A 115,343-nucleotide genomic window follows, 5' to 3' on the forward strand; every position below is an offset into this window, starting at 1 on the left:
AAATGTAAAGCACTCATAAAGGATGTTCCTTTGCAAAATCACTCATGAATTGAATCAATGCATCAACCCCCGCCATGGGCATGGAATTATACATACTGGCGCGTAATCCTCCGACAAAGCGATGGCCTTTTAAGGCCAGAAGGCCACGTGTTTTTGCCTGAGTCAGAAACAGTTCCTCCAGCGCACTGTGAGCTAACGAAAAGCAGACGTTGACAATGGATCGGTAGGGAGGATCAATTTTGCACTGATAAAAGTCAGACGAATCAATGTAGCTGTAGAGTCGCTTTGCTTTTTCCAAATTACGCTGATATAACACCTCAACCCCGCCCTCATCCAGTATCCACTGGAACATTTTGTCTGCCATGTAACAGTTAAATGTCGGCGGTGTGGCATAGAGTGAATGGCTCTCGGAATAGGTACGGTAATCAAGCATCGTGGGCAATGCGGGGTCTTTAATCGATTCCAGCAGCCGATCGCTCACGATTACCAGCGTCAAGCCCGAATTGGCAATGTTTTTTTGAGCACCGGCGAAGATCAAATCATAATCGGCCACCTGAACGGGCTCGCTGAGAAGGCAGGAAGTCATGTCTGCGATCAACGGAATACCATGGGTTTTTGGAGGCTCTGGCAATCGGATGCCGTTGACGGTTTCGTTGGGCGTATAGTAAATGTAGGTGCTGTCTTTTTTAATTTCCCACTGATCAGCTGACGGAATAGTGGTAAAGCCCTCTGATTTACCCGAGGTCACACAGTAAGCGGCTTTGAGTTTTTTTGCTTCGTCAAATGCAAATTCTGACCAGATACCGGTCACCAGGTACCCGCCGAACTGTTTTTTACCTAAAAAATTCATGGGAATGACTGAAAATTGCGTGCGGGCGGCGCCTCCCATAAAAAGCACATGGTAATTATCAGGAATGCCAATCAGTTGACGCAAATTACTTTCAGCACGTTTCATCAGGGTATCAAACTCCTGCGTGCGGTGACCGGCTTCCATGACGGACATCCCTGTACCTTGCCAATCCAGGAATTCGTTTTGCGCCTCAATCAATAAGGATTCTGGCAACATCGCAGGCCCGGCGCCAAAATTATAACCTCTAGTCATTGCTGTCTTCTTCTACCTCATTACCCTGCTCTGAACCCTCTTCATCCTGTTCGCCGTCCTCACTGATTTCTTCGATGCGCTGCATGCCCACAACATGCTCACCCGAACTGACATTAATCAGGCGAACGCCCTGGGTGTTACGACCTATAATCGATAATTCCTTGACGCGGAAGCGAACCAGGGTTCCCTGATCCGTAATCAGCATGACTTCATCGCCCTCATCCACCTGCAGGGCGCGCACCACTTTGCCATTGCGCTCGTTGACCTGAATGGAAATAACACCCTGGCCGCCGCGACCTGAAATGCGGTATTCCCCAACATCCGTCCGTTTACCATATCCTTTTTCTGTTGCTGTAAGAATTGTGCCCTCGGGCTTGGCCACCACTAAGGAAATGACAGATTGGTCCTGTGCGAGGCGAATGCCGCGGACCCCTCTGGCAGTCCGCCCCATGGGTCTTACCAGTTTTTCATCAAAGCGAATGACTTTACCGGCATCGGTGAACAACATAATGTCTTTACTGCCATCGGTAATGTCAACACCGACCAGACGATCATCGTTGTCCAGATCGACGGCAATAATTCCCGTAGAGCGCGGTCGGCTGAAGGCTTCAAGCGGTACTTTTTTGACCGTACCGTGACGGGTAGCCATAAACACAAAATACCCTTCCTGGTACTCTCGCACCGGCAACATGGCATTGATGGCTTCATCTTCAGCCAAAGGCAAAATATTAACGATGGGTTTGCCTCGAGAAATACGGCTTGCAAGAGGTAGTTGATAGGCTTTCAACCAGTACAGTTTGCCATGGTTGGAAAAACACAGCAGGGTATCATGGGTACTGGCAATAATTAAACGTTCAATGAAATCCTCGTCCTTGACATTCGTCGCGGATTTACCCTTGCCGCCACGTCGCTGCGCCTGATAGGCGGAGATGGGTTGGTATTTGACATAACCCTGGTGCGATAACGTCACTACCACGTCTTCTTCTGTAATTAAGTCCTCTAGCGTAATGTCTTCCTGAGAGGCAGTAATTTCGGTACGCCGCTCATCGCCGAACTGGCTTCTTATTTCGACAAATTCGTCACGAATTACTTCCATTAAACGCTCGGGCGAAGCAAGGATGTTAAGCAATGCTTTGATTTCCCCAAGCAATTGCTTGAATTCATCAATGATTTTATCCTGCTCAAGCGCGGTCAAACGATGCAGGCGCAGCTCAAGGATAGCCTGGGCCTGATTGGCAGAAAGGCGGTAACCGTCGGGCATGAGACCAAATTCAGGCGCCAGATCATCCGGTCGACAGGCGTCGCTGCCGGCGCTGTCAAGCATGGCTTTCACCAGACCGGGACTCCAGGTTCTTTCCATCAGCCGCTCTTTGGCATCCTGTGGTGTAGGTGATTTTTTGATCAGATCGATCATTTCGTCAATGTTGGCCAACGCAATACCGAGTCCTTCGAGGATGTGGGCACGGTTGCGGGCTTTCTTTAATTCAAAAATCGTGCGACGGGTTACTACTTCGCGGCGATGCTTGATAAAATAGTCGAGCACCTGTTTAAGATTAAGGGTTCTGGGCTGGCCATCCACCAGAGCCACCATGTTAATACCAAACACATTCTGCATTTGCGTATGAGCATACAGGTTATTGAGAATGACTTCAGGAACTTCACCACGCTTAAGCTCGATGACCACGCGCATCCCGGATTTATCGGACTCGTCCCTAAGGCCTGAGATGCCTTCCAGTTTCTTTTCACGCACCAGATCGGCTATTTTTTCAACAAGCCGCGCTTTATTTACCTGATACGGCAGCTCATTAATAATAATAGCCTGGCGTCCGGACTGGGATTCGGTTTCGATTTCGGTACGGGCGCGAATCAGGATTCGTCCACGGCCAGTACGGTAGGCCTGAACAATCCCTGCCTTGCCATTAATGATGGCGGCCGTGGGGAAATCAGGCCCTGGAATATGATTCATCAGATCATCAACACTTAATTCCGGATCTTCAATCAGCGCAATGCAGGCATTGATGACCTCTGTGAGATTATGGGGCGGAATATTGGTAGCCATCCCCACAGCAATCCCTGAGGAACCATTGACTAAAAGATTAGGCACGCGGGAGGGTAAAACCACGGGCGCAAACTCGGATTCGTCGTAGTTAGGACTGAAATCCACGGTTTCTTTATCGAGATCTGCCAGCAGCGCATGGGCTACCTTGGACATCCTGACTTCGGTGTATCGCATGGCGGCCGCGGAATCACCGTCAACGGAGCCGAAGTTACCCTGCCCATCAATGAGCAGGTAACGCATGGAAAACGGCTGTGCCATACGGACGATGGTGTCATACACCGCGGTATCGCCGTGAGGATGGTATTTACCGATAACGTCCCCGACCACACGGGCGGATTTTTTATAAGGTTTGTTCCAATCGTTGCCCAGTTCGCTCATGGCGTACAATACGCGGCGGTGAACCGGTTTCAACCCGTCACGAACATCAGGCAGCGCTCGCCCGACAATAACGCTCATGGCGTAATCCAGGTAGGATTGTTTCAGTTCATCTTCAATATTGACTGGTATGACTTCTTTGGCTAAATAAACCATGGCTTGGAGGCGTCCTTATGCAATCATCGAATAAATGACCATAGGAAGTAAATTTTCCTTCTGGCCGCTCTACTGCGACACTCAATTTAACGTGTAAGAATACCACAAGCCAGACTTTATTTGAATCCAGCCGGCGAACAGGACAGTGATTAAGGACGGGCTTTTTACTATTTTTATTCGCAAACAGGCAAAAATGGCCTGTGATGATATGATTAAAAGAGGGTGACTTGTCAAAAAGGTCCTGGCGACCTCATACTCCACTCTTGCTGTAAAGATTTAATGCAATGATAAATTGACTGTGAAGGTGCGTTTTAATATAGTTTCGCAACTGATGTAAGCGTGAGGCTTAAGAAGCCAAGCACCAAGGAGACATAATGACAACAAAAACCGCACAACTGATTCTTGACGGACATGCTCCCGTTGAGTTACCGGTCTACACACCAACTCTGGGGAAGGATGTAATCGATATTCAGAAATTGGGATCAGTGGGAGCGTTTACCTATGACCCTGGCTTTGTTTCTACAGCATCCTGCGAGTCAAAAATTACTTACATTGACGGCGACGAAGGTGTCTTGCTGTACCGCGGCTATCCCATTGAACAACTGGCTGAGAAAAAAGACTTCCTGGATGTCAGCTATTTGTTGATGAACGGTGAATTGCCTACAGCAGACGAAAAAAAGAGCTTTGTCAGCCTCATTAATAATCACACCATGGTTCATCAGCAGATGTACCGGTTCTTAGACGGGTTCCGCCGTGATGCCCATCCCATGGCGATCATGGTCGGCATCGTCGGTGCCTTGTCCGCTTTTTACCATGAATCCATGGATTTAACCAATCAGCATGACCGTTACATTTCAGCCATTCGTCTGATTGCCAAGATGCCTACCCTTGCAGCGATGAGTTACAAGTATTCCGTGGGACAACCCTACATGTACCCGCAAAACAAAATGTCGTATGCTGAAAACTTCCTGCACATGATGTTTGGCGTGCCATCCGAGGAGTATGTGCCGGATCCCACGATCGTGGATGCCATGGACAAAATTTTTATCCTGCATGCCGATCATGAGCAAAATGCCTCCACGTCCACCGTCCGCCTGGCCGGTTCAACCGGAGCCAACCCCTTTGCCTGCATTTCCGCCGGTATCGGCGCGCTGTGGGGTCCTGCGCATGGTGGCGCCAATGAAGCGTGCCTCAACATGCTCAAAGAAATCGGTGATATTAAAAACATCAACCATTACATTAAACGCGCCAAAGACAAAGACGATCCTTTCCGTCTTATGGGATTTGGTCATCGTGTTTACCGAAGCTACGATCCACGTGCCAAAGTCATGCGGGAAACCTGCCATAAGGTCCTTGAAGCCGTTGGCGCCCATGATGCACCCATCTTCAAACTGGCTATGGAACTTGAGCGCATTGCCCTGGAAGACGACTACTTTGTCGAAAAGAAACTCTACCCGAACGTGGATTTCTATTCCGGCATCACGTTAAGCGCCATTGGCATTCCAACCAACATGTACACGGTAATCTTCGCCCTGGCAAGAACCGTCGGCTGGATGTCGCATTGGATGGAAATGGTTGCCAGCAAATCAAAAATTGGCCGACCCCGCCAGCTTTACACCGGCGAAAAGCTACGGCAAGTCCCCTAAGGGTCAGCCCTTTAATCTAAAGACATTCCGCATCCGATGGTCAGAGCCTGGTTCCCCCGCCAGCGCGGGGGATAGCAGTCAGGCGGCGCTTGCGGGTGTCTATACAGTTAAATCTCTTTTCACACGGTCCTTATCATCCGCATGGCATGCAGCCACCCCTGAAAATCACGCTCGACTGTCTCACGTTCACTGCCAGGTGAAAATTCAAGCTCAGCATGCCAATTGGTCTCAAGCATGGACAGCGATCCAATCTGACCAACCCCTAAGGCGGCCAGCAATGCCGCACCTTGGGCTGTGGTTTCGATATCATGGGGACGTTGCACCGTCGTCTGGCATTGTGAAGCTAAAAATTGTAGAAACCATTGATTGACTGTCATGCCCCCATCCACTCGTAAAGGCGAAATATTGAGGCCACTGTCTTCTTCCATGCAGGTCAGCACTTCCCGGGTCTGATAGCACACCCCTTCAAGCGCGGCTCGGGCAAAATGGGCTCGCGTGGTGTTTCGGGACAAGCCAAAAATGGCAGCACCAGGCGTCGAGAGCCAATAAGGAGCACCCATGCCGTTAAACGCAGAGACTAAATAAACACCCTCATTACCGGGCAGGCTTTTTGCCAACTCTTCAGTTTCAGCCGCATTGATCAGCAGTTTCATCTCATCACGTAACCATTTGACCGTGGTACCTGCCTGATAAATGCTGCCTTCGAGTCCGTACATGGTCTGACCCTGGATTGTATAGGCAATGGTCGTCAGCAGATGATGATGAGACAGGACGGCCTGTTCGCCTGTGTTCATTAATAAAAAGCCCCCTGTGCCGAACGTGGCCTTGGTCATGCCTTCAGTGAAACAGCGTTGACCAATCAATGCGGCCTGTTGATCACCAGCTACACCATGAATCGGGACCGAAAAACCCAGGTAGGACGTATCGATGTCCCCGTAATAGGCATCGCAGGCCTTCACCTCCGGCAGCAACGCATCGGGAATGGCAAACAGTTTAAGCAGCGCCGCATCCCATTGTTTGTCATGAATATTAAAAAGCATGGTGCGAGAAGCATTGGTGATGTCGGTGACATGCGATTTGCCTTTGGTCAGCCGCCAGATTAAAAAGGAATCAATGGTGCCAAAGGCCAAACGCTCCTCTGCCAGCAGAGTGTCCACGTCGTTCGTGTGCTGCAGCAGCCAATGTAACTTGGTTGCAGAAAAATACGCATCCACCAACAAACCGGTTTTTTCGCGAATCATCCCCTGGTACTCGGACAAGGATTCACAGAAAGCCTGGGTTCTTCTGTCCTGCCAAACGATGGCGCGAGACAGGCATTTTCCGGTTTCTTTATCCCAAAGCAACGTGGTTTCGCGCTGGTTGGTGATGCCGCAGGCAATAATTCTTCCGCCCTCGGCCTGCCCTGCCACATCACGAAGGGCAGTTAACGTTTTTTGCCAGATTTCTTCTGGATCGTGTTCAACCCATCCCGGCTCTGGATAGTACTGGGTAATGGTGTATTGGCTGGTTGCAACCAGTTCCAGTCGATCATTATAAAGCATGGCACGTGTACTGCTCGTTCCTTGATCAATGGCCAGAATATAATTCATTGCTTTCTGCTTCCCTATCGTGATAATTAGAAAGAGATTTTATACGCTTTTTGCGGAGACCTGAACATGGATGAGTTTTTTGATGTGGCCATTATTGGCGGCGGCATTAACGGCTGCGGCATTGCAGCCGATGCCGCTCTGCGGGGTCTGTCGGTGCTTTTGATTGAAAAGGATGATTTAGCTTCCAAAACGTCTTCGAGCAGCAGCAAATTGATTCACGGCGGACTGCGTTACCTTGAGCAGTATGATTTTTCGCTTGTCAAAAAAGCCCTTGATGAACGACAAACCCTGCTTAAAATCGCACCCCATCTGGTTTTCCCACTGCCCTTTGTCTTACCCTATGAACAAAGCATGCGCCCAACCTGGCTATTGCGTACCGGGTTGTTTCTCTATGATCACTTAAGCCGAAAAAACCGGCTGCCGCGAAGCCGTTTAATCCGTCGTTCCCAAGCCATCAATGCGCCTTATTTTTCACCCTTGACCATGGAATACCACAAAGGCTTTGTTTTCTACGACTGTGCCACGGATGATGCGCGTCTAACCATCAGCAATGCCTTACTGGCCCGCGAACATGGCGCCATGGTGCTGCCCCGCACTGAATTGATTAAGGCCGCGGTTGAAAACGAGTCATGGCGCCTTCATGTAAAACTGCAAAGCCACCGCGAGGTGGTTTTTAAAGCCCGGGCGGTCATCAATGCCACGGGCCCCTGGGTTGAACAGGTCAATCAACGTTTAAACATCCCCAACCAGTATAAAATGTCGCTGGTTAAAGGGAGTCATTTGGTCGTGCACAAGCTTTATGAAGGCAATCACGCTTACCTTTTGCAAAACAAGGACAAACGCATCGTGTTTGTTATCCCCTATCACGGCAATACCATGATTGGCACGACAGACATTGTCTTTAAAAATAATCTGGACCATTTCAGCATTTCACCCGAAGAAATCAATTACCTGCTTGACCTGACTCGATTGTACTTCCGGCCGTCGGTTAAAAAAGAAGACATTATAACGACCTGGAGCGGTGTTCGACCCTTGTTGTCATCGGACGAAGAAAAACCTCAGTCGTTGAGTCGTGATTATGCCTATCATTATTCCACCCATCCCGCGCCTGCGGTGGCTATTTATGGTGGCAAAATAACCACTTATCGACAACTGGCCAGCGAAACCGTGGATAAATTAAGAGCCATTTTCCCATCCCTTCCCCCCACTCTGTCGAATAAAACCGTCCTGCCGGGAGGCCAAAGCGGCGATTGGGACTATAAAACGTACGTGGCCCATGCCAGAGAAAAATACCACTGGCTTGAAGAAAGCCTTCGTGAGCGACTTTTAAGCACCTATGGCACGCGTACCGAATTGATTCTTGGAACGTTAAACAAAACCGCCGATTTAGGCGACCATTTTGGCCATGGACTTTATCAGGCGGAAGTAGACTATCTGGTTGACAAGGAATGGGCGGAGACCTGCGATGACATTTTATGGCGGCGCAGCAAGCTGGGCTTGCAATTTTCGGCCCGGGAAAGGGAGGCGTTGCGGCAATACCTGCAAGAAAAGGTCATTCACGCCGAATCTTGATTTTCTTCAGTACGCCGGATTACGGCTTGCTGAAACCGTAATCCGCAGGTGCTTATTGATTAAACGTTTTTTTAAGCCAGGCTTTTGCTTCGTGACTCAAGCCCTGCTCCTGCAATGCTAATGCAGGGATGTCGGCCTTTCGTTTCTCCTCATTACCATACATTTCCTCCATTAATTCATTCCAGAGCCGCAACACCTGGGATGAAGGCGCCTGGCCTGCCTGGGATAAAACCTGATGAAGGCGCTGACGCCAGTAGGCATCCACTGCTTTCTCCATCCAGGCAATGAGCTCAGGGGTTAAACCATGCTCTAAAAGCCCCTTGCCTTCGCCAAACCCTTTTTCAAATTTTTTGGTGCGCAGATGAGCATATTGCTTACCGTAGAGGTTATTCACCCAATCCATCCACTTCTTGCCAAGTGCAATGCCAACCGCTGAATCAGGGCTGTGATGAAGGTAGCTTTTCACTTCGTCAACCAGATTAAACCAACCTTGCTCAAATGCAGCGCGTTGCTCCGGCGTCGACCCTGCTTTCATTTTTGCTTCAAATTCAGCGTATTGCCGTAACTCCTCCGCCGTGAAAATGTCATTAACCCAGGCGTCTTCGAGTTGTTGTGTCATATGAAATACCTCAATAAGTTCTATTATTTGTTGCCATGGAATGGATTCCTTATCGCTGCAACTCGAAGTAATGCGCGTTATAATCGCCTTGGCTTCCAGCAGGGCCTGTGCTTTTTTTTGTAAAAGCTCTGCCTGCATGCTCAGGCTTTCAAAAACAGTGCCCTCTCTGGTCAGTAGCGGCTTGATTTGGGCCAGTTCAAAACCAAAAAATTTAAGCGCAATAATCTGCTGCAGCGTGAGTAAATCCTTCTCGGAGTACACACGATAATTATTACTCTGCCGTAAACTGGGTTTTAACAGTCCTAGCCTGTCATAGTGGTGCAGTGTACGCACCGAGACGTTCGCCAGTTTACTGAATGCTTTGGCATGCCAATGTTTCATCGTTTGTCCTCCTTGCGACCAAGGTTGGGGTATGACGCAACGTCAGAGTCAAGCTTTTTCTGACGATTATTGTCTTACTCCTCTCGCCAGGCTTAAGAAATATGTCTATATATAATAATGATAGGGTTTGATAATGCGAAACAACGCGTCCTGTAATGAGGATTCCTGCATCCGAGAAGACCTATGATAAATCCCGTTGAACTGGAAGAGGAACGGCTTGCTGCCTTATATGAATTACAGATTCTGGATACGCCGCCAGAAGAACGGTTCGATCGCATTGTCAATCTGGCCGTAGGATTTTTGGGAGTGCCTATTGGCTATATCGCCTTAATTGATGCTCATCGCCAATGGTTTAAAGCGCGCTGCGGCATTTTCATTAATCAGTCCGCACGCAATGAATCCATTTGCCATTATACCATCCAGCAAAATGAACCGCTGGTTATTCCTGATATCCTGATGGATTCCCGCTTTGCCGATAAATACGCGGTGTTTGGCGAGGACAACCCCATTCGTTTTTATGCCGGTGTGCCCTTAAGCAATGCGGCAGGATTGAAGGTTGGTTCGCTGTGCGTTGCTGACAAGTTGCCTCGACAATTGAAAGAGGGCGAATTGAAGCTGCTTTGTGAATTAGCACGGCAGGCAGAAGATGAGTTGGCCCTGCTAACGGTCACTCGATTAAGAAAATCATTGCGTGAAACCAATGCAGCTTTAAACGAGGCTAAAAATAAGCTTGAACTGCGCAATGAGCTGCTGTTGAAAATGTTCAACTCCTACATGTCTGATGAAGTGGTTAAACAATTGCTGGCTTCACCCAGGCCACTGCAACTGGGGGGTGAAAAGCGGCAACTCAGTGTTCTTTTCAGTGATTTGCGGGATTTTACCTCGATCTCACGAACGTTACCGCCTGAAACGCTGGTGGATTTGCTCAATCATTATTTCTGCCGCATGGCCTCCGTCATTGAAAAATACCAAGGGACCATCAATGCCTTTATCGGTGATGCCATCATGGTGATTTTTGGTGCGCCGCAGGCCATGGAAAACCATGCCTTGTCTGCCGCAGCCTGTGCCATTGAAATGCAGGAGGCACTGAAAGACGTTAACGAATACACCCGCAAGAATCATTTGCCTGAACTGGCGATGGGAATCGGTATCAATACCGGGATAGCAGTTATCGGTAACATTGGTTCAGACAAGCGGCAGCAATACACCGCCATTGGTTGTGCCGTCAATTTATCATCCCGCATCCAGTCGCTGACCTTGGGCGGTCAAATCCTGATTTCCGAACACACGCTTCAGGCTGCTGGAAATGACCTGATCATTAAAAATCACTCCAGTGTCCAGGTAAAAGGTTTTGACGATCCCGTCAAAATTTATGAAGTGGAAGGCATTGATGCCGCGACCCTTTCTCGGCTCAAGCAGAAATAACCTACTTTGACTGCCGTTCTTCGTCCATTTTTGCACGAATTTCGGTCATATCGACCGTTAATGCCTGTTCAGCCAATTCTCTTAAAGCGGATTCAGGCATGTTTCCTGACTCTGAATAAATGATAATGCCCTGCTTAAAAACAATCAGATGAGGAATGGAACGAATCTGAAATGCTTCCGCCAGCGCTGGAGCGGATTCTACATTGATCTGGGTGAATTGAATGGCCGGGTACTGTTCAGCGACCCGGGCATAGACTTTGCCAAATTCTTTACAGGGGACACACCACTCGGCCCAAAAATCAATGAAGACGATGTCGTCAGAAGTCACCAAAGTTTCCAGTTGTTCGCCACTGACGATGTCTTTCAGCATGACAGTACCTTGGCATTGATGGCAGAAAGAATGTTGCTAAAAATAGTATCAACACTTCCAAGCCCGCTAACCCGATGGAATCGTGGTGCCAGGGGATCCTGTGTATTGGCCCAACTCTGGTAATAGTCAATCAGGGGTTCGGTCTGCTGGTGGTATACATCGAGACGCTTTTGAATCGTGGTTTCGGAATCATCCGCACGCTGGATTAATGGTTCACCGGTTGCATCATCGAGCCCTTCTTTAACAGGGGGATTGAAGGTCACATGATAAACCCGGCCTGAGGCCACATGAACCCGCCTGCCACTGATTCGATTAATGATTTCGCTATCGGGCACCGCGATTTCAATGACGTGATCCAGTTTGACACCGGCCGTTTTCAACGCATCAGCCTGAGGGATAGTACGGGGAAACCCGTCAAACAGAAATCCTTTACGGCAATCACTTTGTTGTAAGCGCTCCTTCACAAGCGCAATGATGATCTCATCTGAAACCAGCTTGCCAGCGTCCATGATTGCTTTGGCATTTTTACCCAGTTCAGTCCCTGCCGCAATAGCAGAACGCAACATGTCCCCGGTCGATATTTGAGGGATGTCGAAGTAATTGATTAATTTAAGGGCCTGTGTGCCTTTCCCAGCACCCGGACCGCCCAGCAGCATTAAACGCATTCATTAACTCCTAATCGAATTAACCTTCTATCCTACCCTGAGATGGCAACAAAGTCATTAGTTCTGGTCATTATTTAGACCAAAAGTGCGACGCAGGAACCGAACAACGACTCAATTGCGCCTGATAAATCTGGGCTCGGGTTTTCACCTTTCGAGCCACCTGAATCAACCAGGGCTTTTTAAGGTAGGTTTTACGCTGGTATCCGCCTACCCCTTCATGGTAAGCCAGGTACAGATTGTAAGCATCATAACGCGGAATATGGGCGCGGCGATTGGCCTGATTCGCATACCATCCAATGAAATCCACCCCATCGGTGAAACTGTCTCTGGATGCCCAGAAATTACCGCCGTCCTGTGACTTTTTGTACAAAGCCCAGGTTGAACGCAGAGCCTGGGTGTAGCCATAAGCGCTGGAGGGACGCTTCCATGGAATTACCCATAACAATTTACGGCGGGGCGGCGTGGCTTTGGCATCGAATTTGGACTCCTGATGAATAATGGCCATTTGCACCGGCACCGGAACCCGCCAGCGCCGCTCAACGTCTTTGCTTGCACGATACCAACCGGGGTATTGTTTAAAAATATTGCAAACGTTATTCACATCCGAAGGCTGACGGGTTGCGCATCCGGCTAAAACCAACACCAAAGAGAGGGTAAACAGCTTTAATTTCATTGTTCTGGCTATTGAGGTCAATTAAACGGCTATTAGTAACAAAAAGACAGAACAATTTAAATATTTATCGTTAAATTTCCTTTTTCGAATGGTTGCCATTCAGGCGTCAATTCACTGACTGAACCAGTTGCAATTTCCTGCTTGTTCAAGAATACTAGCATGGCAACCCCTCAACATTTCCCATTATTTCGTTAATTACCGTAGGTTAGCGCATGAGTATTCTGGTGTTTGATATTGAAACCATTCCCGATCTTGAAGCCGGCCGCAAACTGTACGATTTGCAGGGTCTTTCGGACGAAGACACTGCAAAAGCCATGTTTGCTTTACGGCGTGCCAAGGTGGGGCATGATTTTTTACCCCATTATCTGCAAAAAATCATTGCCATTTCCTTAGTCATCAGTCAGGGAAATCAAATCAAAACCTGGTCTTTAGGTGATGAACACTCGGATGAAAAAGAACTCATCTCCCGTTTTTTTTCAGGCGTTGATAAATACTCCCCTACCCTGGTCAGCTGGAATGGCTGTGGCTTTGACTTGCCGGTGCTTCATTACCGCGCCCTGCTGCATGGCGTCAGTGCCCCAACCTATTGGGAAACGGGTGATAATCAGCAGCAGTTTCGCTGGAATAATTATCTAAACCGCTTTCATTATCGACACATTGATTTAATGGATATTCTGGCAGCCTATCAGAACAAAGCCTTTGCGCCATTGGATGAGATAGCTTCCCTGTTGAATTTCCCAGGGAAAATGGGTATGAGCGGAGCACGGGTTTTTGACGAGTATTTAGCCGGCAATTTAAAAGCCATACGTGACTACTGTGAAACCGATGTCCTTAATACTTATTGTGTTTTTCTTCGTTTTGAGCTCCTGCGCGGTGTTTTAAGTCAACAGGATTACGATCAGGCCTTGTTGAAATTAAAAGATTATTTGATCAATGAAACCAGCAGGCCGCATCTGCAGGAATTTTTGACCCGTATGGCCTAGCGGGGACTGCTTCGTATCTTTTGCTGCCCAGGTCTATAGTTATAACAAAGACCCCTAGACGGAATAGACATGATTAATTATCTGAAAAAAGGCTGGAATGGCCAGTTAACGTTTGGGCAAATTTTCTTAAGGCAAGGAGGGGATTACCTCCTGGAAAGTGGTCTGGCCTATATTGTCTTTTATGTTCTTATACTCACAGCCCTGTTCACAGGCGGATTAACACTCGAAAACCTCTCGCTGTTGCCTTTAATGGTGTATGCTGTGGGATTTTACATCTGGTTATTAAAAGCATTCTGGGGTTCAGCCAATCAAAGCAGCAATGCCTTCACCGCGACAATGATTCGCGTTTTTACGCTATTACTGCCTCTTGTCTCTATCACCTTGTTTGTTTTTATTTTACTCTATTATTTTATCACCGCCCTGTTGGAACTATTGAATTAATCGTTATGTTGAAGTTTATCATTACCCCTATTGAGGACGAATACATTGACAGTTACTGGTCTGCTCTCGATAGCGTGGCGCGCGAGCAGCACTACCTGGCTTTTCTTAAAGGCCCACCCCGTGAAATGACCCGCGATTTTGTCAAACAAAACAAGGAGGGTAACTGGCCGCACCTGATTGCTGTGCATGAAAATGAAGTCATCGGCTGGTGTGACATTTCAGCACTTGATCGCCCTGTCTTTGCTCATAGTGGGTCTCTGGGCATTGGGGTTCGAAAAGGGTATCGTGGCATGGGGGTGGGTAAGGCTCTGCTGACCGAAGCCCTGAGACGAGCACGTGAAAAAGGATTAACACGCATTGAGCTCACCGTGCGGGAACACAACAAAGCCGCCATCGCCCTTTATCAGCACGTTGGTTTTGTCATCGAAGGTATTCATAAAAACGCCGTTCGCATTGATGGGCGGTATGAAAACCACCTCTCTATGGCGTTGCTTTTTGAGTAAACTCTGTCCTCCCCGCCATGTAACGGCGGCCCCAGTCCTGTAAAGCAAGCAATAGAGGCTCCAATTGGGCTCCGTATTTCGTTAGCGAATATTCAACTTTGGGTGGGACTTGAGCATAAACTTCGCGATGAATCACGTCGTCTTTTTCCAGTTCTCGCAATTGCAGGGTTAGCATGCGTTGCGTAATGCTGGTATCAAACGCCTGAGCTCATTAAATCGTTTAGTGCCCGAAAGCAGATGAAAGAGAATTACCCCTTTCCATTTATTGCCAATGACATCAAGTGCTGCCTCCACAGCACAACCATAATGGCAATTGTTTTGTCGTCGACTGGGTTTCATTAGCAAGTATCGGTATATTTTCTGTAACTATATTACAAAAATGTGCATTCTTGCGCAAACTGCAGGCATGGTTACACTGCTGCAAGCTTAACAACGAGTACTATCATGACTAAATCAATGCGTTTTTTCCTCGGATTTTCTTTCCTTTGCAAAGTGATTTCAGCAGCTGCGTGGTCATCCGTTTCATTTTTTGCTTCTAATAACACGGGCATAATCCAACCGGAGCAAGCCTATCAACGGTTACTGAGCGAAGCGCAGAGCCAATTGAAAAACACCATCATCGACATCATGCAAGCCCATCACCTGGAACAGAGCCAATGCGAGGACGGCATCGGCATGTATCAAATGGCAGGCGACGGGCATCTAACCGCCGACAATGGTAAAATTTTTACAACATCGCCTTATCAAGCGCTGACCGATGAGGCGGTGCTTTCCCTGTCACAACAAATGGCAATGGCCTTGCAGCAGGAAAGTGTGGCCGTTTTTATTCCCAATGAAGAGGCTGAAACTGCCGATACCGTTGTCCATCTTAATTCCCGTGATTATCCTCTGGCGCAAACCATCCAACGGATTAATGAACGCTTACCAGCCGATTATACCCGGGCATTTACCCTGCATTTTGGCAGTAAATACGGCGATTTTGAGCAGGCCACCATCAGCAGCATTGAATGGTTGGGCCGCAACATTGATCCTGCTGTCATTCAGGCCGCTTTTCCTGACGAGCAAATAACCACCAAGCATGGCAAGGCTTTTCTGGTATTTAAAGACGGGGAAGTGATGGCATTGTAAATTGTCGATTGCACAGTAGAAGTAAGCCCGAGCCGCAGGCTTACTTCGATAGCCTGATTAACATTTAAGCCAAGCTGTTAAGCAACGCCGCCAGACGACAACCGGCAAGGGCAATACGCTGTTCAGCCGTTTCTCTAACCAGTTGCTGGTATTCATTGCCAGGCTTGTCGCCGCTTTTGATTTGATAGGCTTTGGTAATCGCCAATTGATACGACTCCTGACTCCAGGCTTTGGCGTCAAGGGTCATTTCATTGACATGACATGGCCAACGTTGTTCAATTTTCCACGCCTTGGCATTAAGCTGTTTACTGTTTAATTTGGCTGTTTTAAGAAAGCCACCGCCGTTATCCCAATACGAATGCAGGTTAGGACCCACGGAATTTTCACCCAGAATCACCAGATTGCCTCCCATATCCCCCTGCGGGTGCTGAACGCTGAATTGGCTGATGGCGTGCAAGGGTTGATGAATGTCACCCACCACATGCAAAAGAATCCTTAAACTAAAGCCTTTGTTAAAAAAGCTGGCTTTGGGATCTTTAAGTACCCTTTTCGCCTTTTCAATGGCGTAAACTGCATTAATCTCATCGGGTTGAATCAGTTCAGTGCCATCGACTGAATAAGGAATATCAATGTAATGCATGGGTTGCAGCCACAGATCATTCATGTAACGCAGCCCATCCATCCAGGGTGCAGCATTCACCAGCGATTGCGATTTAAACACGCTGTCCAGTCCATGATTGTAACGGACATACTGGGAACGGGCTTCCTTTTTCAGGTGATGGTAAGCAATTTGAGCGACCAGACGGTGTCCGGTCGCATTCCAACTGTAAACTGTGCCGGCGGCCATCAATGCAGCCATGGCAACGAAACGAACAACTCCTTTTTTCACTGCAACTCCCTTCTGATGGTTTTGATTAACCTAAAAACGGTGACCAGGCTGGCTCCTGCACATCGCCTTCACGTGCTGGTAAGCGCATGTGAATCCGGCCATCGAGAGAAACGATACCTAATACCCCCTTGTCATTGTGGCGCGTGGCGTAGAGAATCAGCCGTCCATTGGGAGAAATGGAGGGGGATTCATCCAGGGTGGCGAAAGTCACCTGCGTGACACGGCCGTTTTCGTCCTGAACGCCGATATTAAAACGGCTGTCCTGTTCTTTATGCAGCATGACAATGTGCCGTTGATCGGGAGTGTAGGAAGCACGCGCATTGTAGCTGCCGTCATACGTGACGCGCGACACACTGCCGTCGGCAAGTGACAGGCGATAAACCTGAGGCGAGCCGCCGCGTCCCGAAGTAAACAGCAGGCTGCGTCCATCCGGAGCAAAACGCGGTTCGGTATCAATGGCATCGCCAAAGGTCAGCTGTTTTAAACGGCCTGAGGACAAGTCGACCGTGTAAATTTTAGCGCTGCCGCTTTTTGAAAGCACAACCGCCAACTGATTGCCGTCAGGGGACCAGGCAGGCGCCCCGTTAATACCGGTGAAATCAGTCACCAGACGCCGCTTACCCGTTTCAACAGAAACAATGAAGATCTGCGCCTTTTTCTTTTCAAACGACACATAGGCAATTTGCCGTCCATCCGGCGACCAGGAGGGCGACATAATGGGCTCAGGGGAAACCAGCAGGCTCTGGGGATTAAATCCATCGGCATCCGCCACCTCCAGAGAATAACGGGGACGCCCACTGTTGCGTTGCACTAGCACATAAGCAATGCGGGTAGAGAACACACCGCGCTCACCGGTCAATTTTTCATAGACCAAATCGCTGATATGGTGTGCCAAAGCCCGGATGTCGTTGCTGCCTACCTGAAAACTTTTGGTTAACAGACGCCCATTGGCTACCGCGTCAATCAAATCAAAACTGACATCATAGCGGTTAAAACCCAGTTTGCTGACACGTCCGGTCAATACGCTGTCAGCACCGGCGCCGCGAAGAATGCTCACCCCTTGTGCACCGTCAGGCAAACCCGGCGGTGTTGGAATGATTTTAAACTGGCCGGACAACTGCAAATCATGGTTAATGATCGTGGTCAATTCAGAGCCGGCACTGTCATAGCCAAAGGAATTAATAGCAATAGGTAAGGCCGAGTTAATCCCCTGGGTTAACTCAAGATCGAGTGCGAAGACACCACTCGAACAGGCAGTAAAAAATAGTATTAACAATCGTTTTAACACGGTTATCCCCTCACGTTTTCTGGTCGTACGGTTAAACTGATATCGCGAAATATATCAAACGTTGCCGGATCAGTCGGTACCGGCAGCGGCGATGCTTTATAAATCGCGGTTTGTGCAGAGCGATCGAGAATTGGATCGCCGCTACTGCGGATTAAACTCACTTCAAGGACCGCGCCATCGGGCGCTAAGCGAATTCGGAATTGACTGGACAATCCGCGATCGACATTATCGGGCAGAATCCATTGACGGCCGATAGCATTGATAATCAGCGCCTTGTATTTATCCACTTCCCCGGCAAGGCGTGCGCGATTGGCCGCGGCCTGAGCGGCGTCTGCGGCCGCTTTCTCAGCCGCTGCCTTTTCGGCAGCAGCCTTCTCTGCGGCGGCTTTCTGCGCCGCCAGTTTCATGGCTTCTTCCTTTTTGCGAGCCTCAGCTGCCGCCTGATCAGCCTTTAATTTGTCGGCTTTCGCTTTTTCCTCATCCTTCTTCTTTTGCAACTGGGCCAGTTTGGCGGCCTCTTCCTGTTGCTTTTTCTGAAGTTCATTCTGTTTCTTTTTAAGCTCTTCCAGACGTTTGGCTTCCTGCTCCTTTTGCAAAGCCAATTGTTTCAAGCGCTTTTGTTCTTCTTCTATTTGCTTCTTTCTTGCAATGGCGAGCTTGTCCGCCTCTTCCTTTAATTTGGCCAGACGCTGCTGTTCTTGTAGACGTGCGCGCTTTGCCTGCTCGGCCTGTTGCGCTAACGCCTTCTGGCGGGCCTGCTCGGCTCTGACTTGCTGAGCCCGCTGTTGTTTTAAACGATTCACCGTCTCCATGACTTCCTGGTTGTTCACACTGACCGCTTTAACAATTTCCTTCTGCGGGGCATTGGCTTCTATCGGAGTCATCTCACCAGGGGTATTTTTTGCCTCATTCACCAGCACGGGGCGTTTACTGGACGATTCTGTCAACAATAACAGGGCTAAAAACAGATGCAGCGTCAGAGCCGCATAAAACGCTTTGCGGTAACTCTGTTCAATCCTCATGCTTGGTTCTCCGAAATAGCCTCAGACGAATCAGTCAATAAACCCACCTGTTCAGCCCCTGCCTGCTTCAGCAAGGCCATGGCACCCACGACTTTACCATAAGGCACACCCTGATCGCCTTTCACCAGAACATTAACAGGCTGGTTATTCTGTTTAGCCAATTCAAGCTCGGCAGCCACCCTGACCATCAGCGCTTTGGGCTCCATGGGTAAATCCGGTGCTGTATTGATGTTTAAAAAATAATCGCCGCGCAAATTCACCGACACGATGATGGGTTCACGCTCCGTGGGTTTCAGTGACTGACTTGCAGCCTTTGGCAAATCCACTGTGACCCCCTGGGTGAGCATGGGGGCTGTAATCATGAAAATAACCAGCAAAACCAGCATGACGTCAATGTAAGGCACCACGTTGATTTCCGCGATCGGTTGAGACGATTTGGTTTTTTTTCTTAACATCGTTTATCCTCTCACGGGCACAGCGCTTTGTTGTTCAATCAATGACACCAGTTCATCCTGAAACAGTTCATATTGTTCAAGCAGATTGCCGGCACGAGTACTGTAGCGGTTATAGGCAATAACCGCAGGAATCGCAGTAAACAGTCCCAACGCCGTAGCCACCAGCGCTTCTGAAATACCGGGTGCGACCATGGCAATGGTTGCCTGCTGCGCCTGGCCTAAAGCCTGGAAAGATGTCATGATTCCCCATACTGTTCCAAACAGGCCGATGTAGGGAGAAATGGACCCGACAGAGGCAAAAAACGGCAGGTGTTTTTCAAGCCGCATCGCTTCCTTGGCATGGCTGATTTGCATGACCCTCTGAATGGGTTCAAGCACAACAGCACCCTGCTTTCTGGCACGCACGTATTCTTTAAATCCCGCATGGAAAATAGCGGCTATCCCCTGTTTGTCATCGGCATGGCTATCGATATCAGCATACAATTTGCTCAAATCGCCGCTATCCCAGAAACGGCGGGTGAACTGATCGCACTGCTGCTTTTTGCGATTAAAAAACCATGCTCTCTGGATAATTAATGTCCAGGAGACGATGGAGGCAGAAAGTAAAATCAGCATCACGGTTTTAACCACCAAACCGGCTTGTAAAAAATAACCTAAGACACTGGCATGGCTACCCACGTTGATTCCTCCTACTTGTCTACTTCTTCTTCATTGTAAAGGGGCGGTATACGCTGTATTTTCATTGCACTGTCGACACAGACAATCTTGACCTGCGCCTCGCAAAGCAGAGTATTATGCTGATTTCGCAGGCTTTGTTCAAATAAAATACTGCACGAACTTCGTTTAACAATGTCACTGCTAATAAAAAGCAAATCATCAAGCATTGCCGGATGCAGAAACTGCATACTGACATCGCTGATGACAAAATGCCGGTCATGCTCTGCGGCCATGCGGGTTAACGACCAATTTTTTTCACGCAACATTTCAGTTCGCGCCCGTTCAAAAAAACACAGGAAATTGGCATGATAAACAATGCCCATCATGTCCGTGTCTTCAGCATAAACACGAAAGCTGCTTTGATAACTCATTTTATAACTCATGCTCAACCGGTTGCAGGCCAAAATGGTGATAGGCCAGATTGGTCGCTATTCTACCGCGAGGTGTTCGCATGAGATAGCCTTGCTGTATAAGAAAAGGCTCAAGAACATCTTCAATTGTCCCTTTTTCTTCGCCAATGGCTGCGGCAATGCTGTCTAAACCCACAGGTCCTCCGCCAAAACGCTCGATGACCGTCAGCAGCAATTTTCTATCCATTAAGTCAAAACCGAGTTTATCCACGTCGAGCATTTGCAAAGCCTGATGCGCCACGTCGCGGTTAATCCTGCCATTGCCTTTGACTTCGGCATAATCCCGGACTCGACGCAACAGCCGGTTGGCAATTCGCGGGGTGCCCCGTGAGCGCATGGCAATTTCACGCGCGCCCTCGTCATCGGTTTGAACCTTGAGCAAACGCGCGGAACGGGAAACAATGTGAGTTAGGGCATCGACATGATAAAACTCCAGGCGTTGCACAATACCGAATCGATCACGCAGCGGTGAAGTTAACAGGCCGGCGCGGGTCGTTGCCCCGACTAACGTAAATGGCGGCAATTCCAGTTTAATGGAGCGCGCGGCCGGTCCCTCGCCGATCATAATATCCAGCTTGTAATCTTCCATGGCAGGGTAAAGGATTTCCTCAATCAGAGGGCTTAAGCGATGAATCTCATCAATAAACAGCACATCATTTTCTTCAAGGTTGGTGAGAATAGCAGCCAAATCGCCTGCTTTATCCAGTACGGGACCTGAGGTCTGGCGCAGACTCACCCCCAATTCATGGGAAATAATATTGGCCAGTGTGGTTTTACCAAGCCCTGGAGGCCCAAAAATCAGCACATGATCCAGAGCATCGCGGCGGTTTTTTGCGGCGTCAATAAAAATTTGCATCTGCGAGCGTACGACGTCCTGGCCAATGTATTCCTTAAGGCTTAAAGGGCGGATGGCGCGATCAATCGCTTCTTCGGAATCAGCGGGCGTGGCGCTGATGAGTCGATCACTTTCGAGCATGTGGGATGTATGGATTAATCATGGATGCAGCCATTCTAACACAGCTTTTTAATGCTTTCTCTTGTCATTTGGTTTATTAATACCTGTCCAAAGCATCTCGCGGGTGCGACAAATGCGCGAGCGAACAGTACCCAGCGGACAATTGAGGTAGGCGGCTACTTCATCATAACTTAAACCGCCAAACACGTGCAGGAGAAAGCACTGCTGCATGCCCAAAGGCAACTGGCTAAACAGGGCATCCAGACGCTTCCCCAATTGAAACTCAATTAACAAGGCCTCAGGGTTGGTCACTGCATCAGACGGCAGGTAATCAGTGGCCGCCTCACGCTCAGCCATTAATTGGCGGCTTCGGTAATAGTTTTTAACGGTGTTTTGAATGATGCGATAAAGCCAGGTGGTGAAATTTGAACGGCAGTCAAATTGCCGGATATGGCGAAATAATTTGATGCAGACATCCTGGACCAGATCATTAACTGCTGCCGCATCGTGTACCTGCACCCGGATCTGCAGGGTAATTTTTTGGTAATAGCGGGATATCAGTTGATTAATGGCCTTTTCGTTGCCATTAAGTGCACTATGAATTAATTGATAATCCGTTTCCCCTGACGATAGGCCCATGATATCAATATCCAACCATATTGGATAATATATCGACAAAATTGACGCTTTCTTTAATGCTATTTCACTTTTTCAATGATTTTCAAATGCCTGCAATCGTCTGGACGAAGCTGATCAACAAAAATGACCAGTACCTTTTGGCTGTCCTCAGAAAAAAATTTAACCAGCATGAACAAGCCTGCATGCAACAGCAGGCGATGCCGGGTAAATGTTTCCCTGGTATGAGGACCGGGCAAGTGCCAGATGCCACCCTGATGAATGAATTCCCGGTAAGGGCCGACTGGATAAGGCGCCCTGATCCCCAGGACGAACACGATGAGAAGCATGATTATCAATGACAAGCACACGCCCCATGGCAATCCTGAATCCATCAGCAACCGTGCGGCGGCTGTATTAAGCAACGCCAGCAAATAAAGATAATGCGTGGATTTATTTAAGGTAATCCTGTAATTGAATTCGTCTGACAATGTCTTCCACGTCCCTGTTGGCTGGCACACTACCCATTAACCAGCTGTACAGGACTGGGTCGGGTTGCTGCAGCAAGATTTCAAATTGTGCAATTTGTTCCTCATTCAGCTGGTCCAGCTGGCGGTTAAGAAATTGGTTCAAGAGGAGATCCAGCTCCAACATCCCGCGCCGGCATTGCCATGTCAGTTTTGCTTTTCTGGCTGCATCCATCATGGTTATTCAGAGTTGTAAAAGCGGTGAATGTTACACTAAACTTGCAAACTATCGCAATCATAAGGTAATTTCAGGTTATTCTATGAATCATGGCTCTTACACCGTCGCAAACCGTATTTACGAAACCCGGCATCCTCTTGAAGAGGAAGTTCGTTTTGATGCCGCTGAAAATTATGTTCTTCATCTGTCCAATTTGGCAGTCCTTGCCGTGGAAGGCGCCAAAGCGGCTGATTTTCTACAGGGCCAGCTGACCTGCGATGTGCGCCTAGTCACTCCTTCCACCATACAGCGGGGTGCCTTATGCAACCTGAAAGGACGCATCATGGCCTTGCTTGACGTGATTGATTGGCAGGGTTATCACCTCGTATTGCAAAAGGATTTGATTGATGAGACAAAAAGCAGCCTGGCCAAAGCGGCAATGCTGTCGCGCTTAAGCCTGCAAGTCAAGACTGATTGGCATGCATTTGGTTTTTTAATCAACAACAGCAGCCAGACGCTGCCCCGGCTTACCTTGCCTGACGAATCAGGTCATGCCGCCACCACTGATGATTACTGTTGCTATTCGCTCGGCAATAATCTGTTTTTAGCGCTTATCCGTCAGCAGAGAATAAGCCATTACCTTGAGGGCTTCTCCACCTCACAGCAGCGCGGTCCACTCGGCTGGCATTACTTGCAGCTTTTAAACCGTCATGTGACCATCTATCCTGAAACTCGAGGTCTGTTTCTCGCTCACCGTATTGATTTGCACAAACAAGGCTACATCAGTTTTGACAAGGGCTGCTACAAAGGACAGGAAATCATTGCCCGCACACACTATAAAGCCAAATTGAAGCATGAGCTTAAGGTGTTCACCGTCTTCAGCAACAAGCCTCCGGTGCCTGGCAGCCGTCTTTTTAATGAGGGAACCCAGCAGGAAATAGGCGAGCTGGTCGACTGTTGTCCCAAAAGCAGCGATTGCTATTTAATCGCGGTCAGCATCCAGTTTGAGCATGCTCAAGTGGTGTCACTCGAAAACCAGAGTGAAACGCTGACCTTGCTTGATGCCCTGGAAAGCCCAAAGAAGCCGTAACCCGGGCTCCGCCTTTGAAGGTTGAAACCCGGCTTATGCCTTTCGATTACAGGTGGGGCGTCTCATTGCGACGCCCAGGCAACATGCGTTGCACGACGCCATCTTTGTCAACAAAGTAATGTTTCAATGCACCGGCCACGTGCAGGACCAGCAACGCGATAATAATCCAGGCAATAACCTCATGCACTTCGGCCAGAAAATGAGCCAGCGATTCATCGTTAGGAATACCGGGCAACGTTAACGTAACCAAGCCAAACAAACGCGGCGGTCTACCGGCGGCCACTGACATCACCCAGCCCACAATGGGCATGAGAATGACAAACACATACAGGGCATATTGCACAAAGCGGGCCGCAAAGACCTGCCAGGCCGGCACGGTCGGGGGCAAAGCCGGTTTGCCGGTGCGAATGATCCAGATAATTCGTAAAATCATCAAGGCCAGAATAGTAATGCCCAATGACTTGTGCATCATGTAGGCCATGCCTTGCCATTGCTTAGGCACATCATCGAGAAAAAAACTTCCCGCCAGCATGAGAATTAAAATCAATGCCACAGTCCAGTGAAAGAATTTGGAACCGGACGAATAGGCCATTACGGATTTGCCATTATTCAATTTTCAACTCCTTGTCATCATTAACGGCTACCGAAGTAGCCGTTTCTTTAGGCTGTGACTTCCTTCTCGGACATCTGCAAGGTCGTCTGGGTTAGATCAAGCAATTCCCTGATGGCTACAAAAAACATGGTGTAGTTCAGAGACTGGCTTGAACGCAAATCAGCCAGAATATGCCGCCAGCGTTCAATCAGGGTAGTATGGTTTTCAGCCCAATGAGCGAAAGATTTCATTGAATCTTTTTTCTTCTCATCCAGGCTGATAATACCCACTGTCAATTGCCGCTGCTGCCAATCCAAATCATCCCGCAAGGCTTCACGCGATAACGATTCCCAGTTATTTTCAGTGGGATGAACAATGACCTGGGAACGGATCCAGCCTAAATCAAGGAATTCGCCGATAGCAAAGTAAGCCTGCGCCACCTGTGTGACGCTCAACTCCATCTTCTGCGCCACTTCGATGATGTCCATGGCGGAGAATAAGGCGCGAGTGATGGTCAGCTCATGAGCAAACTCCTCATCAATACCCAAATCAATGTAATGCTGATATTGCTCCTTGTATTGGGCAAGGTTTCCTTCACTGTAAATTGTCGGGATGGACTTTTTCAACTCCTCCACTCCCGGGCCGTAGAGTTTCACGGCTTTACCAATGTTCAAGCGCATACGCTGACTGCGTAAGAACCAACGGGTTACCCGACGCATTAACCGTACATACAGCATGACAATGTCAATCTGTCTGGACGCATTGACAAACGATTCCAGAGCGCTGATTTTTTTCAACACGCCATCAATGTTAAGCACCGTTCTCGCAATCATGTAGGCACGAACAATCGCTGAAACGGGCGCGCCGGTTTCATCCTGCATGCGGTAAATGAACGTAAAGCCCATCTCATTGACGATGATGTTACTTAAGCGGGTCGCGATAATTTCGCGGCGCAGAGGATGCTCCTGCATCTGGGTGCTGAAGCGCTCCTGAAGCGGTTTTGGAAAGTAGCTGACTAAAAATGTTTTCAAATAAGCGTCTTCAGGGACATTGGTCGCCAGTATCTGTTCTTTAAGAATGGTTTTACTGTAACACAATAAAACAGCGATGGATGGCGGCACAAGTCCTTTACCAAGCAGTTTACGTTCGGCAAACATCTTGTCGTCCGGCAAGAATTCGAGGGATCGGTCTATTTTTCCAGTGCGCTCCAATTCATTGATGTAGCGCATGTGCAATTCAACCGATTTTAACGCCTGAGCCGCGGTATAGCTGATGGCCCGTGGTTGGGCAAAATTGTCCCTCAATACCAGCGCGGCGACTTCATCCGTCATTTCAGCCAGCAGTTCATTGCGTTGTTTGGGAGTTAAATCGCCGGCAGCGACAATGCTGTTTAACAGAATTTTGATGTTAACTTCTTTGTCAGAACAGTTTACACCGCCTGAATTATCAATGAAGTCGGTGTAAATTAATCCCCCTTCCATGGCGTATTCCACACGAGCCAGTTGGGTTAATCCGAGGTTGCCGCCCTCGCCCACCAGCTTGCATCGCAACTGCTTGGCATTGATGCGGGTCGCGTCATTGGTGCGATCGCCAACGTCTGCGTGGGTTTCGCTTTGCGCTTTGACGAAGGTTCCAATCCCGGCACTCCACAACAAATCCACCTTGGCACGAAGGATAATGCGAATCAGTTCATTGGGTTCAATCTGAGCCTGCTTGATGCCGAAAACTTGCTTCATCTCCTTGCTGACAGGAATGGATTTTGCGCTGCGGTTAAACACACCGCCGCCTTTGGAAATTAATTTCTTGTCGTAATCGCTCCAGTTTGAACGGGGCAGATTAAACAGGCGCTCACGTTCTTTGAAACTGAGTTCAGGATCGGGATCCGGATCAATAAAAATATGAAGGTGATTAAATGCACCCAGCAATTTGATATGCCGAGACAGCAACATGCCGTTACCGAACACATCGCCGGCCATGTCGCCAATACCCACCACGGTAAAGTCATTATTGATGTCCATGCCGGACTCGTAGAAATGACGCTTGACTGATTCCCACGCACCGCGGGCCGTAATACCCATTTTTTTATGGTCATAGCCCACCGAACCGCCCGATGCAAAGGCGTCTCCGAGCCAAAAGCCATACTCTAAAGAAATGGCATTGGCAATATCAGAGAACGACGCGGTTCCCTTATCGGCAGCCACCACGAGGTAAGGATCGTCTTCGTCATAACACAGGACATTGGCAGGTTTTTCAACCACCGAACCCCTGTAGTTATCGGTGATATCGAGCAGACCGCGGATAAATTCCTGATAACAGGCAATGCCTTCCGCCTGAATGTCTTCACGGCTACCGTTTAAGGGCAGGTGTTTGGGCACGAAGCCACCTTTCGCACCGCTTGGGACGATGACCGCGTTCTTAACCTGCTGGGCTTTCATAAGGCCCAGGATTTCTGTTCTGAAATCTTCTTTTCGGTCAGACCAGCGCAGGCCCCCGCGGGCCACTTTACCGCCACGCAAATGCACACCTTCAAAGCGCGGCGAGTAAATGAAAATTTCAAACATGGGATAGGGTTTGGGTACACCCGGTATCGCCTTGCTGTTGAGTTTGATGGAAATGTTTTTCTTGGGATTCCCTTTCGCATCCACCTGATAATAATTAGTCCTCAACGTGGCAGAAATCGCATGCACGTACTGACGGATAATTTTATCTTCATCCAGGTTGCTGACATTATCCAAGGCGGTAAAAATCTGATCGATCTGACTGGTAACCTGATCTTCACGATGGTTGTTGGGCTCGGGATTAAAGCGGGTTTCAAACAACTCAACCAGTTTTTTAGCAATTGTCGCATTATTATGCAGAGCCAATTCAATGTATTCCTGACTGAACGTCAAGCCGATTTGCTTGAAGTACTTTGCGTAAGTGCGCAACACTGCCACTTGACGCCAATTGAGGCCGGCAGCCAGTACCAGCTGGTTAAAGCCATCGTTCTCGGCATGACCAAACCAGACGCTGGCAAAGGCATTCTGGAACAAGTCTTTGATGCCATCGATATCAAAACAGGCGCCGCGGGTATATTGCAGGGCAAAATCATTAATCCAGGTGATGCTGCCGTCTTCAAATTTCAACACATACGGCCGTTCACTGATAGCCCGCATGCCGAGCCGTTCAACAATGGGCAGGACATCCGACAGTGGAATGGTGGTGCTGTGCTGATAAATCTTAAGGCGGAAACTGTCGGCCACTTCATCCATGGGACGATAAAAATTCATCACCAGCGGGTTTTCTTCCGACAAGGCTTCCACATGCTTGATGTCATAGACTGCTGTACGCGGCGAAAAAGTGTCGCAATAAGAAATCGGGAATGCACCGCGGTATCGGGCAAACAGATGATTGGCCTGCTCTTCGCCGAAGGTTTCCACCAGGAAATGCTGCAATTCGTCATTCCATGAGCGCCCAACCTCAATCAGTTTCTGCTCAATTTCCTTGAAATCCCATTGCGTTTCATCCTGAGGATTGGTACGGATGATGAAATGAATGCGCGCAAGCACCGATTCTGAGAACCAGGTGGAAAAGGTGATTTCTTCCGCATTAAAGCTTTTCTCAAGGATATGCTGCATGGCCTGCCGCAATTCCGTATTGAAACGCTCCTTGGGAACATAAACCAGACAGGAAATAAAGCGTCGATACACATCCACCCGCGCAAACATACGAATACGACGGCGCTCCTGCATATAATAGATGCCCATGGCAATTTCCAGCAACTCGTCTTCGGACGCCTGAATTAAATCGTCGCGGGGCAGGGTTTCAAGAATATTCAACAATACCTTACCGGCATGGCTTCGCGGCACCAGTGTGGAATTGTTCATTACTTTAGCCACTTTATGGCGCAGGAAGGGAATGTGCTTGGGATTGGTGTTGTAAGCGGCCGACGTGTACAGGCCGATGATTCGCATCTCCCCTACGACCTGGCCTTTTTTATTAAAGCGTTTAACACCGATATAGTCCGTGTAGGCCTGGCGATGAACCGTGGCTTCGGTATTGGTTTTGAACATAACCAGGGCTCGGGATGACAGGGTGAGTTCACGTGCTTCAGGAGTCATGGCCGAAATGCTTCGGGCGGTGGATTTGCTAAGGCTTGGCCGCAACACCCCAAGTCCGGTTTCTGGCAGAGGCTGCAGAATTGTTTCATGCCCTTTTTCTATCAGCTCGTAATCGCGAATGCCGAGGAAGGTGAAATGATGGTCCTCAATCCATTGCAGGAAAGCCTTGGTTTCTTCGGCTTCCGCCGGATCAAGGACTTCCGGGGCCTCGTCGAGTTCAGTAATAGCTCGGCGTACCCGTTCACGCATCGCCGGCCAATCTTCAACCACGGCACGATTGTCTTCAAGAACGCGGTCAAAATTACGGTGCAATTCCTCAAGTATCGCGGGATCCGTTTGCCGGTCAATTTCCATGAAAATGGGTGCTTCGACAAAAATACCTTTCTTTTTATCCATTGCAGGATTGGTACTGCGCGGCAATACCTGCACCACCTGATTCTTGTCGTTGCGTTTCACGGTAAGGCCGCCCATGTGGATGACCAGATGCGCTTCAAAGCCCATGCGGTTAACGACCATTCGTAAGGAATCAACCAGGAAAGGCATGTCGGTGGTGAGCACTTCGACCACCGTGTGGGTTGTTTGCCAGCCGTGTCTTTCAAAATCGGGGTTATAGATACGTATTTTAGTCTCATTGGGTGCGCGGGTCTGGATGAGAGACCAGAAATTAATCGCTGCCCCATAAAGATCTTCAATATCCCATTCGCACAGGTCCTCCATGGCAACTGTGCTGTAAAACTGCCGCACGAACTCGGAGCACAATTGGGCTTGCTCAGGTTCCATTTTACGTTTCAGTTTATCAACAATGGCATAAATGATTAAATCTTTACCTTCTTCGAATTTGTAAGACATTCAATCACCTCAATTAGGCACAAAAAATTAGCTGCCGCGCATTATATACTGGTGTTTCGCAACTTACACGGCAATAGTGCAAATTTATTAAACTATTATTCAATAAAGACCCGGGTACCTATGGCAACCCAATCCGCTACTTCGATCATATCCTTATTGCGCATGCGAATACATCCCCGTGAGCCGGGCATACCCAGCGGCGTTGAATCGGGTGTGCCGTGGATATAAATGTAGCGTTTCAGGCTGTCAACGTCACCGCCCTGATTACGTCCCGGCTCCAAACCATCCAGCTGCAGAATCCGGGTTAAAATCCAGTCTCGCCCCGGGTAGCGCGCAGCGAGCGAGGCATCGTAAATTTCACCCGTCCATTCACGCCCGACAAACACACTGTTTTCGACAGCATCCAATCCAATGCGGGAATGAATACGATGCCATCCACGGGGCGTGCACTCACTGCCCATGCCCTCACCCAGGCCATTTTTTGCGGTGGACACCGGGTAGGTTTTCCAAAGCGCATCCTGTTCATAACACGCCATGATTTGCCTCGCGGCCGAAATGTAAATGTATTGCTTCATCAGAACATCACTTGATTGCTACGGTTTTAATATTAACAAATTCCAAAATACCTTCACGTGAAAGCTCCCGCCCATAGCCGGAGTGCTTGATTCCGCCAAACGGTAATCTCGGATCAGAGGCAACCAGGGCATTGACAAAGCAACTGCCGGCCTCAATGAGGTTTTTGGCAATGTCTTCACCGCGCACAATGTCACGGGTAAACACAGCGCCTGCCAATCCATACGGGCTTTGGTTCGCCAAACGAATGCCTTCTGCTTCATTGTTCACCTGAATGACTGCGATAACTGGACCAAATAACTCCTCCTCAAAGGCCGTCATGCCAGGTTTGACATTCACAAGCAAGGTGGGTGGATAATAAAATCCGGGGCCTGCAGGCAATACGCCGCCCTCCACCAGACGCGCGCCCTGCTTCACACTCTCAAGAACCTGTTGATGCAGCGTAGCACGCAAATCTTCACGCGCCATCGGACCCAGCGTTGTTTCAGGGTTGGCAGGCTCGCCCATGGCATAGTGCTGCAGGCGTTGCTGAATCTTGGCCACCAGGTCGTCATAAACGCAAGCCACGGCGATGATGCGTTTGGCTGCAATGCAAACCTGACCACAATTATTCAGACGGGACTTAATGATGCAATCCGCCGCCAAATCGAGGTCGGCATCATCAAGCACAAGGTAGGGATCGCTTCCGCCCAATTCGAGTACGGATTTTTTTAAATGCGACGCCGCATTGGCCGCGACTACACGGCCTGCTTTCTCACTGCCGGTAAAACTTAAGGAGGCTATTTTATCATGGGCAATGAGTGCAGCAGCGCCTTCATTATCCACAACCGCCTGTTGAAACAGATGGGGAGAGAAACCCGCCTCAATGAACAATTTTTCAATCGCAAAACCGCACCCCGTGGTCACCGGCGCATGTTTTAAAATCACGGCATTTCCTGCCATGATAGCCGGTATCGCGCAACGATAAACCTGCCAGAAAGGGAAATTCCAGGGCATGATTGCAAAGACAATGCCAAGCGGCTGGTAATACACCGTGGATTTCTGCAATTCAGTCTGTATGGTTTGCGGCTTTAAATACTCCTCTGCCTTTTCGGCATAATGCTCAGCAAGCCAGGCGCATTTTTCTATTTCCGCCTCACCCTGAGTAATGGGTTTACCCATCTCACGGGCGATTAACAGCGCGAGTTCCTTTTTTTTACGGCGAAGTAAATCGCTTAAGGCAAGCATGTGCTGGCGTCTGAATTCGAAAGAAGTTTTGCGCCAGTCAAGAAAGGCGTTATCGGCCCTGTCAATGAGGTGATTCACGTCTTTGCCTGAAAGCAGAGGGTATTTAGCGAGTTTTTCTTCGGTAGCCGGATTGATGGTCTGAATGCTCATGGCGGTGTGGGATTCTTATTAATTTAAAAGAGTTTAGACTATCTCTGCGCGAGTGCAACAGTTTAAAGCGGCGCCACCGCAGGTTGATCCCCGTAATGGATAATATTTAATTCAGTTTTTATAGTTTTATTCATAATGTGTCCATTCTAGCCAAATAATCAATTCCTGTATGACGTTCGGTGGTTGCCTAGAGGATTTGATTGTTGTTACTATTTTCAGAACGACAGGCGGATACGTACACTGCGCGTCTGCATGAATGAATTTTACTCCACATTGGGATAATTTTAATGACAAATAGAACTCTAGGCTACCACCCCGCTCATTACCTGGTTGCCTGGGCCGTCCATGCGTTTACTGCCAGCGCAGCCTGCTTTGGACTTTTAACGCTGGCCAAAATTTACCAGCATGACTATGTACAGGCTCTGTGGTTCATGGCTATAACGGTTGTTATTGACGCCCTTGATGGCACCCTGGCACGGCTGGTCAGAGTAAAAACCGTATTGCCGAATATAGATGGGGCTTTGCTGGACAATATTGTTGATTACCTCAATTACGTCATCACCCCCTGCTTTTTCCTGTTCGTTAAACCGGATATGCTGTCTGCGGATGTCAAATTGCTTATTATTGTGGCCATTACAATCGCCTCATCCTATCAATTTTGTCAATCGGATGCGAAAACACCGGATCATTTCTTCAAAGGATTTCCCTGTTATTGGAACATTGCGGTATTTTATATGTTCATTTTTAACACATCCATGTTCACCAATGCCCTGATCCTCACCCTTCTGTGCATCCTGGTTTTCGTTCCGATTAAATACGTTTACCCCTCACGGCTTGATTACCTCACTGAATCCAGAACCCTTAAAATCATGATGCACAGTTTTTCATTGATTTATGGCATCAGTTCGGCCCTGATCTTATGGAATTATCCTCAGATTAATCCCGTCTATCTGGCTGTTTCACTGGGTTATGTCATCATGTACCTGTCTTTAAGCGTGTACAGGACTTACTCCCCAATGATCATTTCCCGCATGTCTGCACATAAAGAATCATAGAATCATTCACATTTGCCTAAAGACTGATTAATATAATGCGTTTTCAATGTGAGGATTGAGGTGAGTATGTCTGTTTACCGTTGTACGTTTACTGTATTGGCAACCTGTTTATTAATGAACACTGTGTCACATGCCGAAGCATTTCCCCATGGTTGCGAAGTCAGCGGCTTTGGTTACAGTAATTACCACCTGATTGTGAATGAAACCGGCGATCAAGCCTTTTACCTCATCCAGAATCGCAGCGACAGAACCATCGAACTCCAGCGCATCGAAACACGTGAAGTGTTTATGAGCCCGCCTCTGACCGCCAAGCTTGAACCAGCCAATTGGGCTGCCTTTGCCTCCGACATTCGCGAAATGCATTTCCAATGCTTCTACACCGAAAATGAAAACACAGCCAAAGTGAATTGTCGCGATGTACTGGATGTTTGCCAATATCCCCGAGTTAAATTTGCTTTGAGTAATATGGGAAATTACTGGGTATCTACTAATAAATCACAACGACAGGTCATTAATGATGCCGCCGCAAAAGGAATTTACTTACGATGGTAAGGTACCTCTCAGTACCCACAACACATTATTCGCGCTGCTTGGGGTTCTAGGCAGCATTGTTTCGCTTCTTGGATTGATTAAAATGCCGGCGCAATTGTATTTTGTCGCTGGTTCAACGCTTTTGTTATTCACCGCTCTGCATTTCAAACTGGTTTATTTTATCGCCCTGGAATTAATATTAATTGCCGGACATGGCGCTGTCCTTCTAGGCATTGGACCTGCTCTGCAATTAGCCATTCCCATCCTGCTTTGTGTGCAATTATTGTTTTTTTACTATTTAAGTGGCCAGTTAACCAATGCATTTATTCTCATCGGAATAACCGGCATCGCGCTGTTGTCAATAGGGCTTGCTTATGAAAATCAATGGGTTTTTTTCAGCGGCGGTAGTGCAGTGGCCTGTTATGCGTTCTACAATGCATCCAGTAAAAAAGCGGCGTTAATCTGGGCGATACTGAATTCATTGTTTGCTCTGATTGCAATCCTGAAAATACTTGTTTTTTAATTCTGGAGATTTTATGGCTAAAACACCTTCTACCATGTCCCCACTGGGAACCCAGGCCCCTGTTTTTTCTTTGACTGACGTGGTAACCGGTAAAACGATTAATCTCACACAGGACAACAAGGCCAAAGCCACGGTGATTATGTTTATCTGCAATCATTGCCCTTATGTGAAACACATCAACCGGGAATTAACACGCCTGGCCAATGATTACCTGCCTAAAGACATACGATTTTATGCCATCAATTCCAATGATGTTGTCAATTATCCTGATGATTCACCCGACAACATGAAGCGCACAGCAATAACAGAACAATACCCCTTCCCTTATCTTTTTGATGAAACCCAGGAGGTTGCCAGAGCCTATCAAGCGGCCTGCACGCCCGATTTTTTTGTCTATGATAATCAGTTGTCGCTGATTTATCGTGGCCAGTTTGATGACTCCAGGCCAGGAAATACCATCCCGGTCACAGGGGATTCTATTCGTGTAGCCCTGGATTGCGTGCTGGCGAATCAACAAGTCAATGAAACACAAAAACCAAGCCTTGGGTGTAATATTAAATGGAAAGCGTAATGCCCGAATTCAAATTGTCGTTTTATGTCCCGGAAAGTCATTTGCAGGCGGTCAAGCAGGCTTTGTTTGACGCGGGGGCAGGCAAACTCGGAAATTATGATCAGACTTGTTGGCAAACCTTAGGCCAGGGTCAATTTCGACCGCTACAAGGCGCAAACCCTGCGCTGGGTGAACCATTGGAACTGAACTATGTTACCGAAGTCAAAGTGGAAATGCTGTGTGAGGAGCGTCGTTTGCGTGACGCGATTACGGCATTAAAACAAGCGCATCCCTACGAAGAACCGGCCTATGATATTGTCAGGCTTGAGCAATTGAAATAAAAAAGCCTGCTGAAGCAGGCTCTTTTACGGGAAGCATTCCTTATTTGGAAGCAACCACCTGAATTTGAAGCGTCGCAATCACATCGCTGTGAACATGAACTTCAACAGTGAAATCACCCACAGAATGGATAGGACCTTCTGGCATGACAATTTCGCGTCGGCTGACTTCAATGGAACGCGCCACCAGGGCATCCCGGATTTCATTCACACCAACAGAACCGTACAGCTTGCCTTCGTCACTGGCCATGGCAGAGATAACCAGCGTGATGTCGTTCAGCTTGGCTGCACGTTGTTCGGCAACAGCCTGAGCCTGTTGTGCTTTTTTCTCAAGTTCGGCACGACGTTGTTCAAACAATTTAACATTTTCTGCAGTAGCAAATACAGCCTTGCTTTGTGGGATCAGAAAATTTCTGCCAAAACCATTTGCAACATTCACTTTGTCGCCAAGTTTGCCTAAATTTCTAACGTTTTCTAATAAAATAACTTGCATCTCTTACCCCTTGTTCTGATTTTCGCCCGCTAAAAACAAGCGGCGCGCTCTCAAATTAAATAAACTATCGATTGATCCAAACAACACATACACCGGCAGCATAATGTACGGCACCACAACGATGGGCATCAGTAATAGCACCCAGAATGCGAGACGACGTTTTTGAGCCAGTAAACTGAGACTTAAACTAATCCCAGCCGCCATCAGATAGACAAAAAATAACGGTAAACAACTTAATAACACGGGGTTATGCTGATAGACCCCATAAAGGCATACCAATAGCAAAACGACCGCTGCACTGTTGGCACGAAACGCCATGACTTCCCTTTTGAAACCGCCAGGATAAAAGAGCATGGACTGGACGGCGCGTGCCACTAACAGCGAAAAAACCGCTGATAACAAGACACTGATGGCCTTAATGCCTAACAGATAATTTGCGAGACTGACCTGGTTTTCAGGTGGTTGATGTTCAAGCAGGCTGGCAATGACATTTCCCTGATCAAGGGCCCTGAGCATTTCCTGAACCATTTTATACTGGGCAAGAATAAACTCGGAAGCCAGGCTATGAACCAGAAGGATAACCACTGTCGCCAGACTGATGATAAAAACAGCCACTTTCTGCCAACTGGCGGTAGCACGCAGCAAGCAGGCTCCCATGTAGCAAGTCAGGTAGGTGAGGGCAATGGTCGACAGCAGATAAGGGCTTGAAGTGGTCATCTCTGCCATGCAGAGGGACACCGTCAGCCCGATAATCAAGCATTGGCAACCAGAAGCCCAGCCCTTACGCAGGGTGACCAGGGCCATGACAGACAAGGACACCCAGGCGGTAAACGGTATTACCGCCAATACGGCCGTCAAAAACCAGGCATATTTCTCATTTTGCAATAAGAAATGGCCCTGCTTTTGTAAAAGTCTGCCCGTGTGTTTCATTTTTACCGATGGCTATCGCAATATGGCAGTAATCCCAGAAAACGAGCGCGTTTAATGGCAATGGCCAATTGACGCTGAAAACGGGTTTGAGTGCCAGTTATACGGCTTGGAACAATTTTACCGGTTTCGGTAATGTAGTTCTTTAACATGTTCAGATCTTTGTAGTCGATTTCAAACGAATCTTCACCGCTGAAACGACACATTTTTTTGCGACGTGAATAAGCTGTCATAAATAAATCCCCTTAAGCTGCTCGGTTGTCTTTTTCTTTTTTCATTAACATGGATTCCGTAGTAATCGCATGTTTCTGACTGATAATTAATTCACGCAAAATCGCATCGTTGAATTTGAATGCGTTTTTTAATTCATCAAGGGCAGTTTGATTACACTCGATGTTCATCAGAATGTAATGGGCTTTATGAACGTCTTTGATGGGGTAAGCCAGCTGTCTGCGGCCCCAGTCTTCTTTGCGATGAATAGCCCCGCCCTGCTTGGTAATAATACCTTCATAGCGCTCGACCATCGCAGGAACCTGTTCACTTTGATCGGGGTGAACAAGGAATACAATTTCATAATGTCTCATGAATTTTCCTTATGGATAAAAGCCTTCTTTAATTTGAGATAAAGTAAGGCAAGGTTAAAAAAACGGTCGATTGTAACTGATTTGGAACCTTATAGCAATCGAAGGTGTGGTAACCGATCAAGCCTTGTTTGCTCATGCAGTTTAAAAATAATCTATGGACGTTAGGCCTAACCCTCTATCTCTCCTGTTCAGAGGGCATACAATCAGGCTAGCCTCCCTCTAAACGGAATTTACTTAAGGCTTAGTTAATATTCAAATGGTAGATTCTGGCCTTTAAATAAACAATTGAACTTAATTATGCCAACTCCATCGTCTCAATTAGAACAGCTTCGTCAGCAAATTTATGCACGACATGACTACCTTCGCAATCATTTTTTTTATCTTAAGGACATTGAAAATAATAAAGTTAGTGAAGAGGACGTTAAGTCCTACCTGGAAGAAATCTTTGAAATCCCGGTCGATAAAGAGATCAAACACACGATTAACCAATTAATGCTTGTTGTTAACGAAAGGCTGGCTTTTTACCATAGACTATGGGAAGCCTCGGCAAATGATAACGAAGATCAGGCCTTTTCTTTAGTCAATCTTTTAATTGAGCAGAATTTACCGTATTGCGCCCAGTTCAAAGCGATTCTTACATCAAAAAAAATTCCTACTCGCGACAAAGTCCAGGCTGCGTTTAATGACCATGATCTTCTCAAAGAATTTCAAGGCCTCATTAAACCGCATCTTCCATCCTCTTATGCCACACTGCAGCGTCTCATCAAAGTATCCACAAGGCAAAACACCTACTCCATGCAAAAATGGGAGCGCAGAGAATTTAAAAGCGTTGTGACAATAAACTGGGAACCCGCCATTAAAAGTTTAAAGGCATTTATCCAGCGCGTAAGCGGCGACTTAATGCCTGGTAAAGCGAAAGGCACGCTGCCATCAAAACAGAAACTGGACTCCATGATTGACGAACAAGTGTCTGAGATGAACGGAATTGACGGATTAGACGACACGACGAAGGTGGAATTGCCAAAAGCGTTGCGCGATTTATCAAGCATCGTCGAGCGTGTAAAAGAAAACGCCAGGCCCAATCAGGATCCGTGCACCGTCATCGAAGAGAACGTTAAATTATTCTTCGCTGTTCAACCCTCGCTTAATTTTTTACAACAGTTAATTGATTCATGGGAAAGCTCGGAAAAAGCGGCTTTGAAATCAAAAGCGGAGGTCGATGCTAGAAAGAAGGCGGAAGTTTATTATCCTAAAATCTGGATTCAGATTACTTCATCACTCACTCAACTGAACAAGCAGACCGAAGCGTTAGTTTCTCAAATCGACAAAATTGATTTTGAGATGACCACTGAAGAACACCACCTGTTGCATGAACTCACCTATGAATTAGAAACCATTCAAAGCCAGATTGACTCACTAAAGACAGAATGGCCTGAAGCGTGTCCGCAGAAAATCAGGAAGATTGATGACATCGATGAACTCGAATCAGACTCCTATCGCAAGCAAAAAACAATGGAGAAGCAATTAATCGCGCTTAAACAAAGGATCGCTGAAACCGAAAAACAGATATGGACAAATTATAATCAACGATTAGAGTCGATGATTAAGAAGAACAAAGAAGAATCTGAAGAAGTCGATAAAAAATCCCAGGCTTATTTACAGGAAAAATCTGAACGTAACAAGCAGCGACGAGCTGAGATTGAACGCAAACGGGAGGAAAAGCCACCAAGGAAGACAGTAAACCACAAAGAAAACCTGTCATTTTTTAGCCCGGAATTTCAAGTGGATTCCCACATGGAGCAGCGATTAAAAAAATTAAACCCCAAGCGCTTAGCGTTATTAGAGCGTATTCTAAACAGAGAATCACCGATTAAAGCAAAAAAGGTATATAAATTAATTGAACATTTAGATGGTGAAATAGAAGAAATTGGTAACGGCAGCTCACATAAACGAATTCGCCTCGGGAAATATTATTTTGAATTAATTAAACACGATGACGGCACACAAACGCCCTCCGCAACGATTGCCACAGGTGGATTTTTCAAACAACATGGCAAGCAGCATACTTCCAGTAATTTATGCCCGTTTAATGTGAAACTTATCGCGGAAACATTCGAGCGTGCCAATATCACCCTGGAGTCCCTCCAAAAACTTAAAAACGCAGCACCAGTCATCGAAATCTGTACATCGGTGACCTTGTAATAAGCAGTCAGGATCCAGGCCGCTCAATGAGTTGCCTGGCATCCATTGAACATTAAAATAAAATGACTTAAAACGATTGTTCATGCAAAATTCATTAACTCTCTGCATTTAAAATTTACTTGCATTCGTCAAGTGATACGGCTATGTTATCGCTGTCAACGATCTTGATTTAACAGCGTTTTTAGAATTAAATAATGAAGAACCAAGGAATAGGCATGAGTAAAAACATTGCAATAGAGCTCGCGAAAAACATTTCAACGGGTTGTGTAAAAGCGGCCATTGATTCTAAATCAATGGAACAAACGTTCTTGAAGATGCTGGATCGTGTGGAATCAGCAATCTTAATTAAAATTGCGCATCATTTCACCAAAACCGATCAGTTAACAATTGCAATCGATCCCACAAGTGATACCGTTGAACGCTTAAGCCTTGGAACGAGCAAGGACATGACGCTTTATCAAAAGGGCACTTTGTATATTGCAGGAAACCACAGTGACGATATAGAAAAAAACCGAGTTATTACGCAAGGCTTTTTCCTCCATGGCATTGTCCTGTTCATTGCTGATGTTGTATTTGATAATGATTTTTCTTCGCTAAAAGGCCTTGAGGAATGTCAATCAGAGGGCGTTGATGAGCCTGCCCAATTTCTTTCTAATGCAGTGCAACTCCTTTGGACAGGGAACGGTGATCATTGCAATCCTAAAATAATTGCATTTTATCAAAATCAATTTATACCCGCCTGTGAAGCGCGTTTGAAGCAATTGCAACACCAAAGCGCTCTCAATAAGCCCGTGTCAACCTCCGTTACCCAATTTTCTATTTTTGATTCAGAAGCAAGCAAGAAAGAGCCTGATTCCCTTAATCCTAAATCAGAGATCACCCCTTAAGCTTGACCCAAACATCCTGGCATGCCATTTAAGAGGCATGCTCTTTGTTTGATTGGTCATAGAATCTTGAAGAGCCAAATTGCATTTAGCCCATTCATAGGATATAACAACAAAAAAAGCAAAAAATTACCTATGGAAATTATTAACGTCTCGTTTGAAAAACCCTTTACCGTCATAGTCAAGGGCGAAGCGATTGAAGTGGTTGTCTTTAAAACACTCGAAGATGGCAATATTAAATTTGGCATCAAGGCACCACGCTCCGTGAACGTGCATCGTGAAGAAATTTATCAGGCCATTAAACAAAAAGAGCAATTGCTTGAAAGCGAATAGCCCCCTGACTGATGATGAGAGTTGCCTTTTCCCCTTGCTTGCACTCGCATTGTTCCTGTCATTTTCATCACTGTTGGTGAATCATTTTTTTCTCCATTTTCATGGTAACAATTATTTCCCCAATGGCAGTTTTGGCATGGGGGTAACCTTGTTATTGATGATGCTGGGTTGTCGCTTATTGTTTTCCAATGAACACGTCAGTTACCTCATCGCCCGCAAAACGGTGTTATTTTTTATTGTCATGGCGACATTGGCAACAATGACCAATGCGGCCCAATACACACCCTTTCCTCCCATCGATCATTACCTGATTGCCTTTGAAGCCCTGTTTAACATCGATATGGCTGGCATTGTCGCGTGGACAGCCCAATACCCATCCTTTAAACAACTGCTGGTCTACGCTTATGCCAGCATTGATTACCAATTGAGCTGCCTGCCGCTGATTATTATTTTTTTCCGTCAGTTTGATGTGGTTAATGAGCATTTTTTTCTGCTGCTATGCAGTTTTATTTTAGGATTCAGCGTTTATTATTTTTTTCCTACTGTGGCGCCGGCAAGCATGGTGTCAAGCCCTTATTTTTTTTCAGAGCAGCATGCCACCGGCATTAAATTCATGGAAATTCAAAACCACCGAATCCCGTCCACCCTGTATGGCGGAATGGTTGCGTTTCCATCGTTTCATGCCGTGTGGGCCTGGTTCAGTGTCTACCTGTGCCGGCGTCTGCGAGTGCTATGCCTTCTGCTCCTGCCGCTCAATCTACTGCTTATTGCATCCTGTGTGCTGCTGGGCTGGCACTACCCCGTTGACATTTTAGGCAGCGTCATTTTAGCGGGGCTTTGCCACATCGCTTACTATTTTTGCCAACGCCACCTGCTTAAGCGGTAATTTTAACGGGGACGCCGCTAGGCGAGCGCAGTTCGGTACCGACAACCTGCTGGTTCAGTGATTTTTTAAGTGCATAGCCGCTCAATTTATCCTGTAAGTAGGCATGAAGATTGACTTTTTTTTCGTCCGTTAAGGCAGGATGCACCTGCAAATACAATTGCCCATTCATTAAACCCAGCTTTAACGGTTCATTCATCACTGTGACCGGTGTGCCCACAGCAACCATGTCGAATAATTGTTCTATGTCTTCCGGCATCATGCGAATGCATCCTGCGCTGACACGAGAGCCGACGCCGTCGCGGCGATTGGTTCCGTGAATCAGGTAAGTAGCCCAGCCCAATCTTAATACATGGCGCCCCAGCGGGTTGCCATCGCCGCCAGGGAATTCATTCGGAATGGGAGTGCCATTTTTTGCTGCCTCTGCCCTGACGTTGGCTGTTGGATGCCACACGGGATCGCGCTCCTTGACAGTGACCCTGGTTTTTCCCACTGGCGTATGCCAACCCTCGCGTCCGATACCCACCGGCATGGTGACAACCACATTGTCTCCGGGCGGATAATAGTACAAGCGGTATTCCGCCAGGTTAATCACAATGCCTTCGCGGGGTCCTGGCGGCAGCAAATACTGCGAAGGAATGACCAGACGGGTGCGCAAAGGCAAGGGCCTAAGCGGATCAACCTGAGGATTGGCTCTAACCATTTCGAAATAACCAACATCATACCGAATGCCGACATCGCTTAAAGTTTCACCGGGCTCCGGGGAGTCGTATTGAATTTCACCCACCAGGTCGCCTGAGGCGGGAATCACAAAGGTCGTTGAAAAAGCAGGACTTAGGAATAATAAAAAACCAATATTAAGGAATAATCGCACCATGGTATAACCCCAATAAAGAATAATGGCAGATACTCTCTGCCATTATTAAACACATGACGCAAATGAATTACAAATCGCTGTTCGCCTTGAAACGCGAACCGTATTTGGACTCAAGTTTGGCAAACAATTCATTGAGTTTGTCATGACCAAATTGTTTCGCGTAATTCATGGGACCACCACGGAAAGGCGCAAAGCCGGTGGCAAAAATCATTCCGCCATCCAGCAGGTCGCTGTCGGCCACTACCCCCTCCCGCAGACAGGATGCGGATTCGTTGACCATGCGCAGAATCAGACGATTCGCAATGTCTTTGCCCGACTTGTCGGACTTCACCTTGGGCTTAATCGGCTTACCGTTTTTGTAGCGGTAGAAACCTTCACCGGTCTTACGCCCGAGTTTGCCCTCTTTTACCATGTCACGAAGGCGTTGCGGTACCGTCCCACCAAAATGGCCAGTCAGGTTTTCAGCCACGGCGAGACACACGTCCATTCCTACGGTGTCTGCCAATTCAACCGGTCCCATAAACATGCCAAACTCTTCGGCCGCATTATCAATCACCGCGCCGCTGTACCCTTCTTCAATCAATTGCACACATTCCATAAGATAGGGCATTAATACGCGGTTAATCAGGAAACCGGGGCTGGATTTGACCGGTAAAGGCAGGCGACCAATTTGCCCCACAAAGGCACAGGCGTCCTGCACCACTGTTTTGGAGCTTTTGGTACTGCTGACCACTTCCACCAGCTCCATTTTAGCCACGGGATTGAAGAAGTGAATGCCAATCAAACGCTCGGGGTGCTTCATCACCTGGCTGATTTCATCGAGAGGAATACTGGAAGTATTGGTCGCAATGATGGCCGTCTTCTTTGCCTGTACTTCCACCCGTTTGAAAATGGACTGCTTCACCTCCAGGTTCTCAAACACCGCTTCAATAATCACATCAGCCCCGGCAATGCCATGGCCATCCGGATCAGGAATCAAACGATCCAGAGCCGCCTGAATCAGGCGTGGTTGCTTGAGTTTTTTCTTATACAGGGTGTGCGCCCGACCAATGGCAGGAGCAATCTGTTGATAGGATTTATCCTGCAATGTCACTTTTAAACCACGCAGGGCACACCACGCAGCAATGTCGCCGCCCATAACGCCCGCGCCAATGACATGGACTTGCTGGGCTTTAAAATCGGAATCTTTGGCAAACGACTTCATGCGCTCGCGTAATGAAAACACACGGATAAGGTTTTTTGCCGTGTCACTTTTGCTTACCAGTTGTTCTACTGAATCCACTTCTTTTAAGTAAGCGCGCTCACCGTGACCGCCCTCTTTTTCCCATAAATCAATGATCGCATAGGGTGCGGGGTAATGCTGCTTTTTTACTTTTTTGGCTAATTGATAACGCATTAAAGGAGACAACAGCATGCGCACCCATGCCCAATTGGACAAGGTCTGGAAAAATCGAGGCTTGTGTTTGGCTGGTTTGTTTTTAATGTAGTAAATTGCGGCACGCTTTAATTGCCGCACTGGAACCACTTCATCCACCATGCCCAGTTTTTTTGCCTTCTGTGCCGCCAGCGGCGCACCGGTCAAAATTACTTTGGAAATGGCATCAAAACCTCCGATGAGGCGTGGCAACCGCACAGTCCCCCCCCAACCGGGATGGATACCCAACATCACTTCCGGCAACCCCAGGCGTGTGTCCTTGTCATCCGTCACAATACGGTAATCACAGGCCAAGGCCAGTTCCATGCCGCCACCCATGCAGAAGCCATCAATCATGGCCACAGTAGGAATCGCCAAGGCTTCAAGACGGGCAAAAACAGATTGCCCTTTTCTTAAAAAGTCCACGGCTTCTTCAGCGGTATTGAATTTGGAAAACGCATTGACATCGGCGCCCGCAATAAATCCTTTGGGTTTGCTGGAATAAATCACGACACCCGCCGCATTGCTGTCTTTGGCAATTTCCTGCAGCAAGCTGTTTAATTCATTTAATACTTCATCGTTTATGGTATTAGCCGAGGTATCGCTGCGGTTGATAGCCAGCCAGATAATGTTGTCGGCATCTTTCGCCATGTCCCAATGTTTGTAGTTATTCATTATTCGCTCACCTCAGTCACACGTTCGAGATACATTGCCCCACCCTGGCCGCCGCCGATACAAATTGCTGCCATACCGCGGGTTCCTTTTGTCTGTTCAAGAGACTTTAAAACATGCAATACAATACGAGCCCCGCTCGCACCGATAGGATGCCCGGCCGCAATAGCACCGCCATCTTTATTTAATTGATCCAGCGAAGGAGCGCCCAAGGCATGCTGCAGGCCGAGTTGGGTTTTGCAATAGTCATCATCATTCCAGGCAGCGAGACAGCCCAGAACCTGCGCAGCAAAGGCTTCGTTAATTTCCCAGCAATCAAGCTCCGCCGGTTTGAGTTTTTGCCGTTGCAGAATCGGTGTCGCGGCATGGACAGGCCCTAACCCCATTTGCGAGGGATCGAGAGCCGCCCATTGAGAATCGACAATGCGCCCCATCACGGGCAGTTTGTATTTTTTCACAGCATCCGCGCTGGCCAGTAACAATAAACAAGCCCCATCCGTAATCTGGGAACTGTTACCGGCGGTGACCATGCCGAATTTTTTGTCAAAAAAAGGTTTGAGTTTAGCCAGCTTTTCAACGGTTGAATCCGTACGCATGCCATCATCCTGAGGGTACACTTTGCCTTTTTTATCAATGATGGGCATGACTTCAGTCATTCGGCCGTCTTCATAGGCCTTAGCCAGCCGCAAATGACTGTGTACAGCAAACTCATCCATTTGTTCACGGGTGATACCAAAACGGTAAGCCACTTTTTCCGCGGTCTGTCCCATATTCAAACCCACGATGGGGTCGGTAAGGCCCCTGAGCAGGGCAATAACAGGAGCCAGAAAAGACGGGCGAAACTGCGTCATCAGACCAAGACGTTGCCCTGTGCTTTTTGCAGAAAACCAGCGGCCTAACCAGGACGCCATTTTCTCATTAAATAATAACGGTGCATGACTCATGGCATCGGTACCACCGGCCAGAACCAGTTCACTGCGGCCGGAAGCAATTTGCATGGCGGCATTGTCCAATGCCTGCATACCGGATGCACAATTACGCATGACGGTAAACGCAGGAACTTTATCGCCACAGCCTAAACGCAAGGCCACAACGCGGGCAATATTGGCTTCATCAGGGCCAGGCATGGCCGAACCGATAATAACCTCATCCAGTTCAGTCGGGGAGAATGGCTGGCGATTCAGCAAGGGAATCCCCGCCGCTACCGCTAAATCCGAACCGGTAAAAGGCCCAACATCCTTTGCTTTTAAGAAAGGAGTTCGATTGCCATCAACAACATAGACCGCCCTGCCCTGCAAATTTGATCGTTGCTCCATCACGCCTCCTGATACATGTCATGCTGATTTAGTCAGCCATTTTTTTAATTGTAAAAGATAGCAGTAATCCTAACCATTTGGAAATTTTGTGAAAAATTATTTTTATTTAAAATCAGTGTTGACGATAAGCAAATACCTGCTATACTGCCGCTTCATTGGACGGAGAGATGGCCGAGTGGTCGAAGGCGCTCCCCTGCTAAGGGAGTATGGGAGAAATCCCATCGAGGGTTCGAATCCCTCTCTCTCCGCCAGACAGAACGACGCGCCCGTAGCTCAGTTGGATAGAGTATCTGGCTACGAACCAGGGGGTCGGAGGTTCGAATCCTTCCGGGCGCGCCAATTCTCGCTGTAAAATCAATAAGTTACAAATATCTTGGGAAGGTGAAAAAATCGAGTGTAGGGAATTTGTCACGTAAATTCTCCTAACCTTCCTAAGTTATGCCCTCATCAATCCAATTGAATTAATCCTGCTCGCTGCATTCTTTAAATGATCACTTGAAAGATGCGCATAACGTAACACCATCTCAAAACTGGACCATCCACCTAACAACTGAAGCTCTTGCAGGCTTGTTCCATTTTGAACATGCCAACTCGCCCATGTATGCCTTAAATCATGCCAACGAAAGTTTCAATGCCGGCTCGTTTAAGAGCATTTCGCCATGCTTTAGTATTGCATTGTTGAATAGGTTGACCATTATAGGTAAAGACATATTTTGGATGACTCCCTATTCTACTCTCCAATACAGCAATTGCATTATCATTCAAAGGAACAGAAATCGCTTTTTTAGTTTTTGCCTCATCTGGATGTACCCAAGCATGTCGTTTGTGCAAATCCACATCCAGCCATTGCAATCCGGTGACATTAGCTGCTCTTAATCCAGTCGCCAAGCTAAATGCAGCCATATCACGTAAATGCGGAGGTAACTCGTTTAACAAGCGTGATGCTTGTGGAACAGTTATCGCTTGAAATATTTAAGTAACGACTAATTAAGACGCAATTATCCAACTTTTTTGACAAAGGTTTAATCACACAGTCACCTTATCAATTTCGTGCAACCCCTTTTGCCCATTCTTGGATGTGACGGTGTTACCATTTTTTCATAGCCGTCTTAAAAAGATGGGTTTTTGGGACGATATTTTTTTATTACTCAACCCTATCATTTGAATGCGGCGGTGTGGAGATTACAAGAAACTTGATAGCAGTACTTCCTCGATTTTCAATTTTATGCTCATTCATTGGTTTTACTGTGATATTCTCTCCTTGTCTTAAAACGACTATCTGTCCATCTACTTGTAAATGCACAATAGATAAAACAGCTGAGTAGACGTTGTATCCATATGAAGCTGCTCTTTAGTATTCTGACCCATTCTTTCTCTTAAACAGATGCAACAGGATAGACTGAAAATGCAGGAAGAAGTAGTCGCCTGCACGTCTAAAATTGCCTTATTTCGTTTTATTTTCGAAGAAAAAAGCCCTACCTTAACCGCGATCTAAAATCATTTAATGGATTCATTCAGCTGATGCAGGAGCTTGGCTCTCGTTGTTTCACAAGGGTTAAGCGCCTACTCCTATTCCCAAAGGAATATCAATCAACTTGGCTGTTCCTGTCAATGGTGTTTATGGATTGACGGTGGTTATCTTGATTCCCCTGAGTCATGCAAGGGTGCAAAACAGCGCCTGAGTGACGGTTATCGGGTTTTGTTCGCTTTTTCAATGTAGCCAGCCCCAGATACTGCAGAGTCAGAATATAAAACCATCCGAGATCCCATTCATTTGATTTGACGGAAAATTTGCAGCTGGAAGAGTCTCCATGGTGGTTATTGTGCAACTCTTCACCCACTATGAACAGACCAAAGCGGGTCAGGTTATGGGAATTATCCTGGGTGTCAAAATTACGGTAACCGTAATAATGACCAAGGCCGTTAATCACACTGGCTTGCAGGATAATTTGCAGAATCATTTGCAGAAACCACAACGGAATTCCCCAGATGCCTATGAAGACGATATAGAGCAACAGCAACAATAAGGGACCTGCCATGGAAAATTTTCCATAGAGGTGTTTTTCCAAAAAGTCATCATTCCGGATAACACCCAACTGTTTGACAATGTCCTGATTCTTGGCGCTATTATAAATTTCAATTCCAGATGTAAACAATACTTTAATGCTGATGTTGACTGGGCTGTGAGGATCCTTTTTGCCATCCGGATCCTGATGATGCAAGCGATGGATGGCTACCCATTCCTTGCGATTGGTTCCTGTTGCCAACCACAGCCAAAATCGAAAAAAATGGGTGATTACAGGATGAAATTTCAAGGCCCGATGGGTTTCTGCGCGATGCAGGTAAATGGAAATCGTAAGCAAGGATAAGTGCACGGTAAAAAATAGAAAAATAAAGAAGGCCCAGATATTAAAACCAATTAGTCCTTGAGATAATGGCGGTAAAATCAAACAAAGCAACCAATAGAAAAATACAAAAAGCAGAACACCAAGAACGAAGGGGAAATAGCTGGAATAATGGCTCTTCAACCAATTGACCAGGTCGTTAATCAACATAAGATTTTTAAATTTTTCGAAATCTATTTCAGTGTCGATACCAATATTAAGTTGATGCCTGTCAATGTCACCCAGAAGGGGCGGAACCTGTTTACCGCCCAGTTTATCCCAAACCGTTAAAACGGTGGCGAAATTCTTATTACAATGCTCTTTTGTGTGATGTTGCAGATGGTACCTGGGTGTAACGATGAATTTACATAAAATTCTTTCAAATTGATCATTAATTTTAATATTGCTGTGGGAAAAGAAAGCAATTATCGTATGAGAAAATTAATGATCGCAAAAGCGAGAAGGCAAGGGCCAAAAATAATCACACAAATCGAGCGGGTAATTAGGAGGCTTAAAAAATCAAGCGGATGCAAACGAAATGTAGTTGTGATATTGGGTGATTTGTCACTGTGATGGATCTGGTGAAAATACCAGAATAAATTAACTGAATGGCCCAGACGATGATGAGTATAGTAAATGAGATCCGATATGATAAACCAGACGATAAATACCAGCCAGAATGGGGCACCGTAATAGTTAAGTAGTCCTATGTTATTGATTTCACAATAATAAGCAAGAAAATAATTGCTTATGGGGTAAGCAGAAAAAATATTAATCAATCCGATAGACCAATTTAGAAGCCGCCGACGTCGAAAGCCGGCTTTGCCCAGCTGGTGTAATGGTAGTGTTCAAATAACTGTGTCATCTCTAAAAAATTGATATAATTTGTACAATTTTGTAGAGGTGACAATGAATAAGAATAAAAAAATAGATTTAGCGAATTTTGATTTCAATGATTTCAAAGCAGATGCGATATCTCAATTAAAATCAGGTCAATCCTTGACGGGTAAAGACGGGATATTAACGCCGTTAATCAAAGAACTATTAGAAGCTGCTTTGGAAGGTGAAATGGACACGCATATGGAAGCGTGCCATGAAACCGGACTTACGAATCGACGCAATGGCAAAACGACCAAGACCATACAATCCACTTCCGGTGTTTTTGATTTAGAGACACCAAGAGATAGAGACGGTAGTTTTGAGCCAGAAATTGTCAAGAAGCGTCAAACTGTATTGAATGAATCCCTAGATAACAAAGTTTTAGCCTTATATGCCCTGGGTATGAGCTACGAAGCCATAAGTGAACACCTAGCCGAGATGTATGGTTTAGAAGTATCGTCAGCTAAAATCAGCCTTATCACAGATAAATTACTTCCTATGATTACCGAATGGCGCAATCGGTCTTTGGAGTCTGTATATCCTATTGCTTTTTTAGATGCCATGCATTTTAAAGTACGTGTCGAGGGGAAAGTGACTAGCAAAGCGTTTTATACAGTTCTTGCAGTAACACCGGAGGGGCGGAAGGATATTTTAGGTCTTTATTTATCTGAAAATGAGGGGGCTCGCTTCTGGCTTGGTGTTCTAAATGACCTCAAAGCCCGTGGCGTAGAGGATATCCTCATTGCAAGCATTGATGGGCTTAAAGGGTTTCCTGAGGCGATTGCTGAGGTGTTTCCTAAAACCGAAGTGCAGCTTTGTGTGGTTCATCAAATTCGCAACTCCCTAAAGTATGTAGTCAGTAAAGACCAGAAAGCGTTCATGGCCGATTTAAAGCTTGTGTACAGAGCAACCAGCAAAGAGCTAGCCGAGCATCACTTAATAGAGTTAGAGATAAAATGGGGCAAAAAATACCCCGCTGTATTGAAGTCATGGAATAATAACTGGGAGGCTCTATCCCAATATTTTAAATACCCAGAAGAACTCAGGCGCATTATTTATACTACTAACATTGTGGAAGGCTTTCATCGACAAATCCGCAAATACACTAAAAATAAAGCCGCTTTCACCAGTGAAAACGCCCTTATTAAGCTCATTTATTGTGCTTGCCAAAAAGTGCTGGAAAAATGGAATCAGCCCATGCACAATTGGGCGCTTATCATTTCCCAGTTACACATCTATTTTGAAGATAGATTAAATATAGGGCTTAGATAACTAGCGAGGTGACACAGTTAGATGAACACTCTCCGGTTAACCCGGCAATCACTCCCGATGGGGATATATTGCCCCTTTCTTATTGGTGGAAAATTGAATTTAATAATAATGACTATCTATGTATTAACACCCCTCTATCTCCCTCTGGCCACGGGCTAATGTAATGTAGCATTACATTGTTGAAAATGTATCTAATGCGGCAACACCCATAATCTATTTCTACTTCTTTGCTAAATAGGTTATGCCAATCACTACAACGAATTGAACTGGAAAACGCATACAGCCCATTGAGTGATCTTGGGCTGTTTTAATTCTAAAGAATAGGGCTATTTATGACTCTCTATAAAATTCAGTGCCGCATCCGCTAAAAAAGATGAGCGATTTTTTATTGCATGACTTTTCGTATACAAATCAATCAAATTTAAAACCCGTTCAGGCATAGTAATATTAATACGTTTTGCCTTACCAGATATTTGACTTAAATCCACATCAACAAATGCCCAAACTCCGTCGGAAAACTCTTCTTCATTTATCCAGCTATCTAAAGAGGAGCCAACAGGGATGGATTCATTATCAAACAAGAGGCCTTCAAGATGACACTCAATGGCTTCGATAACATTATTCAGTGCTTCATCATACGTACTACCGGCAGAATAACATCCTGGAATATCAGGGACCATCACGCCAAAATCACTGTTTTCATCTTTATGAATAACAACCGGATATCTCATTTTATATCCTCCTTATCAATACCAGCCTGTTTAAAAATGCTGGCTACTGTTTTAATAGGTAAATCTTTTTTAGGATGGGGTATCGTTACCCTACCCTTTTTGGTTGGATGTTTAAATTGACAGTGACTGCCTTTTTGATGACATTTTACCCAACCATCACGCTCGATTATTTTTATTATTTCTGCGCTTTTCATAATAAATTATACACACCATACACACCAATTCAAGAAATCGGCAACGATATAATTAAATCGATACCTAAACCCGTGTAGTGAATTTGTCACAAACTCACTTAAATACACACCTATTTACGCCGTTTTAGGCAGGAATTTTTAAAACCGTTACATCGCAAGGCATTGATTTTAAATGAATTTAATAGTGATCCATACAGCTACGAACCAGGGGGTCGGAGGTTCGAATCCTTCCGGGCGGGCCAATTCTCGCTGTAAAATCAATAAGTTACAAATATCTTGGGAAGGTGAAAAAATCGAGTGTAGGGAATTTGGGGTCTTTCCCAATTACGGGGGCACTCAATCATCAGCATAGTACTCTAACCCTTGTTCTATAATTTTCAAAGTTTTTAAAACCATAAGCACGACGTTGAATCAGTTTCATCTTCCGATGAAAGCCTTCAGTGATACCATTTGATTTACTAAATCGCCACATACAAACAACTTCTTCTTTCCAGTTATCGAGCGTTTTACCTAGAGCTGCTAGAGGTTTAAAGGGGCTTTGCTTCAGTTCGTCGAGCATTTCCAAAAAGCGAGGGATTAACTGACGTGCTCGGTTCTTGGTAAGCATTTTTTTCATGAGTATATTGTGTAACTGTTGTTGGAATTGATAGACGGCTTCAATAGCTGGATTGTCTGCCAGGAAAGCATCGCGCTTGGCTTTTTTTAAGGGTGTTAATCGTTCAGGCTTGGTTCTTAAGAGCGCCATGATGCCGCGATTGCTTTTGACGTTGCTTGCAAGTTCCCTATAAGTCATCATGCATTGGTGTTGCATTAAGCGAATGACATGGAATCGGTCAGCGACTATTTTGGCGTTGGGGAAATGCTTTTTAACGATGGAACGATAGGTAGTGCTTAAATCGATGCAGACGACTCTAACCCGCTCTTTACCCGGTAAAGCAGCGAGGTAAGCGGCCAGGTCGGTTTCACTTCGCCCTTTGACGATATCAAATACTTTATTCTTTCTTAAGTTACAGAGTGTTGTAACGAATCCTTGTTTTCGGTTAAAGAAATGTTCATCAATTCCTAAAACGGATGGGCAGTATGCATTGGTCCGCTCCTTATCTTGTTCTTTATAGTGGCGTTGATACCATCGTTCAATGGTTGCCTTACCCTTCTTAAATAGACTGGCTAACTCGCTTTGAGAAATCCCCGAGGTATGTTTATGAAAAACAGCGGCTTGTAGACGCCAAGTGGAACGTTGATACTTATTAATACCAGGAAATTGCTGGTTGCCATAACGATGACAACGATTGCAATAAAGCTTATAGGCTTTGAATTGTAAGAGACTGCGTCTGTGACCTACTAGTTCGTGATGAACAGTACGAATGTAGGAATCTTTCTTGCGCACTTCTTTACTTTGACAATGGCCACATCTTGGTAATCGGTTGTAAGAAAGTTCCAATATCAAAGGTTGATAACCCCGTACTTTTTTTATGGAAAAGCCAGGTAAATTTAAGATAAGATCATGTTTCGGCACTTTAATCTCCATTTCGATCGCTAAATCAATGGGTTAGTTTAAACTAACTTGATTAAAGTGCCCCCTTAAATGAGAAAGAGCCGGAATTTGTCACGTAAATTCTCCTAACCTTCCTAAGTTATGCCCTCATCAATCCAATTGAATTAATCCTGCTCGCTGCATTCTTTAAATGATCACTTGAAAGATGCGCATAACGTAACACCATCTCAAAACTGGACCATCCACCTAACAACTGAAGCTCTTGCAGGCTTGTTCCATTTTGAACATGCCAACTCGCCCATGTATGCCTTAAATCATGCCAACGAAAGTTTCAATGCCGGCTCGTTTAAGAGCATTTCGCCATGCTTTAGTATTGCATTGTTGAATAGGTTGACCATTATAGGTAAATACATATTTATGATGCTGTCCAACCCTACTCTCCAATACAGCCCAGCAGTTCTTTCTGGCCTTCAAGGTTAACACCAAGCGCAAGATAAATAGCTTCCAGAGGACGATATTACCACTCAATAACACGCTCTGTGACAGCATCCGTTACTTTCGATATCAAGGTCAGAGAGACATCAGCATCGTACATTTCTTTGAAGGTCGCAACAATTTCCTGGGTTGTCATGCCCTTGGCATAAAGACTAAGAATTTTATTATCCATGGAGGTTAAACGAGTTTGGTGCTTCTTTACCAATTGCGGCTCAAAGCTGCCCTCCCTGTCTCTTGGAGTATTTAACTCAAATTGACCGTCCTCAGTTCTTAATATTTTCTTGCTATAGCCGTTGCGGGTTATTTGAGGTGCCTGATTTTTCATGCTTTTCATAACCTAGATGGTCATCAAGTTCAGCTTTAAGCGCCGCCTCAACTTTAATCTTGGTCAGCATTTGACTGAAATCATTCAGATCTTGTTCAGTCTTTAATGTCTTTGCCGCTTCCCGGGTAAAAACTTCTAATTCTTCTCTATTCATTACTATATATCCTTAACCTCAAAGGCTGTATGATAGACAGTTAGACTATTTATCTACAGTCTCAAATGCTCACCAAGATTACATAATCCAAAAGAAAGACGATACCTCGGAATTAATCTCTGACTCCCTACGTTTGTGTTAGTGGAGTCAATTGGATAATGAGAATTTAAATATTTTAACCCCGTTTTAATTAAAAGTGCCTGTCAAGGGCCCAGGCATTCCATAATGGGGAAATAACTCTACCGTTTGTTTAAGCTTTTGAGCTCATCAGCTAACCCATCTGGCGTAATTCCCCATGGTTTTGCTGTAGAGGTTTTAAACTGAAGTCCACCAGTTTTTAACATGTCCAACACTAAAGTGGAGCAATTATAGGTTTCAGTAGACTTTGTCTGAGCACTGGTTGAGCTAGTGTACTGTTGGATATCGATTGGATCTTGTGCTACGAAATGTGCTGCATCCTTAAGAAAGTCAGTCGTATTCACGTTTGGTAAGAGTTGATAGCCTACCTTGTCATCACTATCGTTTTTCTTTAAATCATGAAGCTTCCCTCGCATTGCTTCTGTATTTAAATTCTCGATTTTAAAAATCATATCAGGAGCCTTGGGCTTTATGGTCTTGGTGGTTGGCCATGGAGTTGGAACTGATGAAATATCAGTATTGTCGATTTTTATCTTAGAGTCCTCAAATCCTAAGGTCTCCTCATCCTCTGATAGATTATTTGCAAAATAGGGCTTGACAGGGAAGATGGCCGTAATGCCAGTCGATGGTATTGTTTTGGGATGAATACTGACATACTCTCCGTCCTCACCATCAGCTTTTTTAAAAGCATCTCCACCAATCTGAATGGCGGCATGACCAGGACTATCTTTTGTCATATTCCAAATGGCCACATAGGTATTTTCGGAGGCAGATGGGGTATTTTTAGGGGCGTTAGAAAGAGTGTGGGCTCCTTCGTCATGTTCAGAGGCAGGGCCTTTTGCGTTAAATTTTCGCATAATTTTTTCTAGCATAACACTCCTTTTAAACTGATTGATAAATATTTATTCATATTTGGGACTCTTATTGTATCCAGATGAAGTCATTAAAACCACCCCAAGTTGCAGGTAACTGCTTATTTTTCTAAAAATCTGAAAGCTATATCTCATATCGAGGCTCTATTTTGTATGGAAGCGGGCAATTAAATATCACCCGCCTCAACAATTACTTCGTGAATCTTGTCGTACTATCGCATATGGTGGAACTTATACTGTCTGATGCTGCCTCCTCGAAACCTGCATCCCTTAACTTGTCTGTAAAGAGTGTCGGTATCACCGGGTTGTCAATCTTAGTCCCTGATGCGTTGACAACTTTCGTCACCACGGAAGCACAATTGTGAACTTCTTTAGGGGAGGTGATTACAGTATCCTCATGATGTATGCCAAAGTGATCTTCTGCAGGAGTCTTTACGCCGACGAAAAGGTTTGCAAAGGGGTTGAGTCGACCAAAAACGCTATAAGCTACTTTACCACTCTCAATCTCTTTATTGATCACGCTCTTTTCATTCTTCACAGCTCTGTACTCATCCTTAGAGAGCGGTTTGGTTAGAACGACGTTACTTTCTTTAAGATCGGCCATGAACGCCTCTTTGGTGTGTCCATTTTCTCCGAGCACAGGAACTGTTCCGAGAGTAGCACCGTTGACAAGACTTCCCAATCCTCCAGGGAAGAAACTTGTATGGTTCAATTGTACAGTTTTGCCGCCCTCATCTTTTTTGATAAATACTGACGCATGCCCAGGACCATTTTCTTGACCACTGTTTTTTACAATAACACCCATCGTGTATTTTTTTTCTGTTGCGCTTTTCTCTTTTTTCATAATCGCAGACCCCTATTTAACAGAAGTAATAAAAGCCTCCATTCAAACCAATTTAGATTCATTCTGATTTATGACGATACAAGCGCAAGATTAAGAAATTATTAGTCACAACGTAAATAAAGAGTAAATGAGTGTATTGCCGAGCAGATTTCTTGTTAAACCATGTTTGATGTGAGCAGAAAATGAAAGGTAGTGCTATAAAGAACCTCGGGTTGGCAAAATTCTAATCTTTTTTTTGTAAAGACTTGCTGATGCCATGTTCAGTTTTTTCCCATACACTGGGTGTAAATAGGATTTGATAAAGTGAGCGATAAAAACGGGCTGGTCATTTTGATGGATGTAGCTAAAGTGGCGATTGTAAGAAAGATTTACATACCGCTCTGTGAGAAGCTAAGGGGAAATATCCTCTGACGTACTCGATCACTTAATACTAAGCGATGTTCTTGACTGATCAACCGTCAGAAAGTTAGTAGCTTTATTACCTAAAGACTGTTTAGGAATGGATTTAACGGATGTTGTAAAATACGGGGTCTTAAATTAGTCATATTGATTTATTTTATATCGCCCTGTTCGCCATGATATGAACATGATTCAAGGCTTACATGCTCGGCGTAAACTCACAGTATGAGTATTCACTACATAATCAACCAGCTCCCGCCTCACAGATGGCTTCACAGCTTTTTTTCGACAATATCCTTCAGAATTTTGTGATCAAGACTTAGTTCAGCATACATCTGCTTTAGACGACGGTTCTCTTCTTCAAGATCTTTTAGACGTTTTATATCGGATGCCTCCATACCACCATATTTTGCTTTCCAGTTGTAATAGGTTGCGTCTGAAATCCCCTATTCACGACAAATTTCTTTAACCAGCCGACCCGCTTCCACTTCTTTTAGAATTTTTACAATTTGTGTTTCTGTATACCGCGATTTTTTCATTTTTGTTCTCCTCAAACATAGTTTAATTGATCTCCTCCCTGAAAATAGATCCACCCTAAACTGGAGAAATCTGGCAAAATATCAACAAGCAAAAAAGGTATAAGCCATCATGAAAAGAAGCAAATTTACAGAAGAACAAATTCTGTTTGGGTTGAAGCAGGCGGAACTGGGAACGAGTGTTTCAGAGGTATGCCGAAAGCTGGGAATAAGCGAGGCGACATTTTACATATGGAAGAAAAAATATGGTGGGCTTGGTGCATCGGAACTCAGGAAACTTCGTCAGCTGGAAGATGAAAACAAGCGTCTTAAGCAGTTGGTTGCTGACCTAAGTCTTGATAAGCAGATGTTGCAGGATGTTCTGTCAAAAAAGCTTTAAAGCCACGGAAAAAGCGAGCGTTGGCATTAGCCCTTCAGGACAGTTACCGGATAAGCATCCGCAGAAGTTGTGACGTTCTAATGTTAAGCCGTAGTGTATATCAGTACCGTTCATGTCGTGGCGAAGATACAGCAGTAAGACACCGTATACGTGAGATAGCCCACACACGGGTACGTTATGGTTATCAACGCATTCATGTTTTATTAAGGCGGGAAGGATGGGTTATTAATCACAAAAAAGTTCACCGCATTTATTGTGAGGAAGGTCTTAATCTTCGCAGAAAGCGTCCGCGCCGTCATGTTGCTGGTGCGCACAGAGAAGAACGATTAATGGCGTCCACTTTAAACGAATGCTGGAGCATGGACTTTGTTTCTGACAATCTGTTTAATGGGAGGAGAATACGGGCTTTAACTATAGTCGATAATTTTAGTCGGGAATGCATGGCTATTCATGTAGGGCCGACTATTCGGGGTGAGGAAGTTGTGAATGTTCTTGAGGAGCTCAGAGTCCTTGATAACAGGCTACCAAAAAGCATCCGGATTGATAATGGCCCTGAGTTTATTTCAAAGATATTAGACAAATGGGCTTATCAGAATAATGTAACTTTGGATTTCTCAAGGCCCGGAAAACCAACAGATAACGCGTTTATTGAGTCATTTAATGGCAGTTTTAGGGATGAATGCCTGAACAGCCACTGGTTTCTTTCTCTGGAAGATGCTAAAAGAAAAATTGAGGAATGGCGTCAAGATTACAACGATTTTCGGCCCCATTCCTCCCTGAACAATTTGACCCCAAATCAGTTTAGGCAGAAAATCTCGGATGTCAATTTTTTCTAGTTTTTGACGGCTCTGTTTTTGGGAGAGGATCAGGATGTCAATTTTTTCTAGTTTTTGACGGCTCTGTTTTTGGGAGAGGATCATAGTGACTCCGGTGCTCTCTTTAACGCATTTGCAATGAGGATCAACTCTACGCCACCTCTCAGACCAAGGCGGTTTGTCACAAATTCTATAAAAATTTCATTGGCATCAGAAAATTAGACACCCTGATTCAGTCAAGCAGACCTGGCCCTTTGGTATGCCAATCACGACAATGAATTGCACGGGTTACCTCCCACATTACTCAAGTTTATTCTTAATTCGCATACCATTACTGATTAAATTTCCAGGATAAAGAACAACTTTTTCTCCTTCTTTAAGTCCAGTAGTCACAATTGCATTATCAGCGTTGTGGCGTTTAATTTCGATGATACGTTTAATGGCTTTTCCATCGTCATCAACATACACTGCCCAATGCTCGGAATCTCTAAATAATGCGCCCATTGGAATAAGTAATTCTTTTTTTGACTCATAAATTAAAATGAATACCTCCACTCGAAACTCGTCTCCAAGATTTTTCCATAGCTTATAAGGAGAATTAATGTCAATAATGACATTCACCCTTTGCTCTTCGACACCCAAGGCTGAAATTTTAGTGTATCCACTTGGCTCAACGGTGCGAACGGTACCCTTTAAATCGCTAGTTCCGCCCCATCGCCTAATAATAACCTTAGCTTTGTCTGGAATTTGGACCGCCTCAGTACTTAAGACATCAGCAACCACCTCCAGTTTAGATACATCAGCAAGCGACATGATATCGGCACCTACATCAAGAGTGGTTTCACTTTTTTGGTTAATACGCAATATCTTCCCAGAAATCGGGGCAACAATATTAATGTGGTCTTGAGCGTCATTTTGATTCGACGAGGCAGCAACTAAAGAGGCTTTAATTTTTTCAATATCGTGTTGCGCGCTATGCACCTTACGTTCGGCAGCATGAACCATTTTTTGCTTCAGCTTGTACTCCAACTCGGTATGTTCTATTTCACTCGGACTAACATACCCTTTGGCGAGCAGACCTTTTTTTCTATTAAAATCTGAAAGGGCTGTATCTAATGCTGATTTCGCTTGCTCCAGTATTGCTTTGGTTTCTTCATACCTGGCTTCTGCTGCACCCAATTCTTGTTCCAGTTTCTCTTTGGTGCGAATATCCAGCAGTGATGGCGAGGCAGGCAAAAAGGTTGCCAGTATATCATTCCGGGATACACTATCCCCTTCAGAATAATTAATCCTGAGTAATTTTCCCATTACTGGTGCGGTTATAGTGTATATTTTAATTGCCCGTGTTTTTGCATCCTCCTCGATGTATTCTGAATAAGTTCCATATCTAGCCTCAGCCAATTGCACCCTAATGGGTTTCGGTACCATTAACCAAAGAAGGATACTGAAAAACAATGCTAAAAAAATAAAAAGCCCGATGTATTTTTTTATATTTTGATAAATAATTGACACCTAGTCACCCACTTTTAATACCGTAGTTAAATTGAGTTGTTGTATTCTTTTTTTAATAATAAATAAACTCACCACACTTGAAAGCGCTACGACAATGATTGCTATTGCATAGGTTTTGGGTTCAATTATAAATGGAATTTTAAACCAATCTGTCTGCATCAACTCCAATAGAGACCATGAAATCCAATGCCCAAGGAAAATACCCATCGGTATCGCTAATAGTACCTCAAAAATAACAGTATAAAAAAGGATATTGGCCACTTCTCGCTCAGTGAATCCCAATACCCTTAACGTGGATAATTCCCATGAGCGTTCCGCAAGAATAATGATGGCATTGTTATACACCACCGCAATGGCGATAACGATTGCGAACCCAGACAATATTGAAGTAAAAACGAGTACATGCTTCGCAAATGTCTCTTTAAATGTTTGAATAATTGACGTATTAAACGTTATCGAACTGACGCCAGGTCTTTTTTTGAGCTCCCTGTAGAGCTGATTACTGTACAGGGAATCAATGGAAATGCCTGCAAGATTGATAAGATGGTCTTCATGAAGTATGCGATTAATTAAAAAAATATTGGTATACGCAAACATACCGACATAATCATTAACTATCCCTTGAACTCTAAGCTTGATGGTTGCTCTATTAGCCTCCAATACATTAACCTGAACCCAATCCCCTGGGGTTACATGCAACCGATCGGCTAAGCCTTTGCTTAAAACAAGTCCATAATCAGGTATGGGCATGGGATTCTCATCTTGATCCAAAATGACCTTTAATTTTGCATCGGATGGAATACCAAATAATGCCGTTTGCTCAGAGAAATGTTGATTAGTTAGTAAAGCTGGCACGATACGATAGCCTTCAGCATTGATGATTCCCTTGATCCCCTTGAGTTCAGTAAGGACCTTATCCTGTAATTGCCGGGTGAACGACACGATCGCATCTTGCTTTTGCGACATTAAAAATTGTGTTTTTATTAAATAGTGAACCGCATCCTGCCAAAAGAGACCCAAGATAATCATCGCTATGGCTAAAGCAATCCCGATTGAAGTAATTACGGTACGAAATAAATGCCTAAAGGTATGGCGATAAAACATTTTAGCGCTTGACGAAAGACGGGTAATTAAAGCAAACCGCTCAAGACGGTGTATTCGATAGATAGGTGGAGCTGGTGGACGCATTGCTACGGCCGGGGCTAAAGCAACGACTTGATGGATTGATTTCAAGGCACCAGACCCAGCCGCGAAAAAACTCACTAAAGCACCCATCAGGGCCGCCTCAATTGAAAATGAATAATTGAAAACAGGAAACCTGAAATAGTCAGCATAAAGCTCGGTCATTAACATACCAAACCAGGCCCCAAGCCCTATTCCCATGACAGCACCCAACAGAACAATCACCAGCACAAATTTTGCATAAAATAAAACAATTGATGAATTGGTATAACCTAGCGCTTTGAATAAGGCGATTTGTTCCCTTTGATTTTGGACCAGTCGTCCAGTGACTAAATTTAATAAAAAAGACGCCACAATTAGAAAAATAGGCGGAATAAAAGTGGCAATGATTTTTTGCTGATTTATTTCATTCGTCACAAATCTATCTGAAATTTGTTCACTTCGGGAGTAAGTAATAGACAGGCCGTAATTTAAAAATAATCGTTCCAACGCTTTACGAACTGCTTTTTCCGAAGCATTGGGCGCCAAGGTTAGACTGATATCATTAAACCCTTCTTGCATCCCAAAAGCTGCACTCAGCGCTTTATGATTGATCCAGAAGACACCAAAATGCCTGTTATCCGGAAGAAGATCTTCGCCCCGAATGGCATAGACATATTCCGGAGATAAAACAACCCCAACGATATTAAGAAGCTGCCGATGGCCATTTAACAATGCATAAAGCTCATCACCTGGTTTGATGGAATTGGCTTCAGCGAATCCTTCATTAACGACTATTTCATCGGTCTTGCCAGGCTCAGGAAAACGTCCTTTACGTAAAAACAATCGATTTAAATTGGATGGGCTTGAATCAGGTATGGATATAAATCGTCCGATGGCAGGTTCCTGTAACCAGGGTAAATCCAGAGTAACATCTTCAACAAGGCGTGTTTCAACTTGAGAGACGCCGGGTATTTCTGCAATCCTTTTCTGCATATAAATGGGAGCTCGCCTTAAGCTTGCAAACACATCTGCGAAACGATAATCAGAGTAAAATTGATGTTGGGCCCTAGACAATGATTGATAGGTGCTAATTGATGAAACCAGAACACTGATACCACTGCAGACAACTAAAGCAATAGTGACTACTTGCCCTTTAAGTTTGAACAAATCTCGTAATAATTTCCTGTTTAAGATCATTACCATGATAAATCAGTGGCTTTGTGTTTATTTTTATTTTCAATAATCTGGGCGATTCGCCCATCTGCGATATGTATTATCCGATCAGCCATCTGACCGATGACCAGATTATGGGTAATGATCACTACCGTTGTATTTAATTTTTTATTAGCCAGAGCAAGCGTTTCCAGTACAAGTTTCCCCGTTTCACAATCAAGAGCTCCCGTGGGTTCATCGCACAAAAGTACATCAGGTTGCTTGGCTATGGCACGAGCAATGGCAACGCGTTGTTGCTCACCTCCTGACAGTTGAGAAGGGAAATGTGACATTCGATTTTCCAGTCCCAATAATTTGATTGCTTCAGCAGGTTCCATGGGGTTTTCCGCAATTTCGGTAACGATTGCGATATTTTCCAAGGCAGTCAAATTGGATATTAAATTATAGAATTGGAAAACAAAGCCAATGTGCTCGCGCCTGTAGCGAGTAAGCTCATGTTCACTTGAAGAGGTAATAATATGATCTTTATAAATTACCTCGCCCGATGTAGGCACATCCAAACCACCGATAATATTGAGCAGGGTAGATTTGCCGCTTCCTGAGGGACCCAATAACACGACCAATTCACCTTGATATAAATCCAGATTAATCTGCTGCAACGCATGGATTTGCACCTCACCCATTTGGTATGTTTTAGATAGATTGCGTATTTTGAAAGCAGATTCTCGTCTCATCAAAAATCCATTTTGCCTGTTGATTACACTGGTGAGCCACTCAGTTTAACAACAAAAGACTGATAGGGTAAGCGCTTGACAATGCTTAAGTTAACCGAGTAGACAGGAATAGCCCTCCTATTCTCTTCACCCATCTTTGTGAGTTTTTCTGTCAATGGTTGTTATGGACTCCCGCCGGTAACTCTGAGGTTTATCCCCAGTCCATTGGCTCATAAAGGGATTAAAAATGGAGAGCGAGGGATCATGATCTGGCTGTTTCTGCTTTTTCAATGTCGCCAGTCCCAGATACTCCAGAATTAAAATATAAAACCAGCCGAGGTCCCATTCGTTTGATTGATAAGAAAATTTGCAGCTGGAAGGGTTACCATGGTGATTATTGTGCAACTCTTCACCCATGATGAACAACCCGAAACGCGTCAGATTATGAGAATTATCCTGGGTGTCAAAATTGCGGTAGCCGTAATAATGACCAAGCCCATTAATCACGCTCGCTTGCAGGATAATTTGCAAAATCATTTGCAGGAACCACAACGGAACCCCCCAGATGCCAAAAAAGGCGATATAGATTAGCATTAACACCAAGGGGCCTGCCATGGAAAATTTTCCATAGAGATGTCTTTCTAAAAAATCATCATTGCGAATAACACCCAATTGTTTGACGTTCTCCTCTGTCTTGGCGCTATTATAAATTTCTATCCCGGATAAAAACAACGTTTTAATGCCCAGGTTAACAGGGCTGTGTGGATCGTTTTTGCCATCGGGATCCTGATGATGCAAACGATGGATTGCTACCCATTCCCGGCGATTGGTTCCTGTCGCCAACCACAGCCAAAAGCGAAACAAGTGTGTGATCACAGGATGGAATTTCAAGGCACGATGCGTCTCGGAGCGATGCAGGTAAATGGAAATCGTTAGTAATGACAGGTGCACAGTAAAAAATAGAATAATCAAGAATGCCCAAACGTTGATGCCGATAAATCCTTGGGATAAAGGCGGAAAAACCATACAAACAAGCCAATAGATAAATACAAAAAGCAGAATACCAAGAACGAAAGGGAAATAGCTGGAATAATGGTTTTTAAACCAATGGACCACGTCGTTAATCAACAGCAGGTTTTTAAATTTTTCGAAATCGATTTCGGTGTCGATACCAATCGCAAGCTGATGCCGGTCAATGTCACCCAGAAGCGGTGGGACCTGTCTGTCTCCTATTTTATCCCAAACCGTTAAAACAGTGGCAAAATTCTTATTACAATGCGCTTTGGTATGATGTTGCAGATGATATCGGGGGGTAACGATAAATTGACATAAAATTCTTTCAAATTTGTCGTTAATTCTCACATTACTGTGGGAAAAGAAAGAAATGATCGTATGAGAAAAATTGATGATCGCAAACGCAAGAAGGCAAGGGCCAAAAATAATCACACACAGAGAGCGAGTTATCAGAAGGCTTAAAAAATCAAGCGGATGCAGGCGAAATGTGGTTGTAATATTGGGGGATTTATCACTGTGATGGATCTGGTGAAAATACCAGAATATATTAACCGAATGGCCGAGGCGATGATGAGTATAATAAATGAGATCCGATATTATAAACCAGACAATAAATACCAGCCAAAATGGAGCACCATAAGAATTAAGTAATCCTATGTTATTGATTTCACAGTAATAAGCAAGAAAGTAATTGCTAATCGGGTAAGCAGAAAAGATATTAATCAACCCAATAGACCAGTTTAGCAGACGGCGACGTCGAAACCCGGCTTTGCCGAGGTGATGTAATCTGGCAACATACTCCAACGCGATGAGAGAGGAAATAATCAGGAAAAATGCCAACGTTAACAGCAAATTATAAAAATCTAAATCAGCAATGTCATACTCTGTCATGATTCGGCCTGATAATACTGCCGTATCCCTGGCAAATTCACACCCAAGGTATTCATTTTTGAGCACACCGTCTAATTATAGAATAAATTTTTATGATTTGGCCGGATTTTGAACGATTACCGAAAACGTCTTCAAATAGGTTCCCTGCCAGTTAACCCGATGGTCCAAAGCAGCCCTGCTTTATCAATTTGCAGTAGAAATACCCCCTGCTTTTCAGAGCGAGCAGGAGAACCCGGGATACGGGCTGGTTGCTTGCTTTGCATCATCCCAATTTACTGTGCTTGCCAATCGCATTCTCAATGCCTGGTTTTTTGTTTGCTATAATTTTAAAAAAATCATGCCGAAATTTTTATGGATGAAAATAAATATGATTTTCGTATCATCGTCATTGACGATAACACTGAGATTCACAAGGACTTTATCAAAGTTTTAACTAAAACAGCCCAAAATGAGCTAGAAGATTTAGCGCAACAACTCTTTGATACGGCGAATGTCAATTCAGATAACCTGGTTTTACCCCACTTTAAAATAGACACCGCGACGCAAGGACAGGAAGGTGCCGCACTGATTGAAAAAGCAACCAGGGAGCAAGAGCCCTATGCACTTGCTTTTGTCGATGTTCGTATGCCGCCAGGCTGGGATGGAATCGAAACAATTAAGCACATATGGGCCATTGACCCAGACATTCATGTCGTGATTTGCACAGCCTATTCCGATTACAGTTGGGAAGAAACCATTCAAGAACTCGGTCACAGTGATAATTTTCTTATTTTAAAAAAGCCCTTCGACCATATTGCTGTCCGCCAATTAGCCTATGCGTTAACCAGGAAATGGAAATTATTGCGTGAGTCCCGTGTCTATACCAAATCGTTGGAACAGGAAGTGGAAAAACGCACCGAGGAATTACGGTATCAAGCGACCCATGATGCGCTTACCGGCCTGGCAAATCGGGCGCTGTTGCATGATAGGATGCAACAGGCAATTGCTGCCTATAAGCGTTACCAAACCAGCTTTGCCGTTGCATTTTTCGATTTGGATCGATTTAAACTGATTAATGACAGTTTAGGTCATCCCGCGGGCGATGAGTTGCTCGTGACAGTCGCCCAGCGTTTATTATCCGCAGTCCGCTCTTTCGATACCCTGTCTCGATTAGGCGGCGATGAATTTGTAATGATCATTACAGAGCTGAAGAGAATTGAGGATATATCAAAAATTGTTACCAAGCTATTACGCGTTATTAAAGAACCTGTGCAAGTGGCGGATCATGTTTTTAACATCACGAGCAGCATGGGTGTCGCTATCTACCCTTATGATGGCCAGGAAGCCGATGAATTGTTACGTAATGCCGATGCTGCAATGTATCATGCGAAGAAATTAGGCGGGGATAAGTTCCAGCTTTATTCTGCGAACATGAATGAAAAAGTATTAGAACAGCTGGAGCTTGAATCACAGTTGAATCAAGCAATGGATAAAAAGGAAATGATACTTTGGTATCAGCCGCAATTCCATATTCATACTAATAAACTGCAGGCGGTCGAAGCCTTAATTCGCTGGAATCATCCCACTCGCGGTGTACTGTTACCTATCGATTTTGTCCCTATAGCAGAACGGACAGGCTTAATCATCCCATTGGGTGATTGGGTAATAAAAGAAGCCTGCCTACAAAATAGACGGTGGCAAGAACGCGGGCTGCCGCCTATACGCGTGGCGGTCAATGTTACTGTTCAGCAATTAAATCAAAGCGATTTTGTCCAAAAAATTAAAACCATTTTGACGGAAACCAACCTGGAGCCTAAATATTTTGAGATTGAACTCAGTGAAAGCTCGATAATGGATGACTCCATTATCGACAAAATTAATGAATTAAAAGAATTCGGGATTGAAATTGCGTTGGATGATTTTGGCACCGGCTATTCCAATTTGTATCATTTACGGCATTTGGCCTTGAATCGTTTAAAGATTGATCGCTCATTTATTCATAATATTACTCGTAACGACGAAATAATCATTCAAGCAGTAATAGCCATGGCCAGAAGTTTGAACCTGGAAGTTCTTGCGGAAGGGGTTGAGACACAAAAACAGCTTGATTTCTTAAAGGGTAACGAATACAGCCAGATTCAAGGGTTTTATTTTAGCAAGCCATTCCCTGCTTCGGAACTAACAAGGTTATTAGAAGACCCCGATTCCATTAATGACATGTTAAGGAAAGCCAGGAAGGAATAATGATGACAAATAACAGGGCATTATTTATCGTATCGGTGGTTTGTCTTGGTCTCATGGTGAGTTATTTTTTTTGGGGAACTAAAACACATCACCGGTTACCCACTTATTTTACCTACACCAACGAAGAGCAAGCCTCTTTGTCTGGATTAGAGACGAAACAATCAATAACAGAAAACTCATTAAAGAAATGGGATAGCCTCATGTTTGAATTGATTAAATCAAATAAATTAGGCGATGCCCCAGCGTCTCGAATCTATGCTTATGTTTACACAGCACAGCGCGATGCCGCTTTTTTATCTTATAATGTAAAACAGCAATTTGCAGGTAATCTCGATGTTATTTCGAGCGACGTGCTCTGTTTGTTTTTTCCTAATGATTGCTCCAAAATTAAATTCCAAGTTAAAAGCGACGGCTACTCAAGTCAATTATCAAAACTTGTTTTAAGTAAAATCAACGCTCGTATCGCTCAAGATACCTCAGGAGAAAGGCTATTCACGCAACCGTCAGGTAAAGGGCATTGGCACGGAACAAAACCCTATTTTGGGCAGGAAGTGGGTTCCTGGAAACCCTGGGTTATTACTTCTGTAGAGCCCTTCCTACCCATAAAGCCGCCACCCGTGGGTGCGCAGGCCTGGCAAGCGCAACTTAAAGAAACAGAAACGGCGCTAAACGCCATTACCCCAGAACAAACAAAGGCTGTTGTGTTTTGGGCTGGGAACCCATCGACCATCACACCACCAGGAATTTGGTTAAAATTTGCCAATGATTACATGGAAAAAGAACAGCTGCCTTTGCCCAGGATGGTATTCGTGCGTTCGGTATTAGCCATGGGCATTGCCGATTCAGTAATAGCAATTTTTGCAGCCAAATACACCTATTGGATAAAAAGGCCATTCATGTTGAATCCAGGTTTACATACAGTCATGCCCACACCAAATCACCCGAGTTATCCAGCTGGTCACTCAGGCATTTCGGCCACCGCCGCAACCATTTTAACTTATTATTTCCCACAAAATAAATCAGACTGGTGGGAAAAAGCCCGGGAGGCAAGCTCAAGCCGTATATGGGGCGGGATACATTTTCCAATGGATGCTGAGGGGGGATTACTATTAGGTGAGAAGGTCGCGAATGCCGTCATCAACTCGCAGCCTCAGATCATGGATGCAAAATGAGCATTCGATATAAAATTTTGCTAAGTATGTTAATGGTTGCATTACTTTTCATTCCATTAAATGTTTACTTATTAAAACGTTTTGTTGATGTTAAACAAAATTTTTTAACCATTGTTGATAAAACAGTTCCTCGATTAGAGGCCCTGCTAACCATGCAAAATTTAACAACACGCATCGACTTGTTCATTAAAAATTTTAGAATCAAATTCAATCAGGCAACAATGAATGGTAATGCACCAAAAAAAATAGACTCTGTAAAAGATGAGTTTTTAGCCCTGTTGGAAGAGCTGGGAGAACAGCAGAACATATACAAAAAATATCAGATACAAACGACCAAAAAAAACGTGAAGAGGCTGAATGAGTTGCGGGACGATGTTATTTTGGCGGCTTTAGACGTATTCTCTGTCAAAGAGCAGAATAAATCCCCGAAACAATTAGAGCTAAAAGCAAAACACCTCGCCGACAAGGAATATGAGCTGAATGAATTTATAAAAATTTTGCTTTTTCAGGAATCTACTTTTTTGGAAGAGGAGCGAGAAGGAATAAATACCGCATCCCATGAGTTACGAAATCTAATTATTCTTTTAAATACCGTCATCATTTTAATCATCATTTTCTTAAGCCTTTTCCTAACGAAAGTGATATCAAAACCCATTATTCACCTTAGTCAGTTTGCCAATAACATCGATTATGACAATTTAAAGCCTCTTTTGCCTATTCTTAGCAATGATGAGATCGGTGATTTGCAGAATCATTTAAATAAAATGCTACAAAAATTAAATAAAGCCAAGGCGACTTTAATTGAAACGTCTCGCTCTGCCGGGGTGGCTGAAATTGCCACCAGCATTCTACATAACGTAGGCAATGTATTAAACAGCATCAATACATCGGTCGCTTTATTATCAGAACATATTAAACTGTCTTACGTATCGCAATTGCCCAAGTTGCTTGACGTTATCGAGGATAATAAAAACAATCTGGATCACTACATTAACCACGATGAACGAGGTAAATTGGTTATACCTTATTTTAAAAAATTGATAGGACAATTAACAGATGAAAAAATCAAAAATGAGGAAGAACTAGAAACGCTGAATAGAAATCTAACTCATGTTAACCAAATTATTGCGATGCAACAAAGCGCCAGCCGTCCTGGCTCACAGATTCTTGAACCCATTAATATTGATGATTTAATTGAAGAAATATTACTTTTATATGCTAGTCGTCTCAGAAAAGCAATGATTAATGTAGAACGCCAATTTCATCAAACACCTCCCTTGGTATCCGTTAAAAATAAAATTCAACAGATCCTTATTAATCTGGTAAAAAATGCGGTTGACTCCCTGACAATAAGCAACCAGACGCTAAAACGATTAATTATAAAAGTTGAACTGATGGAAGATAAAAGGCGGCTCCTCATTCGTGTTAGCGATAATGGGTCCGGGATTTCTAAAGAGCATTTATCAAAAATTTTCTCTTTCGGTTTTACAACAAAGCAGGAAGGCCATGGCTATGGTTTGCACAATTGTGCATTATTAGCCAATGAATTAGGCGGTCAGCTTCAAGTTGATTCTGCTGGTCCTGGTCAGGGCGCCACATTCACACTCATTATCCCATTCGAAGTCGAAAAATCCTCCTGATTAGCGCTTGCCCAATCCATAACCATTGATCTTTCATTATTTAGAAATAGTTATCTCGATCGCATCATCAACGAATTTTTTGATTAATCCTGATAAAAAAAAGGTATTATGCGGGCAGTCATTTTTGAATATAAATTACTGAGTTAAATTATGCCTCAACCCTTTATTATTTATAAATCCCTGCATTCCGGGAATTCAAGAAAAATTACCGTTATCCAGGGACAACCTTATTATCAATCAACAGGGGTAAACTCGGGGAATAAAGATCTTTGGTACCCTTTTATTATGATAAGAGGAACCAGAGAGGTCAATATTGATGAATTGCCGCCGGATTATAGCCGGGTTACATTCAGTGCCGCTATGCATCTATTAGAGGCTAATGTTCTTGTGAAATATGAAGCCTGCTATTTAATTCAAGAGAGAAAAAAAAGCGATCTCTTACCCAACGAACTCCATCAGGGTCGGCTCCCTACAAAATCCACACTCATCATGAGTTCTCGCCTGAGTGGGGGTCATGTTTTTGAATCCGCAGAATTAAAAGCCTACGGATTAACCGAAAGCGAAATTACAAGAGCCCACACTCCAATTGACTTTGACAGTCAAGCACTTGCCACCCTGACCCAGGTTGATGAAGTCAATGATTGGCTGATAACCCAAGGGGCCGTGGTTTTAAAAAAAATAGCCTGTCCCAAGCCAAATCATTTTGGTCCAGACAACGATTTTGATATCTCTGAAGAAAGCCATCAAAAAATAATTTCTACAATTAATGCCTATATCAATTCACGAGGCACCATGGAAGATGGCCAGGCCGTATTGAATTTAAGAAGCAGGTGGTTTCGTAATAACCAATTAACCAACAATAAAATGGATGAAGCGTCTTGCCTCCTCAAGCGGGTAAACTCGACAAGAAATGCAGAATTATTAATAAAAATCGTTTCAGACATGATGGAGATCGATTGTGACTTGGAAAACGCGAATAAGATAACCCATCTATTGACGACGAGTCGATTCAAAGCATGTTTGCAAACTATCCATGCGGTTTTAACCAACGAGAGTATCAGCTACAATCAAAATAAAAATCAATCCGAGTCTTGCCATGATAAAGAGGAGTTTGACTTTCCAACCGGGGCCTCATACCCCGGTAAAGTGAGCTAATTACTAACCACGCTCACTCATGCCCTGAGCTATTTCGATAACCATAACTCAGGGATGTGATTAAATACATTTAATCGTGCTTCTGCAATCTCTGGAGGAAGTTCTTTGCTTGACCAGGGTAATATACAGTACTTCATGCTTATTAATAAAACTGACTCGGAATGTAACACCCAAATCTTAAAGATTTATTAAGCAAACTGACTTGTTGTTTATCATCCTATCGCCTCCACTGGAATAATTGGAAGCAAACAGGCTTAATAAAATCCTAAGCATTCTTTGATAATATGCGCAACCATCGAAACAGGCTAAAAAAGACCACTATGACCTTTGAAGAAAATTTAAAGTTAGCAACGACGGTATTAGATGAAATTAAAAAAACCGTAACCACCTCCAATGACATTATTCCCGCGGTTGACCTCCCCGTCATGGATACCCAACTCCTCCCGGAATACATAAACCGATTTGGTATTGATCGGGTACAGGAGATGTTAAGTTATACGGACTATGCTGCACAATTAAGAGGCGACTTCAAGGATAGCACCCTAAAAAAACTGAAGCAGGACAAGCAAATTTCACCTCAAACAACCACTTACGTTGCGATAACCATGATGGGGGTTGGCGAATGTGCTGACACGAGTAATCTTGCCGTGGTGCTGCTTGCTAAAATGGGCTGTCAAGCGCCTATTCATGCCCTGGTCCTTAATGGCAAGAAGCCAACAGGCGAAGATTTTCTGCACATGATGGTGGTGATAGGAAACGGCCACATCAATCCCTCTGAACTTATACCGACGTTTAAAAAACTCAGTGACGATTGCGTTTTTATCGATCCGTTACTTGGTGTTGTTGGTCAAGCCAATAAAATCGATACCATCAAAGAGCAAATGGCTTATCTCACTGTTTTTTCACTTAAAAACATCGGTCAGATCTTTACGACAAAAAATTTTAAAGAGCAGGCTGAGCAAATCTACAATACTGCAAAAGCAGTGAGCGGGGAATGGCAAAAAACAATCCCCTCCTATCCAAAACCGGTTAAAAAACCAGCGGCATCAGAAGCCTTAAAAACAAAAAACCAGTTGACAGAATCCAAGGCCAGCAGCGCTGCAGGAACCGAATTAGGTCTGTTTAAATCAGATCCCCATGCCAGCTTATTAAAAGAATTAGCGTCATTTGAATCAGACCCTACGACAAAAGCCGCTTTCGATTCCATAAACAACAAAAATTATGCTCAGGCCATTCGTCGTATTTGTACTGTCAACAATGAAAAGAGCCATGGCATGTTGAACATTATTTTGAAATTCAGGGAAAGACTATCCATTATTATCGACGAGCAGGCTGGCGACAAAAAGCAAAACGCTTTGCACATTGCCGCCTCGCGCAATAATCACGTTGCCTATGATTTGCTAATTGCTTCCGGTGCAAAGCAGGACATTAAAGACAGTGAGAGAAAAACAGCAAGTGATTATTACCTGCCCAGACTCGCCTCATTAACTATCTAGAGAATGGGATGGTAAACGGGTTAAATGACAGGCATTTGATCATTACTGACGTTTAATTGCCTTGGTTGCTATCATTGTTTTCATAAATTTTTCGATTAAAAACCGTGGGGATGGATGCTCATCCTCATAGAAATGGTCTAATAAAAATCCCGCATTGAGTTGACTGTTGTCGTTTTAAAATTGGGCATTTTTGTCCTTCTTCTGGTCGCTGCCATGGGGCTCCTGTTTAATTGTCTCATGGACACTTCCATGGTCTAACAACCAATTAAAGGTCTATTTTAAGGGGTGACTCTCCAATCGCCCTCCTGTCCCCCATCCGCGGCGAATGCTAAAATAAAGAGAGCCCCCTTTCTACTTGAGCTTATCATGGACGCTAAACCCAATCACACCGTGCTTCGCATTGCCCTGGTTATTATTGGATTAATCTTTCTCTTTGGGGTGTACCCATTAACGATAGTATGGCCATCGGGATGGGCATGGCATCCGGTTGGGCAGAACGTCTATTTACAGATGATAGTAGGCGTTTATGCCACATTGGGTGTTTTTTTACTATTGGCCGCGAGAAATCCCATTCAGCATTTAAGTTTAATCTGGTTTACTGTTTGGTCCAGTGTTGTGCATGGTGGAATTATGGCCATCCAGGCATGGTATTACCCTCACCATGTTGCCCATTTGTATGGCGATGTTCCTGCGTTGTTCATGGTCGCGATTATACTCGGGGTTTTAACACCTCGCCAACGCCAAAGCACTTAAAGCATTCTTACGCCCTGCGAAAGCTGATACACCGGCAACTCGGCAGAGTTTATCCCTTTGTTATTAAAATACCTGCACAGACTGCTAATATATAGATGGAGAATTCCCGCAGCGAAAGTGATGCGCTATAAGCCCGGGATGCCGATTGAGATAATGAATAGGGTTGCCAATGAAAACGACAGACGTTGCATTAACCTATGAAGAGCTGACCAAATTCCTGGAGTACCTGTTTGCCGGGAGTACCCTGGCCGATCAAATGGCTGACTTTGGTCACTGTAATGGATTCTCCTGCTTATTCATGAATGCCATGCGCCAGGGCAAGCCAGGCAGAACCGATTTTTTCAGGCGGATTGAAATCATTAAAGAATTACTTGACATAAAGCACCAGACATCGTCTGTCAATGCATTAAATACCGTTCCAGAGCGCATGCAGGATCTTGTTCAAGAGCTCATTAGCCGCCTTGAAAACCAGACCAACAGCCAACCCCCTTCTTTCTTTGTGGAAGAAGACAGGCCGATTCTTGACGATTTGCTTTCATTTGCACACGAACTGGTGATTTATCAGGACCCTGCCTCCTTCCCTGCCTTGTTTGAAGGAGCGTCTAAAGAGCCTGCTGGCCAAGCCACTGAGCTTACCTATCCCTTAATGTTCAGTCCAAAAGAGTATAAAAAGTGCAGCGTCGAAAAATTATCCGTGGGCATCTACGATAAGAAAGAATTCTTCCTTTATTTTGAACGACTTCACAAGGCATTACAGGCAAAACCAGCCAACGGACAGGAATTACCCAATCCTGCGATTTCTTTTTTAATGGGTACCACTACGCATTCCATTAGCATCAGCTATGACACAACCACCCACACATGGTTTATGGCCAACAGCGAGGATATAAAAAAGGAATTCCTCATTGATGGAACGAAGGATACAGGGCAACTTGCAAAATGGGTTTATAACGCGCTGGTAAGGAAAGACATCGATGAGTCCATTGCTTTTTCCTCAACACTTTTTGCTGATACAACAACCGTCGAGGCAATAAAAGAAACCCTCAGAAAAGATGCCATATGGCAAGCCATTCATGATCCCACAAGAAAAAACTGCAGCAAGCTGGTCAGTTATAACGAGGTACAATTACTGCATATTCTGGTTTCGGAGGCTGAGTTAAGCACGATTGCACACCTTCTTGAGTATGCAAAAAAACAATCAACACAGACGAATGTCCCCTCTTTTTTTAATACAACCCATTTCCTGGATCACCTCCTGAACGCCCAGGATAAATTTGGGTATACACCCTTGATGTTTGCCATCGATAAAGCCGATCTCGAACGCGTCGAGTTACTGCTTAACTACCGTCCTGATTTAAATTTAAAAAACAAAGGCACTGAGCAAGGCGAAGGCCAAACGGCTCTTGAATTAGCCCAACATAACCTGAAACACTATCTGGACAGCGGCGGGAACAATAAGCAACTCATTGAATCGTATTCAAAAATAATCGATACGCTGGAAAATCATCTGAAATTTAACCCGCTGATTAATAAAAAAAATTAAATTGACTGACACAGCGAAAGCGATACGTTCCGAGTTGTCATTGCCATGGAGTGGAATACCTCAACGCTTAGGCTGCATTGAGGACGCCTGCTCCTCAATGTCGCTAATTTGAGTCTCCGATGCGGTTTTCCTATTAAAAATATCCCAGGCCCTTTGTTTGTATTCATCCGATTTTCCCTGAACCTCTGCCATCGCAAAGCCTATACCTAAGTAGCGTAAAACAAAATTACCAATGCTGGCTAAAATCTCCCCCGGTCCGCGACTTCTTTTTAGAACCTCATTGCCTGGGCTTTTTAAAATACCGTTTATATTGTCATTAAAGGATTCTAATGATTGATGAGAATAATGACTCTGGTCGCGAAAATGATCACACCGCTCATCCAGTTGTTTGGACGTACTCAGGCAGGCCTCCGCTTTCCTGAAATTCAATGTACGCTTGTCTTCAGGATCCATTACTCTTTTGGCGGTTGTAATCGCGTGCTCTAACTGATTTAGGGCGAACGAATCCCGCTTATAAGAGGCCAGTGCTTTTTCCAGGGCTGTATGGGCGGTTGGGTCAGTCGTTAGTTTAAGCAGTTTTTCTACACCCATTATGCGAAGATCTTTGCTTTTGTCCTTAATTTTCTCCAGAAAATCCATTTTTTGCCGCTCAACCAAAAAGGTGTAGGAGTCGAAATAATAAAAAGACATGAACGGAGCATTATTCATCCTGTAGATCATCGTATTTTTATCGGTGTTCTCATAATCGATTGCCAAGGGCTTCAAAACCTTGTTGTCTGTTACTTCCGCATACCGTTTGACAATGGCGTTTGCAACATCGAGTCTGCCCTCTGCGACAGCATAGTCAAACAGGTGATACCCTTTGGTTACCCCAAGATTTCCTTTCTCCAACTCCTCTTTACTCAGGCCTTTAACCAATTGAATCGCGGCGGTATCCTGTTCATTGGCAATGCATTTAAAGGCTTTTACTAATGCTGTAGTCACAATCATCTCGTTCTCATACCCTTCCTATTTCTATAATAGATTAATCTATGCATTTTTTGTTCAATATCATGCCTTATTTACACAGTCTTGGCACTGTTTTACGTTTAATTTATACTTCTATCCTCTTCTCTCTACGAGATAATATGAAAACGGCTCACCTCGTTCTGGTATTAATCCTTACACTTCCTGATGTATTAATGGCCTCTCCGGATACCTGTGTGAGTAATCCCCGCACCCAGGAGAGCGCTTCACAGGAATTGCAGCAACTGGCACGCGATGACCAGGCCGACCGCGATGATTGGGAAAACATGACCGATGAACAGCGGGAGCAAATGGGCATTCGTGATCTGCAACGGAGGCAACGGGTAGGAGCCTTGTTTGGCGCCGGGTGCCTAAAGACCAGTTATGATTACCTGGCGGCGTCATTAATTTATCAACACGGTGATGTGCCTGACCATTATTATCAGGCCTATCTTTGGGCTAAACGAGCGATTGATTCTGGTGAGACAGACGCAAAATCAATGATTGCTCTAACCATTGACCGCTATCTGGTCAGCATCAATCACAAGCAACTGTTCGGAAGCCAACTGTTTATCAAGCACATTAGCAACCTGTGTGGCTGCCTTGAGCCGATTGAAGAGGATTTCCCGGATGAAAAACGCATTCAATGGAGTGGTTTAAGCTTAAAGGATCGATATGACCAGTTGCAGGCATTTAATGAAGGGAAAAATTGCGGCTCCTCCTTCATTTGCCCCCACGATCTGTTACCAACCGCTGAAGGCACTTTTTCGGGGATATGGTAATTTTATAATGCCTTCAGTCTTGGTTAGGCCGGGATTGGTTATACTTGGCATGACTCATGGCTTTCAGGCGCGACCCCATGAAAATAGCAGTCATTTTCGCGAATGTAGAATACACCAACATTCCTTTTGGCTAATTCCACCTCATCCGTGTCAATAAACCAGAAGGAGGAAGCAAACCTTCTGGTTTCATGAGGGATCACATGTCGCTTTAAATTCTTCAGACACTTCGAAATCGGCTGGGGTTACACGATTTAAGGTTCTGGCAAAAACAAAGGCATCCCATCCCTGTAAAGACGGCTAGCTCTTTTTCCTGAAACACAAGCGCTATGGCCGCATGAGGATAGCTTTTCTATGATTAATGTTTCTAAAAACACCAGCCATCGTTCTCTATCGACTAATGTCCCTTGAGATGGACTTGCATCGCTTTGGATTTCAAATTTTTCTTTGGCCATTCACTATTCCTGGGTAAACAAATCCATCGCGATAGATTCGTTGGTTTGTCAAAGGGGGTATTTTTTATAGAATGGATACTTTTTGCAAGAACTGTGACCTTTTATTTCTCAATTAACGGGTAGGCTCCAGGAGGTTAAGTGGTAGGAGGCCTCCCTGCTTTACCATGCTCCCGCTCATCCCTGGGGGGATCCGGGCGTAAGGCTTTCATTGCCAGTTTGTAGCTCTCTATTTTATCGGGTTTTGCCGACACGGCCCCAAGACCACTAAAGATGGAGCGGCTTCTGCCCATTTCGTTAAACATTGCCTGCACGACGAGATCCCCTTCATGCGCGCGCAGACTAATCCTTGAAGGAATGGGTATTGCGGCGGCGGCATTCTCAATGGCTGTGGCTTTTGCCCCCGCCCCCCGCGAAAAGTACTTGCCTCGAAGCCGTGTAATATTGTCATGCACCGATTGATTTACCGCATCACAGAGTCCGGCCCGGGCAGCGGTTAATTCACCATGGACACGATGAGCGATGCCCAAACGAGCGACGAGGGTAGCGCCGTCCAGGATGTCTTGTCTGGCCCGTGCCAGAAATTGATCCATCCTGGCATCCCCGTCACCGAAACGTTGCGCATTGCAGGCGTCACTAAGGCCTTGTAATCCCCTGAGTTCGGGTAATGCGTCACGCGCCGTGGTGAGATGAGCACGGTGAGCTTCGAGGCCTGCCAGAAGGGCATTCAAATCCGCAGCGGCTGCGATTAACGTGACGCGATCGTTAACCAGCAAGGCGTCTGGAAGCAGCACCTGGCCGCCGAGACCCGGTTGCACGGGCGTGGTGATGGCTGCACGGAGGGTATTTGCTTCCACCAGGGTGTCATAGGCCCTGTTGACCGTATCCCGTAAGGTTGCAAGAGCCGTATCCCGATCATAGGCAAGACCAGCGCAGGCTGCATGCAGGCTGGCATGCAGGGAGGATGTATGATCCTGTCCCGTCACCGCTTCCAAATCCTGCATTTTTGCAACGATTGCAGCGTAAGCCGGCGTAACCATGGCGTCAAGCATGCGTTGTCGGGTTGCAGGCGCGGCGGCTTCATAAAGGGGTTTGGAGGCCAGTGCGGCCATGAATGTTCGTTGTGCAGGATTAGCAGCCTCGTAGGTCGCGTTAGTGGCTAATGCAATCATCAATGCCCTTTGCGCTGGGGCGGCTGCCTCATAAATCGGTTTAGCCGCCAGTTCAACCATCAGGGCGCGTTGATCGGGTGTTGCCGCTTCGTAGCCTGCACTCGCGGCCAGGGTGACAACCAAGGTCTTTTGCGAAGGACTGGCTGTTTCATACACAGGGCTTCTTGCCAGTGCGGCGACCAGTGCCCTTTGTGTAGGGCTGGCAGCCTCGTAGACCGGGCTGACTGCCAGGGCGACCATTAACGACCGTTGCGCAGGATTGGCAGCCTCATACTCTGGGCCGGTCGACAGTGCGGCAGCCAGCATCCTCTGGGCAGGACTGGCGGATTCGTAAGACGGGTTCGTTGCCAGGGCCGCCATCAGTAGCCTCTGAGCGGGGCTCGCGGCTTCGTAGCCGGCGCTGGCAGCCAGCTCAACCATCAGCGCCTGTTGCCCGGCATTCGCTGCTGCATAGGCAGGGTTAGCGGCCAGAGCGACCATCAACGCTTGTTGCGGAACGGTGGCGAGTGCATAGGCAGGCGCGTGCATAATGTTTATTTCACGCAGTGTTTGTGCAGCCTGAGCCAGTGTAATTGTCGGTTGTGGAATTCCCGGAGCTGGCGCCGTTCTGTGCGTTAGGCCTTCAATGAGGCTTTTGTATTTCGCCCCTACGGCTCCCTGAAACACCTCTTCAGTGCACGCCGGCCTGGTCGTGTCATGCGGCCAGACACCGGTAAGAGCATAATAGATGTTGCGTCCCAGAATGGCGCGGTGAATTATTTCAGGCGCGCGGTTCGCATCGATATCGCCCAGGTTAAATCCGCGGGTACGTATGCGTCCGACTATCCCTTCATTGTCAACGTGCCCTTCATTCACAACATCAGGCGGTGAACGTTTAAAGCTCTTGGTGTCTGCAACCCGAAGCGTGCCATCCCCTTCCACGACCCAGTTATCGAGCTTGGCATCCGGGAAATAGATTCCTTCCCTTTCCAGATCCTGGAATCGTGCGCACATTTGCGATGCTACCCCGTGAATGCGTTGCCGCAACGCGGTCGCGGCCGTTGTCGCCGCCGTTCTGTAGCCATCAACCGCCAGTGGATTTGCAGCGACAGCAAGAACAGCCGCATTCACGGCAATGGCGGCCGCGTGAGTGATTTCAATGCGATCACCTCCTGACATGCCATGAGTCAACAGATTAATTCGGGCAGTAACGGCCGTATCGATGTCGATTTGAGCCCTCCCCGCCGCCCTCATGGTTGCCGCCGTTTCCGCAGCCGCCGCAACAATGTAATCAAGGCGTCCGCGTTTGGCATACCCGCCGGCTCCCCCATTCGTACAAAGTGTGGTCACCATGAGGCTTCGCCCAACCGGAGCACCGGTATTGTCAGGCGCCCTGACCATGCGTGAAACCGCAGTGGGCGTGCACAACTGCGGGATAGCGGTTCGTAGCACCGTATCCATACGGCTTGCATAGCCAAAGCGGTATTCAAGCTTGAGTACTTCGGGAGGCTCAACGAGCGGAAGGACTGCCGTTACCTTGAAATTAATGATATTGGAGCCACCTAGAAAGGTGATGGTGTGGGTGTCAAGGAAGTCCCTCCAGCGGGCGACGGCCGCCGGATCTGATCCAAAGGGGAAAACCGTACGCAGGTTTGCCGCCAGAAGCCCTTGATTGCCCTTGTAGGTCACGAGCACATTGGCTAACCGTTCGGCAACGGCATCAGGGAGTTCGGCAATCCGCTGACTCAGGCTTGTCTGCGGTTCTCCCAATGGTTGCGGCGATTGGCCGGCCGCAACGAGATGGTTGCGTAGCTGATCGCGTGCGCTGGTCAGCTGGGCACGAAGTGCGGCAGAATGGCTATAGGTACTCCCTTTGATGAGGCTTTCGATATGAATAACACGGCGTTGAAGTTCCCTGTCAATCGCAACATGGGCAGCACTGCCCGGAGGTGAAGGTTCTAAAGCGTGTGCGGCATTGGCCTGGTCCACAGCAAGTTGCAGTTCTGTGCCGCGCGTTAGCGCCGATCCTGCCAGTCCAGCCAAATCAATTCGAGTATACATGGGTCGCCTCCATTGCTGCCCAAGGTAAGGATGCGGTCTGTGCAACCGCCTCCTCAAGCACTTAAACCGGTTTTATTCCGTTTGCAGTCCTGTGTACAACCGTATACCGCTGTTTTTGAAGTCAAATTGAATTCGAGTGATGCTTATTTTTCAATTATAAGACACCGCTCCCGCGTTTAGCAAATAGCAACTTTTTTAGACAACGATACGGTTTACAATACCCCTCCATCGCTCGCTATAATGTTGAAAATGAACTATAGTTGGGAATAGAAAGGGTACATGCTGAAAATTAATCCAATTCACTGATTCATTTAAATTTTAGGTCCCACAACAGGCTTTTAGGAGCTCCTGATGCTTACTAAATTTGATGCGCTTTGTAAAACCTTAAACATCGATTCGTCCGCCCCATCCATGGACAGCCTGAGTAAATTAATCCACTGGTGTGAAACCACAATCAGTACTGATCAACAATTTGAAGGTGATCTTGGAGAACGTTTCGCCTCCTACAAAGCCTTGGCAACCGATTTTCTTGGCCATATACAACCCAATATCCAAGCGGAAAAATTGACAACACCAGTGCCTGCTTTCAAAGATTTAACCCCGCTGCAATTTCTGGTGGATAAAGGCCTCGATATTTATCTGAAAACCTTAAAGCCAAGCCCTGAGCAACTCAACAGCAAAACCAATTACACACTGCTCCAGTTAGCCGCTGCCCGCGGTAACCTCCACATGACAGAAAATTTGCTGTCATTAGGGGCCAACCCACAGGAAAAGACACCCAACGGTCATTCGATTTTATTCGATGCCTTAATGCTACCCATCAATTCCGATGAAAAAATGAAGCAAAAAAAGCAGGCCATTTATTCACTGTTACGTCAACAGGATAAAACCCCGTTGCAAGAACGCAATGAATCGGGTGATTCGGTTTTACACCTCATGTCTCAATTTGGCTATGACGAGTTGGTTAAAGAGACACTGACTCAAGCAAGGCAGCTTGCTTATGCCTCCAACAATTTATCGCATTTCCCCATTCATTCCGCCATATTAAGTGGGCAACATGGGTGCGTTAAATTGCTGCTCGCCGTGGAGGGTGTGGACGAATTAACCGATGACCAAGGACGTCATGCCTTGCATTATGCGGCTCAATACGGAGACAAAGACATGGTTAAACAGTGTCTAAACTCCAAAACCCTGGATTCGGCTGACAGACAGGGCCAAACACCCTTAATCTTAGCCACCATCGCGCATAACCTCAATGCCATCAACGAGTTGCTTGCCTTTGGCGCTCAAATTAACCTGACGGATAATGAAAGTAGAAGCGCATTGCATTATGCGGTTGAATCCAATGATGTCGATGGAGTGAAACGACTGTTAACCGCGTCAAACATCGATGTCAATCTCAGTGATTATGACTCGCATACCCCGCTTGATTTGATTCAGGAACACACCCCTGACGGTGAAACCATCAAAAACCTGTTAATCGCCCATGGAGCATCCAAAACGGCCAGCAAAAACGGCAAGCCCTGATACCTAAAAAGGATGGGCTATACTGTATACAGCACGCGTTCAGCCGAGTAATTTGCTATGCAGGACAAGACGGAAGATCTGCCCGTTTCTACGGGTCACGGCAAAATCATCGAACTCATGTGGGCTTTAAATTATACAGCAGATCCCAATGGCGTGTGTAATGGCTACAGCAACATGGGCATCCAGGCCGTATTACTCGGAGAACACTCACATTTTAAAGAACGCGTTGACCAGCTTCTAACAATCCCTTTACAAGACTTTTCCAAAAAAGCCCGCGCTCAGCAGTCAAATCAAGAGATTCCTGATGGAAAGAAAGCCCTTAAAGAATCAGTACGGGCACAGATGGAGTCTTATTTAAAAGAGAAAGGACTATGGGCCGATACTCTCGCCTTTTTTGACGGGATTGAACTCAACCAGCAGAGGCATCTTTACCAGCATTTATTTGAAGGAAAAATTCAATTATCGCAGCAACGAGGCGGTGTCGTTGAGTTAGTGTTCCCTCAAACGCTTGAAGAACAGGGAGGAATCGTGTCTTTACCCGCCACTGTTGCCGGCGTTTATAAAAAAGAGGAGCTTAAGGCCTCTCTCGAATTGTTAAAAAAAGGATTTAAGAGCCTGCACCTGACAGAGCCCGTCAGTCTGGCTATCATTGGTTTTGGAGGTCGGCATGCTGTGTCCATTTCGTATAATCCCGAGACAGAAAAATGGATTCTGATTGATGCCAATTTGCCTCCCCTGCAAGAATACGATGACGAAGATAACGCGGCTAAAGCTTTAATCCGATCGTGTTCAGACGATGAGGTTGCCGCCATTCGTCTTGCATTTTATACAACCTCAGGCAATAAGCCGCTCGAACAGCCGTTAACTGACCTCATTCTGCAAGTGCAGCAACTATCGAATGACGGCATGAAGGAGAAGGTGGAATGGGCCGATTCACAGGGAAGCACCTGGCTCTGTATCGCGGCACAAACAAACAATGCCATGCTGATTTCTGAATTGGTTGCGAGCGGGGCTGATGTGAATAAACGGACTCGTGATAAGTACACCCCGTTAATGGTTGCTCTCCTGTGTGGTTACAATGACTCTGCACAAATGCTTCTGGATCTGGGAGCCAATACCAACTTGGGTAATGGAGAACAGATTAGCCCCTTGAGAATTGCAATTGCTAAAGAGAACTGGGATATGGTGGCCGCCTTGCTTGAAAAAGGCGCTGACCCCCACCTTCGCCCCGACATGCAAGCGCTCTCGCCTTTTGAAGACGCCATCAAGTTAAATAACCCGTCTCTCTTGAAACTTCTGTTGGATCATGGCGCTCAACCGTTTCAAACATTCTTCGGTAAACGAAATTACATGATTAATCTTGCAGTTAAAGACGGTTGCCTGGAAAGTCTTAAGGTATTGCTTGAGCATGGCGGCAAAGCGAATGGTGAAATAGAGGACACCAGTCCGTTATTTATCGCAATGCAAAACAAGCGGCTTGACGTGGCCCGTGTATTACTAGAATACGGGGCAGATCCGGATGTTGAAGACACTACTTTTGAGCAAACGGCTTGGCAGTTTGCGAAGGACCATCATTTGGATGATTTTTTAGAGCTGTTTACCAATCCCCCACAACAAAAACAGTCAGAGGCAAAAGAAACACCATCCACCTTGTTTAACCCCTCTGAGGTGCAACCTTTTATCGACGCCCTGGCGAATTATTGCAAAAAACGCGCAGGTGAATGGCGATTGCCCAAATCGCTGTACATGAACAAAGACAATTCCAAAGGCTTTAAAACCAGGCTGATCAGTACTAAATTCGGTTACAGTCCTCAGGATAAAATCAATGCAGCCCACAAATTAATCGAGGCATTACAAAATAAGAATCCAAGGGAGGCACTCACCGAATTTGATATCGGTGCATTGACGAACTCGAGACTTTATTCAACCGTGGTTAAACAATACGAGGATTTATTTCGGAGGGTCTACGAGGTGCGTCAATTTTTTTATGACAATTTAGAAGACTCTCCGGATTTGTAATGATTACGATCGGTGATGAAGCGAGGGAGGATAATTCCACCTGAATCTTAAGCCTTAAGCGTCCTATGTCACATGGCCCATGGAGACCTACTGAAGGGGTTTATTAGTCTCTACAACATACACGTTGATATTACCAATTTGCCGTATAGTCAAAATGGTGAGTTGCGTGAGCACATACCCTCTGGATAAGAGTTTTAAACCGCTCTCTGTAATTAAATCGCGTGAGAGTACCATACCGGGCTTTAATGAACTCGCCGGAATTAACTGCTCACTGAGAGGCAAATCGGCAGGCATGCCTTTGATAATATTGACAAATAATTGCGCAAGGTGATTGTCATAGCGTTGGCTTTCATTGTTTCTTATGACTCGCAATGCCTCAGATGCCGACAATTTTTTTGGAAACAATAAACCCGATTGCAACTCGTTGTAATCCACTACAATGGAGAGAATACGCGACTCCAGTGGGATATCATTGATTTTAAACTGATGCGGATACCCCAGACCATTGCATAATTCCCGATGCGTCGAAATTAAATGGGCCACTTTTTCCAGAGCGGGAAACCCAAGCAGCATGGCACTGCCGAGAAGCGGGTATTTTTCATATTCTTCTTTTTCTCTGGCGGACAAGGTTTGGTACGGCTTGGTGACAATCGATTCAGGCATGCCAATTTTGCCAATAATATGCAACAAGCCGGCAGTATGTATCGCCTGGATTTCCTGAGCGTTCAATCCCAATTGTTCGGCAAACAATTGAGCCAACTGAGCGACTCGATGGGTATACCCTTTATAAAGACTTTTGGGCTGTTCGCTGATGGACGATAAAATCTCAATGACAGATGCATAGCTATGGTTAATGGCTTTGTAGGCTTTCTCCAATTTTAGCGTGCGCTCAGCGACAAGGTCTTCAAGGTTATTGTTTAGAAATAATAATTCCTTATTACGTTCTGCCAGTTCCATTTGCAATAATTTATTGCTTTCTTTAAGCTTCCGCTGCTCCATGAGGTTTTGAATGATATGTTCCAATTCATGGGGTTGCCATGGTTTATGGAGGTAGTAATCGATTTGACCTTTATTAATGGCTGCAATGGCGGAGTTAATATCGGCATAGCCTGTCAGTAAAAGGCGGTTAATTTCGGGCCATTTTTCCGCTGCTCTTTTAAGAAAGGTGGCGCCATCCATTTCAGGCATGCGCATGTCTGAGATAATGATGTCGACCTCGTCGTTTTCAAGCAATTCCAGGGCTTCCTGCCCCGTTGTCGCAGAAAGGACTTTGTAATTTAAAGGAACAAAAATGCGTTTAAGTGAATTTAGGATATTGATTTCATCGTCAACCAGTAACAATGTCCCTTTTGAGTCATGCGCTATCTCGAGCATCCCTACTCTCCTTACCGTTATTCCTTCAAAGGAATATAAACAGTGAATGTGGTCCCCTCGCCCTCTTTACTGACGACTTTAATTTGCCCCTCATGCTTTTGTAGGATGTTGTATGAAATAGAAAGGCCCAGGCCCGTGCCTGTCCCTACCGGCTTGGTAGTAAAGAAAGGATCAAACAGTTTTTCCATGTTTTCTGGAGAAATACCTGAACCCGTGTCTTTAATGGCAATAAACACCTGATTGCCTTCCACACCCGTGGTGATCGTAATTTCTCCCTGCTCAACAATGGCCTGTCCAGCATTGACCAATAGATTCATAAAAACCTGATTCAGTTGGCGAGGGTTACAGGTAATGTCCGGGAGGTCGCCATATTCTTTTTTTACCGTGCATTTGTATTTTAATTCATTCCAGATCATTTTGAGGGTTACATCAATGCATTCATTGATATTGACTTTCTGCATCTCCCCTTCATCGGTGTGCGAAAAGAATTTTAAGTCATTGACAATTTCACTGACCCGACGCAGGCCCTCACCGCTTTCCTTAATAAGGTCAGCAATATCCTCGAGGATAAAAGAAAGATTTTTCTCCTTAGTCAGCTGTTGCCAGTAATTTTTTAATTCGCTAGCCGCCTGCGTCTGATTCAACTGGTGCTCCATGTTCTTCAAGACCAGCTTAATCACTTCCGTGTAATCACTTAAGGTTTTGGTATTGCTGGCGACATAGGCAATGGGATTATTAATCTCATGAGCAATACCGGCTGCAAGCTGGCCGATGGCGACCAGTTTTGAATGTTGAACCAGTTGGGATTGAGTGGATTGCAGTTCGTTATATAACCCTTTTAATTCCTCATAGTTTTGAGCGAGCTTTTCTTCACTGAGCGCAATGTATTCGCGCGCCTGTTTTGCAAGAGACCATTTTTTAGTCATCGTCGAGGCCAGTTGCCTTATTTCAATGATATCAAACGGTTTTTTTAGAATAATGAAATTATCCGAGCCCTGTAACTGCTGATAAATTTCATCAAAGGAATAATCAGAATAAGCTGTACAAATCACGACCTGAAGGTAAGGATCGACTTCCCATAATTTTTTAATGGTATAAATTCCATCCCATCCCGGCGGCATACGAATATCAACAAAAGCAAGTGCATAGGGATTTTCGCTGGAATAAGCCTGAGTGACCAGCTCCAGAGCTTGTTCTCCCTGATAGGCGGAATCCATGTGAAACAGCGGTGCCGCGATCGCGTTTTCCTTTTCCAGCTGATCAAACAGGCGATTATACGCGTTAAGCGGACCATCGTTTTTTTGATTTATACCAAGAATTTTTTGAAAATCCTTGTGTATTGCCTCATTATCATCAACCACCAAGAGCCTATTTTGCTCCATGTCAGGCTTCCTTACTTAAACGGCGAAAATGATTTTAGTAACATCCTTTTATTGCGGTTTAGTATAAATTTAGCTCATTTTTTAATAGTCAACATTCTGGATGGAAAATTTATAACCGCCTGGTCGTCTTTAGTCAGGTGACCTTTATTTATTGCGGGCTTGATTTTAATAAATGTTCCAATTCAGCAGAGTCCACTGGACTACTGAAATAAAATCCCTGCACTTCTTCACAATGGCATGATTTTAAAAATTCCAATTGTTTTTTAGTTTCCACCCCTTCCGCAATGATTTCCAAATTGAGTTTCTTGGCCAACGAAATGATGGATTGAATAATCACCTCATCGCTGGAATTCAAGTTAATGTTACTGACAAAGGATTGGTCGATTTTTAATCTTGAGAGCGGCATTTTTTTCAGGTAATTGATGCTGGAATTCCCTGTCCCGAAATCATCCAATGTAATATGTACCCCAAGAGCATTTAATTCCGTAATGGGCTTTATCGACGTTTCAACCGTATTTATAATTACGTTTTCTGTCAGCTCCAGCTCGAGATAGCGGGGTTCTAATTGAGTTAGTTCAAGGATGTTTTTTATTTTTTGGGCAAAATCAGGCTGGATAAGCTGTTTTGAACTGATATTGACCGCAATGCGCAGGGGAGGAAAGCCCGCCTCCTGCCATTGCTTGTTTTGTTCACAAGCCTTTTTAAGCACCCAATCGCCAATCGCTACACTTAAGCCAATTTCCTCCGCTGCGGGTATAAAATGAATAGGCAGCAAGAGGCCTTTTTGAGGATGATTCCAGCGAATAAGGGCCTCAATCGCTGATATTTTCTTGGAAATCACATCATATTGAGGCTGGTAATGGAGAATGAATTCGTTATTGGTAAGGGCATTGTGCAAATCATTTTCCAATTCGAGACGGGCCGCAATCTGTTTGCCCAATTCAGCCGTATAAAATTGAAACTGATTCATTCCCTGGTTTTTTGCTTTGTACATGGCCGCATCGGCATTACGCAGTAATTCACCAATGGTGGTGCCGTCGCGAGGATAGACACTGATACCTATACTGGAACTGACTGATAAGGATTGACCTAAAATATCAAAATTATCCTTAAACGCGTCTAATAAATGATTGGCAACCGTTCCTGCATCCAGTTCCTGCTTAAGATTACTCACAATCACAATGAACTCATCGCCGCCAATTCGCGATAAAGTATCGGTTTTTCTTAACATAAACTCCAATCGTTTAGCGACACATTTGAGTAATTCATCCCCTGCTGCATGCCCTAAACTGTCATTAATCAGCTTAAAGCGATTCAAATCAAAAAACAGAATGGCAAACAGCGATTGATGACGTTTGGCATATTCCAGCGCATGCTGAAGCCTGTCCAACATCAATACACGATTCGGTAAACCGGTCAGTGAATCATGGGTCGCCTGGTATTCCAGCTTTTTTTCAAGAACAATGCGCTGGGTAATGTCACGAAAACTCCAGACACGCCCAACTGTTTTATCTTTTAATTTATAAGGTTGCGAGTAGCATTCAAAAATATGATCATGCGCAAAATTAAATTTCTCTATTTTGATTCTATCGGCTTTTTCGGACAGATCAGACACCATGTCTAAAAAAGCACTGGAGTCTTGCGCCTGGCGGGCAATATGGGCTATAACCAGATCGCCCTGGCGGGCTTCAATCAGGGACTGAGGGATGTCGCACATTTCCAGAAGTTTATTATTGTAATTAACCACTTGATTTTCATTGTTTAATACGAGAATGCCATCCGCCGACGATTCAAGAGTCCCTCTGGCTACCGAAAGCAATTCCTGCAGGGAATTGGTTCGCTCATCCACGCGTTCCTCCAGCATTTTGGTGTAGTCGCGTTTTTCCTGCAGCAGCTGCCATTTTTTAGTTAATGCATAAGCCAATTGACGAACGGCAATGTTATCAAACGGTTTTTTCAGGATAAGCAGATTTTCTTTCTGTCCTAATTGGTCTACCGTTTCTTCCCAGGAGTAGTCCGAATAAGCCGTACAAATAACAACCTGTATTTCAGGGTCTATGTGCCAGATGTGCTTGACTGTTTCAACACCATCCCAACCCGGCGGCATACGAATGTCTACAAACGCCAACGCATAGGGGTTACCTGCCTTAAACGCTTCTTCCACCATTTTGGCCCCTTCCTGACCCTGTGAAGCAGTATCAATTTGAAAATAAGGCAATATATTTTTTTTCGGCGCACCCACATCACCGAATAATTTTTTTTCTACCCCGGATAAATCATCCGCTTCATTCACCGATAATATCTTGATAAAGTCTTGATGGATGGCTTTATTGTCATCAATTACGATAATTTTCAAATCGTTCACTGTCGTCATGATCATCTCAGCTTTCAGTTTTTATTGCATTATCAATAGGGAGAGTCAAAATAAATTCAGCTCCCTTGCCGGCTCCCTCACTTTCAACCTGCAACGTTCCGCCTAACTGTTTTGCAATCAATGCGCTATTGTGCAATCCAAAGCCATGCCCCTTCTGCTTTGTCGTAAAGCCAAAACTGAATATTTTAGGCAGGTTTTCAGGCAATATCCCTCCTCCAGTGTCGATAATACGAAGGATCACCTGCTCAGAATCCGCCTGTTTATCAATCACAATCGTTATGTTTTTTGGACCGCCGTCTTTCAGCTCCATCAGGGATTCTTTGGCATTTTTCAATAAATTGGTCAGCAATTGCATAAGCTGAGTTCTATCTGTGATTATGGAAGAAATGTACCGGTAGTCTTTGTTTAGGGTAATGCGGTTAAGCAGCATCGAATCTTCAGTCATCACAAGGCGAATGGAGGATTCCAGAAGATTGGGCAGGATGACTTTTTCAGTGATGGGCTGACGGCTGGTAACCTCATTTTGAGCGCTAAGAATGTCTTTGATATGATTGTATTGTTCCCGCAAACGATTAAGCTCTTCTTTAATCGTGCCCTGATGGGATTTAATTTCTTCAAATAATACCCTGAGGTAATCGGGCAGCAGTTTACCCTGTTCATCGTTTTGAAAAAAATCAAGCAGATTGGATTCATGTGACTTAAGCATGTCAATCAACAGACTAATTTTTTTATACATCAGGCTATTCATGCTCTCTTCCATCATTTCCACAGAAACACCGACACTGTTGAGCACATTGCCAATATTATGCAAAACGGAAATCGTGACTTCGGCCATACCCGCCTGATGTGATGCTGCGATGAGATTTTGTTGGGCCTTAAGCAATTCGGTATTCAATGCTTCCGCTTTTTGCTCGGCTATCTTACGCTCATTAATTTCCTTCATCAGTTGCATGGTGGCTTTGCTGACGCGCAAATGCAGATCCCAATAGGATTTATTGAGGTAGGAGCTGGATGAATCCTGCAGCCAGGTTATCTGGCAAGGTGATGAGGGCGTCGCGGACAAAACAGGCATGGAGACAACCGTCCAATGAAACAAAGCCCCTTTAACCCGCCCTTCGGTTTCCAGAATGATTTCCTGTCCATTATCCAGGGTATTAATCAATACCAGGGCGTCTTTTTCTGATTTAATGGCTTTCATTAACCACTGGTTAAAATCGAGGTTAATCAGATCGTCCTGTCCAGTTAAAAAGCCAAGGAATGCCGGATTATCGTATAAGATAGTGTTTTTATTATGCAATACGCAAGGCATTGGTAATTTGCTGACTACCCAGGTTATTTCCTCCATGACCATAACCCTTCCTTAAGTTGAGCTGAACATGCCGCGCTCTTCCAAAATTAAGTACGCGTTTTGCCAGAATAAAGACATCAGGGAAGCAATATTGGAAGCCGTTTTATCTTCAATGACAACACGGCTGAAACCAATGTAGGCACTGATATCCCCCCGAGGCAACATGACGCCAGTCCCAATAACCGATTGAACACCGTACTTCGTCACAAAATCCTGAGCAGGAATATAAGGCGAACCCAACGCGGGCGAAACATAAAAGACACCAAATGTGCCAGCAATCCCCTCGTAACTGGCACCGGGCTCACTTTGTCCCAACAAAACCCCGACATCAAACCCAATCTGTTGCAGTAATTGCGACACCATCGGGATATGTTCCAGTGTTTCATGCGACAGAAGAATGGCTTTATGGCCTTGCGAGGTATGGCGATCCTGCCATGCCGGCTCCTGCCCATACGTTCCCATCAGTACCAGCAATTTACTCTCTTCCTGAATTTTATCCTGCCAAACCTCCCTTGCCACGTTTTGCAGGGAATCAGGCAATAAGGCATAGTCAAACGAATGATAAACCCGTGACAAAACCAGATCCGATTCACCTGAATGCCTGCACAAATCAACCAAAGTCTGTGTTAACCGTTGATACGCGTCCTCCACAGAATGAAATGACTGCTTTTGGGTAAAGACCTGGCTGACAGCGGCCTCGACATCGCTTTCAGTAAAATTGGATAAATTCATAGGGCTCCTTCCCTTGGTATGAATCATAATGAATCATTGACGTCTTTATCCCAGGCTTTCTGTATATCGTCAAACTCCACTTTTTCCTTAATTTTTATACCCTCGCTGGTGCAGCCAACTTTCACCTGGAAAGATCCCTCAGGGGTTACGCGGGTTTCAAAATGCCTTTTTAGCTTCAGACGATCCACATGCTTATATCTTAGACCAAATGTTGATGTTTTGATCAACAAGAAGGTTGCGCATTGAATCCATGCGGTTTCTTCTGCAAGGAAAGACAAGACAATCATTACCCGTCCCTTCTTGCCAACCGCGGTGGTTTGCCAGACATCCAGGGCGCCTGAATGGAATAAATGCCTGGTGGCCCAGGCTAACTGTTCTGGCGTGGCATCGTCGTAATTGGCTGAAACCTCAATGACTGTATCGTATTCAAAAGGCAGCGTCTGGCTTTGAGTGGTTGAGTCAATGACACTGATTCGAAATAAATTAGGATACCCTTCCAAATTCATCGTGCCAGCACCGCATCCATTCGCCAATAGCGCCCCTTCAGGCCAATCCTTTGAAAAGGTCGAACATATTGTCTTAATAATAGCCAATCCTGTTGGCGTGCTTAATTCAATATTATCCCTGGTAATGACGGCAGGAATGGCAGCGATCGGCATATCGACCGCAAGGGCAGCGGAAACCGGCGGCGGCACGGGCTGAGTCCCATGGGCTGTAGTAATGATTCCCCGGCCTAATTTAACGGGGGAAGCGACCACCCGGGCAGGATCCACTTTGATAATGCAATAAGCGGCCATGACAATATCCATGAGCGAATCCACCATGCCCAATTCATGGAAAGCCACCTCCTCTTTACTGATGCCGTGACAGTGGGCCTCTGCCACAGCCAGCGTATCTAAAATACGGCATGCCAGATTTTTAATGGCTTCAGAGAGCGTGGAGTGGTTGATAATCTGCTCCAGCGCGCGAAATGGCACATGAAAATGCAGCGACTCGTCGTGATGGGGATGGTGTGAGGTAGAAAACCGTTTTACCCATTCTACCTCATCAAAAAGAACATTGAGGTGGGTCGCTTCAATGGTCGCACGAATTACTTTCGACACCTGAATTTTAACGCCCGGAATGCCCAATTGCTCACTCAGAGCCTGTAATTCGTCGACAGAAACGAGTCCGGCATGCACAAAGCTGGCTGCGAACATGTCGCCCGCAATTCCGGCAATGCTTTCAAGATACAGTATTTTCACGTTTATTCATTCCATTGATAATGCGGGCAGCAGCAAAACCCGCGGCAAATCCGGCGTCAATATTGGTGACCACCAGGCCGGGCGCACAACTATTGAGCATGCCCAGCAAGGCCGAAACCCCATTAAAACTTGCCCCGTAACCTACGCTCGTGGGTACGGCAATGACCGGCATCCCGACTAATCCGCCGACGACACTGGGTAAAGCCCCCTCCATCCCCGCCACCACGATGACAACACTGGCTCGTTGCAGGGTATCCAGTGTGGAAAGAACACGCTGTAAGCCACAGACACCCACATCGTAGAGACAGGCCGTGGCAATGTTCATGGCAATACACACTTCTTTCGCCTCTTCCGCAATGTGCAGGTCACTAGTGCCTGCCGCAACAATGGCAACGAATTGCTTCTCCAAATCCAAAGGAGCAATCGCAGGAGGATAAACGGTAAATGTTCCTGCCTGTTCGTTAATACGGCCTTCCGGAAAAGCGCGGGCCAAGTCTTTGATTTTATCTGAATCGAGTCGGGTAATTAAAACGCAGGATTTATGCAGGGAAAGGTGTTTGGCAATTTCAATGATTTGCTCTGATGATTTACCCTGACCGTAAATGACCTCATTTAACCCATGCCTTAATTGGCGGTGATGATCCGGTTCGGCATAATCCAGTTTTGTTTGACGCAGCACGGTATTTTTAAGCTGATTGATGGTTTGACTGATATTAATTTCCCCTGCAATCAAATCAGTCAGCATTAATTCCAATTCGCATTCATTCATGATAAGACTGTCCCGCCTCCCAATTGATAACCTGCCAAATCCAGATTGACCCATCGATACCCCAGCTGCCGTGCCGTATGAACCAGTGACTGACGTAGTTCAAGGAGACGAGGCATTTCATCCGGTGCAACTTCAATGCGAAAATAACGGTAGCCGGATGTGTTATCCCCGCCCTTTTCTTCATGCACTCTCACCCGATAGACGCGAAATCCTTCCTGCCGCAGGAGATGTTCCATCGTCTGCACGTGATTTAATTTTTCCTCTGTTACGCGTACGCCCGTCATGAGGCGGGACGCAAGACAAGGACTTGCCGGTTTTTCCGATAAATGAAACCCCAATTGCTTTAAAAACCCTCTGATTTCCGCCTTTTCAAGACCCGCAGCATCCAAGGGTGAATAGATGTTATTTTCCTGAGCAGCCACATGGCCCAAACGAATGTCTCGCCGGTCAGAGGCATTATAGCCATAAGCGATGGAGCGATAACCTCTCTCCCTGGCCACCCGTTTCGCGAGAGCAAATAACTCTGATTTGCAATAATAACAACGTTTATTGTCATTTTTAGCGTAAGCTTCCTCCGCCAACTCCTGGCTGTCGATCAGACAAAGCTCCGCCTCAATGGTCTTAGCAAACTGTTTTGCTTCATCAATCTCCCAGGCAGGAATGCTGGGGCTGACTGCCAATAACGCGAGCACACGCCCTGTTGTCCTTAACGTCTCGGATGATTTTAGCGCCTCAACAGCAGCCCAAAGTAAAAAACTGCTGTCCACCCCCCCAGAAAAGGCGACAATTAAATCGTCCTCAATCAGCGGAGTAAGAATACGATGAAGAGCGGTCATTTTAATTTCCGTTTCAAGCAAACCAGCGTAACTCACCGCCTTAGTCTCTCCCATCCTATAATCCTTTCGTCCAATTTAGTTTACTGGGTAAAAATACGACACCAGGTAGGAACCGCCCAACAACAGACTGAATACCCCGATGCCCAAATCCAGCGCACGGGCCAAATAACGCGAACGTTTGTCAGTGCGATCAAGAATTTTGGCAATAAAAAACCCGTTTAACCCGTCGGTAATCATCATGCCTATCATAAAAATCACCGCAAGAAGGATGGCCAGTATGGCTCCCCCTATTGCATAGCCATTGAGAGAGAATGCGGTTGTAACGGTTAATGTATCAAACGAAAGTGAAAAGAGCATTCCGACGCAAACAGGGGTTAAAAAAGAAACGTTTGCCTGATTCATGCCCCATTTGTTAAATAGATAACTTTTAGGTCCTAAAATTTTCCCTGATTGCCGCGGTTGTTTTCTACAGGTTTGATAAATACTGAAAAAACCAAAAAAAAACAAGAAAAGCTGGGATCATGACGAGACGGAAACATCAACGGGAACTTATCCTTGCGATAAATCGCGTTGCCCGACCGCGTGAGGCGGGCGCGCAACGCCCCGAGCGGCACTTACGTGATTAAAATTTTCGTCCCTGGGTTGGCTTTTACCCAGTTCGCCACATAGTCAATGTAATTGTTTTTACCCACGGCGATGCATCCCCGTGTGGAACCCGGCAAGTTTCCTAACCAGCTAAACAAACCAGCCGATTGGGTCGGGCCATGAATTCCCACATCCCGGCCAGTGTATCCGGCGGCGGCCTGTTTTGAAGTGGGGTAAAGTATTGGAATGAAGACTTTAAACTGGCTCGATTTGCGAGGGTACGCCAGCCCATATAAACCAATTGGGGTTTTATTGTCACCGGCTTGTTTTTTACCGACACCCTTGTAACCAATCGCTATTTTAAACGTTTTAATCACATTGCCCTGTTTACAAATGCTCAAAACCCGTTTAGCGGTATTGACATTGATCCCACTGGGTAAAGTGCAGGTAGCGGAGTTGGCAAATAAAGCAACCGGTGAAAGAAAGGAAAATATGAATAAAAATGCTTTTATTTTCATAAAACTAGACAATTATTACGGAAGTTGGTTAATAATTATTCCATAATATTGTCTTTATTCCTAGAGCTCGCTGGCAAAATGCCTTAGTCATTGTTCCGGTAACCAAGTCCGGCGGCGAAAATCTTTTGCACCACATGATCAATTTTAATACAATTTCTTGCACCATGCAGACTCACCTTGTATTCATCATTTTCCATAAATAGACAATAAATGATCTTCTTGATTACAAAATAATCAATAAAGTTTATAATTGCCATCTGGGTATAAATTAGGCCATTTATGAAAGAAGAAATTAAAAAACTTGCAGAATTATTAAGTCAACACAATATCACATTCGTCAACTCACTGGCAAAAGAACTGAGCACCTTGTTAAAAGAAAGTAAACCGCGCTTTAGCCAGTTACACGCCATCCTAACGCGGTACCCTCTCATTCAGCTTCCCCGTTTTTTCCCTGCATTGAACAGCAACGATGTTGTCGAAATTAAAAAAGCAGTTACTGCTTTAGTGCAAGCAGCCAAGCTCTCCTGGATGCATTAATGGCAGGAACAAGGCATCGATGAGCTGGCTCATTATTGCGCAGAAATAACGCAGGATCAGGAGTGGTTAGACAACCTCCCGCGGATTATAAATACTCTAAAAAAGATGGATAAGGACAAGGCCATTAAGCAACTTTCTTTTATTGCAGACTATTTACTGATGATTGGCCGAGAAAAATTATCACCTTCTTTCTTATTGCAATTACAACACGTACAGCAATTTAACTTTCCTGTTACCCAGGTGACTGCAGAATCGGCTGATGAGGGCGAGCGGCAGTTATCTGATTTTGCTTTATTTAATACCCATTTTGTGGAGTTACCTCTGGATCAATTCATTGAGGCTTATAATATCCGTTTTGATTGTATCCCTGTCAGAACAAATCACAGTATTCAATATCATCAGGGGGATCGTTTTTATTATGCTCTTCAACCTCCAGTATCTACCGCAATGAGTGAAAAAACATGGGATTACGAAAAGGTGTCACTTGAAACGGAGACTCCAAAGCTGCTTTCACTCAATATTACCAACTGCCACACTGTCCTCATTCATGAAGCAAAAACAAGCCGCTTTTGGATGCTCCACGTTTCACCCGGCTCTCTTCAGGGTAGAGAACCTTTAGGGAATGTACCGGTGAAAAAGGCGTACATTGATTTACAGCCACATTACAACAACAACGCAATTGGTGTGGATAGTGATGCACAATTGGACATTTATGTGATTGATGCGCGTGGAAATTTTAGAGAGAAACAACTGAGAAAGCGTCTTCCAACCCAGCAAATAACACTGAATCAAGTCCCAACAGAAATAGAGATGCCCTTCATTGTTTCTTCAAGCGATGAAGAAAAATACCAATACCATGTCTGCTTTGCTCCAGCAACTAACAGTTTAATGATTAAACAGAGAGACAAGATCACGCGGATAGACACCCTCTTTAAGCAACCTGCTCTCTCCCCGACGCCCAAGATGGCAGAGGAAGTCTCTCTTAAAAGTGAACAACTGGACGAATTTGGATTCTTTTCCTCTTCCAGTGAAAAAACACTTACTAAGGACGAATTTGATACCCTGTTTGAGCTGGATGACAGGGAATGCCGTGAAAAAATCATTAAAAAAATGCTTGATACCCCGGGTGCATTTCAGCGATGTATCACCAATCTCACCACATTCCTATGGACCATGAAATTTGCCTCACCGGCCCAGAAAGACCAATTGGTGGATCATCTCTGCAATGAAAAAGTCGAATTCACGCGCTTGATTACAAAACCGAGAGATCTGGAGCGCCTGCAAATCGCAATTTCCGATAAATTCCATGAGCAGACACAACAGAAATACAACGAGTACCTCACCGAGGCGCCGCATCTTAGACAAAAAACGCTGTGATATTAATCCTTACCATAACCAGAGATTAATGCTGCTGCGACAACCCTTTTGTTACCAGCCCCCTGCGCTTCGCAGCGCAAGGGACTTATTTTTTATGGATTACAGTTTAGAGTCTTAAAATCCAGAGGCTTGTTAAAGTCATCCCTGGAACCCCTGGTCTTTAAAAAAGTTAATTTGGGCAGCAGGTGTTTCGAGGCTTCGAATCGCTCCTCTAACGAAGTACTTTGAAATTGGCCACACTCAACCTTCAATGTTTCTAAAAATCGATTGCAATTGCTTAATTGCTTGGTCCGTTGGTTGTGATCGCTCCAAAATTGAATCATCTTCGGATCTTGTTCCATCATCTGATTAACAGAAAAGTCAAATCCTTTACTGTTGGCCGCTCTAGAAGTAATGGACATCTCATTAAGGAGGCTGGTGTATTTCAGAATCAGCTCGGATTGAACATAGTGCAAGCCCTGCAAGTCCTTCAAAATGGCCTTACTGACCTCAGCAATCGACAAAATCGCTTCATCAAAGAGGGATTGAATATCATCCATGGGGATTTCAATTTTAGCCTGCGCCATTCTATTCTCCAGATTAACCAAAGAGAGAGTATAATAAAACCTGTCAACAGGAAACATAGATTGCTGAATTGTCTTATTTTATAACCACTATAACCCTTTTAATCAGTTCCCTCTTGTCACCTTCGCCAATAACCGATCAAGCTGATTGGCAAATTGTTGAATGTCTTTTGGGGTAAATGGCTTTGGGCCCTCGGCATGAATGCCGCTGCCGCGCATGACTTCATTAAAGTCACGCATGGCCAGCTTTTGCCTGATGGTGTTTGTACTGAATAATTCACCCCGGGGGCTTATCACATGACTCTGCTTATTCAGACACCCCTCCGCCAGGGGCAGATCCGAGGTAATGACAATGTCACCTGCGCAAACGCCATCCTCAATGGCCTTGTCAGCCACGTCAAACCCTCGTTCAACCACCATTCGTTTAATAAAGGGTGAGGAAGGCAGATTCATTAATTGATTAGCAACCAGAATGCAGTTTACTCGGGTGCGATTGACAGCCTTAAAAATTATTTCCTTGATTACTTTGGGGCAGGCATCGCCATCAATCCAAATGGAGGTCATTCAGTTTACACATTCATTCGTTTGCCTGACTATACCGGTGGAAAGGATTTCAGGCAATGGTGATGACACTGTCTTAATAAAGACTTAATAATTGCCTGCTTAAGCAAACGATACTGTTCGAGTCTCTTACAAAGACCCACCAGGCGCAAAACAGACAAACAAGGGACACCGAAAAATGCCTGTTCCAATAACAGCCAATCCGTCTGATTTGGGACAATTCGTCACGCTGGAAGCATCAATCAACTTGAGGCTTCCACTACATCGGCAGCATGATTTTCTTCAAGGCCCTAAACAGTTTTCGTGGGGTTAAGGGGTATAAGCTCAGCCAAATCTTCCTGCATGGCGCCTGCTAATTGATTTTTAGAATACGCAATGGATTTGGTTCGGGTAAAAAACAAAAATTTGTCCTTTTCCTGTAGCTTTTCTTTTTCCTGTGTTACCTCTTTAAAAATCGTACGCAACGCTTTAAAAGCACACTGGCAGGCGCTGTCTTCCTGAAACGCTTCAAGGATAGGTTCCAGGTCGTTGGCTAAGGACAGGGTGGCGTTACGGGGAAAAAGAAGGTAGCAGTGCAGCAGTTTGTCGATAAGAGTGATCAAATAATCTACTTTTTCGTTGAAGTTGTCGATGCTGCTGAAGGTTTCCTTATACAGCGTTTTCTTATTCGTCATTACCATGTAATCGTATTGCCCTGTCAGCTCTCTATCGGCGGCCTTATAAGGAAATGACTCCGTGATTGAAACCGTGGAGCCTGAGTCAGTCAGGTAAACAGAGACGCTGTTTTTTACTCTACCTTGTAATCCGGGATCAAAGAGGCCATCCTTTGAACTTAAAGCCACCACATGGGCTGCTCCACCGATAAAAATCGGCAAGGTTTCCTCGCTGCAGAAGCTATTGATCAGTTTGGCAAACTCATTGTTAGTCACGGTAATACGATCCGTGCTTCTTTGATAGGCTTCCATTTTTCGAAGCATGTCCAGATCCACTTCTTCACTGTCGCTAAACGGATTTGTTTTTTTATTTTCCGCCCCCTGGATAAGAACGCCGACAGAAAACAAAGCAAAGATTAATTCATACGTGTGGATTGTTTTTGCTTTAAAAAGAGACATTTTTTTCAGCGGATCCATGTCCCCCTTTATTGCCTTTTTTAATGCGCTTTTTAATGCAGAATTGTCCGCTTGATTGAGATCTTCAGCGATAATAATGATGCGTCGCGGCGAGGAGGCGAGGCTGTCCAGATTAGATAAAACAACATCCAGCGTCGGACTAAAGTCATGAATTTCGCCAATTAAAATACTCGAAACTTCCGGGTTTTTAATCAGTGAGCTCAAAAGGTTACGAAAGGAGGTACTGTCACTACCAACCAGGTGTTTTGCATCAGAAGTGGATAACATCTTTGATCAGGGTTTGGGCATATGTTTAAATATAAACCAAATGCTGCTTCATGCCAAGTCAACGCCCGCGCGCAAAAACTCGCAATCGCACGCCGTGTGCCATGGTGTTCCCGCGATTAGCGTAGTAATTACGCTCAATAGGTGATGATCTTGCAATCACCAGCAAATAACCGATAATCACGGGACAAACCTTGTTCATCCCATTGCCCATGTGCGTTAGGACTTAAATGGGAGTCAGGTTTTCCATTCTTTTTTGCGGTGTACCATGCGACCTTTTTTTCGACCAGTCCTGATTGTTATCATGGCGCTATCGCCATGGATGACTCATTCCAGCCAGCCGGCCGCCATGCCTGGGCTTCTCTATTGGGCCTGGGAGGCTCCCCAGGAAATGACGGACATCAATCCCCGCCAATCGGGCATTGCCGAGTTGGCTGCCAGTATCTACATTAAGAGGAACCATCCTTTTTATCATCTACGGCAGCAACCGTTGCATACGCCTGATGCGATTTACCGCGTAGCGGTTATTCATATAGAAGCCCGAGCTCGCTGGAAACCGCAACTGGACAAGCCCATGGCTGAAAAACTGGCCCAGGAAATTAAAACGATTTACCAAAAGAAACACTACGACGCCTTGCAAATAGACTTCGAGGCTTCCGCTTCACAACGAACATTTTACCAACAACTGCTGGGAGCCCTTCGCCAACTCATGGGCAGCGAACAGGTGATTTCCATCACCGCACTGGCCTCCTGGTGTACCTCAGAGCCCTGGATTGCACGCGCCAGACTGCCTGTGGATCAGGTTGTTCCCATGTATTTCAGTTTAAATCGCGACAGGCGGGAGAGGCAGGCCTTTATTCACTCGTTCCCCCACACCATGGCCAGGCTTGCACCAGAATGCCAGTCGGCAATCGGACTAGCCACCTTTGAGCCCTGGCCATTTCCGTTAAGAGCGAGGGTTCCCGTGTTTGTTTTTACAAAAGGGGCATGGAATCCCCACACCTTAAAACAAGCGCAGCAATTGGCGTTTACTGTTCAACACGGAAAGACACTATGACATTATTGACTGCTTTAAGACCTGTGGGTTTAAAAACCCTGACCTTCATTCTGAGTTTGTTTGTTTTTATCAACAGCCATGCCAGCGGCGGCTACGATGAGGAGCGCGGCCTGTCCGGCAAGCACAGTCCTGACTTCCCTTTAAACGGCTACGTCAACGGTCAACTGGGTGTTATCAGTCCTCAATACCGGCTATCCTATTTAATCATTGCCTATCGTTATTTATCCAATAACCCCTTGTCAGAAGCAGAGCAACGCCAGGTGCTGGATAGTTATGCCGTTTATTTTTCGGATTTGTTTTTTGGCGAAAATGATTTCAGAGTGGACGTAAATCAATCCAATACAGCGATAGCCGCAAGAATTTATCAAACCAGCACGACCTTTGTTGAAAAGCAATTGTCCCACAGATGGAAGGAAAGTAACAAATCCCCACTCAGCGAACGAGTGAAGACGCTCATTCAAGCGTGTCCCACCCCCGTTAAACCGTTCACCCGATTTCAATTGGCCTGTCAACGCTTAAAAGCGATTGCCAACGAATTGGAAACAGCGAATTTAGCGGAAGAAACGAAGCACGCGGTTTTGCAAGCCTGGCTTCATGCCCAGGATTTGTTGTTTAACGGGGAATCCGATGGGCATGCTGTCCGTGAAGCCATTAACCAAATTCCTGTCCATCACTTGCCTCTCATTCAACTGGATATCGATTATTTAAAGGCGGTGAGTTATTTTAACTCTCAGAGCGAAGCCGACCAGATTAAGGCTTATGAGCACTTAACCCGGTTGGCTCAAAACAAACAATACCCCTGGCATGAATGGGCTGCCTATTTGAGTTACCGGGCATTAACCCGCGCTGCCTGTCAGGAGTTTAACAGCGGTATGGCCCGTCCAGAACAAATCCAACGTTTAAATGACGCGTTAACCGGTATGCAAAACGTGACCCGCAAGGCTCGGGACCCTGGTGTAAGTAAGGCGGCGAAACAGTATACCCGCATTATTAAAGGGCGCCTTGCTCCTAAAGAAGCCCTCCTGGAGGAGGTACAGGCCATGAGTCATAAAATCACTCGAGCTCATTTTTCAGATCTCATTTTTTATACTGATCTCCTCACCTGGAACAGCGTTGAGCCCCTCGATTTAACCGCGATAAGTCCAGTTACAACAAGCCCCCGGAGCTCAGAACTGGTGCTTTGGATCAGTCATTATTTATCAACAGATAAGCAAAAGACGTTTCCCTTAGCCTACACACACTGGGTTCAATCGCCTGAAAATCGAGCGTGGTTACTGGTTGCTTTAAACAATATCAGCGAGGCCACTCCCTCACAACAACGCACGTTGTTGAACGCCGCGGAAGCAGTAACGGTGAAGCAGCCCGGGTTCTTTAGTATTCGTTCTGCTTTGCTCCAGGCTCTGACTACCCTCGAAGGTGATCACCGCATAGCCCTGATCAAACGCCATGCCTTAATTGATGACACCCTCGCCCAATTAAAAAAGGGGCAGGATTTCTCAACCCGTATGCATTTTGCCAAAATGGGCATCCCTTTGGCTGACAGTCTGAATAACCTATTATCTTATGGGTTTTTTACTCCCTCGACACAGATGTTCACACTTTACCCCTCAGAACCACCAACCGCCCACCCCTATTTCAGTCCTCTTGAATTCTCGCAGGCTCTGAATCATTTACCCCTGTCGGTGCTGATCAAAGCCATTGACTCCAAGCGATTACCTCGAGATGCCCAACGGGAACTTGCTGCGTCTGTATGGGCCCGCGCCATGATATTGCAACAGTACTCCGTGGCAGATAAGCTTGCCTTAAAAACAGCCCGGTTAAATCCTGCCATGAAAAACGCTCTTTTATTGAGCTTAAAGGCTAAAAACCCGGATGAGCGGCTTAAAATACTTGTCAAAACACTGCTCTACTTTCCCGAGCTAAGCCCCATTATTAATTTAAAAAGCACCTGGATACCTGAGATTGGCTATTCCACTGTTTATTACGGCATTAAACCAAGAAAAATAACAAACCGTAACAGCCATACTTACTGGTGTAATCATGGCGAAATAAACAGGACTATCGACGACGATAAACCCCGGCCTGAATTTTCATGGCCTAACCTGCTTACTGTGTTGCAGCGAAAACAACTCACTCACGAGCAGGCGCAACTGCAGACGTTACCCAATGGTGCAGTGTGGCTCGCAGATAAAGCCAATGAACTGGCTAAAAAATACCCGAATGACCAGGAAAACGCGGAATTATTGGCTCTGGCTATTAATGTGACCCGGGTATTGGCCTGTTACGAACCTAACGCACCGGCATCACAACGGGCTTATATTACGCTCAAGCGGCTTTATCCGGAAAGTGAGGGGTCCAAACGAACCCGCTATTACTATTGATGGATGCCTGACGATTATTAGCTTTTATCAGCCGCCTGTGTCTTAAACGGACATCGCCACTTCGCGCCTCTCTCGTTGGCTACCGAGTGGCACATCCATTACAACGTGGTTGTAGGCTCCATGTTGATTTCTTTTTCAGATTTACCCTCATTCTGCGATACCGTGGGGAATACCTGCTGATGTAGACTGAACCAGCGAAGGCCGAGGTATGTGCCCTTTGATTTTTCACAGAGCAACTCCACCTCAGGATAACCTTTCTCTTGCAGAGCTTCTATCGGCTCTTCAATATGCTGGATTGATTTATCCGTTACCTTCATTGTCAAGAAGGTGCTCACCGCGGTATTTTTAGGATTGGTGGGGCAAAAGAAATTACCGAGCGACGTTTCCATGAACACATAACCCCTGGCGGTTTTCAGTACCTGAGATAATCCGGGTAAATGCGATCCATGGCCAATGACCCCGTCGCAGTGATTGGCCAGTTGTTCGAGAAGAGCCTGCCAGTGCTGGCTTGGGTAGACATTCTGCTCAACACCGCCATGAATAAGGAGATAGAGCTTATCGAGATGATAATGCGTTTTAAAGGTATCCAACAATCCTGAAACGTCTTCAGGCCGCATCGCACGCCCGTCTTTCCACAAGGCATGATTATTATTCAGAATATCGGTTAATGCCATAAATCCAATGGTTAAACCATTTAATGTGGTTACCGCCACAGGTTCCGTTTGCAGGTTAATCCGGCTTCCTTCCCGAGCAGGAAATGACTTAAATTCCAGCTCATGGGTCCAGGCGCCAACAATTTTGGCGTCTGCCTTATCAATCACATGCCGGATGGCATAGAGGGTACGGTAAAGTGGAAAATTGACGCGGTCAAAATCATAAAGCGATTTTTCAATCGGTGTCATTTTTTCATAAGCAAGGGTGCTTGCATCAAGCGTATGGTTATTTGCCACATCATAAATGATTTCAATCGACGGATTTTCCTTTTTGATGTCGTCGATGAGGGCTTTTAAATAACTCTCTGGCAGGTACAAAGAGAATTTAAAGCCATTGACGAGAATATTGCGCAAACGGCCATAGCCTGTGTTGGTTTCATCGGAGGTGACCGGTGATTCAATGTTTAAAATCATCACCTTGGCCTTGCGAATGCGTTCTTTTAATCCCTCTCCCAACACTATCGATTTTCCATTTTTGGAAAACAGCACATCCCCTACCACCAGAATATCCTCCGCTGCATTCAGTGTCGGGACTGAATGTTCAATCTCGGCCGTCTTAAGGCCCACCACGTGATTACTGGTATTTTTTCCTAACAATGCCTGAGGATTTTGTCTGGAACTGGAGCCAGTCGTAACAAAACCTTTCAGGTAATCCCAGGTTTCAGACAACGTGTAAGGAGGCCACCACCAGCTTGTTCCCTGGTTCAGTCGACTGTCCTTGTTGGATGCTTTTTGTTCCATCCGTTTTTTTTGTATTTGACTGAGGTCACGCGAATAAGCCATCCATTTTTCTTTCATTTGTTAGCCCATGAGATTAATGTTTGCGCAATAATAACAAATTATTGTCATAATTGCTTGCTGTTTTTTAAATCCCACGCCCACTTTAAAAGTATTTTAATTGGCCTTAATGATCTCTTAATAAACAGTTATTACACTGGTGACCACATCCAATTTTGTGAGTTGTTGATGTCCGTTAGAGAACAAGATTTAAACGTCATGCTGTCAGCTGATGCAAAAGAAACCCGCATTTGTTCTGGCAATTTCTGTGTCCCCTCCGAGGTGGATCCCAGAACAATAAAACACCAGATACCCGGCATCGTGTCGACGTTCGTGGACAGAAGAGATACCAATACCAAAGAACCGTTAATGACAACCACACACTATTACGGCACGGTAGAGTCCGGCCATGAGGTCTCCATGAGCAAGTTGATTGGTAAATACATAACCAGGAATGCTGTCTGTACTTTCGCCAGTCCTGGACATGATTTCCCTGGCGAATTGACTTTATCTGCCCAATGGCATCATCGCGACAAGGAACACGGCACATCCGGTCGCGATGCCAGCGTGTTTGGCTCATTGGGTGTTTTTGCAGTAGGGGACAATCATCCCTCCATTGATTTCCCTCTGGTCAATGCCCTGTCTGTTTCTCCACTGTTTTTACAGGCCTATGGAGCGGCTATTGTCCCGGTTGAAGAGACATTCCGTTTACCCAAAAGTAAAGAAAAAAGCCTCACTACACTCCATGTCACCGAATACACCTGGAAGAACAATTCGAGGCAATACATTAACAATTATGTGTTGCAACAACATGGCGGCGGCGGGCTGTTTATTGAAACCCATCCCTTCCCCCACATCTTTACGCCCTTATCGCCTGAATGTGGTGGTGGCGTGATTCTCGGGCGCAAGGTGGAGGACCAGTATCGTTTTGTCGCTTTTCAAATCACCTATGGCTATAGTCTGGTGATTAAATCCAATGTCATTCATGGCGATTCCTTTTTTCATGGTCCTTATGCCATCGCCTTGTCTGAAACAGCGTTCGCCGATTCAGTCCTCATTAAATCGGGTAAACCCGGCGCAAGAAGCATACAGCCTGTTCGGCAGGTTTCTGCGACTGGCAATCGTTTTTCTTTCTTTGGGGACATAACGCTCAATCAACGCACGGCCGCTCTGCTGCTGAAAGAGAACTTAAAAAGTATTGCCCGCGCGACAGACAATGATCCCATTGAAAAACGTCGAGAAATGAAATCTTTTTTTAAGCAACTTCCGCAGACCATGCTTTCAGACCTTCGGCATCAATCTGACTTGACTCAACGCGCATACGATGAATGCTATGGTATTCTGCCTGTCCAGCCAGACATTGATCCCTTTTGACAGCGCATTTAACCAGGAAAGAAGGCCTCATTCGCCTTATTCTGGGGGGCTTTTTCCTTGTCCACTTTGGGCGCCCAAAAACCAAAGTGAGACAGGGCCGTTGTTTGCTGGCCATAGCTCATCCACTTTTCATCGTGCAGCTTTTTACGCTTCGCCAGATCATCCTTTGCCCCATTGACCCGTTTTGCTTCATCCTCATCCTCAGGCAAAATAACCGGAAGCCGACTGACCACCTGAAGGTAATGCCCGAGTGCTGCAGGCGCCTGTTGTTGTTTGACGTATTCATCTGCAATCTGCGGATACGCCCAGAAATCACGAAGACTAAAGCAAAGCTGCTCTTTATGGGCTGAAAGCAATTCAGTCACTTTTTCAAAATCGCCATGCCGTGCATAGGAAAGCATGCGTTCGGGCACAGGTAAATTTCGGCTCACTTTAATCAAATCCCGGGTATCAATTCTCACATCATCGATGACAGGCGGCAGATGAAGCTTCAGGGCACAGGCATTCACCGCTCGAATGTTAGCCGGGGAAAAATAAGTGTGCGTATAATTAACGAAATTCAATTCCACCGGTTTATCCGCATGGATGGCCCGGTATAATTCACGGGTGTAGTCCCCTGTGTCGTGCTTGATGACACTGCCGATTTTAAATTGCCAACGATCCGCCGCGTCTTTAAAAAAGAGAATGTTCTCATACCCCATGGCATCGAGAATAATGTTTGTGCGCTGATAAAAGTCACGGTAATGAGTTAAAAACTCGCTCATGGTATTTCCAAGCGACGAATCATGGTCGAGACGTTTTAAAATAGCGCCTATCCGTGGATCAAGGACGGCATAATCATCCACATTAAAATCCACTTCCGTTTTTCCAGAAAAAAGAGTGCTGTTCGCTTTCTCAAACAGGGCTTCATGCTGGTCGATGAGGTAAGGGTCCAATTCGGTGGGTTCAATTTTAAAATCAAATTTCACCGCCGCCTTAAAACAAGGTTCATAGGGAACCAGGGATAAAACCCGGCGTTGGGTTTCTTTTTCTGAAAGCCTGACATCCACCGTGACATGGTGCTCGCGAATGCAACGCGCCTGACCGTCCCTGTCAAAACAGTCATATAAAGCTGCATAGTTCTCTTGCAATTGCCGCAACTCGTCTGACTTGGGATTCTGCTTCATTAATTTGATCACCCAGGGCGATTCCCCAAAGCGATAAAGCACGTGTGTTCCCCCTTCCGCGATACGTGCCGCTGTGGTTAAATCTATCGCGCCCGAGGTGGTCTTTGGCATGGAATCAAGCGCATAGTGCCCTGTATCGTGCTCCGCTTTTAACTGCATCATGGTCTCCTCATTGGTGTATGAGTATTTTAATTTCAAAGAGAGAACTTACTGGCGAAAAGTCGGTCAATTTACGGACTATTTACACTAAAAAGGCGGGAACAAGGCTTTAAGCCATTCCAGGATACCGGCTTTACTATCCCTTGACTTTTACTCTGATATTGAAAATAATCGCACCCATTCCAGCCAGACTGACTGATTTTAGTCAAATAAGTGCTTTAAGTGCACGACATCAACGCTCACCGGTTGTTTAACCGACTCAATTCAGGAATTGTTATGCCAAATTTTAAATTTTTTACCAGGAAACCCCTTTCCTCTTTGGCTGAGGTGGCAAAAAAAGTAAGCAAAAAGGGGCTGTCTGAGGCGATAAAAAAATCCGAAGAGCTCACAGGAAAACCCTTAAATACGGCGTATTGGACTTTAAATTTCCTGCTGCCTGCCGGCATCAGCTTAACGCAGCAGATTACCAATACCATTTTAACGATTCAGGGTGAAGCAAAAATGACTGGCATTTCCGTGCAGGCGAATGTCCTCGCCAGTGCCACGTTTGCGCCACCCGGGGCATTAGGCGTGAACATCACCGTACCACAATTGTCAGTCCCTTTGAATTTCACCGGGAGCGTTGCTCAATTTTTAAATATTAATGAGCAGCAAATTGATAAAGCAAACCGTGACATGGTTTTTGTCCTGCTGGCCTTCAATGTCCTTCATTTGCTGAGAAAATACACGGCTCATTGGGCGAAAGAATACGATAAAAAGCGCGAGTACCCTAAACTTCATGCAGGATTGTATGCCGTGGAGGAATTACTTCGTGTGGTTGGCATTCCTCTGCTGATGTATGCCGGCATCGCTCACCTTATGTACAATAACACACCCGAATCAACCCTCTTTGCAGCGGAAGATTCTAAAGCGTTTAATGAACAAAAAACAGCAGAACCGCCTTTGGCTTTTAACTTTATCGGCCAGGGAGTCGGTATCACGGCAAACGCACTGGCGGCAGGCGGGGTTTCGGGTAATTTCAATGCCAGCCTGGTGCGTCAGGAGGACCGGATCGCCAATGATGCCACCATTTTAATGGCCTTTGCCTCAGTCATTCTCGGACTTTCCCTGCTGTTAAGGCTTACGCGATTCGGCCTTGATTATGGGCCATCGATGACTTGGCGAGACTGTGGTCCCTGCGCGGGCGGAAAAGAGGAAAACGAGACGGAACTTGCTCCCCCCAAGCCCTGAGAGAACCTTTGAACGATTTAAACGGTTGAGTCAGCCATGCCCAATCCAACGGACGACATTCGATTAATCTTAAACCTGGGTATACGCAGCGAGTTGGTACCTCAGGATTTGACGCACGATAAGTACCAGGCGTTGCATCGCCGCCTGGCAACGTTCAAACCCGACCTGATTAAGGCACACTGGCAATGTTTAGCCATTGCTGGCGACGAGCGGGCTTATGCGAACCTTGAACAAGTGGATCACCGTGGGGCCACCATGGGACATTATGCCGCCTTGTCGGAAAACATCCCTGCATTGACGCGTGTCAAGAAAAAGAGCCTGGCCCTTTTTTACAGAACGGATGCCGCTGGACGGAACATGGCCCATTACGCCGTCTTGTCGAGAAACCCTGACATCCTGCGCTGGCTTGACCAAAATAAACCCTTTAAACACAAAAAATTCTTATCGGCAAGAGACAGAGAGGGCTGGACAATCGCTCATTATGCCGCCTGGCTGGGTGATGTACGCCTGTTGGCCTGGATTATGGAGAACAAGCCTCAACTAGTGAAAGTCAAAGACAGGAAAGGCCTCACCCCGGCCCATTATGCAGCCGAATCGCAAGAGCCACAGGCCCTGCTTTGGTTTGCAGACAATGCGCCCCACGTGCTCAACACCCAACCCAGCATCGCGGCCAATGCCTTGTCCAGCGCCAATCAGCTTAATCTGGCCTTGTCTTTAAGCAATACCCCTCATCTGCTCGACTGCTTAAACCTCGATGAGGAGCGTTTCCAACGACTTATTTTTACGCTAGGGCGGGCACTCCAAACCAATTACCGCCTGACACGCCTTACGAATTACCCGAAATTAACACTGGAAGACAACGAGCAGGCACAATGGGTGATAACCCAACTTCTGGAAATACGCGGCCTGCTCGCCATGAATAAAACAATAGCCGCCGAATTGAACACGCTCTGTTATTGTTTAATCCTGCTACTCACCAGAGCGGATTATTTTCTGCCCCGGGAACTCTGGTACATGATTTTCTCCCTGGCCACGGGTACTGTTTCAATGCGCATACCCCAGAGCGACATTGATAAACAATTTAGTAAATTAATTACCTACGTGGCGCGTCAGAAACCGCAGGAAAAAAACGGAGCGCTACCTCACCCGTCACTCACTCAGCCCGAAGCGTCACGGTTCGGGTTTTTTAAAAACGCGCCAGTGAGGGCGCCAGCCGCGAGCCAACAACCGGAGCGCTTTAATTTCCCCGGTTAATGCTGAACAGCGGCAATACCCGATTATTTACATATTGACTAATTTTAATTCATATTTTATTGTGGCGCATCAATAACACCGAGAGCAACGCATGGCGTTTGAATATTTTGTCACCGAGAATGGCCGGTTAATTCGTCTGGACGTCAAAAAGCGGATGGTATCCGTGTTAACGTAGGACGCCAACTTGTTGCCGCTGTGGCAGCCGATTACCTGCACCGAAAACACAGGCAATGCTGTTTTAAGTGAAGCACGTTTAATGATTAACGATGCTGATTTTCCAGAGTTGCAGGATGTCTTTCTTGATACCCATTACAGGATTTATCATTTCACACTCAAAACGGATCCACATCGACTTTTTGCCGGTCGACCAGGTACGGGAAGCCATTGCCGGCTGCAATTTGCCTCAAGACTTTGATAATAGAGCCGAGCTCCTGACACTTCTTAAGGATACCAAAACCATCTGTCAGATGGCTTCTTATGTCAGTCAAAAGACATCGACCAAGACACTGAAAGGACAGGAAGTTGATTTTCGACAAATACCCCTTTTGCATCAAGTCCTCAAAACTGGAAAACTTGCCACAGAAAAGCATTATGCATTGCTTCAGCAAACCAAAATAAGAGAGGTATCGCAGCTCAAAGCCTTTGCTGAAGGTGAGATCAAACGACTAAATCATTGGTATGTCTGGAATGGCCGGGCCAAGGCTGAAGCCATTCGCAATGCCCTGGGCTCTCTCGATGAAACCGTTAAGGACAACGAAAAGGAAATGGCATTTTCGCCTGTCGTCCTCGCTCGTGAAAGCGGCCTGTTAAGCGCATTGAGCATCCATCGCCATGGCTTTTTCAATCACTCCGAAAAAGCGCAGTCGCATCAATCGCTGGCCAATCAGTGCCCAAACATTGATGTCAAGATTTAAATGCATGGCCCAACAATTATTTTTCCTCTAGAATACGCCCTCTCCGCTGGAGGGGGTATAAGCAAACGCATTTAATACTTCCTTAAGACTTTTAATTTACACTCTGCTTATTGATTATGCACAATGGTGATGTCGATGTTTATTGTATCCAACGATGAGTGGCGCGTTGCGGAATATTATTTAACCGGTAGACCCGATGGCATCATCCTGCCTTACTCGGCTTTGCGTTGCCCGGATACAGGCAAGGCTATCCCACGGCCCAGCCGACCGAAACTGTTTGATACTTATCAATCGGACGATAAAAAATCGGGCCCTGCCAATACGTTCCATTCTTTCATTAAAATTGATGGTGAAATTTTTGCCATCGCTCAGGGAAAAACACCCGATGCTATCCTGGGTGAAGGCAAGTATGGAAAAGTCAAGTTTATACAAAATAAAAAGGGCGAGCTCGCGGTTGTAAAAATAGAGACAACAAACAACGCGCAACAACAGCAAGAAACCCGAATTTTAACAGACCGCGCCTTACCCGACGGCTCACCCCTTTCCCGTGGGAAAGTAGAACGACTCGACAAAAGCAAATATTACACTCACTTGGCTTACCTTGGGGTTGCGCTTAGCAAAGTATTAATGAATTATCGATTGCAGGTAGCCCTTACAGAGCCCTCCTCATACACCATGCAACCCAATATGCTTTATGTGTATGTTAAGAATAAGCAACTGTATGGTAAATACCTGAACGAAGAGGGAGCAGTAAAGGAATGTCCCCTGCCCCGCACGGAAGGGTATGAAAAAGTTCAGAAAAAATTTGACCTGTTCATCAACGATTATGAGCAGTTCATAAAAAATGAAATCAGCTCAAATGTCACAGCCCCTGAACTCCGCTTCTGCAGCAAAATGCCATCAGATACTGACCTGGCAGATAACACCCTCCATTTATACCAGACTGACAAAGGCTTGAGTTATGTTTTTAAAACAAACGATGGCAAAATAACACGCGGGCATTCTGCCGGAAACTACTCTTCCCTCAGTCAGGCATTAAATAACACCCTGCTTGATGAATCTTCAATAAAATCCATCCATGCTTCCCTGGGATTTTATCCACGCGATGGCCAGCCGCCGATTGAGCTCGATGAGAACAGACGATTGCAGATGGCTATTGACATTGCGCTGCAGGTGGATGCCATGCACCGCGGCCTACCCTCCAGCTCGCGATCAGGCAAACCGGCTGCCCATCAGGACCTCAAAGTCGAAAACATTGTGATGGATGCCAAAGGTCAGTGCCACCTCATTGATTTTGGATTTTCAACCTCAACACCGAATCAACTCAAATACCAATCCACTGGCACCCCCATGTACCTGCCATCCGATGATGCGCTATCTTTTTTAACCCAGGCCGAGATTGATGTCGTCGCGCTGAAGCGAATTATGACAATGCCGGGTGATTTGAATTGTATTTTCGGAAAGTACACCATTCCTGAAGAAGAAAGAAAAAGACGAAGCGTTTTAACCGATGACATGATTGCCAGACTTCACTTGGCTAACTACCTTCAAACGTCATCATTTAAATCAAACGACATCACTGCCATGGCCCTTGCAGCCATTCTGATTGCCGCACAGCTGGATTTGGGCCTTGGTTATGACACACTGCAAAAAGACCCTGTTAAAGCCGCAATCATTGTGGCGTATTACAGGCACAGAAAAGAGAAGCAGGACATTCTCAAGGTACTGAAAGAGCCCGATCTGGCAACCCGAGTTCCTCTGGCAGAAGCCGGCGATTTTGAAACACTTGAACAGTTAACGCAAAGCAACCCCATCCACTATTTAAACACGTACCTAATACAAAACAAAATACCTGGTCAGGTAAACGACATTGAAAAATCCCGAGCGTTGATTGAAGCAATCAATAGCGGCTTTACTCCTAACGAAATAAAAGCCATGCTCAATAAGCAAACGCTTCAGATTAGAGGAATGACTCGTGCAAAAGCATTTGAATTAATCACAGAACATGCGGCCGTTCTTCAGGGGGAAAGGTCATCCCATGTCAGTGTCTTATTAACTTTTGCCCAAAGTAAAACCGAGGCCCAACACTATCTCGACTTGCACCACACTCTCACTCAATTGGAATTGCAACTACCAAAACTGGCCCCTGATTATCAAAAGGCAACACGCGATCTCGTTGACCTTATGAATAAAGCCATCCTGGACCTGGATACTCAGGAGTCTCCGGCCGTGCGATTTAAGCGCTTTAACAGCACCATTGAAACGGCCATCCAGGACAATCGCGCTGCCTTGGAAACGAATACCGGTCTTGTGAAATTTTTGGATGACTTGTGCACTGTGCTGGCGTCGCTTATCATTTTCTACCCCTTCGTCTACGCCTACCAGTACAAAAAAGAGGTTCACTATTCGTTTTTCAAGCCCGAAACGTCCGTTATGCTGGATAAAATACAACAAGCTCAAAGCACGCTGCTTGAACAATCGCCGATTAAAGACGAGATAAAGGCCCTAGACTCGGAGAATCCAGCCGATGACGGCGTTTTAGTCTACAGCTAAGATCATTTGCCTGCATGTATAATGAAGAGGCTATGCCTCTTCATTATTTTTTCGGCTGCAGGCATTTTTCCGTCTCCAGAATAACCTCGTTGGCTTGTTTTGCAATTTTGCTGTCAAAAAAACTGAGTTTATTTTTCTGGTAAAGGATTGAGTCGGTTTTTAAATCGGTAACGATTTTTTTAAGGTGATTTAGATCCAGCGGCTCTCTGCTGTTCAGAAGCGAGGCCAGTTGCGCCAGATCTTCGTGTTTTTTCAAAAAATAAGGGTTGGCGACTTTGGCAATTTTAGCTCCTTTAGCTTCTGACAAGATCCACGTCCCTTCTTTTTCGATGTAACCGCCAAGCTTGAGCAAGTCGTTTGATTTTTCTAATATGGAAAAATACGGCATCACACTTGCTTTAAAACCCTGAATATATTGTTTCGGATCCTGCACAATCTGCGCATAAATATCATAAGGGACACGCTGCTCCTCCTTGGCATCGCCCAGGCGCACATCGTTTAAACTGATCAACCCCCGGGTGTAGTGCAGCACAATGCCCCTGACCAGCCATTGCGTTACAGCCCCTGAGCCCCGGCTCAATGGGTATAATTTAGCCATGGTGTAGGTAAATTCAGCCAACGCCGTTAAAAATTCATCGTTATTTTTAAATTGGCGTTGCCGCACCTTGGTTAAAAAATGTTTATCCAGCGCACTTAAGGCTTCATCAAACGATGCGCGCTTGGTCTCATCAAAAATAACAACCACACTGCGCATCTCCTTGCACTGGGCATCGTTGTAATAAATGGCTACTGTTTCAGCAGGACAGTGGATGTTTTGTTCACCGACAACCAGCGTAGGTTTAAATTGAAATTTTCTAACGAACGGGGTTGTGTCGGCTTCATGGAGCAGTTTCAATGCCATGTCAGGTTTTTCATGAGCATCATAGGTTGTCTTTTGTTGCTGGATAGTCGCTATCAGCGTTGGGAATATTTGCTTGTTAGCCACGCTTTTTCCCTGGGAAGAATAAGAATCCATACTCTTATTATCCCTAAACTCCCCAAACCGCTGCTCTTCATCTCGTATCCGGGCAATTTTCTTCCGTGTTTTTGCGGCAAAATGAAACAGTTCCTTCAGTGGCTCACCTGAATCCAGTGGCTCACGTGAATCCAGTGGCTCACCTGAATCAATCATGGCAGCGAGTTTGCTTTCCACGCTTTGCGTATAGTAACTCCACATGATTTTGTTTTCATACTCATCCCGGCTCGCCAATCCAAAAAAATTATACGACTCGCTGGTAATGCGCGACTGGCATGATTTATCAATGAATTTCTGATTAATAAGCAAATCAGCACTGTAATCCGACAGCAACCCTGCTTGGTTTAAATCCAGGATGGAAGCACACAGCCGTTGCACCTGTTTGTCAAAATCAATGCTCGGCAATGCAGCCAACTTTAGGATAAATTGCTGTTTTAGGGCCGATTTTTCCAAAGCCGAAACCGCTTCCATGACGGCCATAAGCGTATTATGGCGAAGGAGTGCATCATCCTTTTCAAGCAGGGTTAGGCGCTTGAGCAACTTGTCAACCGACGCAAGTCCCTCTGTTTTACCGGAGAGCACTTGCATATAACGAATTATTGCTGCAGCAATGTAGGTTTTATCGACTATTTTCAGACACTCGCTTTCCATCACCTCAAGCGATTGATAAAGCCTTCGAGCAATGGGCTCATAGTCAGCCAGGTTATCGGCTTGATACTGTTTTAATCGCTTTCCCATTTCAAGCTTAAGTGTCTGCACAGCACCCAATAATTCCCGTGCCTCAACAGGCCATTGGTTTGATGAGTTTTTAATAAATTGAGTTGCCTGTTTCAGCACACTCTCCTGCTGCTGCTTAAGCCGCCCGATTTCTTTAATGGCTGGATTAAGTTCCGCCGCTCTTTTTTGATTATCCCGGTAAATGGCTTCAACCTCGGAATACAAGGCCTCACTTTGCTCGGGATGATCCTGGAATTGGATTGCTTTGAGAAATCGAAACACACTCTGCCCACTCAGAGCCTTGTCTGGGAAAATCGATTCAAACAAATCAGCCCCGATTTCTGAGTGACGAATTGTGATCGTAATACCCTCCTCATTTTCGCTTTGTGTCACCTGAAAATCAGAATACTCTGGGGCTGGCGGGATGAGCGTTCCCTTAGGAACTGTGAATTTTATTGCATCAATACCAACACCACTCAATTGAATCCCGGGATATCTATTGACAGTCATAGCGTTCCAAAGCAATTCACCTAACTTAATTATATAGTCACATCGATCTTATTTTTTTCTTTTTGACATTATATTGCACTATCACTGCAAACAGAACAAACCATGCAGGCCATATATAAAACCATATGTTCTATTATTAACCTATCGATGACAGGATAGGTTGAATGAAATGTCAAGCGATGATGACGTAATCAAATCGTTTGTTAAACAAGATGCCGCGGCACTCACCAAGGCCACCCAGGGCTCAAATACCATTGCACTGGAGTACGGGCCGTTAAACAAAAATGATGCAACTGTTCATCTCGAGCAATTGGTTAAAGCGTTTCTGGCCACACAAGCTACTCCTGACGCCCCTCCTGTAACCTTTAAAGTTGAAAATGATAAACTAATGGCTTCATTTCAAGGCCAGGAATACAACGTCAGTGACTTGATTAAGCAGGCGAACTTGAATCATGTGCAGTTTGATGAGCAGGATGCTGCCAATTACATGGTTCTTCTGCAATCACCTGAGGCCCATTACACGCCCTCATTAAAAAATTCTACCAATCCTATCCCGAGCATGGCGGATTATGAAACCCAGGAAAAACAAGGAAAACACCCGGATGCGTTGAAAGAATTAAATTGGGCGGAAAAATCAGCGATTAATATTTACAGTGGCGGGTTTTATGGGGTTTGCAACCAGGTTCTTCGCGGGGATGTATCGCGGATTGAAAACCAGGATTCCCAACAGATAGGCGAAATTTTAGCCACTGCGGCCATGGGCTGTGCGGGATTAAATAAAATATCGGAATCTTCCCCCCGCTTCACCTTTCGTGTTGAGGAAAATTTCAGCGAGGAATTCACCAAAAAACGAATCGAAGCGGTTGAACGCGGCGGCGATGTTACGGTGGAAATGGGATTTTTCAGCACCGCCTTCGCCCCATCGGATGACGAAATGTTTAATGCCATGAACACGGAACTGTTTAATGCAGGCGGCGGAACCGGCATTGTCCTGTCTGATTTGCGCGGTAAATACATTGCCGGCATTGCCGCCAAACCCGACGAGTTTGAATACTTGGTTCCCCCAACGCAAATGCAATGGGTTGGGCATTACCAAACGGAAAACGGCAGCCATTTCTTCCATGCCAGACCCGTACAAACCTTAACAGGGCTCACGGCAGAACAACAAAAGCGAACCGAACCGGCGAGCGAGCCAACCCCTCCCTTAAGCACGGACTTTAAAGCCAGGCTTAACGATGTGAAAAACGCGGACGGCGAGGAAATCAAACAGCCTTACAAGCCCTCCTGACAGGATCAACAGGCCGCTTCCAGTTATTTTTCACTTCGCGGGGCAATCAATTGCACTATAGTCACAGCGCCAGCTACCGCAGTCAACATCGGCATTAAAAGATCAAACCGGGCCTGGGTCAGTTCAAAGAGCAGAACAATGGCGGTGATCGGCATGTTCTGCCCCGCCGCCAGGAAAGCCGCCGCTCCGACAATGGCATAGGCATTGAGGCTGTTTTGAAGCCCCATGAAATTAAATACCCCCCCTAAGACCACGCCCAATAAAGCGCCATTGGCCAGGCAAGGCGTTAACAAACCGCCCTTTGCCCCTGCACGCAGGGAAGAGGCAACGATAATTACGCGCAAACCAAGCAACAGCAGGCTTAAACCCATGCCGATTTCATTGGTGAATTCAAGGCGTGC

Annotated in this window: 100 protein-coding genes, 2 tRNA genes and 6 pseudogenes (2 of these 108 only partly in view); 41 read left to right on the forward strand and 67 right to left on the reverse strand. The window is 45.5% G+C overall.

The genetic code is table 11. The features are described from left to right. The 3 genes in view from aroA to gyrA are tightly spaced (each overlapping or abutting the next) and all read right to left on the reverse strand, a layout consistent with a single transcriptional unit that may run on beyond the window. A protein-coding gene (aroA, locus tag GH742_RS08630) for a 3-phosphoshikimate 1-carboxyvinyltransferase (RefSeq protein ID WP_203454447.1) crosses the window boundary here: on the reverse strand, positions 1–17 show its 5' end (the start). The gene continues 1,303 nt to the left of window position 1, outside the view; 17 of the gene's 1,320 nt are visible here — the first part of the coding sequence; its start codon is at positions 15–17; its stop codon lies beyond the left edge, outside the window. Further along, positions 14–1,102 (reverse strand): 3-phosphoserine/phosphohydroxythreonine transaminase, encoded by a 1,089-nt coding sequence (gene serC, locus GH742_RS08635; protein WP_203454449.1) that lies wholly within the window; start codon positions 1,100–1,102, stop codon positions 14–16. Before serC ends, aroA begins: the two co-directional genes overlap by 4 nt. Continuing rightward, positions 1,095–3,692, reverse strand: coding sequence for a DNA gyrase subunit A (gyrA, locus tag GH742_RS08640; RefSeq protein ID WP_203454450.1), 2,598 nt, complete (start codon positions 3,690–3,692; stop codon positions 1,095–1,097). The genes serC and gyrA overlap by 8 nt, the downstream gene beginning before the upstream one ends. A gap of 374 nt (positions 3,693–4,066) precedes the next feature. Between gyrA and gltA the strand changes: the two genes are divergently transcribed. Next, on the forward strand, positions 4,067–5,338 hold the full coding sequence (gltA, locus tag GH742_RS08645) for a citrate synthase (protein ID WP_203454451.1): 1,272 nt from the start codon (positions 4,067–4,069) through the stop codon (positions 5,336–5,338). 119 nt (positions 5,339–5,457) lie between these two features. Here the strand turns inward: gltA and glpK are convergent, their stop codons facing one another. Continuing rightward, a complete protein-coding gene (gene glpK, locus GH742_RS08650; protein ID WP_203454452.1) occupies positions 5,458–6,927 on the reverse strand; it encodes a glycerol kinase GlpK in 1,470 nt (489 codons plus the stop codon). 66 nt (positions 6,928–6,993) lie between these two features. On the opposite strand from glpK, the gene glpD reads away from it, so the two are divergent. Continuing rightward, positions 6,994–8,499 carry a glycerol-3-phosphate dehydrogenase gene (gene glpD / locus GH742_RS08655; RefSeq protein ID WP_203454453.1) on the forward strand — a complete coding sequence of 502 codons (1,506 nt, stop codon included), beginning with the start codon at positions 6,994–6,996 and terminating at the stop codon, positions 8,497–8,499. Between the two features lie 52 nt (positions 8,500–8,551). Here glpD and GH742_RS08660 read toward each other — a convergent pair whose 3' ends face one another. Beyond that, on the reverse strand, positions 8,552–9,499 hold the full coding sequence (locus tag GH742_RS08660) for a MerR family transcriptional regulator (protein ID WP_203454454.1): 948 nt from the start codon (positions 9,497–9,499) through the stop codon (positions 8,552–8,554). A 183-nt stretch (positions 9,500–9,682) separates the two neighbouring features. On the opposite strand from GH742_RS08660, the gene GH742_RS08665 reads away from it, so the two are divergent. Then, positions 9,683–10,924 carry an adenylate/guanylate cyclase domain-containing protein gene (locus GH742_RS08665; RefSeq protein ID WP_203454467.1) on the forward strand — a complete coding sequence of 414 codons (1,242 nt, stop codon included), beginning with the start codon at positions 9,683–9,685 and terminating at the stop codon, positions 10,922–10,924. A 1-nt stretch (position 10,925) separates the two neighbouring features. Here the strand turns inward: GH742_RS08665 and GH742_RS08670 are convergent, their stop codons facing one another. From GH742_RS08670 to GH742_RS08680, 3 genes are all read right to left on the reverse strand, one after another. Continuing rightward, positions 10,926–11,294, reverse strand: a complete 369-nt coding sequence (locus GH742_RS08670; RefSeq protein ID WP_203454468.1) for a co-chaperone YbbN — start codon at positions 11,292–11,294, stop codon at positions 10,926–10,928. Next, on the reverse strand, positions 11,288–11,959 hold the full coding sequence (gene adk, locus GH742_RS08675) for an adenylate kinase (protein ID WP_203454469.1): 672 nt from the start codon (positions 11,957–11,959) through the stop codon (positions 11,288–11,290). Before adk ends, GH742_RS08670 begins: the two co-directional genes overlap by 7 nt. A gap of 70 nt (positions 11,960–12,029) precedes the next feature. Further along, positions 12,030–12,632: a transglycosylase SLT domain-containing protein gene (locus GH742_RS08680; protein ID WP_203454471.1), complete on the reverse strand. Its 603-nt coding sequence runs from the start codon at positions 12,630–12,632 to the stop codon at positions 12,030–12,032. Between the two features lie 212 nt (positions 12,633–12,844). Between GH742_RS08680 and GH742_RS08685 the strand changes: the two genes are divergently transcribed. The 3 genes from GH742_RS08685 (at position 12,845) to GH742_RS08695 (ending at position 14,559) form a co-directional block, all read left to right on the forward strand. Then, positions 12,845–13,615 (forward strand): 3'-5' exonuclease, encoded by a 771-nt coding sequence (locus tag GH742_RS08685; RefSeq protein WP_203454473.1) that lies wholly within the window; start codon positions 12,845–12,847, stop codon positions 13,613–13,615. A 69-nt stretch (positions 13,616–13,684) separates the two neighbouring features. Beyond that, complete coding sequence (locus tag GH742_RS08690; protein WP_203454475.1) at positions 13,685–14,056, forward strand: hypothetical protein; 372 nt, start codon at positions 13,685–13,687, stop codon at positions 14,054–14,056. Positions 14,057–14,061: 5 nt separating this feature from the next. Next, positions 14,062–14,559, forward strand: a complete 498-nt coding sequence (locus tag GH742_RS08695) for a GNAT family N-acetyltransferase (RefSeq protein WP_239005189.1) — start codon at positions 14,062–14,064, stop codon at positions 14,557–14,559. On the opposite strand, the pseudogene GH742_RS08700 reads toward GH742_RS08695, so the two are convergent. Further along, positions 14,537–14,898: pseudogene (locus tag GH742_RS08700) on the reverse strand (winged helix-turn-helix transcriptional regulator). The gene GH742_RS08695 and the pseudogene GH742_RS08700 overlap by 23 nt on opposite strands. Before the next feature lie 105 nt (positions 14,899–15,003). On the opposite strand from GH742_RS08700, the gene GH742_RS08705 reads away from it, so the two are divergent. Beyond that, a complete protein-coding gene (locus GH742_RS08705) occupies positions 15,004–15,687 on the forward strand; it encodes a hypothetical protein (protein ID WP_203454476.1) in 684 nt (227 codons plus the stop codon). 64 nt (positions 15,688–15,751) lie between these two features. Here GH742_RS08705 and GH742_RS08710 read toward each other — a convergent pair whose 3' ends face one another. From GH742_RS08710 to GH742_RS08755, 10 genes are all read right to left on the reverse strand, one after another. Next, the gene (locus GH742_RS08710; RefSeq protein WP_203454477.1) at positions 15,752–16,576 is read right to left on the reverse strand and encodes a S1/P1 nuclease; all 825 of its coding nucleotides are present in this window, start codon (positions 16,574–16,576) and stop codon (positions 15,752–15,754) included. A gap of 25 nt (positions 16,577–16,601) precedes the next feature. Next, positions 16,602–17,864, reverse strand: coding sequence for a Tol-Pal system beta propeller repeat protein TolB (gene tolB, locus GH742_RS08715; protein ID WP_203454478.1), 1,263 nt, complete (start codon positions 17,862–17,864; stop codon positions 16,602–16,604). 2 nt (positions 17,865–17,866) lie between these two features. Then, positions 17,867–18,886: a cell envelope integrity protein TolA gene (tolA, locus tag GH742_RS08720; protein WP_203454480.1), complete on the reverse strand. Its 1,020-nt coding sequence runs from the start codon at positions 18,884–18,886 to the stop codon at positions 17,867–17,869. Continuing rightward, positions 18,883–19,341 (reverse strand): protein TolR, encoded by a 459-nt coding sequence (gene tolR / locus GH742_RS08725; RefSeq protein WP_058530724.1) that lies wholly within the window; start codon positions 19,339–19,341, stop codon positions 18,883–18,885. Before tolR ends, tolA begins: the two co-directional genes overlap by 4 nt. Positions 19,342–19,344: 3 nt before the next feature. Further along, entirely contained in the window at positions 19,345–20,019 is a 675-nt protein-coding gene (tolQ, locus tag GH742_RS08730) for a protein TolQ (protein ID WP_108293880.1), read from the reverse strand. Positions 20,020–20,030: 11 nt separating this feature from the next. After that, positions 20,031–20,429 carry a YbgC/FadM family acyl-CoA thioesterase gene (locus GH742_RS08735; RefSeq protein WP_239005190.1) on the reverse strand — a complete coding sequence of 133 codons (399 nt, stop codon included), beginning with the start codon at positions 20,427–20,429 and terminating at the stop codon, positions 20,031–20,033. Position 20,430: 1 nt separating this feature from the next. Beyond that, the gene (gene ruvB, locus GH742_RS08740) at positions 20,431–21,444 is read right to left on the reverse strand and encodes a Holliday junction branch migration DNA helicase RuvB (RefSeq protein ID WP_203454495.1); all 1,014 of its coding nucleotides are present in this window, start codon (positions 21,442–21,444) and stop codon (positions 20,431–20,433) included. A 48-nt stretch (positions 21,445–21,492) separates the two neighbouring features. Continuing rightward, on the reverse strand, positions 21,493–22,062 hold the full coding sequence (locus tag GH742_RS08745; RefSeq protein ID WP_203454497.1) for an RNA polymerase sigma factor: 570 nt from the start codon (positions 22,060–22,062) through the stop codon (positions 21,493–21,495). A gap of 59 nt (positions 22,063–22,121) precedes the next feature. Continuing rightward, entirely contained in the window at positions 22,122–22,388 is a 267-nt protein-coding gene (locus tag GH742_RS08750) for a hypothetical protein (protein ID WP_203454499.1), read from the reverse strand. Positions 22,389–22,491: 103 nt separating this feature from the next. Then, a complete protein-coding gene (locus GH742_RS08755; RefSeq protein WP_203454501.1) occupies positions 22,492–22,743 on the reverse strand; it encodes a succinate dehydrogenase assembly factor 2 in 252 nt (83 codons plus the stop codon). A gap of 82 nt (positions 22,744–22,825) precedes the next feature. Here GH742_RS08755 and GH742_RS08760 point away from each other — a divergent pair, with 82 nt between their 5' ends. Then, on the forward strand, positions 22,826–23,812 hold the full coding sequence (locus GH742_RS08760; RefSeq protein WP_203454503.1) for a folate-binding protein YgfZ: 987 nt from the start codon (positions 22,826–22,828) through the stop codon (positions 23,810–23,812). A gap of 46 nt (positions 23,813–23,858) precedes the next feature. On the opposite strand, the gene GH742_RS08765 is transcribed toward GH742_RS08760, so the two are convergent. The 4 genes from GH742_RS08765 to GH742_RS08780 all read right to left on the reverse strand — a co-directional run bounded on the left by GH742_RS08765 (position 23,859) and on the right by GH742_RS08780 (position 31,303). Beyond that, positions 23,859–24,425: a cytochrome b gene (locus tag GH742_RS08765; RefSeq protein ID WP_239005191.1), complete on the reverse strand. Its 567-nt coding sequence runs from the start codon at positions 24,423–24,425 to the stop codon at positions 23,859–23,861. A 47-nt stretch (positions 24,426–24,472) separates the two neighbouring features. Beyond that, positions 24,473–29,353, reverse strand: a complete 4,881-nt coding sequence (locus tag GH742_RS08770) for an NAD-glutamate dehydrogenase (RefSeq protein WP_203454505.1) — start codon at positions 29,351–29,353, stop codon at positions 24,473–24,475. Positions 29,354–29,448: 95 nt separating this feature from the next. Continuing rightward, positions 29,449–29,928: a L,D-transpeptidase gene (locus GH742_RS08775; protein WP_203454506.1), complete on the reverse strand. Its 480-nt coding sequence runs from the start codon at positions 29,926–29,928 to the stop codon at positions 29,449–29,451. A 7-nt stretch (positions 29,929–29,935) separates the two neighbouring features. Then, positions 29,936–31,303, reverse strand: a complete 1,368-nt coding sequence (locus tag GH742_RS08780; protein ID WP_203454508.1) for an NAD-dependent succinate-semialdehyde dehydrogenase — start codon at positions 31,301–31,303, stop codon at positions 29,936–29,938. A 287-nt stretch (positions 31,304–31,590) separates the two neighbouring features. On the opposite strand from GH742_RS08780, the gene pcsA reads away from it, so the two are divergent. The 5 genes from pcsA (at position 31,591) to GH742_RS08805 (ending at position 34,303) form a co-directional block, all read left to right on the forward strand. Continuing rightward, a complete protein-coding gene (gene pcsA, locus GH742_RS08785) occupies positions 31,591–32,358 on the forward strand; it encodes a phosphatidylcholine synthase (protein WP_203454510.1) in 768 nt (255 codons plus the stop codon). Positions 32,359–32,424: 66 nt separating this feature from the next. Next, positions 32,425–32,910, forward strand: coding sequence for an enhanced entry protein EnhB (locus GH742_RS08790; protein ID WP_203454512.1), 486 nt, complete (start codon positions 32,425–32,427; stop codon positions 32,908–32,910). Continuing rightward, positions 32,873–33,412, forward strand: a complete 540-nt coding sequence (locus tag GH742_RS08795) for a hypothetical protein (protein ID WP_239005192.1) — start codon at positions 32,873–32,875, stop codon at positions 33,410–33,412. The genes GH742_RS08790 and GH742_RS08795 overlap by 38 nt, the downstream gene beginning before the upstream one ends. Before the next feature lie 13 nt (positions 33,413–33,425). Beyond that, a complete protein-coding gene (locus GH742_RS08800; RefSeq protein WP_203454514.1) occupies positions 33,426–33,983 on the forward strand; it encodes a thioredoxin family protein in 558 nt (185 codons plus the stop codon). After that, positions 33,983–34,303: an NGG1p interacting factor NIF3 gene (locus GH742_RS08805; protein ID WP_203454516.1), complete on the forward strand. Its 321-nt coding sequence runs from the start codon at positions 33,983–33,985 to the stop codon at positions 34,301–34,303. The genes GH742_RS08800 and GH742_RS08805 overlap by 1 nt, the downstream gene beginning before the upstream one ends. 40 nt (positions 34,304–34,343) lie before the next feature. Here the strand turns inward: GH742_RS08805 and rplI are convergent, their stop codons facing one another. The 4 genes from rplI to rpsF are packed head-to-tail and all read right to left on the reverse strand — an operon-like array spanning position 34,344 to position 36,304. After that, positions 34,344–34,793 carry a 50S ribosomal protein L9 gene (rplI, locus tag GH742_RS08810; RefSeq protein ID WP_203454518.1) on the reverse strand — a complete coding sequence of 150 codons (450 nt, stop codon included), beginning with the start codon at positions 34,791–34,793 and terminating at the stop codon, positions 34,344–34,346. A 3-nt stretch (positions 34,794–34,796) separates the two neighbouring features. Further along, positions 34,797–35,723, reverse strand: a complete 927-nt coding sequence (locus tag GH742_RS08815) for a hypothetical protein (RefSeq protein WP_203454520.1) — start codon at positions 35,721–35,723, stop codon at positions 34,797–34,799. Positions 35,724–35,725: 2 nt separating this feature from the next. Next, positions 35,726–35,953 (reverse strand): 30S ribosomal protein S18, encoded by a 228-nt coding sequence (rpsR, locus tag GH742_RS08820; RefSeq protein ID WP_058526896.1) that lies wholly within the window; start codon positions 35,951–35,953, stop codon positions 35,726–35,728. A 12-nt stretch (positions 35,954–35,965) separates the two neighbouring features. Continuing rightward, positions 35,966–36,304, reverse strand: a complete 339-nt coding sequence (gene rpsF / locus GH742_RS08825; RefSeq protein WP_203454521.1) for a 30S ribosomal protein S6 — start codon at positions 36,302–36,304, stop codon at positions 35,966–35,968. Positions 36,305–36,601: 297 nt separating this feature from the next. Between rpsF and GH742_RS08830 the strand changes: the two genes are divergently transcribed. The 4 genes from GH742_RS08830 (at position 36,602) to GH742_RS08845 (ending at position 40,609) form a co-directional block, all read left to right on the forward strand. Then, complete coding sequence (locus GH742_RS08830; RefSeq protein ID WP_203454522.1) at positions 36,602–38,506, forward strand: hypothetical protein; 1,905 nt, start codon at positions 36,602–36,604, stop codon at positions 38,504–38,506. A gap of 215 nt (positions 38,507–38,721) precedes the next feature. Then, on the forward strand, positions 38,722–39,393 hold the full coding sequence (locus GH742_RS08835) for a hypothetical protein (RefSeq protein WP_108293916.1): 672 nt from the start codon (positions 38,722–38,724) through the stop codon (positions 39,391–39,393). 132 nt (positions 39,394–39,525) lie between these two features. Beyond that, positions 39,526–39,723 carry a carbon storage regulator gene (locus GH742_RS08840; protein WP_203454523.1) on the forward strand — a complete coding sequence of 66 codons (198 nt, stop codon included), beginning with the start codon at positions 39,526–39,528 and terminating at the stop codon, positions 39,721–39,723. Next, the gene (locus GH742_RS08845; RefSeq protein WP_203454524.1) at positions 39,710–40,609 is read left to right on the forward strand and encodes a phosphatase PAP2 family protein; all 900 of its coding nucleotides are present in this window, start codon (positions 39,710–39,712) and stop codon (positions 40,607–40,609) included. The genes GH742_RS08840 and GH742_RS08845 overlap by 14 nt, the downstream gene beginning before the upstream one ends. Here the strand turns inward: GH742_RS08845 and GH742_RS08850 are convergent. From GH742_RS08850 to GH742_RS08860, 3 genes are all read right to left on the reverse strand, one after another. Next, positions 40,599–41,483, reverse strand: a complete 885-nt coding sequence (locus GH742_RS08850) for a L,D-transpeptidase family protein (RefSeq protein ID WP_203454527.1) — start codon at positions 41,481–41,483, stop codon at positions 40,599–40,601. The genes GH742_RS08845 and GH742_RS08850 overlap by 11 nt on opposite strands. Before the next feature lie 67 nt (positions 41,484–41,550). Further along, positions 41,551–43,572, reverse strand: a complete 2,022-nt coding sequence (locus GH742_RS08855) for a 3-hydroxyacyl-CoA dehydrogenase NAD-binding domain-containing protein (protein WP_203454529.1) — start codon at positions 43,570–43,572, stop codon at positions 41,551–41,553. Further along, complete coding sequence (locus GH742_RS08860; protein ID WP_203454530.1) at positions 43,572–44,885, reverse strand: acetyl-CoA C-acetyltransferase; 1,314 nt, start codon at positions 44,883–44,885, stop codon at positions 43,572–43,574. The genes GH742_RS08855 and GH742_RS08860 overlap by 1 nt, the downstream gene beginning before the upstream one ends. 161 nt (positions 44,886–45,046) lie before the next feature. Here GH742_RS08860 and GH742_RS08865 point away from each other — a divergent pair. Then, positions 45,047–45,136, forward strand: a tRNA-Ser gene (locus GH742_RS08865). Positions 45,137–45,147: 11 nt separating this feature from the next. After that, a tRNA-Arg gene (locus GH742_RS08870) sits at positions 45,148–45,224 on the forward strand. A gap of 97 nt (positions 45,225–45,321) precedes the next feature. On the opposite strand, the pseudogene GH742_RS15855 reads toward GH742_RS08870, so the two are convergent. From GH742_RS15855 to GH742_RS15870, 5 genes and pseudogenes are all read right to left on the reverse strand, one after another. Further along, positions 45,322–45,833 (reverse strand): annotated as a pseudogene (locus tag GH742_RS15855) (site-specific integrase); the annotation flags it as partial. Between the two features lie 196 nt (positions 45,834–46,029). After that, positions 46,030–46,188, reverse strand: a complete 159-nt coding sequence (locus GH742_RS15860; protein WP_203454531.1) for a cupin domain-containing protein — start codon at positions 46,186–46,188, stop codon at positions 46,030–46,032. A gap of 283 nt (positions 46,189–46,471) precedes the next feature. Continuing rightward, positions 46,472–47,440, reverse strand: coding sequence for an acyl-CoA desaturase (locus GH742_RS08885; protein ID WP_203454532.1), 969 nt, complete (start codon positions 47,438–47,440; stop codon positions 46,472–46,474). A 153-nt stretch (positions 47,441–47,593) separates the two neighbouring features. Beyond that, positions 47,594–47,698 (reverse strand): annotated as a pseudogene (locus GH742_RS15865) (sterol desaturase family protein); the annotation flags it as partial. Continuing rightward, positions 47,695–48,048: a sterol desaturase family protein gene (locus GH742_RS15870; protein WP_203454533.1), complete on the reverse strand. Its 354-nt coding sequence runs from the start codon at positions 48,046–48,048 to the stop codon at positions 47,695–47,697. The pseudogene GH742_RS15865 and the gene GH742_RS15870, both read right to left, overlap by 4 nt. Before the next feature lie 130 nt (positions 48,049–48,178). On the opposite strand from GH742_RS15870, the gene GH742_RS08900 reads away from it, so the two are divergent. Next, on the forward strand, positions 48,179–49,420 hold the full coding sequence (locus GH742_RS08900) for an IS256 family transposase (protein WP_203454534.1): 1,242 nt from the start codon (positions 48,179–48,181) through the stop codon (positions 49,418–49,420). 326 nt (positions 49,421–49,746) lie between these two features. Here the strand turns inward: GH742_RS08900 and GH742_RS08905 are convergent, their stop codons facing one another. The 8 genes and pseudogenes from GH742_RS08905 to GH742_RS08945 all read right to left on the reverse strand — a co-directional run. Then, positions 49,747–50,151: a type II toxin-antitoxin system HicB family antitoxin gene (locus GH742_RS08905; RefSeq protein WP_203454535.1), complete on the reverse strand. Its 405-nt coding sequence runs from the start codon at positions 50,149–50,151 to the stop codon at positions 49,747–49,749. Then, positions 50,148–50,345, reverse strand: coding sequence for a type II toxin-antitoxin system HicA family toxin (locus tag GH742_RS08910; protein ID WP_203454539.1), 198 nt, complete (start codon positions 50,343–50,345; stop codon positions 50,148–50,150). The genes GH742_RS08905 and GH742_RS08910 overlap by 4 nt, the downstream gene beginning before the upstream one ends. 343 nt (positions 50,346–50,688) lie before the next feature. After that, entirely contained in the window at positions 50,689–51,861 is a 1,173-nt protein-coding gene (locus tag GH742_RS08915) for an ISL3 family transposase (RefSeq protein ID WP_203456831.1), read from the reverse strand. Positions 51,862–51,979: 118 nt separating this feature from the next. Beyond that, positions 51,980–52,263, reverse strand: a pseudogene (locus GH742_RS15875) (tyrosine-type recombinase/integrase); the annotation flags it as partial. A 25-nt stretch (positions 52,264–52,288) separates the two neighbouring features. Further along, positions 52,289–52,814: pseudogene (locus GH742_RS15620) on the reverse strand (transposase); the annotation flags it as partial. Positions 52,815–53,053: 239 nt separating this feature from the next. Further along, on the reverse strand, positions 53,054–53,824 hold the full coding sequence (locus GH742_RS08935; protein ID WP_203454542.1) for a hypothetical protein: 771 nt from the start codon (positions 53,822–53,824) through the stop codon (positions 53,054–53,056). Between the two features lie 190 nt (positions 53,825–54,014). After that, positions 54,015–54,668: a hypothetical protein gene (locus GH742_RS08940; RefSeq protein WP_203454543.1), complete on the reverse strand. Its 654-nt coding sequence runs from the start codon at positions 54,666–54,668 to the stop codon at positions 54,015–54,017. 597 nt (positions 54,669–55,265) lie between these two features. Continuing rightward, positions 55,266–55,606 (reverse strand): annotated as a pseudogene (locus GH742_RS08945) (transposase); the annotation flags it as partial. 109 nt (positions 55,607–55,715) lie between these two features. Here GH742_RS08945 and GH742_RS08950 point away from each other — a divergent pair. Further along, a protein-coding gene (locus GH742_RS08950; protein WP_203454544.1) for an IS3 family transposase occupies positions 55,716–56,818 on the forward strand; the annotation gives its coding sequence in 2 pieces (ribosomal slippage) (positions 55,716–55,968 and positions 55,968–56,818; 1,104 coding nt in all). 279 nt (positions 56,819–57,097) lie between these two features. Here GH742_RS08950 and GH742_RS08955 read toward each other — a convergent pair. The 4 genes from GH742_RS08955 to GH742_RS08970 form a co-directional block, all read right to left on the reverse strand. Beyond that, a complete protein-coding gene (locus tag GH742_RS08955; RefSeq protein ID WP_203454546.1) occupies positions 57,098–58,309 on the reverse strand; it encodes an efflux RND transporter periplasmic adaptor subunit in 1,212 nt (403 codons plus the stop codon). Next, on the reverse strand, positions 58,310–60,676 hold the full coding sequence (locus GH742_RS08960) for an FtsX-like permease family protein (RefSeq protein ID WP_203454553.1): 2,367 nt from the start codon (positions 60,674–60,676) through the stop codon (positions 58,310–58,312). After that, positions 60,670–61,380, reverse strand: coding sequence for an ABC transporter ATP-binding protein (locus GH742_RS08965; RefSeq protein ID WP_203454554.1), 711 nt, complete (start codon positions 61,378–61,380; stop codon positions 60,670–60,672). The genes GH742_RS08960 and GH742_RS08965 overlap by 7 nt, the downstream gene beginning before the upstream one ends. 126 nt (positions 61,381–61,506) lie before the next feature. Then, positions 61,507–63,330, reverse strand: a complete 1,824-nt coding sequence (locus tag GH742_RS08970) for a sterol desaturase family protein (protein ID WP_203454562.1) — start codon at positions 63,328–63,330, stop codon at positions 61,507–61,509. 285 nt (positions 63,331–63,615) lie between these two features. Here GH742_RS08970 and GH742_RS08975 point away from each other — a divergent pair, with 285 nt between their 5' ends. From GH742_RS08975 to GH742_RS09005, 7 genes are all read left to right on the forward strand, one after another. After that, positions 63,616–65,487, forward strand: a complete 1,872-nt coding sequence (locus GH742_RS08975) for an EAL domain-containing protein (RefSeq protein WP_203454564.1) — start codon at positions 63,616–63,618, stop codon at positions 65,485–65,487. Further along, positions 65,487–66,659, forward strand: a complete 1,173-nt coding sequence (locus GH742_RS08980) for a phosphatase PAP2 family protein (RefSeq protein ID WP_203454571.1) — start codon at positions 65,487–65,489, stop codon at positions 66,657–66,659. The genes GH742_RS08975 and GH742_RS08980 overlap by 1 nt, the downstream gene beginning before the upstream one ends. Next, a complete protein-coding gene (locus GH742_RS08985; RefSeq protein WP_203454573.1) occupies positions 66,656–68,299 on the forward strand; it encodes an ATP-binding protein in 1,644 nt (547 codons plus the stop codon). Before GH742_RS08980 ends, GH742_RS08985 begins: the two co-directional genes overlap by 4 nt. Before the next feature lie 150 nt (positions 68,300–68,449). Then, positions 68,450–69,454 carry a hypothetical protein gene (locus GH742_RS08990; protein WP_203454575.1) on the forward strand — a complete coding sequence of 335 codons (1,005 nt, stop codon included), beginning with the start codon at positions 68,450–68,452 and terminating at the stop codon, positions 69,452–69,454. A 320-nt stretch (positions 69,455–69,774) separates the two neighbouring features. Then, positions 69,775–70,950: a hypothetical protein gene (locus GH742_RS08995; RefSeq protein ID WP_203454577.1), complete on the forward strand. Its 1,176-nt coding sequence runs from the start codon at positions 69,775–69,777 to the stop codon at positions 70,948–70,950. 366 nt (positions 70,951–71,316) lie between these two features. Continuing rightward, a complete protein-coding gene (locus GH742_RS09000) occupies positions 71,317–71,703 on the forward strand; it encodes a DUF6632 domain-containing protein (RefSeq protein WP_203454578.1) in 387 nt (128 codons plus the stop codon). A gap of 169 nt (positions 71,704–71,872) precedes the next feature. Continuing rightward, the gene (locus tag GH742_RS09005) at positions 71,873–73,246 is read left to right on the forward strand and encodes an ankyrin repeat domain-containing protein (protein ID WP_203454588.1); all 1,374 of its coding nucleotides are present in this window, start codon (positions 71,873–71,875) and stop codon (positions 73,244–73,246) included. Between the two features lie 60 nt (positions 73,247–73,306). Here the strand turns inward: GH742_RS09005 and GH742_RS09010 are convergent, their stop codons facing one another. Next, entirely contained in the window at positions 73,307–74,230 is a 924-nt protein-coding gene (locus GH742_RS09010) for a hypothetical protein (protein WP_203454590.1), read from the reverse strand. A 68-nt stretch (positions 74,231–74,298) separates the two neighbouring features. On the opposite strand from GH742_RS09010, the gene GH742_RS09015 reads away from it, so the two are divergent. Continuing rightward, complete coding sequence (locus GH742_RS09015) at positions 74,299–75,033, forward strand: hypothetical protein (RefSeq protein ID WP_203454592.1); 735 nt, start codon at positions 74,299–74,301, stop codon at positions 75,031–75,033. A gap of 251 nt (positions 75,034–75,284) precedes the next feature. Here GH742_RS09015 and GH742_RS09020 read toward each other — a convergent pair whose 3' ends face one another. Both GH742_RS09020 and GH742_RS09025 read right to left on the reverse strand, forming a co-directional pair. Continuing rightward, entirely contained in the window at positions 75,285–75,485 is a 201-nt protein-coding gene (locus tag GH742_RS09020; protein ID WP_203454593.1) for a hypothetical protein, read from the reverse strand. A gap of 134 nt (positions 75,486–75,619) precedes the next feature. Continuing rightward, entirely contained in the window at positions 75,620–78,694 is a 3,075-nt protein-coding gene (locus GH742_RS09025) for a hypothetical protein (protein ID WP_203454595.1), read from the reverse strand. 351 nt (positions 78,695–79,045) lie between these two features. Here GH742_RS09025 and GH742_RS09030 point away from each other — a divergent pair, with 351 nt between their 5' ends. Both GH742_RS09030 and GH742_RS09035 read left to right on the forward strand, forming a co-directional pair. After that, positions 79,046–80,221 (forward strand): ankyrin repeat domain-containing protein, encoded by a 1,176-nt coding sequence (locus GH742_RS09030; RefSeq protein WP_203454599.1) that lies wholly within the window; start codon positions 79,046–79,048, stop codon positions 80,219–80,221. A 57-nt stretch (positions 80,222–80,278) separates the two neighbouring features. After that, positions 80,279–82,240 carry an ankyrin repeat domain-containing protein gene (locus tag GH742_RS09035; protein ID WP_203454601.1) on the forward strand — a complete coding sequence of 654 codons (1,962 nt, stop codon included), beginning with the start codon at positions 80,279–80,281 and terminating at the stop codon, positions 82,238–82,240. 87 nt (positions 82,241–82,327) lie between these two features. Here the strand turns inward: GH742_RS09035 and GH742_RS09040 are convergent, their stop codons facing one another. From GH742_RS09040 to GH742_RS09085, 10 genes are all read right to left on the reverse strand, one after another. Next, positions 82,328–83,614 (reverse strand): HD domain-containing phosphohydrolase, encoded by a 1,287-nt coding sequence (locus GH742_RS09040; protein ID WP_203454603.1) that lies wholly within the window; start codon positions 83,612–83,614, stop codon positions 82,328–82,330. A 17-nt stretch (positions 83,615–83,631) separates the two neighbouring features. Continuing rightward, positions 83,632–84,996, reverse strand: coding sequence for an ATP-binding protein (locus GH742_RS09045; protein WP_203454605.1), 1,365 nt, complete (start codon positions 84,994–84,996; stop codon positions 83,632–83,634). 148 nt (positions 84,997–85,144) lie between these two features. Continuing rightward, entirely contained in the window at positions 85,145–87,370 is a 2,226-nt protein-coding gene (locus GH742_RS09050; RefSeq protein WP_203454607.1) for an EAL domain-containing protein, read from the reverse strand. 7 nt (positions 87,371–87,377) lie between these two features. Beyond that, entirely contained in the window at positions 87,378–88,721 is a 1,344-nt protein-coding gene (locus GH742_RS09055; protein WP_203454609.1) for a sensor histidine kinase, read from the reverse strand. 9 nt (positions 88,722–88,730) lie between these two features. Further along, entirely contained in the window at positions 88,731–89,450 is a 720-nt protein-coding gene (locus GH742_RS09060) for a hypothetical protein (RefSeq protein WP_203454611.1), read from the reverse strand. 23 nt (positions 89,451–89,473) lie between these two features. Further along, positions 89,474–90,694, reverse strand: a complete 1,221-nt coding sequence (locus tag GH742_RS09065) for a LarC family nickel insertion protein (protein ID WP_203454613.1) — start codon at positions 90,692–90,694, stop codon at positions 89,474–89,476. Next, complete coding sequence (larB, locus tag GH742_RS09070) at positions 90,675–91,463, reverse strand: nickel pincer cofactor biosynthesis protein LarB (protein WP_203454618.1); 789 nt, start codon at positions 91,461–91,463, stop codon at positions 90,675–90,677. The genes GH742_RS09065 and larB overlap by 20 nt, the downstream gene beginning before the upstream one ends. Next, a complete protein-coding gene (larE, locus tag GH742_RS09075; RefSeq protein WP_203454621.1) occupies positions 91,460–92,353 on the reverse strand; it encodes an ATP-dependent sacrificial sulfur transferase LarE in 894 nt (297 codons plus the stop codon). Before larE ends, larB begins: the two co-directional genes overlap by 4 nt. A 21-nt stretch (positions 92,354–92,374) precedes the next feature. Further along, entirely contained in the window at positions 92,375–92,701 is a 327-nt protein-coding gene (locus GH742_RS09080; protein WP_203454622.1) for a hypothetical protein, read from the reverse strand. 212 nt (positions 92,702–92,913) lie between these two features. Continuing rightward, positions 92,914–93,402, reverse strand: a complete 489-nt coding sequence (locus GH742_RS09085) for a murein L,D-transpeptidase family protein (protein WP_203454623.1) — start codon at positions 93,400–93,402, stop codon at positions 92,914–92,916. A gap of 279 nt (positions 93,403–93,681) precedes the next feature. On the opposite strand from GH742_RS09085, the gene GH742_RS09090 reads away from it, so the two are divergent. Further along, entirely contained in the window at positions 93,682–93,939 is a 258-nt protein-coding gene (locus tag GH742_RS09090; RefSeq protein ID WP_203454624.1) for a hypothetical protein, read from the forward strand. Between the two features lie 105 nt (positions 93,940–94,044). After that, positions 94,045–95,316: a hypothetical protein gene (locus tag GH742_RS09095; protein ID WP_203454625.1), complete on the forward strand. Its 1,272-nt coding sequence runs from the start codon at positions 94,045–94,047 to the stop codon at positions 95,314–95,316. 92 nt (positions 95,317–95,408) lie between these two features. Here the strand turns inward: GH742_RS09095 and GH742_RS09100 are convergent, their stop codons facing one another. The 3 genes from GH742_RS09100 to GH742_RS09110 all read right to left on the reverse strand — a co-directional run bounded on the left by GH742_RS09100 (position 95,409) and on the right by GH742_RS09110 (position 97,837). Further along, positions 95,409–95,855, reverse strand: a complete 447-nt coding sequence (locus GH742_RS09100; RefSeq protein ID WP_203454626.1) for a hypothetical protein — start codon at positions 95,853–95,855, stop codon at positions 95,409–95,411. Between the two features lie 129 nt (positions 95,856–95,984). After that, entirely contained in the window at positions 95,985–96,443 is a 459-nt protein-coding gene (locus GH742_RS09105; protein WP_203454627.1) for a YaiI/YqxD family protein, read from the reverse strand. 287 nt (positions 96,444–96,730) lie between these two features. Continuing rightward, positions 96,731–97,837 carry a hypothetical protein gene (locus tag GH742_RS09110; RefSeq protein WP_239005193.1) on the reverse strand — a complete coding sequence of 369 codons (1,107 nt, stop codon included), beginning with the start codon at positions 97,835–97,837 and terminating at the stop codon, positions 96,731–96,733. Positions 97,838–98,156: 319 nt separating this feature from the next. Here GH742_RS09110 and GH742_RS09115 point away from each other — a divergent pair, with 319 nt between their 5' ends. Together GH742_RS09115 and GH742_RS09120 are read left to right on the forward strand one after the other, a co-directional pair. Beyond that, positions 98,157–98,891 carry a hypothetical protein gene (locus tag GH742_RS09115; protein ID WP_203454629.1) on the forward strand — a complete coding sequence of 245 codons (735 nt, stop codon included), beginning with the start codon at positions 98,157–98,159 and terminating at the stop codon, positions 98,889–98,891. After that, a complete protein-coding gene (locus GH742_RS09120) occupies positions 98,888–101,272 on the forward strand; it encodes a hypothetical protein (RefSeq protein WP_203454630.1) in 2,385 nt (794 codons plus the stop codon). The genes GH742_RS09115 and GH742_RS09120 overlap by 4 nt, the downstream gene beginning before the upstream one ends. A 98-nt stretch (positions 101,273–101,370) precedes the next feature. On the opposite strand, the gene GH742_RS09125 is transcribed toward GH742_RS09120, so the two are convergent. Then, positions 101,371–102,783, reverse strand: coding sequence for a hypothetical protein (locus GH742_RS09125; protein WP_203454631.1), 1,413 nt, complete (start codon positions 102,781–102,783; stop codon positions 101,371–101,373). 168 nt (positions 102,784–102,951) lie between these two features. Between GH742_RS09125 and GH742_RS09130 the strand changes: the two genes are divergently transcribed. Further along, positions 102,952–104,136 carry a hypothetical protein gene (locus tag GH742_RS09130; RefSeq protein ID WP_203454632.1) on the forward strand — a complete coding sequence of 395 codons (1,185 nt, stop codon included), beginning with the start codon at positions 102,952–102,954 and terminating at the stop codon, positions 104,134–104,136. A gap of 8 nt (positions 104,137–104,144) precedes the next feature. On the opposite strand, the gene GH742_RS09135 is transcribed toward GH742_RS09130, so the two are convergent. After that, positions 104,145–105,464 carry a hypothetical protein gene (locus tag GH742_RS09135; RefSeq protein WP_203454633.1) on the reverse strand — a complete coding sequence of 440 codons (1,320 nt, stop codon included), beginning with the start codon at positions 105,462–105,464 and terminating at the stop codon, positions 104,145–104,147. 273 nt (positions 105,465–105,737) lie between these two features. Here GH742_RS09135 and GH742_RS09140 point away from each other — a divergent pair, with 273 nt between their 5' ends. From GH742_RS09140 to GH742_RS09155, 4 genes are all read left to right on the forward strand, one after another. Further along, complete coding sequence (locus GH742_RS09140; RefSeq protein ID WP_203454634.1) at positions 105,738–106,691, forward strand: hypothetical protein; 954 nt, start codon at positions 105,738–105,740, stop codon at positions 106,689–106,691. A 36-nt stretch (positions 106,692–106,727) separates the two neighbouring features. Next, positions 106,728–107,945 carry an ankyrin repeat domain-containing protein gene (locus GH742_RS09145; protein WP_203454635.1) on the forward strand — a complete coding sequence of 406 codons (1,218 nt, stop codon included), beginning with the start codon at positions 106,728–106,730 and terminating at the stop codon, positions 107,943–107,945. Positions 107,946–108,301: 356 nt separating this feature from the next. After that, the gene (locus GH742_RS09150; RefSeq protein ID WP_203454636.1) at positions 108,302–108,859 is read left to right on the forward strand and encodes a hypothetical protein; all 558 of its coding nucleotides are present in this window, start codon (positions 108,302–108,304) and stop codon (positions 108,857–108,859) included. A gap of 135 nt (positions 108,860–108,994) precedes the next feature. Then, positions 108,995–111,412 (forward strand): hypothetical protein, encoded by a 2,418-nt coding sequence (locus GH742_RS09155; protein ID WP_203454637.1) that lies wholly within the window; start codon positions 108,995–108,997, stop codon positions 111,410–111,412. 43 nt (positions 111,413–111,455) lie between these two features. Here GH742_RS09155 and GH742_RS09160 read toward each other — a convergent pair whose 3' ends face one another. Beyond that, positions 111,456–113,654, reverse strand: a complete 2,199-nt coding sequence (locus tag GH742_RS09160; protein ID WP_203454639.1) for a hypothetical protein — start codon at positions 113,652–113,654, stop codon at positions 111,456–111,458. Between the two features lie 169 nt (positions 113,655–113,823). On the opposite strand from GH742_RS09160, the gene GH742_RS09165 reads away from it, so the two are divergent. After that, a complete protein-coding gene (locus GH742_RS09165; protein ID WP_203454640.1) occupies positions 113,824–114,942 on the forward strand; it encodes a hypothetical protein in 1,119 nt (372 codons plus the stop codon). Between the two features lie 23 nt (positions 114,943–114,965). On the opposite strand, the gene GH742_RS09170 is transcribed toward GH742_RS09165, so the two are convergent. Continuing rightward, positions 114,966–115,343, reverse strand: partial view of a chloride channel protein gene (locus tag GH742_RS09170; RefSeq protein ID WP_203454641.1) — the 3' end only. The gene runs 900 nt beyond the window's last position; the window shows 378 of its 1,278 coding nt (coding positions 901–1,278); its start codon lies beyond the right edge, outside the window; the stop codon is at positions 114,966–114,968.

The organism is Legionella sp. MW5194 (assembly GCF_016864235.1).
Lineage (GTDB): Bacteria > Pseudomonadota > Gammaproteobacteria > Legionellales > Legionellaceae > Legionella_C.

Coding starts and splice junctions, on each gene's coding strand:
- GH742_RS09095 (WP_203454625.1), top strand. CDS start 94,045: ATGGATAAGGACAAGGCCATTAAGCAACTTTCTTTTATTGCAGACTAT.
- GH742_RS08860 (WP_203454530.1), bottom strand. CDS start 44,885: ATGGAGCAACGATCAAATTTGCAGGGCAGGGCGGTCTATGTTGTTGAT.
- pcsA (WP_203454510.1), top strand. CDS start 31,591: ATGACAAATAGAACTCTAGGCTACCACCCCGCTCATTACCTGGTTGCC.
- gltA (WP_203454451.1), top strand. CDS start 4,067: ATGACAACAAAAACCGCACAACTGATTCTTGACGGACATGCTCCCGTT.
- GH742_RS08990 (WP_203454575.1), top strand. CDS start 68,450: ATGCCTCAACCCTTTATTATTTATAAATCCCTGCATTCCGGGAATTCA.
- GH742_RS08760 (WP_203454503.1), top strand. CDS start 22,826: ATGAATCATGGCTCTTACACCGTCGCAAACCGTATTTACGAAACCCGG.
- GH742_RS09160 (WP_203454639.1), bottom strand. CDS start 113,654: ATGACTGTCAATAGATATCCCGGGATTCAATTGAGTGGTGTTGGTATT.
- GH742_RS08885 (WP_203454532.1), bottom strand. CDS start 47,440: ATGTTGATTAACGACCTGGTCAATTGGTTGAAGAGCCATTATTCCAGC.
- GH742_RS08840 (WP_203454523.1), top strand. CDS start 39,526: ATGGAAATTATTAACGTCTCGTTTGAAAAACCCTTTACCGTCATAGTC.
- GH742_RS09140 (WP_203454634.1), top strand. CDS start 105,738: ATGCCAAATTTTAAATTTTTTACCAGGAAACCCCTTTCCTCTTTGGCT.
- larB (WP_203454618.1), bottom strand. CDS start 91,463: ATGAATGAATGCGAATTGGAATTAATGCTGACTGATTTGATTGCAGGG.
- GH742_RS09005 (WP_203454588.1), top strand. CDS start 71,873: ATGAAAACGACAGACGTTGCATTAACCTATGAAGAGCTGACCAAATTC.
- GH742_RS08795 (WP_239005192.1), top strand. CDS start 32,873: ATGATGCCGCCGCAAAAGGAATTTACTTACGATGGTAAGGTACCTCTC.
- GH742_RS08905 (WP_203454535.1), bottom strand. CDS start 50,151: ATGAGATATCCGGTTGTTATTCATAAAGATGAAAACAGTGATTTTGGC.
- GH742_RS08775 (WP_203454506.1), bottom strand. CDS start 29,928: ATGAAGCAATACATTTACATTTCGGCCGCGAGGCAAATCATGGCGTGT.
- GH742_RS09015 (WP_203454592.1), top strand. CDS start 74,299: ATGCCTTATTTACACAGTCTTGGCACTGTTTTACGTTTAATTTATACT.
- GH742_RS09105 (WP_203454627.1), bottom strand. CDS start 96,443: ATGACCTCCATTTGGATTGATGGCGATGCCTGCCCCAAAGTAATCAAG.
- GH742_RS08855 (WP_203454529.1), bottom strand. CDS start 43,572: ATGAATAACTACAAACATTGGGACATGGCGAAAGATGCCGACAACATT.
- larE (WP_203454621.1), bottom strand. CDS start 92,353: ATGGGAGAGACTAAGGCGGTGAGTTACGCTGGTTTGCTTGAAACGGAA.
- GH742_RS09050 (WP_203454607.1), bottom strand. CDS start 87,370: ATGACGACAGTGAACGATTTGAAAATTATCGTAATTGATGACAATAAA.
- GH742_RS09020 (WP_203454593.1), bottom strand. CDS start 75,485: ATGGCCAAAGAAAAATTTGAAATCCAAAGCGATGCAAGTCCATCTCAA.
- GH742_RS09040 (WP_203454603.1), bottom strand. CDS start 83,614: ATGCTCGAGATAGCGCATGACTCAAAAGGGACATTGTTACTGGTTGAC.
- gyrA (WP_203454450.1), bottom strand. CDS start 3,692: ATGGTTTATTTAGCCAAAGAAGTCATACCAGTCAATATTGAAGATGAA.
- GH742_RS09060 (WP_203454611.1), bottom strand. CDS start 89,450: ATGAATTTATCCAATTTTACTGAAAGCGATGTCGAGGCCGCTGTCAGC.
- GH742_RS09135 (WP_203454633.1), bottom strand. CDS start 105,464: ATGATGCAGTTAAAAGCGGAGCACGATACAGGGCACTATGCGCTTGAT.
- GH742_RS08755 (WP_203454501.1), bottom strand. CDS start 22,743: ATGATGGATGCAGCCAGAAAAGCAAAACTGACATGGCAATGCCGGCGC.
- GH742_RS09030 (WP_203454599.1), top strand. CDS start 79,046: ATGCTTACTAAATTTGATGCGCTTTGTAAAACCTTAAACATCGATTCG.
- GH742_RS08965 (WP_203454554.1), bottom strand. CDS start 61,380: ATGAGACGAGAATCTGCTTTCAAAATACGCAATCTATCTAAAACATAC.
- ruvB (WP_203454495.1), bottom strand. CDS start 21,444: ATGCTCGAAAGTGATCGACTCATCAGCGCCACGCCCGCTGATTCCGAA.
- GH742_RS08975 (WP_203454564.1), top strand. CDS start 63,616: ATGGATGAAAATAAATATGATTTTCGTATCATCGTCATTGACGATAAC.
- GH742_RS09055 (WP_203454609.1), bottom strand. CDS start 88,721: ATGGTCATGGAGGAAATAACCTGGGTAGTCAGCAAATTACCAATGCCT.
- GH742_RS08800 (WP_203454514.1), top strand. CDS start 33,426: ATGGCTAAAACACCTTCTACCATGTCCCCACTGGGAACCCAGGCCCCT.
- GH742_RS08705 (WP_203454476.1), top strand. CDS start 15,004: ATGACTAAATCAATGCGTTTTTTCCTCGGATTTTCTTTCCTTTGCAAA.
- adk (WP_203454469.1), bottom strand. CDS start 11,959: ATGCGTTTAATGCTGCTGGGCGGTCCGGGTGCTGGGAAAGGCACACAG.
- GH742_RS09165 (WP_203454640.1), top strand. CDS start 113,824: ATGTCAAGCGATGATGACGTAATCAAATCGTTTGTTAAACAAGATGCC.
- GH742_RS08790 (WP_203454512.1), top strand. CDS start 32,425: ATGTCTGTTTACCGTTGTACGTTTACTGTATTGGCAACCTGTTTATTA.
- rplI (WP_203454518.1), bottom strand. CDS start 34,793: ATGCAAGTTATTTTATTAGAAAACGTTAGAAATTTAGGCAAACTTGGC.
- GH742_RS08770 (WP_203454505.1), bottom strand. CDS start 29,353: ATGTCTTACAAATTCGAAGAAGGTAAAGATTTAATCATTTATGCCATT.
- GH742_RS08685 (WP_203454473.1), top strand. CDS start 12,845: ATGAGTATTCTGGTGTTTGATATTGAAACCATTCCCGATCTTGAAGCC.
- GH742_RS08995 (WP_203454577.1), top strand. CDS start 69,775: ATGACCTTTGAAGAAAATTTAAAGTTAGCAACGACGGTATTAGATGAA.
- GH742_RS08780 (WP_203454508.1), bottom strand. CDS start 31,303: ATGAGCATTCAGACCATCAATCCGGCTACCGAAGAAAAACTCGCTAAA.
- serC (WP_203454449.1), bottom strand. CDS start 1,102: ATGACTAGAGGTTATAATTTTGGCGCCGGGCCTGCGATGTTGCCAGAA.
- GH742_RS09110 (WP_239005193.1), bottom strand. CDS start 97,837: ATGTTATCCACTTCTGATGCAAAACACCTGGTTGGTAGTGACAGTACC.
- glpK (WP_203454452.1), bottom strand. CDS start 6,927: ATGAATTATATTCTGGCCATTGATCAAGGAACGAGCAGTACACGTGCC.
- GH742_RS08940 (WP_203454543.1), bottom strand. CDS start 54,668: ATGAAAAAAGAGAAAAGCGCAACAGAAAAAAAATACACGATGGGTGTT.
- GH742_RS08690 (WP_203454475.1), top strand. CDS start 13,685: ATGATTAATTATCTGAAAAAAGGCTGGAATGGCCAGTTAACGTTTGGG.
- GH742_RS08830 (WP_203454522.1), top strand. CDS start 36,602: ATGCCAACTCCATCGTCTCAATTAGAACAGCTTCGTCAGCAAATTTAT.
- GH742_RS09025 (WP_203454595.1), bottom strand. CDS start 78,694: ATGTATACTCGAATTGATTTGGCTGGACTGGCAGGATCGGCGCTAACG.
- GH742_RS09130 (WP_203454632.1), top strand. CDS start 102,952: ATGTCCGTTAGAGAACAAGATTTAAACGTCATGCTGTCAGCTGATGCA.
- GH742_RS09080 (WP_203454622.1), bottom strand. CDS start 92,701: ATGAATCAGGCAAACGTTTCTTTTTTAACCCCTGTTTGCGTCGGAATG.
- tolA (WP_203454480.1), bottom strand. CDS start 18,886: ATGAGGATTGAACAGAGTTACCGCAAAGCGTTTTATGCGGCTCTGACG.
- GH742_RS08665 (WP_203454467.1), top strand. CDS start 9,683: ATGATAAATCCCGTTGAACTGGAAGAGGAACGGCTTGCTGCCTTATAT.
- GH742_RS09120 (WP_203454630.1), top strand. CDS start 98,888: ATGACATTATTGACTGCTTTAAGACCTGTGGGTTTAAAAACCCTGACC.
- GH742_RS09090 (WP_203454624.1), top strand. CDS start 93,682: ATGAAAGAAGAAATTAAAAAACTTGCAGAATTATTAAGTCAACACAAT.
- rpsR (WP_058526896.1), bottom strand. CDS start 35,953: ATGACAGCTTATTCACGTCGCAAAAAAATGTGTCGTTTCAGCGGTGAA.
- GH742_RS08835 (WP_108293916.1), top strand. CDS start 38,722: ATGAGTAAAAACATTGCAATAGAGCTCGCGAAAAACATTTCAACGGGT.
- GH742_RS08750 (WP_203454499.1), bottom strand. CDS start 22,388: ATGCTTCTCATCGTGTTCGTCCTGGGGATCAGGGCGCCTTATCCAGTC.
- GH742_RS08670 (WP_203454468.1), bottom strand. CDS start 11,294: ATGCTGAAAGACATCGTCAGTGGCGAACAACTGGAAACTTTGGTGACT.
- GH742_RS08900 (WP_203454534.1), top strand. CDS start 48,179: ATGAATAAGAATAAAAAAATAGATTTAGCGAATTTTGATTTCAATGAT.
- GH742_RS08680 (WP_203454471.1), bottom strand. CDS start 12,632: ATGAAATTAAAGCTGTTTACCCTCTCTTTGGTGTTGGTTTTAGCCGGA.
- GH742_RS08985 (WP_203454573.1), top strand. CDS start 66,656: ATGAGCATTCGATATAAAATTTTGCTAAGTATGTTAATGGTTGCATTA.
- GH742_RS08960 (WP_203454553.1), bottom strand. CDS start 60,676: ATGGTAATGATCTTAAACAGGAAATTATTACGAGATTTGTTCAAACTT.
- GH742_RS09100 (WP_203454626.1), bottom strand. CDS start 95,855: ATGGATGATATTCAATCCCTCTTTGATGAAGCGATTTTGTCGATTGCT.
- glpD (WP_203454453.1), top strand. CDS start 6,994: ATGGATGAGTTTTTTGATGTGGCCATTATTGGCGGCGGCATTAACGGC.
- GH742_RS08735 (WP_239005190.1), bottom strand. CDS start 20,429: ATGAGTTATCAAAGCAGCTTTCGTGTTTATGCTGAAGACACGGACATG.
- GH742_RS09145 (WP_203454635.1), top strand. CDS start 106,728: ATGCCCAATCCAACGGACGACATTCGATTAATCTTAAACCTGGGTATA.
- GH742_RS08660 (WP_203454454.1), bottom strand. CDS start 9,499: ATGAAACATTGGCATGCCAAAGCATTCAGTAAACTGGCGAACGTCTCG.
- GH742_RS08850 (WP_203454527.1), bottom strand. CDS start 41,483: ATGGTGCGATTATTCCTTAATATTGGTTTTTTATTATTCCTAAGTCCT.
- GH742_RS08980 (WP_203454571.1), top strand. CDS start 65,487: ATGATGACAAATAACAGGGCATTATTTATCGTATCGGTGGTTTGTCTT.
- GH742_RS08815 (WP_203454520.1), bottom strand. CDS start 35,723: ATGAAACACACGGGCAGACTTTTACAAAAGCAGGGCCATTTCTTATTG.
- tolR (WP_058530724.1), bottom strand. CDS start 19,341: ATGTTAAGAAAAAAAACCAAATCGTCTCAACCGATCGCGGAAATCAAC.
- GH742_RS08805 (WP_203454516.1), top strand. CDS start 33,983: ATGCCCGAATTCAAATTGTCGTTTTATGTCCCGGAAAGTCATTTGCAG.
- GH742_RS09085 (WP_203454623.1), bottom strand. CDS start 93,402: ATGAAAATAAAAGCATTTTTATTCATATTTTCCTTTCTTTCACCGGTT.
- rpsF (WP_203454521.1), bottom strand. CDS start 36,304: ATGAGACATTATGAAATTGTATTCCTTGTTCACCCCGATCAAAGTGAA.
- GH742_RS09035 (WP_203454601.1), top strand. CDS start 80,279: ATGCAGGACAAGACGGAAGATCTGCCCGTTTCTACGGGTCACGGCAAA.
- GH742_RS09125 (WP_203454631.1), bottom strand. CDS start 102,783: ATGAAAGAAAAATGGATGGCTTATTCGCGTGACCTCAGTCAAATACAA.
- GH742_RS08745 (WP_203454497.1), bottom strand. CDS start 22,062: ATGGGCCTATCGTCAGGGGAAACGGATTATCAATTAATTCATAGTGCA.
- GH742_RS09155 (WP_203454637.1), top strand. CDS start 108,995: ATGTTTATTGTATCCAACGATGAGTGGCGCGTTGCGGAATATTATTTA.
- GH742_RS09045 (WP_203454605.1), bottom strand. CDS start 84,996: ATGGAGCAAAATAGGCTCTTGGTGGTTGATGATAATGAGGCAATACAC.
- GH742_RS08935 (WP_203454542.1), bottom strand. CDS start 53,824: ATGCTAGAAAAAATTATGCGAAAATTTAACGCAAAAGGCCCTGCCTCT.
- GH742_RS09115 (WP_203454629.1), top strand. CDS start 98,157: ATGACTCATTCCAGCCAGCCGGCCGCCATGCCTGGGCTTCTCTATTGG.
- GH742_RS08910 (WP_203454539.1), bottom strand. CDS start 50,345: ATGAAAAGCGCAGAAATAATAAAAATAATCGAGCGTGATGGTTGGGTA.
- GH742_RS08695 (WP_239005189.1), top strand. CDS start 14,062: ATGTTGAAGTTTATCATTACCCCTATTGAGGACGAATACATTGACAGT.
- GH742_RS09000 (WP_203454578.1), top strand. CDS start 71,317: ATGGACGCTAAACCCAATCACACCGTGCTTCGCATTGCCCTGGTTATT.